This window comes from Qipengyuania sp. (assembly GCF_043423005.1).
GTDB lineage: Bacteria > Pseudomonadota > Alphaproteobacteria > Sphingomonadales > Sphingomonadaceae > Qipengyuania.
This window is the reverse complement of record NZ_JBHWMI010000036.1, coordinates 1-111,123: the sequence shown is the minus strand read 5'-3', so window position 1 is coordinate 111,123 and position 111,123 is coordinate 1. Positions and strand designations below refer to the sequence as shown.

Sequence of the window (111,123 nt, the reverse complement as noted above, 5' to 3'; positions counted from 1 at the left end):
CTTCGGCGGCGGCAACCGTGGCGGCGGCGGCGGTGGCCCGCGGATGCCCGCGCAGGTCGTCGGCACCGGCAAGGGGACGGTGAAGTTCTTCAACGCCCAGAAGGGCTTCGGCTTCATTCAGCAGGAGACCGGGGGCGAGGATATCTTCGTCCACATCAGCGCGGTCGAACGCGCCGGGCTCGAAGGGCTGGGTGAAGGGCAGGAGCTCGAGTTCAACCTGGTCGACCGGGGCGGAAAGGTTTCGGCGCAGGATCTCCAGGTCGTCGGCGATATCGTACCGGTGCAGGAACGCTCCGGTGGCGGGGCGGCCGGCGGCGGCCAGCGGGACGCGGCTCCGCGCCGCGAGCTGACCGGCGAAAAAGCGACGGGAACGGTCAAGTTCTTCAATTCGATGAAGGGCTTCGGCTTCCTCACTCGTGACGATGGCCAACCGGACGCGTTCGTTCATATCAGCGCGGTCGAGCGTTCGGGCCTCAGCGGTCTCAACGAGGGCGAGCGTTACGAGTTCGATCTCGAAGTCGATCGCCGCGGCAAGCATTCGGCGGTCAATCTCGTTCCGACTCAGTGAGCCAGGTGATCCCGGGCGGTTTGCGGATTTGACCCGCCAGCCGCCAGGGAATACATCGCGCCTACATTTCGCAAATGGCGACTTCCCGACCGGGGGGTCGCCATTTGCCGTTCGAGCCTACCCGGAGGACCGATGTCGATTGCCCCCCTCATGCCCGTCTATCCGCGTTGCGGGGTCCGCCCGGTCGAGGGTGATCATTGCCATCTGATCGACGAGGACGGCACCCGCTACCTCGATTTCGCCAGTGGCATCGCCGTCAATCTGCTGGGCCATTCACATGAAGGGCTGATCGGGGCGATCCAGGCCCAGGCCAGCCGGCTCATGCATGTCTCGAACCTCTACGGCAGTCCCCAGGGAGAGGCGCTGGCTCAGCGGCTGGTCGACAAGACCTTTGCCGACACCGTCTTCTTCACCAATTCGGGGGCCGAGGCAGTCGAATGCGCGATCAAGACCGCGCGGGCCTATCACCAGCATGATAGCGGCGATAACCAGCGCACCGAACTGATCACCTTCACCAACGCCTTCCACGGGCGAACGATGGCGACCATCAGCGCGTCCAACCAGGACAAGATGCACAAGGGATTCCTGCCCCTTCTCGAAGGCTTCCGCTATGCCGACTTCGACAATCTCGACAGCGCCAAGGCACTGATGAGCGAGCGCACCGCCGGCTTCCTGATCGAGCCGATCCAGGGCGAAGGTGGCATCCGCCCGGCATCCGATGCCTTCATGCGCGAGTTGCGCTCCCTGTGCGACGAGCATGATCTGATGCTGATCTTCGACGAGGTGCAGTGCGGGGTCGCTCGAACCGGCAAGCTCTACGCGTACGAGCATTACGGCATCGCACCTGACATCATGGCGACAGCCAAGGGCATCGGTGGCGGCTTTCCCCTCGGCGCATGTCTCGCGACCGAGAAGGCGGCGCGCGGCATGGGCTTCGGTTCGCACGGATCGACCTATGGCGGCAATCCGCTGGCTATGGCGGCCGGGATGGCGGTGTTGGATGCCGTCGCCAATGATGATTTCCTGAGCGAGGTCGCCGCGAAAGGCGAGCGTCTGCGCGGCCGGCTGGAACAGTTCATCGGCAACTATCCAGCACTTTTCGACTGCGTACGCGGGAAAGGGCTGATGCTCGGCTTGCGGATGAAGGAGGAAAGCCGCCCGTTCTACGTCCATTTGCGCGACAATCACCAGTTGCTGACCGTTGCCGCGGGGGATCAGACGCTGCGCATCCTGCCACCGCTGGTCGCTGACGACGCCGAATTCGACGAGTTCTTCGAGAAGCTGTCGGCAGGCGCGGCAAGTTACGAACGCGCCGCAGCCTGAGCGCGAGCGTGACACAGGCTCCGCGCCACTTCCTTGGCCTGGACGATGCCGGCGGTGATGCGATCGCTGGAATGATCGCCGAGGCGCTCGATCGCAAGCGTGCGCGGGCCGCCTGGCCGAAGGGACAGGCCGATGCCGATGCGCCGCTGGCAGGGCGCGTCCTTGCGCTGATCTTCGAAAAACACTCTACGCGCACGCGGGTGAGTTTCGATATGGCGATGCGCCAGCTTGGCGGCAGCGTCCTGGTCCTGGAAGCCGGCACGTCCCAGCTTGGCCGGGGGGAAAGCATCGCGGACACTGCCCGCGTGCTCAGCCGCATGGTCGATGCGATGTTGATCCGGACCGATGCTCACGACAAGGCAACGGATCTTGCCCGTTACGCCACCGTGCCGGTTATCAACGGGCTGACTGACTTGTCGCACCCATGCCAGATTGTTGCCGATCTCATGACCATGGCCGAAAAGGGCAAGGCGCTCCCGGGACTTCAAGTGGCCTGGTTCGGTGACAGCAATAATGTGCTGTATTCCTATATTCAGGCGGCACGACTTTTCGGTTTCAGCCTTCGGATCGCTTGCCCGCCGGGTTACGAACCAGATCCGGAATTGGTCCGGATCGCGCGGGGCGGCGGCGCGACGATCGAGATGATGCCGGACCCCCGGGCGGCGGCGGCCGGCGCCGACGTTCTCGTCACCGATACCTGGGTATCGATGGGGCAAAGCGACAGCGCGGCCCGCAAGGCGGCATTCGCCCCCTATCAGGTGGATGGCGGCTTGCTCGCACTGGCCAAGCCTGACGCAATCTTCCTGCACTGTCTCCCCGCGCATGTGGGAGAAGAGGTGACGATGGAGGTTTTCGAGAGCCCGCAATCTGCGGTTTTCGATGAGGCTGAAAACCGTCTTCACGCACAAAAGGCCATTCTGCTCTGGGCATTCGGTCTGCTCGGCTGACCCTCTTATTTCCAGCGCACAAATGACCATATCGGCGCGATGACCAAACCTGCGCCGCTACCCGAAACTTTTGCCGATCAGCCGCTGACCTTCACGATCCCCTCACGCGATGTACGGGGCCGGATCGTGCGTCTCGACGCGGCGCTCGATGAGATCCTGTCGGCCCACGACTATCCCCCGCCGATCGCCCTCCTGCTGGCCGAGGCTTTGGTCCTGGTGTCCCTGATGGGGAGCCTGCTCAAGGACGATGCATCGCAATTGACCATGCAGGCCCAGACCCAGAGTGGCGCGGTGCGGCTGCTGGTTTGCGATTACCGGGCCGGCGCGCTGCGCGGTTATGTGGATTTCGATCGCGAGCGTCTGGCCGAACTGGGCGCGAACCCGTCGCTCTATGCCTTGTTTGGGCAAGGCTATCTCGCGATCACGTTCGATCTGGCCGAAAAGCAAGGCCGGTATCAAGGCATCGTCCCCCTCGAAGGAGAAACGCTGGGCGCTGCGTGCGAGCATTATTTCGTGCAATCGGAACAAGTGCCGACCCTTGTGCGCACTGCTGTGCGCATCGAAGGCGGAAGGACCCGCGCGGCTGGTTTGCTGTTGCAATATCTGCCCGAGGGCGAGGAAGGGCGGGAGCGGCTGCACGCCCAGGACGTTTCGCCCGCTTGGGAGCATATCAGCGTCCTCGGCGGCTCGCTGCGCCATGACGAATTGCTCGACCCGGCCTTGTCGCTCGACGCGATCGTCTGGCGGCTGTTTCACGAGGAGGATGAAATCCGCATCGTTCCGGGGCACCCGATATTTCGGGGGTGCCGGTGCAGCGCGAAGCATTATCTTGGTGTCCTGGGTAAGTTTGCTCAGGAAGATCTCGCGGAGATGCGTGATGAGGAAGGGATCATTCGCGTCGATTGTGCATTCTGTTCGCGCCAGTTCGCCATCGCGGCGTGACCAGTCCGAGGGCACTGCAACGGCGGTCTCGGCGTTGATGCGACAGGACCGACCTCAGGACGCGCGATCCGGCGCGGGAAGACACACGATGATCAAACGAACCGCAACCGCCCTTTTCGGCCTCGGCATGCTTGCCGGGCTGGGTGCCGTGCCAGTCGCGGCCCAGCCTTCTCTTGGCATGCTCGATACTCTTGCCCGCGGCTTGTGGCAGGTGACCTTCCGCGATGGCGAGCCGGCGAGCAGGATCTGCGTTCGAACAGGCCGCGAGTTCATCCGGATGCGGCATCCCAAGGGGGACTGCAATCGCCTGGTCGTGGAAGACGGCAAGAATGCCGTCACGGTACAGTATACCTGCAGGGGGGACGGATACGGCCGCACGGCCATTCGCCGCGAAAGCAGCGAACTGGTCCAGATCGACAGTCAGGGGATCAAGGGCGGGCGGCCTTTCCAATTCTCGGCCGAAGCCCGACGGGTCGGCGCCTGCAACTGATCGTTGCACAGGGCGCCTGGCGGCCCTAGCGCCCGTTCGATGACGAGCGGCAAGGCAAGCGATCGAACAGCAGTGGTGCTCCTGTCCGGAGGGCTCGATTCGATGGTCTGTGCCGGCCTGGCGCGCGAGGAGGGCTTCTCCATTCATGCGCTGACCATCAACTACGGCCAGCGGCACGCGCGCGAGCTGCAGTCGGCGCGAGATATTGCCGGCCGTCTCAAGGTGGAAAGACACGTCGAACTCGCCCTCGATCTCCGGCAATTCGGAGGTTCAGCGTTGACCGCCGATCTCGATGTGCCGAAGGCCGGCGTCGTCGAGGACGAGATCCCGGTGACTTATGTCCCAGCCAGGAACCTCGTGTTCCTCTCGCTTACAGTCGCTTTTGCCGAAGCATCGGCAAGCCGCGATGTCTTCATCGGGGTCAATGCGCTGGATTATTCCGGCTATCCCGATTGCCGCCCCGAATTCATCGCCAGTTTCGCCGAGACTGCGCGGCTGGGGACGCGGGACGGAAGCCTGGGCAATCCGCTGACAATCAATACGCCGCTGCAATTCATGAGCAAGGCTGACATCGCGCGCGAGTGTATCCGGCTGGGGCTGGACCCGGCATGGAGCTGGTCATGCTATGATCCCGATCCGAACGGACTTGCTTGTGGGTCCTGCGACTCGTGCCGCCTCCGCCGAAAGGGGTTTGCGCAGGCCGGTCTTCGCGATACGACCCGCTATGCGCCGGACGCACCGGACGTAGTGGGAGAGGGAATTTGAGCACAACGGCCAACAGGGATACCGACACGAGCGCTGTCGTGGACGACGACGCTCCGGTGGCTCCCTACAGTTGGTATGCGCTCGGCGTCCTCGTCCTCGTCTATCTGCTGAACTTCATCGATCGCAACATCCTGTCGATCCTGGCAAACGACATCAAGGCCGACCTCGGCCTGACCGACGCCGATCTGGGATTTCTCTACGGAACCGCTTTCGGGGTCTTCTATGCGCTGTTCGGCATCCCGTTGGGGCGCCTTGCCGACAGCTGGCACCGCATCCGGTTGATGACGATGGGCCTTGCGCTGTGGTCAGCGATGACCGCGTTGTCGGGGTTTGCCACCAATCGCCTGGCGCTTAGCGCGGCCCGCATCGGTGTGGGGGTGGGTGAGGCCAGCGCCAGCCCCGCCGCCTACTCGCTCATTTCCGACTGGTTTCCGAAGAAGATGCGCGCAACCGCGCTCGCGATCTATTCGGCCGGGCTGTACCTGGGGGGCGGTATCTCGCTGCTCATCGGCGGCCTGATCGTGGAAAACTGGAATGCGACCTATCCGCAAGGCGGACCGTTCGGTCTGGTCGGTTGGCAAGCGGCGTTCCTGGCTGTCGGCATTCCCGGCCTGCTCTTGGCCGTGTGGGTCTTTACCCTTAGGGAACCGGTCCGCGGTGCAATCGAGGGCCGAGTTCAGCCGCCGGCGCCAAATCCCTTCCGTGGTTTTGCGACCGAACTGTTCGCAGTCATCCCGCCGCTAACCTTCCTGAGTGCGGCGCAGCGAGGAACGAGAGCCTTGCTCGTCAATATCGCCGGCGCTGTCGTGATCGGCGCGATCGCTATCGCGATGGGTGAGGCAACCGACAATTATCAGCAGTGGATTGCGGTCGGTATCGGCTATTATGCGGTGTTCTCGTGGGCTCATTCGCTGCGCCACCGCGACGCTCCGACATTCAAGCTGATCTGGGGGAGCCCTGCGTTCCTCTATACCATTCTCGGCTACGGGATGGTCGCCTTCGCGTCCTATTCGGTGTCTTTCTGGGCGGCGCCCTATGCAGAGCGCGTTCTCGGTGCATCGAAGTCGGTCGCCGGGTTCTGGATCGGCGGGGGCGGCGCGCTTGGCGGCTTCCTCGGCGTCATCCTCGGCGGCCGGGTCTCCGACTGGCTGCGTCAGCGCAACCCTGCCGGACGCATCCTCGTGATACTGTTTGGCGTTCTTGCCCCGGTCATCCCGCTGATCATCGCCTTCACGACCGATAACATCCCGCTCTACTACTTCCTCAATTTCATCCTTTCGCTGCTTGGAAGTTCGGCACTGGGTGCTGCTGCGGCGACGACGCAGGACCTGGTGCTGCCGAGAATGAGAGGTACGGCGACCGCGACCTTCTTCCTTTCGACGACGCTCGTCGGGCTCGCGCTCGGCCCCTATATGGCCGGTCAAGTCTCGACCCTGAGCGGAAGTCTTTCGACCGGCATCCTTTCAATGCTGATCGCGGCGCCAATCGGTTCGGCTTTGCTTTACATGGCGTATCGCACCGTGCCCGAGGCAGAAGCGACGGTGGTGGAGCGGGCCCGCGCAGCTGGCGAGCCCGCCTGATCTTTAGCGTCAGACCCGGTTGAGCACACCGCAGGCGATGCGGGCACCGGCGCCGCCGGTCGGATCGCTGCGATAATCGTCGGGCTGGGCATGGATCATCACCGCCGTGCCGTCGGCATCGAAGAGCTGGCGGACAAGCTCGTCACGCGAGCCATTGAGCATGACTTCGGTTGAAAGCTGACCGTTAGCCGGGACGTTGATGTTCGGCAGATCGCCCAGATGCTTGCCCTGGGGATTGAGGCTGCCGTGTTGCTGGCCGCTCGGATTGAGATGTCCGCCCGCCGATTCAAAAGACGGAGTGGCGCAGACGCCGGCCGTGTGCAGGTGGAAGCCATGTGCGCCCGCAGGCATTCCGGTCACCCGCAGACGTAGGGCATGCGCAGTACCGCGTTCGATCAGCTCTGCCGTGCCCACCGAATTGCCGGCCTGGTTGATGAGGTAGGCGGTTGCCAAGGGTGCGCTGTCCGCCGTCCCCATCGTGGCACAGCCGGCCATTGTCAGGCTTGCGGCCAGAATTGATGCAGTTCGTAAAAGCATGGGGGTTCTCCGATGACTACCGAGAACCCAACGAAAAAGGGGCCGGATTGCTCCGGCCCCTTTCCAATTCGCATAAGCTGTGACGCTTACATGCCCGAACCCGGACCGTAGGTGATTTCCACCCGGCGGTTCTGGAGTTCGCGGACACCGTCGGCGGTGGGGACGCGAAGCTGCGTCTCGCCGAAGGCTTCGCTCGTGATCCGGCCATCCGGCACGCCGCGGGCGGTCAGGTAATCGCGGACCGACGAGTTACGACGCTCGGCAAGGCCGACGTTGTAGCTGGCGGTACCCGACGTATCGGTGTGACCGGCAAGCATGACAGCAGCCGAACCGCAGTTCGCGTAAGCCGATACCGCGTTGTCGAGGATCGTGGCCGCTTCCGGGGTGATGTTCGATTCATCCCAGTTGAAGAACACGATGTACGGGCCCTGCTGGCAGGTCTGAACCGGCGGCGGCGGGGGCGGCGGCGGCGGGGCCGCACCGAAGTTGAACGTCAGCGTGCCCATCAGCGAGTGGGTGCGCAGACGCCCATCGAGATCGCGTCCACCGAGATCCACCAGCGCAACGTCTTCGGCGTTGAAGAAGCGATAGCGCAGGCCGACGTCGACCGTATCGGTCAGCGGGGCGTTGATGCCAGCCAGCAGCTGCCAAGCGAAGTCGCTGCTCGAATCGTCAAGCGAGGCCGGGCCAGTGTCGTACACGCGCCCGTCAAGATCGACGCGCGCGATACCGGCGCCGCCACCGACGTAGCCCTGGATGCCGTCATCGTCGCCGAAGTCGAACATGCCGTTCAGCATGAAGCTGAGCGCGTTCACGCCGCCATTGGCAGCATAGTCGCCAGCAACGAGTTCGCCGAATTCGGTCGATCCGGCGTCAAGCCCGGTCGTGCCGACGGAGATGTTGTCCAGATCGGCGTCGCGATAGCTGACTTCCGCTTCGAGGCGGAACGGGCCGAAGTCGTAGCCGACGAAGCCGCCGACATCGTAACCGTAGTCGAAATCAAGCGAGACCTGATCCGTGGTGGTGGCAGTGGTGACGTCGAGGTCCATGTCCTCGACGAGCATTGCGCCACCTTCGACGCCTACGTACCAGGCGTCATCGCGGGCGAGGGCTGGCGATGCAAGGGCCGTGGAGGCCATCGCCATTCCTATGACGAATTTCCGCATTATAGTTTTCCCCTTTTATTAAACAGAGAGCCACCGAATGGTCGGCACATTTATATCCCTCCCGTTCAGGTAGCAAGCTTGCTTTGGGTGGGAACTGTTGCACGAAAGCCGCTATGCCCGTTTGGGTTTTCACTGGCTTGAAGTTGTTATCCTCCGCCTCGCAAACGACAGTCCGCGCCGCCGGTTCCTGCGGTTATGCAAGCAATCCCTGCTTGCGCAGAGCGTCGATGATCTGGCCGATGGCGGCCCGGGCCTCGGCATCGACGATTGGGCCCGATTGCGGATTGGCAACAGCCATGGGCCGCTCCCACGCGGTGCCATAGCGCAGCACCGTGCGGCTGACGTTTTCATAGACTCGCATGCCGGCGCGCGGCTCGATGAACGTCCACTGCTGACCGTCCCAGGCAGCGATCTGGCCGCCCCGCCCCGCCCACACCCCGGTTGCGCTCGCAGCGATGAGAAATGCCTGCCCTGTCGTCGGCGAGCCGGGAGGCTGGGCCTGCTCGCTCTGGACGACGGCATGAAGCAGCGCGTCGATCCGGGCGAGGCTTTCATTGAGGTAGAATTCGCGCTGGGCCTGACCGGCGAACAGGTACGGCAGGGCGAAACGCGCGGTGCGATCGGTGAGAGCTACGGAGTCGGCCATGGATCAATCCTTTGATGTCGTTGGCGGGCGATGGGTGAAGCGGCAGGCGGCAGAAGGCGCAAAGGTGCCGACCTGGCGAACCCAAAGTCCTTCGGGCGAATCGAACGCGGCGACCTCGGCCGCGGGGATGACGAGGCGGGGCGTCGCGCAACGGCGGGCGAAGCCAGGTGCAGCCGGATCGCCGCGGCCGATTTCGTACTGTTCCTGCTCTTCGACCAGTGGCTGGGCAACGGCGTCGCGCCACAGCCATCCGCCCCGGGCGCGGCGGGCCCAGCGCAATACTAGAGCGCCCTCAGCGGTCCGGTAGAACCCGGCATGGACGGGCGAGGGCGGCGCAAGGCTGGCATCGCGGTTGGCGACCGCCGCTTGCGAGGGTCGATCGTCGCCCGGGCCAATCGCGGCATAGCCTTCGCCGTTCGCCATGGCTGCCGCCTTGGCCGACAGGAGGTGAAGGTCGTCGTCGAGCAGCAGGAAGCGGGTGCCCGCGGGCTGTCCGCTCGCGGCTTGTGGCTCGGTCCCGCCGCGCCCTCGCAATAGGCCGGTCAGGGTCCACAGGCCATCACCGGATGGTTCGGCATTGGCAAACTGGATGATCTCGCTGCCGACGAGGGCGCGGTTGCGCCCTTGTGCCAGGCCGGTGGGATCGCACGGCACCAGCATGCGTGCGGGATCGTCCAGCCGGACCGTCAAACGTACATGTTCCTCCAGCCTCAGGCCCGTCGAGCGGCCGAGCGCGTTTTGCAGCGCCCCGGTTGTCGCCATGGTCGTCAGCCCGTCGCCAGTTGGAACCAGTGCCCCTTGTTCGATCGCATAAAGGGCAGCCCCGGCCCAGCGGCCCGGCCTGCCTGCAATGGCAGCGTGAATGCGCCGTTCGTTGGCGGCGCCCGCACCATCCCACGGTAGCTCGTGAAGAAGCAGGTTCGTCGCCGCTGCGATCCGATCGGGCGGGGACCAGTGCGAGCCAGGTGCCGCAGCCAGAGCAGAGGCGAGCGGGGGGCGATAGCGCTGAAGTTCGAGCTCGACACGGTATTCGCGCCATTCCCACCCGGTCACTCGCCAGGTTCCGCTTTCGCCGGGAACGCGCACGAGGGCGCCGGGCACGATTGCCGGATCGATATCGGCGCAGCGCCACGAGAGGGTCTCGGTCTGGGTGGCATTGCGCTGCTGCGCGTCGCGAGCGAGCGTGCGGGCATGGCTGGCGGCGAAGGCTCCGGGAAATTCGAACACCCGCTGATCGGGCGCGTAACCGGGCGTCGTTTGCAGCCCCGCCTGATAGTCCCGGTCGACATCGTAGTAACGCAGCGCGGCGAACCCGGCGCGCTCCGCCCCCGACCGGGCTCCCGCCTGCCCGCTCTGCCGACCGAACTCGCCATCGTCCCACCGTGCCGCCGGGGGCAGCGTGACCGGCCCGAACGGTTCCGGCTTGCTGCGGCCGATCCACAGCCGGTCACCATCCAGCAGCGGGTCGAGCGGCTGCAACCTGTCGATCAGCGTGGCGATATCGTTGAGGCTGCCGCCTTCGTGACTATAACCGCCGAGCGCCGGAAAGCGCAGGCCCGGGTCAAGGTCCGCCACCGGGCCTAGAAGATCGGAAATGAAGGCAGCGCCGTCACCGGAAAAGACTTCGAAACTGAGAGCTGGAATGCGATTGCCGAAATCTGTCAGGTCGAGATCCTCGAACACCACATAGGCAGTTCCGCGGAATGCCGGGCATTCCTCGCCAAGAACGGCGTGCAGCAACGGATCGGGCGCCTGATCGCCAAGTCCGCAATGGATGCGCAAGGCTCCTGCCGCTTTCAGATCGCCGGCCCTCCCGCGCAGCAGATTGCCATCGGCCCATATTCGCCCGACCCCGTCGATCGGGCGGCTGGCCAGGGCGATGGCGCAGGATACCGAATAGCTGAAATGGACTGCCCGGGGCTGGCCTTTGCCCCCGCCTTCGTTGTGCCGATGCTCGGCCAGGTCGGACGACCAGATGATCGTTCCCGGTGTACGCATCGTGCCGAAGTGACGCGGGATCGGTGTGCCGTAGCTCGAGCCGGAGATGGTCAGTTCCTTGAGGCGCGGACCCTCGCGTCCGCCGGAGCCGAAAATCTTGCCATCGATCGTGCGGCCGAGCAGCGTGCCGATCGCACCGCCGAGCGGGCCGAACACGCTGCCGACTGCGCCGAGAACCAGTGTTGCCATGTTCTATTCCTGTTCGCGCGGATACCAATGGGCGGCGATCGCCCAGCCATCGATGCCCGGCTGGGATACGACTTTGCGCAAGCCGAGATGCGCATGGACGAGGTGCGCCTTGCCCGTCGCAATCAGCAGATGATGCTGGGCCGGGCCGGTGCGCACGAGCAGGAGGTCGCCGGCCAAGAGCGAACCCGTACGCGGAGCGAAGCCGTTGTGCGCGGCGAACTCGAGATACCCGTCGATCGCAAGATTGCGCAGGCCATAGGGCGGAAGTTCGACCGGATGCCCGCCTGCCTCGCCGATCGCGCGCAGGACCAGTCCGACGCAGTCCAGGCCCGTGGCCGGATCGCGGCCATACAGGCGATAGGGGGTGCCGACGAGGCCTTCCGCCGCGGCGGCGAGGCGGCGTGCATAGTCGCTCACCGCGGCTGCGGGTATTGCGCCAGCAGATCGTTGCCGGGCAGATGCGGTTCGCCTTGAAAGTTGATGACATTGGCGAAGCGGGCGGCGCAGGTGGCGATGGTCTTGTCGCAACCTTCGCGCAACCAGGCGCGATGCGCGGGGCGAAGATCGGGCGAAAGAAGCCGCGCCAGCGTGAAACCGACAGGCGTGACGTCGAGAATGTCCATCGCCTGCCCGGCGTGCGGTCCGTCGATCCAGCGAACCGATCCATGCAGATAGGCTTCGGGGTGGGCAGTTGCGAAGGATACGACACCGTTATCATGGTCGACGGCGGTAAGAGCCGCCCTGCGGGTGAACCGCGATGCCGGCAGGGTGCAGCCCGGCCCGCAGAACCGCGCTCTGCACGAAGGGCTGGTGCGCGGCACATCGTCCACGTCGAGCGCCGCCTTGACCGAGCGCAATTGCGCGGAAAAGTGCCCGCCGTCCTGCGAAACCGCGGCGATCGTGCCGCCATAAAGGGTGAGCGCCTCCAGCGTTTCCCAATCGACGATGCCCATGCTGATCTGCGCCCCGTCGAATGCGCCGGCGCGGATCTCCGCCTCGGTAATGGTATCGTGCGACAGGGCGCCGTCGACTTCCGCCTCGTCGTCGGCGAGGTCGACGGTGCGTCGGATCGAGGACGGCAGCATCCCCGGCGCGGCCAGGTGACGGTGCCCGCCGAACCACAGGTCGCGGTCATGCGTGGTGAAGGCATGGGCAGCGCCGTCCCGGCGCAGAATGCGCCACCAGCTCGCGGCCGTATCGAGTTCGGCGGTGAAGAACGCGCGGGTCATGCGATCTCCCGGATTTCGACGAGCGGAACCGACGGCGCCTCGCCCGCAGCAAAGGCGATGCCGCTGATGTCGAGGCGATCGTCGGCGAAGCGGACTGGCACGTCGTACACATACCCCGCGGTGATGCGGGCGCCTTTCACGGGCGGATCGGCGAACCTGATCCGCCCGTGGCCGAGATGGGTCCAGCCGGACGCCGGCTCCCCGTTCACCGCAATGCTGATGGACCCGGCCACCGGGCGGGTGATCCGTCGCTCCTGAGTGCCGTAGGTCTTGATGAGGTCGAAGGTATCGCGCAGCCCGTCGGCGATTGCCAGCAGCTGATCCTGCGGTGTCGGAACCTCGGCCGGCGGACAGGACTGGTGATCGAACGGATCGCGCAGGCGGAACCCTCGCGCCGGTCCGAAACGCGCGCGGAAGAAATCGAGCAGCACGGTCAACTCGCTGACCGAGCGGACGCCCGGACCGACATCGAAACGCAGCCGGGCATCGGACCACAGGGCATTGCGCCGTTCATGGCCCGAGGACGTGACTGCAATGGCGGTGGAGAATTCAGGAGCGACCGACGAGTCCCGGCCAAGCGGGAGGGGATAACTGACGTCATCGAAGGATTGCATGGGATCATCCTTGGGCGGGGGGAGGCGGGTGTAGCCGTCGCGGCAGATCTGCGGCAGCGCCCAGACGAAACGCTGGGTCACACCGCGCATCCGCGCCTCGTCGAGCGCGCGGTCGATCAGCGGCCAGAACCCATCGGCATCCTCCGGGTCGAGCACGAAGCCGGCAAGATAATCCTGCCGTCCTTGCGGATATCCGAGCTTGGCTGTGGCAAAGTCGATGCCCTTGCGCCGTGCGCCGTCCGCGCCCGCTGTCAGCCAATCATAATCCTCGAGCTGGAGGCGATCGAAGGCGGGATAGCGCCATCCGGACGGCAGATTGGCGCGGTGAAGCTCGGGCATTCGCGGATCGAGCACGGTCGGCGTGAATGCCAGCAGAAGAATCTCGGCCGGCCCGCTTGCCGCGCTGCGCACGGCGGCGGCGAGATCGGCGGTCGATGCTGCCAGCGCTGCCCCCGCCTGCTCCAGGAGGGCGATCTGGCCGGCATCCATTGGCGCCCGCATATCGGTGATGATCGCCCGCTGCTCGCCCCAGGCAAGCTTGGCCTGGGCGTCGTACAGGCATGGCGCGAATGTCTCCGGCACCACCCACCACCAGGGCTCGCCGATCTGGAACAGTGCCTTGCCGCCCGCCCTTTCAAGCAGCGCGACGAACTGCCCGGCGATGGCTTTGAGAAAGGCCATCGCCGCGGCGTTGATCGGGGAAAGGAGCGCCGAGGGCGGGTCCCACCCGGTGCGGGCGTAGGTCCCGTCATGGGCGCGCTGTTGCCACCAGGTGGGGACGTTCTGGGCCAGCAATTCGTAGGACAATGAGACGATCGGGGCGAACCTTGCCTCGACCGCCCTGCTGAAGAAATCGGCATGCCAGGCACTGGCAGGGGTGCACAATTCGCCGGCGTACTTGATTTCCATCCGATCGATGCGGAGCCGGTAGTAATGGCTCATCCCGACATAATGGACGATACGCCCGCGGTAGCCGAGCCCTTCGATACCGCGCAGCAGACGGGCGGGGGTCTGGTTGAAACTGTCGTCATAGGCAGTTACCATCTGCTCGCCATGGGCCGGCAGCATGACGTCGCCGATCGACAGCATCGCGCGTTCGCCTTCGCATACGATGCCGCTCATCTCCGCCCAGCCGTTCATCGGCTTAGGCAATGCCGTCATCGCGCCCGGGACGTAGCCTTGCGGGACGAGGGATATGAACATGCGGGAGACGCGGCGCACGTCGACAGCGGCGCCCGGCAATGCAAAGCCCGATTGCAGCTGCGAGAAGGGCAGCGTGACGGCGGCATCCTCGGGCGTGCCTTCGGCGTAATTCCAGAGGCGCACATACCACGAGCGCGCCGTGCCTGCGTCATCGATGCCCTCGATCGTCAGCGTGGGCCCATGCGGCTGGTCGAGCGCGACAAGCCCCTGCGATCGCCACCGGAACCGCAGGATGCAATGCGAATAATCGGTCTGCGTCTCGTAGGCGAGCAAGGGATGATCGAGCGTATCGGCACTGTCCCAGATCAGCCCGGCAAGATCCCCGGTCCGGGCGAACTCACACTCGACCCGCAGACTTTGCGGGCCGGTAGAGACCACGGCAGCCATCATCGGGCGGGGGAAATTGACGGTCCAGAACCGCGGGTCGAACCGCTGAATCCAGTCGGATTGCTGCGCGCGGCGTTCGCGGGCGAGCCAGAAGGCCATGTCTCGGGTCCTTTCCTGTCGCGCCTGATCAGCCGGCCAGCGCGCGGCGAATGGCGCTTGCCACCTGGCGCGACGAGCGTTGCAGGGCAGCCGGGGCGTCGGTTCCGCGCGGAGCGGCCAGATTGATCGCCACGCGCACATCGTTGCGCAGGCCGCCGGGGCGGCCGATACCGGCATCCACCCGGCCCGCTGCGGTGGGCACGAACAATTCGGGGCCGCGCTCGCCGACGAGATAGGGCCGATCGGGCGATACGATCCCGCCCGTCGCCCGCCCGGGAAGGCCGAGTATGGACGAGGCAAGCCCACCCAGCTGGCCGAGCACCCCGGCGCCCCCGCGGCCGCCCGCCCCGCCGGCCCCTCCGCCTCCGAAGATCGCACCCAGCCCCATGTCGAGCGCCTGCGATGCGATGGAATCGATCACCGATAGCGCCATGCGGCCAAGATCGTCGAACCCGATGCGGCCCTTGCGCAGGGCCGAAAGCAGGCCCTTCTCCAGCACCGGCCCGACCTTGTCGAAGGCAGCCAGCAAACTGCTGTCGAATTCACCCCTCATCCGCGAGATATCCTGCGCGAAGCCGCGGGTATCGGCCCTTACCGAAACCAGCAATTCATCGAGATCGTCGTTCATTGGCCTTCCCTTTCGATCATCGCCGCGATCTGCGCGCGGGACGGGGGTGCGGTGTGCGGGAGGTTCGGCATGTGCAGCGACAGCGCCAGTTCCGACGGGGTGGCATTCCAGAACGTTGCCGGCCGCCACCCCAGTTCGCGGGCGGCCAGCCCGGCCAGCACCCCGGCATTCGCGGCGAAGGAATTGCTCATTCCGACCCGCGCAGGATCTCGCCCAGCAGGATCCGCAGCGGCTGCGCGGCCCGGGCCAGGCCGAGCGACAGGACGGCGCGACCTATCTCGTCACGAGCAAGGTCGCCGTTTGCCTCCGCGCAATGCCAGAACAGCGCTGCGATCTCGGCCAGGCGCAACTCACCCGCCCCGGCGCGTTCGACCAGGGCGAGCAGCGGCCCGAGCTCGTCCTCGGCACGGACCAGCGCATCGAAGGTGGGGCGCAGGCGGATTTCGCGCCCGCCGACATGAAGGGCGGCCTCGCCGCGAACCGTGTTGCTCATACAGGGATTACCGCGCCCGAGCTTTCGAGCTGGAGCGCGTAGGTGCGCTCGCCGTTGAAATCGCCCGAATAGTCGAGCCGCTGGACCAGGAACCGGCCGCGCATCCGGCTGCCGTCCTCGAACGAGAGTTCGTACCGTTCGAGCGTCCCGGCGAGTGCATGGCCGCGCACGCGTTCCTCCGCGGCGGAGCCGAGAAAGATGCCCGAGGCGCTGACCGACACGCTGCGCGAGCCTGCGCCCGACAGCAGTTCGCGCCAGCCGCCGCTTTCCTTGTGGGTGACGACGATGGTTTCGCCGTTGATCGACAATTGCGTCGTGCGCAGGCCTGCAACGGTTTCGTAGGTGGCAGGATCGGCAGTGTCGCCGATCTTGAGCAAAAAGGCGGCGCCGGATTGGGCTGTCATGTCGGGTCTCCTGTTGCCGGCGTGGCCGCGTTGCTGGGCGGCGTCGCCAGAAGGCTGAACTGGTATTCGAAGAGGATCGCGCGGATTTCGCGCGGGCGGCGTTCCACCCGGCTGCGCAGGAAGCGGGTGACGACGATGCGGAAGCCATCCTGGGCGGGGGCCATCGTCGCGATGCGGGTCTCGATTGCGGCAGCCAGAGCCGTCGCCTGCTCGGGGGCATCGCTCTGCACCTGCAGTTCGAGGGCGACGCGAACCTGCCGTCCGCCGGCCCCCTTCGCCCCCCATTCGCCCGCCGCGCTGGCAACGATGGCAAGCTGCGGCGGCGGGGCGGCGGCAGGCCCATCCTCCAGGATGGCGTTGAGCTGAGGACCGAGCGTGGTATCGCTGCGAAGCCAGGCCATCAGCGCACTGCGAAAGGCGCTCTCCATCATTCGCTCCTTTCGAAAAACAACGGCCACAACAGCCGGGCGCTGTACTGGGTTGGCCCCTCGCCGCGGTCCGCCACGCGCCGGCGGGCGGCATGGGCGCGGGCCATGCGCCCGGCCTTCGAGACGAGGTTGCGGGCAAGGTTGTCGAACCTGGCGACACGGCGGGTCACAGCCGCACCTCGCGCCACGGACGCCACAGCGCGCTGACCGCGGCGGGGGGATGGTCGGTTTCTCCGCGTTCGCGCTGGCGGTAGAGTTCGGCGGCATAGCGCACGATGCCGTGGCGAAGCCCGGGATCGAGGGCGGACCAATCGCCCGCCAGTCCGGCTTCGTAGACGATCTCCGCCATCGGCACGCCCATCGCGCCGGCGATCCGGAGCCGTGCCGAACCATCGGCGCGCGGCTCCAGCACGTAGCACTCGGGTTCCAGCACGCGGCGCGGTGCCGGCGGGTCGGTGATCGCCGCTTCGTGCCATGCGGCGAAGGGGCGGCCGCCAAGTTCGGCCCAGAGGCCATCGGCGGCGATGTCCTCGACGACCGTCGCCCGCAAGGGCAGGATGCCGGTAAAGCGGCGGCACATGGCCACCGCGCTGTCGATGAGGGAGGCGAGCAGGGCGTCCTCCCCGGTGGTGGTGATCGCCAGCCACTGCTTCAGTTCGGCAAGCGCAGCGGCGGCGTAACTGGCCTTGATTTCGATTGCCCGCATCTGCGCGGCCTCCTCGGCGTCGTTCTTGGTTTGGCGAGGGATGGCGCCGGGGCAGCGGGCAAGGGGATACCCGCCGCCCCGGTCGCCGCCGCGATCAGGCCTCGATCCGAAGGAGCTTGATCGCGTTGGAATCGAGCACCTGGCCCCCCACCCGCCGGGTCGCGTAGAAGTGGACGAAGGGCTTGTTCGTGAAGGGATCGCGCAGCACCTGGGTCGCGCTGCGTTCGGCAATCAGATAACCGGCGCGGAAATTGCCAAAGGCGATCGGGAAAGTGCCCGCCGCGATGTCGGGCATGTCCTCGGCCTCGATCACAGGGTAGCCGAGCAGCCGGTCGGGCTGCCCTTCGACCAGGCCCGGCTGCCACAGGAACGCGCCATCCGCGGTCTTGAGCTTGCGGACTTCGGCGAGGGTCGCGCTGTTCATCACGAAGGTCGCGCCCTGACGGTGGCCGGACTTCAGCGTATGGACCAGATCGATCAGGCGGGCATCGGGGTTGGCGTCGAAACCGTCGGCATCGCCGGTGCCGACATATTGCAGCGTACCGAACGGACGCTCCGCATCGATCAGGCTCGAGACCGGCGCGGTCAGGAAGCCTTCGGGCTGGTTGACCCCGCTGCCGTGGACGAACGCGGCGCCTTCGGCCCGGGCGAACTCCATCGCGATCTCGCCGGCGAGCCACGCTTCGAGATCGAAGCCGGCATCGTCGAGCATCGCCTGGCTCGCCGCAGGATTGGCATAAAGCTCGCCGGTGGGCGGCGCGATCTCGGCAAAGTTGGGCGTCTGCGTCTCGGGCCGTCCGGCCGTCTCGCTGACCCAGCCGCTGGCCGTGCCGCCGGTCGCCACCAGCTTGCGATACCCGGCGGTGCCCGTCTGGACGACCTGGGCGATGGCGCGGATCGGGCTCACCTCGACCAGCGCGCGGCCGATCAGGGCATCGATCTGGCGCGGGACGGCATAGCCTCCGTCGGCCGGCACGATCCCGCTGATGGACTTGAGCTCGGTCGTCGACCCGGTCCGCAGATATCCGTCGACGAAGCTGGCGGCATCGGTGCCGGCGTCCCCGGTCAGTGCGAGCGCCGGACGCGCCGCAGCACGGCCGATCCGGTCGACCCGCTGGCGAACCTCGTCGACGTCGGTGCGCAAGGCCCCGATGTCGGCCTCCACCTTGTCCTGGCGGGCGACGATATCGAAGCTCGCCTCGGCGGCCCGCTGGGTGTCGGCAGGGGCAGAGGCAGGGGCAGGAGCGGCGGGGGCAGGATTGAACGTAATATCCATAGGGTATTCACCTTTTCTGGCAGGCACGAAAAAGCCGCCCGGAGGCGGCGCTGGGGTCGGTTGCAAAGGGCGGGGCGGCGTCAGGCGACGAAGTGCACCCGGGCGCCGTGTTGAAGCGGGTGGGTAACGACGCTGACCTCGAACAGCTCGATGTCGGCAAGTTCGCGACCGGCGGGCGTCTGGCGGTAGGCGCGGGCCCGGTAACCGAAGCTCAGGCCATCGACCGCGCGCGACCTGAGCAGCCGCGCAGCCCGGCAGGCGGGATCATCGATGGTCGCGACGATGCGCAGGCCGCGCGTATCCTCGCCCGCCGTCTCGACCCAGCCGATCCGCTGGGCAGGGGAGTGTTGCCAGTACAGCGGCAACGGCGTGGCGCGTTCGGCCAGCGTGCGCCGGAAGGCTCCGCGGCGCACGGTATCGCGCGCGCCATCGGCCCGGTCGAACAAGGCGGCATAACCGGCGATGCGAAGGATCGGGGCGCCGCTCATCGGAGCATCTCGTGGACGCCAAGGCGCACCGCGATGCCGATCAGCAAGAGCGCCAGAAGCCCGCGGGTCGCCCAGGCAATGGCTGCCTTCCACGCGCTCGCCTTGGCATCGCGCCATGCCGACAGCAGTTCGCGCAGTTCGTCGATATCGTCCTGGGCGTTCGCATCGCCGAGGCCGAGCCGGTCGAGTGCGCGCTTGGCGCCAAGCTCGCTCGATTCCTCGACGATGGCGCGCAGGGTCACGAAATCGCCGTCCTTCGCGCCGGCCTGCGCGATCAGGCGCGCCAGCATGTCTTCACGTGTCATCGGCTGTTCTCCCGGGATGCAAGGCCAAGCATCGCCCGCTTTTCCTCCGGATCGAGGAAGTCCGCCGCCGTTACCTGCGCCCACAGCTTCTCGCGATCCTCGGCAAGGGCGGGCACCCGGTCGAGATCGACCGTGGGGGCGGCGGTGAACCAGTCGGCCAGACCCGAGCGCAGCCCGTCGAGGATCTTGGCGATCAGCGGCAACAGGGTGAGCCGCCACAGCGCGCGGTTGGCTTCGCGGTAATTGGAATAGGTGTTGTCGCCCGGCAGGCCGAGCAGCATCGGCGGCACCCCGAAGGCAAGCGCGATGTCGCGCGCGGCGGCGGCCTTCAGGGTGGCGAAATCCATGTCTGCGGGCGAAAGGCTCATGGCCTTCCAGTCGAGCCCGCCCTCGAGCAGCATCGGCCGCCCGGCGTTGCCGCCGCCCTGAAAGGCACTGGCCAGTTCGTCCTTCAACCGCGCGAACTGTTCGGCGGTCAGGCCGCCGGCATCGCCGCTGTCATAGACCAGCGCCCCGGAGGGCCGCGCGGCATTGGCGAGAAGGGCGCGGTTCCAGTCGCTCGCCGCATTGTGGATCGCGACCGCACCGGCGGCCGCCGAGAGGCAGCCGGCGCCGTAATGGTCGTCGACCGGGTGAAAGCCCTTGAGATGGACGATGTTCGGCCAGCCGGCCTCGTCCACCAGCGGGATGGTGAGCGCCCCGTCGGTCAGCGTATAGCGATAGGCGCTGGGCCACCCGTCCGCCCCGGCGATGATCTGCACCCGTTCGGGGCGCAGCGGATGGAGATCGATCGGCGTGCCGGTCCCGTCCTTGACGATCTGCACATAGGCATTCCCGTGCAGGGCAAGCTGCGCCGCCAGCGTTTCGAGCAGCGGCTGCGGCCCGCACGAGCAGGCGATGAGATCGAGCAGGCGGGCATCCTCGCTCACCAGCGGCGCCCCGCCGACCCCCTCGGCAATGATCCGCACCGCACGCTGGGCAACCGGGTTGGCGAGATAGGCCTCGCGCACCTGCCGGGCATAGTCGAACGGGCCCGCCTGGGGGGCGGTTTCGAACGGACTTGCCCAGGGCGAAACGAAGCCGCGGGTAAGCGGCACGCGCGATTGCCCCCCGCCCTTGAAGGCGGAGGCGAGCGATGTGAGGAAGGACATGGGCAACCTTTCGTGGGGTGCGGACAAGCGTCAGATATTGCGGATGCGCGGGGCGCCGGACCGCCCGAGCATCAGTTCGGTAAGCGCCCAGACCAGCGCATCGGCCCGGTCGGGGCTGCGGCCGGGGCCTTCGTAACCGCCGCCCGCCATCAGCCCGCAGAGCTGATCTTCGAGCGCGGCGAACATTGCCGTGTGGCGAATGCGGCCCGCCTCGTAGAGCGCGGCCACCGGCTCCGCCCGCGCGACTTTGCCGCGGCTGGCGTGGACCAGTTTCAGCGGCAGGGCGATCTCCGCTGCGCGCAGGACACTTGCCACCATCTGGCCGCCCTGGTTCGCCTCGGCGACGACGCGATCGGCGCGCCAGGCATAGGCCGCCTCGGCCACCGCCCGGGCCCAGCGTTCAGGCGCGGCACGGGCGAGCGAGCAATCCGCCAGCACCTGGCCGATGCCGCTCGCCCCAAGGCCGCACACCACGATCCCGCATTCGTCGCCATGCTGGCTGACCGGCGGATCGACGGCCACCACCACGCGCACCGGCGGATCGCCCAGCGAGGCATCGCGGCAGCGCTCGATCAGGTCGCGCGACCACAGGGCGCCCTCGACATCTGCCAGCAGCACGCCGTCCAGCTCCTGCCGCCCGAGGGCGGTGTTGCCGAAACTGCGCTTCATCTCGCGCAGGAAGGCGCGCGGGAGATTGTGCGCGTTGTCATAGGTCGCGCCGCGGGTCACGGCGACGGTTCCGTCCGCTTCCTCGGCACACAGCCGGCGCATCAATTCCACCGCGCGCGGGGTGGTGGTGGCGACCGTCCGAGGGCCCTCGCCTAGCCGCATCCCCATCGCCAGATTGTCCCATGCACGGATCGCGCGCAGGCCGGTATTGTCCCATTTGGCAATCTCGTCGCACCAGGCGAAGTGATGCTGCGGCCCGCGCAGCGTCTCCGGCTCAGCCGCCGAATAGAGGAAGGCCATCGCCCCGTTGGGCCAGACCAGCCGGCGCAGCGACGGCTCGAACTGCGGGGCATTGTGCGGCGGACAGCAGGCCAGAAGGCCGCTTTCCCCCTCGACCATCACGGCCCGCGCCTCCGCCAGGCTGGCCGCGACCAGTGCGATCCGCGCCTCGGGATGCCGGCGGGCCTGTTCGCGCACCCATTCGGCCCCGGCGCGGGTCTTGCCGAAGCCGCGCCCGGCGCTGATCAGCCAGGTCCGCCATCCGCCTTCCGGGGCGAGCTGGTTGGGCCGGGCCCACAGCCGCCAGTGATAGCGCAGCTCGGCCTTTTCGGCGCGGGACAGCCGGGCAAGGCCGGACCGGCGCGCCGCCTCGTCCATCGCGATCAGGGCGCGCAGCAGCCCATTACGATCCGGCATCGCCGTCCACGCGATAGACGCCGTCTTCGCCCAGGTCCGCTTCCATGGCGATCTGGCGCTGGCGCATGCGTTCGAGCTTGGCGTCGATCGAGGCGATGATCGCATCTTCGTCCTCGTTGGCGCGCAAGGCTCGCTGGCGGCCGACCGTCTCGCGGTGCGCGGCCAGCAGACGGAAGGCGATGGCATTGTCGTACTTGCGGCGCGACTTGGCCGGCCCGCCGCCGGTGAGCTCGCCCACCCGCAGGCGGCGGATCAGGTCCATTTCGAGGTTGTCGTATCCTTCGGCCAGCGCCTCCTGCCAGGCGCGGTTGAATTCGGGATTGGTGCGGCGGGTCTTGTAGACGGTGCTGGTATCGACGACCGCTGCCCGCGCCGCGCCCGAGACGTTCGAGGTTTGCGCCAGTTGCGCGAGGAATACCTCTTCCCATCCCTTTGCCGGGCGCGGCGCCTGCTGTTTCCGTTTTGCCATCGATCCCCTCCCCGGTCCGACGATGCGAGCGGCCACGAAAAAGGGCGGTCGACCTTCCGGCCGCCGCCCCGTGGCGAATCACACTATCGCGATGTTCCGTTTATCTAACCAAACAGCGTCACGATGTCAATTTAAAAGTGCCAAATAGGTTATTGGTGTTGGTAGTGGCGGGGAGACGCTAACCCGATATTTAGGATTTCCGCTTACCCGTTCTTCGGAAAGGGGAGGCAGTTTGAACTCGGCTTGGCTCGATCTTGCAGCGATGTTCGTCTTCGCGGCCGGCCCGCCACCCGCTGCGCCGCCCGATCCACACGAACCCTGCGACATCGCCGGCGAGGGCGAGCCCGAGCTTGTTCGCCTCCTCGAATGCAGCGCCGCCGCCCTGACAGCGGAAGACCCGGCCACTGCGCTGGTCCTGCTCGATCGGGCAGAGCGCCAAGATATCGGTAACGAACCTGCCCCCGCCAGCGAGCGCGTGTCGCTGGACATGCTGCGCGCCCTTGCGCTGGCCGAAACCGGCGGCCCGGCCGAAGCGGTGGCGCTGGCCGAAGCCGCGGCCGCCCGGCGACCCTATGCTCTTGGCATCCAGCGGGCAGCGGCGATCCTGCGCAGCGAATTGCGAAGCGGTGCCGAGGCGCCGCTCGGCATGTGGCGCAATCTGGTGCGCATCGACCCGGCATCGCGGGAGCTCGTCGTCACCGCCGAAATGCGCGCCGGCAACTGGGCGGGCGTCGTAGCGCTGGACGAGGGTGACGGTCCGCAATTCGCCCCGCCGCCTTCGGTGGTCCAACTGCTGGGCCATGCCCCCGGGACGGGCCTTGCCGGGTGGGCGGCAGGATATACCCGCACCTTGCAGCAGGCTTATGGTCATGCGGCGCTGGGGCACACCGAATATGCCCGCGATCTCGTGCACCAGGCTCGATCGAGCCTTGCCGCTTACACGCTGGCAGCGGCTGGCGATCCAGCCCGACTGGCGCTGATCGCGATGATCGAAGGCGCCGTTGTCACTCCGATTGGTGCCCATGTCGAGGCCCGGATCGCGCTGGCGAGCGGTGATCCGGTTCCCGCTCGAAACCTCGTCGCTGCCGCGCCCATTACCGGCCCCATCGGCGACGACCTTGTCCGCGCGATTGGCAATACGGGCACACCGAGCCTTACCCCCGTAGCGTTCCGCCCCGGCGATGCGGCAGAGCGGCCGCGGTTCGGCGCGCTTGCAGCCGACGTGCTGTTACCGGCCGGGCCAGCAAGTGCGATCCCGGCCGATGTCATCGTCGCCACTTTGCCGGACGGGGAAACCGAGTTCGCCCTGCGCGCCAAGGCAGACCATGCGGCAAAGGTGCAGGAACTCACCCTGCTTGCCGCCGCGCGCACCTCGGCGGCCGCGGGGAAGGCGCATTTCGTCATTACAGCGCGCCAGGACTATGCGGTCATGGCAAGCGCTCGATCGTCAGGCGAGGGCGGTGACGACCCTGTCTATCGGACGGTGCTCAGGATTGCCTATCCGGCCTACGCCGACGACGAACCGGCCGCCATCGCGACCGCGGACGTCATCGAGACGCTCGGCCCCGTCTACGCCGGAGAGTGACCCTCGAACCGGGTTTCGAGCGTGATCTCGGCGTTGAGCAGCTTGGAAATGGGACAATTGGCCTTGGCCTTTTGCGCCAGCGCCTCGAACTCGTCCTGCTCGATTCCCGAAGCATGTCCGGTCAGGGTCAGGTCGGACCGGGTAACGGCGAACCCCTCGCCCTGCTTTTCCAGCGTCACCTTGGCCTCCGTGTCGAGCGTGCCGTCCTCGTACCCTGCCTGGGCCAGCTGCATCGACAGCGCCATGGTGAAGCAGGCGGCATGGGCGGCGGCGATCAGCTCTTCGGGATTGGTCCCCGGCGCATCCTCGAACCGGGTGTTGAAGCCATAGGGGTGATCCAGCGCGCCCGACCGGGTGGCGACATGGCCCTTGCCGGACTTGCCGAACCCTTCGTAGCGGGCGGTGGCGGTGTTGGTGGTCTTCATTGCGAATGCTCCTTTGCCACCTGAACCGTTCGCCGCCTGCTCATGTTCCGGCCTGGATGATCCCGGTGGCCCGGCCAACCTCTTCGAAGATGCGCAGGATTTCGCCGACCTCTTCGGCGCTATGTTCGGCGCACAACGAGCAGCGTAGCAGCGTCATCCCGGCAGGCGTCGCCGGCGGGCGGGCGAGGTTGACGTAGAGCCCGCCCTTGATCAGCGCCTCCCACATGGCCGCGCCGCGTTCGAGATCGGGCATGATCACCGCGATGATCGCGCTTTCGGGCGCGTCCGTGCCGAGCCGGAAGCCGAGCGCTTTCAGCCCGCCATGCAGCGACCTCGAATTCTTCCACAGATGGGCCCGCTTGTCCGAACCGTGCATCAGCTTGCGGATCGAGGTCGCCGCCGTCGCCACCACGCTGGGCGGAAGGCTGGCGGTAAAGACATAGGGGCGGCAGACCAGCCGCATGATCTCGAACTTGGGATGGTTGGAGACGCAGAAACCGCCGACCGTGCCGACGCTCTTGGAGAAAGTGCCGATGATGAAATCGCATTGGTCGATCACGCCGGCTGCTTCGCACACGCCGCGCCCGTTCTCGCCGATGAAGCCCATCGAATGCGCTTCGTCGACCAGCACCATCGCCCCGTGCTTTTTCGCGACCGCGACCATTTCGGCCAGCGGGGCGACATCGCCCAGCATCGAATAGACGCCTTCCAGAATGACCAGCTTGCCCGCGCCTTCGGGTATCCGGCCGAGCCGCTTGTCGAGCGCCTCGATATCGTTGTGCTTGAACGGCACGACCTCGGCATCGCCCAGCTTGCAGCCATCCCAGATGCTGGCATGGCTGTCGATGTCGAGGACGATGTAGTCGCCCTTGCCGGCGATGGTGCTGATGATCCCGAGATTCGCCTGATAGCCGGTGGAAAAGACCATCGCATGGTCCATCGCGTAGAATTCGCGCAGCGCCTGCTCGACTTCGCGGTGGCCCTGGTAGGTGCCGTTCAGCACCCGGCTGCCGGTGGTCCCCGCCCCGAACTCGGCCAGCGCGGTCTGCCCCGCCTCGATCACGTCGGGGTCGAAGGTCATGCCCATGTAATTGTAGGTGCCGAGAAGGATCGTCTCGCGCCCGTTGCAGATCGCGCGGGTGGGCGAGAGCACCTTTTCCATGACGAGGTTGAAGGGATCTTCAACTCCGCTCGCCAGCAGACCTTCGCGCAGGGCGATGATCTCGTCGAACTTCGAGAAGAGATCGCGTCCTTCGCCCTCGAGGGTCTGCGGCTGATCGGCCTGGAGGACCCCCTCGCTCATGCGCCGGCCTGAAGCTTGTGAACCGCATCGACCAACTGGCCGTAGGTTTCGATCTCGGCCTGCTGGTTCATCGAAATGATGATGTCGAACTCGTCCTCGATCGCGGCGACGAAATCCATCACCGTCAGGCTGTCGAACTCGAGATCGCCCTGGAAGGTGGTGGCTTCGGTTATCTCGATGCCCTTCTTGTTGAAAGGCTCGGCAAGCTCGCGAATGCGGGCGTCGACGTCGGTGCGGTCCATCGGGGCGTTATCCATTCTGTCGCTTGTATCGGGAAGCGGTATGGCTGGCAAAGGAGTGGGCGCGGTCAATTGTCAAGCGCGGGCGCCGGTGCCTCGTCGGCCAGCAGGGCGCGCACCGCCGCCATGAACGGTCCGATCGAAACCGGCTTGGCGAGGTAATCCTTGGCCCCGGCATCGCGAATGCGTTCCTCGTCGCCCTTGCCGGCATAGGCAGTGACGGCCAGCACCGGGATGCGGGCGAGCGCGGCATCGCGCTTCAGTTCGGCAATGAGATCGACCCCGCTGACATTGGGCAGCTGGATATCCATGATCACCAGTTGCGGATCGAACTTGCGGGCGGTGGGGAGGACATTCTTGCCATCGGCTACCGGGACGACTTCGAAACCATTGGCCTTCAGAACGTCGCAAAAAAGCTTACGATTAAGGTCGTTGTCCTCGACAACGAGGATTCTCTTTGTCACGGGGCGGGTTCCTCCTGCCAATCCCTCGGGCAATCCGCGGGCGGCGATAGGCGCAAGCGAAAGGGCTGACAATTCCGGCATCGGACAGAGCAGGATATCGGGAAACGCGGGCACCCCAGGTGCTGGCGCTCGAGGCGCTGGGCTGGGCGCTCACCGACGAGCGGCGGGCGGAACGCCTGCTGGACCTGACCGGGCTGACCCCGGAACGGCTGCGCGCCGGGCTGGGCGACGAAGGCGTGCAGGCCGCGGTGCTCGATTTCCTTGCGGCGCACGAGCCCGATCTCCTTGCCGCTGCCGCGGCTATCGGCACAACGCCCGAATCGCTGGTCGCCGCCGCCCGGGATCTCAACCGATGAACCGCCGCCCGCTGGTGATCTGCGACTGCGACGAGGTGCTGCTGCACATGGTTGCCCCGTTCCGCGAATGGCTGGCCGAGGGCGAGGGGGTGGACTTCACCGTCGGCAGCAACAATTTCGCCGAGGCGATGCGCTGGCAGGACAGCGGCGAACCCGTCGCCCAGGAAGACATGTGGCGCTTGCTGCGCAGCTTCTTCGATACCGAGATGCATCGTCAGCCGGCCATCGACGGGGCGGTCGAGGGTATCGTGCAGCTGCAGGACCGGGCCGATATCGTCATCCTGACCAATCTGATCGACGATCACCGCGATCTGCGCGCCCATCAGTTGCGCACCCACGGGATCGACGTTCCGGTGCATACCAACCAGGGGCCGAAGGGCCCGGCAATCGCCGCGCTGGTCGAGCAGTACCAGCCGCTCCACACCTTTTTCATCGACGATCTGCCCCAGCATCACCGCTCCGCACGCGAAAGCGTTCCGGGGATCACCACGCTGCATCTGTGCGGCGAACCCGAACTGGCCCCGCACATCGATTGCGCGCATGAAGCCGGCCACGCCGATGCCCGGATCGACAGCTGGGCCGAAGCCCTCCCCTGGCTGCTCGCGCGGCTGGATGCACTGGACACACAGGACCGCCCATGACCATCGAATCGCGCCTTTCCGAACTTGGCATCGAACTGCCCCAGGCAGCCGCCCCAGTGGCAAGCTACCAGCCCGTCGTCGTTCATGGCGGGATCGCCTACCTGTCGGGCCAGTTGCCCTTCATCGGCGGCACCCTGGTGACGGGCAAGCTGGGGGCCGAAGTCTCGCTCGAGCGCGGGATCGAGGCAGCCCGGGCCTGCGGGCTCATGATCCTCGCACAGCTCAAGGCCGCCGGCATGCTCGAGCAGGTGGAGCGGGTGGTCAAGCTGGGCGGGTTCGTCGCATCGACGCCGGATTTCACCGATCAGCCCAAGGTCGCCAATGGCGCGAGCGACCTGATGGCGGGGGTGTTCGGCGAGGCGGGCAAGCATGCCCGCAGCGCCGTCGGAGTGCCGGTCCTGCCGCTCAACGCCGCGGTCGAGGTCGATGCGATCATCGCTCTTCGCGCGAACCGATAGGCTGGCGGCACCGGCGCCCGGGCGGCCCGGAGCACCATGGCTTCGGCGCTGGACCTATGCTCACCGCGGTTTGCACGGGGCGCAGGCGGTGGAGAATTCGGCCAGCGCCTTTCGCGCGGCGATCGCGGCAGGCTACGGCATCGAGTGCGACATCCAGCGCAGCGCCGATGGCTGGCCGATGGTCTTTCACGACTGGGACTTCGCCCGCCTGATCGGCCGGCCCGACCGGGCCGATGCGCTGACCGCCGATCAGTGGCGCGAACTCAGCTATCTGGAAGGCGAGGAAGCGCCGATCGACCTGCCTGTCCTGCTCGATCTGGTGGCCGGCGCGGTGCCGCTGCTGATCGAGATCAAGTCACGGCCGCGCTATGATGTGGAGCGGACCTGCCTCGCAGTCGCCGAATGCCTGCGGGGTTATGGCGGGCATCACGCGGTGATGAGCTTCGATCCGCGGGTCGCGCGGTGGTTCCGGCGGCACGCGCCGGGGACAGTTGCCGGGCTGGTCATGCGCGAGGACGACTACGGGTTCACGCAAAAGGCGTGGCAGCGCCGACTGGCCCTGTGGATCGCGCGGCCCGACTTTCTCGCTTACCACGTGGCCGCCTTACCCAATCCGATGGCCGCCAGCCTGCGCGGTGCCGGCCTGCCGGTGCTTACCTGGACGGTCGACAGCCCGGCGCGCCGCGCGATCGCCGCCGCCCATGCCGATGCCCCGATCGCGGAAGGCGCGGGCCTGCCATGAGCGATCCGGCGCTCGCCGCGCGTCTTGGCGGCTCGGTCGGCGCCTTCGCGGCGGCGGACTGGAATGCGCTTGCCGGGGCACGCAATCCCTTCATGCGTCACGAATTCCTGACCGCGATGGAGGATTCGGGCAGTATCGGACCCGGCACGGGCTGGCACAGCGCGCCGCTGGTCATCAGTGCCGACGGTGGGCCCCCGCTTGCCGCCATGCCGGCATATCTCAAGGAACACAGTCAGGGTGAATATGTGTTCGACCATGCCTGGGCCGACGCCTACGAGCGTGCGGGCGGGCGCTATTATCCCAAGCTGCTGATCGCCGCGCCGTTCACTCCGGCAACGGGCCCCCGGCTGCTGCTGTCGGACGAGGCGCTGGCCTTGCCCCTGATTGCCGCGGCGGAGAAGCTGTGCCGCCAGAACGGCGTTTCTTCGGCCCATGCGACCTTCATCGAGCCTGCCCAGCAAGTGCTGTTTCAGGAAGCGGGATGGCTGCTGCGTCATGATCTGCAATTTCACTGGCACAACCGCGGCTTCGCCTCGTTCGAGGATTTCCTCGCGACCCTGTCTTCGCGCAAGCGCAAGGACCTGCGCAAGGAACGCGCCGCGGCACAGGCCGGGCTGGACATCGTCCACCTGCGCGGAGCCGAGATCGAAGAGCGCCACTGGGATGCCTTCTGGGTCTTCTATCAGGATACCGGCGCCCGCAAGTGGGGCCGGCCTTATCTGACGCGGGAGGCGTTCACCCTGCTCGGCGAGCGCATGGGCGAGGACCTGCTGCTGATCATGGCGCTGGATGGCACGGAACCCATCGCCGGGGCGCTGAACTTCATCGGCCCCGATGCCCTATACGGGCGCTATTGGGGGGCGACGCGCGATGTGCGCTTCCTCCATTTCGAGCTGTGCTATTACCAGGCGATCGATGCCGCGATCGATCTGGGCCTGGCGCGGGTCGAGGCCGGCGCGCAGGGTGGGCACAAGCTGGCACGGGGGTACGAACCGGTCGAGACGGTTTCCGCCCACTGGCTGGCCGAACCGGGCCTCAGGCGCGCCGTGGCGGAATATCTTGCGCAGGAGCGCGCCGGGATTGCCGGCGACCGGCTCTATCTGGCCGAGCGCACGCCGTTCCGCAAAGGCTAGGTCAGGCAGCCCGGCGGCTGGCCTGTTGCAGCCACTGGCGTGCGCGGCGCTGGGCCTCGGCGATCTCGCGGGCGGTCATTTCGTCGGCGACGTCGGCACGGCAGTGCGCCGCTTCCTCGTGCCCGCGAGCGGCGGCGATGTTGAACCATTTGTGCGCTTCGATCAGGTCGCAGGCGCAGCCGCGGCTGCCGGTCGAGAAGGCGACGCCGAGGCCGAACAGCGCCTCTTCGTTGCCGCTTTCGAACGCCGCCATCGTCTGCGCCACGAAGGCGAGCGCTTCGGCGGTTTGATCGATCTGTCCGCCGCGCCCCTCGATTGCCCGTAATTGCATGATGTCCCCCCAGATGAACGCGGCGTCCCTTCGCCCCGTGCCGGCATCATCGCGGGCTTGACGATAAAAAATGGTTAACGCCCCGCTCACCAGAAATACCGGGTCACGGCGGGGACGATGGGCGCGGTGTCCGCCGGCGGGATGCGCCCCCTTTGCCGCTTGTGCGGCCATGACGCGATAAGTATAGGGCCGGCCACATGGAGGGTCGCTAGAGCGCCGGGGGCACCGGCCGGGGAGGCGTCCGCTTCGCGAGTGGATGGAAGGTAGGCTGCGACCATGGCCGCATCGGCTTCTAATGTGAGTGAAAAGCTGGCCGCGGCGAAGGCTGTCGTCGATCCCGGCTATGTTCCGTCCGACGACGAAGAATACATGAACCCGCGGCAGCTCGATTTCTTCCGTATGCTTTTGCTCGATTGGAAGAAGTCGATTCACGATGCCGCGGGGCAGACGATCCAGTCCCTGCAGGACGGTCCGATCCGCGAGCCCGACCTCAACGATCGCGCATCGTCCGAAACGGACTGGGGCATCGAACTGCGCACCCGTGACCGGCAGCGCAAGCTGATCGCCAAGATCGACGCGGCGCTGCGCCGGATCGACGAGGGCGAATACGGCTATTGCGACAAGACCGGCGATCCGATCGGGCTCAAGCGGCTGATCGCGCGCCCGGTGGCGACGATGACCCTCGAGGCTCAGGAAGCGCACGAGCGCCGCGAACGGGTGTCGCGCGACGATTGAACTGGGGTGTTTATCGGGGGGCGGCGAAACGCCTTCTTAAGCACTACGACCTAGCTGTTGGTTCCGGTCGCGCAACTTGGGCGGCCTGTCGGTGAAATAGCGGGATCGTCGCATGTCAGGCCTCAATACGCGCAGCGTTTCGCGCGACAGTCTTTTGCTGGTGGCCGAGCTTGCGGTCGGCGATCGGCCTGCGGTCGCCGTGAAGGTTCGCAACCTGTCCGACACCGGGATGATGGGCGAAGGCGAACTCGACATCGCGGTGGGCGAGCCGTTCGTGGTCGACCTGCGCAACATCGGCAAGGTGCACGGGCGTGTGGCCTGGGCACGCGGCAAGCGCTTCGGACTGAACTTCGACAAGATCGTCGATCCCAAGCTGGCCCGTGCGCCGGTGGGCACCGGGCCGAGCGAGGCGCCGCGCTATGCCCGCCCTGCCGTGGCCGCTCCGCCGGCCGCCCCCGACGCTCGTACCTTGCGCAAGCTCTAGCCTGTTTGCGCGCCGCCGGTCCTGCCCGCACCGCGGGCAGGCGGCTTGCGCATCGGGGCGCGAATGATACGGCGTTGCGTCATGCGGCGTGCGCTTGCCCTCCTCATCGCCTTTGCCCTCTCAGCCTGCGCCCGGCAGGAAACCGACGGCGCCGTCGATGTCGCGTATCTGGCGGGCGAGGACGGCCTGTTTGCCGATGGCCTGCGGATCGGCCCGGGGGCCCAGCTGGTCCGCGCGGCACGGTGGCAGGGGCTTGTCCGGCTGGATGAACGGGGCGAGGTGGTTCCCGGCGTTGCGGAACGCTGGATCGTCACCGACGACGGGCTGAGCTACATCTTTCGTCTGCGGCCCCCCGGCATCGAAGACGAACGCGAATTGTCGGCTCAGGCTTTGGCCCGCACACTGGGGCGCGCGATCCGCGCGCTGGACGGCACCAGCCTCGGGCTCGACCTTGCCCCGGTGCGCGATGTCCGGGCGATGACCGGACGAGTTATCGAAATCCGGCTCGATACGCCTTTTCCCGGCCTGCTTCAGCTGCTCGCCCAGCCCGAACTCGCGCTCGCCGGGGCCAGTGATGGCGGCGCCCTGATGACCTTCGTGCGCGAAGGCGATGCAGCGATCCTGACGCCGCTGCCGCCCGAGGCGCGGGGCTTGCCGAGCCAGGGCGACTGGGCCGAACTGGTGCAGCCCGTCAGCATTCGCAGCGCGCCGCCCGGCGCGGCGCTGGAAGGCTTTGCCGACGGCGTTTACGACGTGGTTCTGGGCGGAACGATCGCCACTTTGCCACTGGCCGCGTCCGGTCCGCTGAGTGCAGGGACCGTCCGGCTTGATCCGGCGATCGGCTTCTTCGGGCTCGATGTCCTTCGCGCCGACGGCTTTCTTGAGCAGGCGGAAAACCGCGAAGCGCTGGCGCTGGCGATTGAGCGGCCCGCACTGATCGAACCTCTCGGCGTTGGCGGCTGGGCTGCCACGGCGCGCTTCGTTCCGGCCAATCTGCCGGGCGAGGAGGACCCGGCGGAACGCTGGCCCGGCCTCTCGCTCGATGAACGGCGTGCTGTGGCTGTAGCGAGAGTCGCACGCTGGAAGGCTGCGAACGGCGGCTCCCTGCGATTGTCGATTGCCTTGCCCGAGGGTCCGGGGGCTGAAATCCTCTATCGCGGGCTGCGCGAACAATTGGCGGAAGTCGGTATTGCCCTGATCCTTGCCGAGCCGGGCACCGATGCCGACCTCGGCCTGCGCGACCGGGTGGCACGATTTGCCGGACCGCGGTGGTTCCTGAACCAGTTCCATTGTTCGCTTGCCCCGGCGCAATGCGCCCCCGAGGCCGATAGCCTCGTTGCCGCATCCCTGGCCGCGCGCGATCCGGCCGAACAGGCGCGGCTGATCGCCGAGGCGGAGGCGGTGCTGACCGCGCGCAACCTGTTCATTCCGCTCGGTGCGCCGATCCGCTGGTCGAAGGTGCGCTCCGCGGTCGGCGGGTTCGAGGAGAACGCGTGGAGCTTCCATCCCTTGCTGCCCCTGTCCGGGGCCCCCATCTAACGGACATGAACGACCAGCGCCGCGCCCCCGTGTTCGTCCCCCCGGTGTCCGCCGATGGCCCCGACCGCCCGCCGCGGATGGGCCTTAGTCTCCCCACCGGCCGGGATCCGTTGTCCGTCCGCCGCCGGGTGGAGGCAATGGAGGCCCTTCTCGAGCGCAGCATGGTCATCCCCGGGACGAGCTATCAGGTCGGGCTCGATACGCTGGTCGGGTTCATTCCCGTGATCGGCGATCTGGTGACTGCCGCCATGGGCAGCTACATCGTCTGGGAAGCGCGCAATCTGGGGATGCCGAAATGGCGGCTGTGGCAGATGATGGGGCGGATCGGCTTCGATACCGCGATCGGCGCGATCCCGCTTGCCGGCGACGCCTTCGATGTCGTCTATCGCTCGAACTCGAAGAACCTGCGCACGATCCGGCGGCATCTCGACAGGCATCATCCCGAGACGCGGACGATCGAGCAATAGTTTCGCCCGCGCGCCTGCTGCGCTAGGGCGAAGGAATGAACGGCGACGTCACCTATTCCTCCTATCTCGATCTCGAACGCATCCTTTCGGCCCAGCATCCGGTTTCGGCCGCGCATGACGAGATGCTGTTCATCATCGTTCACCAGGCCAGCGAATTGTGGCTGAAGCTGTGCCTGCACGAACTGTTCGCCGCCCGCGAATGCATCGTCGCCGACGATTTGCGTCCCGCGTTCAAGATGCTCGCCCGGGTGGCGCGGGCACAGGGGCAGCTGATCCAGAGCTGGGACGTGCTAAGCACGATGACCCCGCACGATTATTCCACCGTGCGTCCGCATCTCGGCGGCTCGTCGGGCTTCCAGTCGGCGCAGTACCGGATGATGGAGTTTCTGCTCGGCGGCCGTAACCCGGACATGGTCACGATGCACGAGGCGACCCCCGAGGTCGCCCGCGAACTGCGCGAGGAACTGGGGCGCAAGAGCCTTTATGCCGAAGCCGTCGCCTTGCTGGCCCGCCGCGGCTTCGCCATTCCGGACGAAGTCCTTGCCCGCGATCATACCGCAACCTGGCAACCGAGCGACGACGTCGAGGCGGCTTGGGCCGCGATCTATCGAGAGCCCGAACGGTACTGGGATCTCTACGAGCTGGCCGAGAAACTGGTCGACCTCGAATACCATTTCCAGCGCTGGCGTTTCGGGCATCTGAAAACGGTCGAGCGGATCATCGGCTTTAAGACCGGGACCGGCGGCACCCCCGGCGTGCCCTACCTCGCGGGCGTGCTGACACAGGCCTTCTTCCCCGAATTGCTGAGTGTGAGAACGGCGCTATGACGCGGCGGGTGTGGGACATCTCGCAGACCCTACGCCCGGCGCTGCCGGTATGGTCGGGGGATACGGCATTTGCCTGCGAGCGGACGTGGGACATGGCGGGCGGTTCGCCGGTCAACGTCTCGCGCCTGACGCTGAGCACGCATTCGGGCACCCATGCCGATGCGCCGCTGCATTATGTGGCGGACGGGCTGGACGCAGCAAGCATGGCGCTCGAGCCCTATCTGGGTGAATGCCTGGTGGTCGACGCGCGGGGTCTGAGCGGTGCGATCGATGTCGGCGACCTGCCCGAGCTTGGCGGGGTGACCCGGCTGTTGCTGCGCACATGGGACGCCTTTCCGCACGATCGCTGGCGGAGCGACTGGACCGCCATTGCCGCCCGGACGATCGACTGGCTGGCGGGGCAGGGCGTGGTCCTCGTCGGCACCGACGCGCCGTCGCTCGATCCTGAAAGCAGCAAGACGATGGACGCGCACCATGCGGTCGCGCGGGCCGACATGCGCATTCTCGAAGGCCTGGTGCTGGATGACGTGCCGGCGGGGCGCTACGAACTGATCGCCCTGCCGGTCAAGATCGCCGGCGGGGACGCAGGGGTCTGCCGCGCGATCCTGCGGGAGATCGAGCATGCCTGAACGTGCCGCCATCCTCGATGCGGGGGATCCGCTCGCCCCCTATCGCGACCGGTTCGAAGTGCCGCAGGGGGTCATCTATCTCGACGGCAACTCCCTCGGCTGTCTGCCCCGGGCGACGCCGGCGCGGGTGGAGGACGTGGTGCGAGGCGAATGGGGCCGCGATCTTATCCGCAGCTGGAACAGCGCCGGCTGGATCGACCTGCCCAGGCGCGTCGGCAGCATTATCGCCCCGCTGATCGGGGCGCAGCCGCACGAGGTGACCGCCTGCGATACGACCAGCGTGAACCTGTTCAAGCTGATCGCCGCCGCGCTCGCCCTGCGTCCGGGTCGCAAGGTCGTGCTAAGCGAGCCGGGCAATTTCCCGAGCGACCTTTACATGATTGCCGGACTGGAACGGCAAGGCCTCGCCACCCGGCGGCTGGCCGCGCGCGACCATCTGAAAGACGCGCTCGATGCGGATGTCGCGCTGCTGCTGCTGACCCACACGCATTACAAGACCGGCGCCCTGTTCGACATGGCGGCCCTGACCCGCGCCGCGCACGAGGCCGGCGCGCTAATGCTGTGGGACCTGTCGCATTCGGTGGGCGCTTTGCCGGTCGATCTGAACGGCTGCGAAGCGGATTTCGCCGTCGGTTGCGGGTACAAGTATCTGAACGGCGGCCCGGGCGCGCCGGCCTTTGCCTTCGTCGCCGACCGGCATCTGGCGGAGGTGGAGCAGCCGCTGACCGGCTGGATGGGCCATGCAAGCCCCTTCGCTTTCAGCGACGATTACGCGGCGGCGCCGGGGATCGAGAAACTGCTCTGCGGGACGCCCGGCATCATCGGCCTTGCTGCCCTGGAGGTCGGCGTCGAGCTGATTGCCGAGATCGGGGTCGAGGCGCTTTATGCCAAGTCGCAAAAGCTGTCCGAGTTCTTCCGCCAGTGCCTCGTCGAGGCGGGGGTCGATCTGGAGCTTGTCAGCCCTTCGGACCCGGCACGGCGCGGCAGCCAGCTCTCCTTCCGCCACCGCCACGCCTACGCAATCTGCCAGGCGCTGATCGCCCGCGGCGTGATCGGCGACTTTCGCGACCCCGACATCCTGCGCTTCGGCTTCGCCCCGGCCTATCTCAGCTTCGCCGACATGGCAGACGCCGCGCGCCACTTGGCCGAGGTGCTGGAAAGCGGCGAATATGAGCGCGAGGAGTTCCAAGAGCGGGCGGCGGTTACGTGAATGATGTCAGCGTCATTCGCCACGCGATAGAAAGGTTTCTCGGCCAGCTCGATCGAGACCCAACCGATGACCAAATCGGTTTGCGCAGTCTCGCGATTTCGTTGGACAATTTGGTTTCGGTCTATTTCACGACCGTAGATGTGGAGCCCACAGATGGCCCCGACGCTCCTGCGATGGACTACTCGAGCTTTGCCAGACGCGCCAATCGTGCGTTCCCTGAGTTGGGCTCTTATCCTTACGCAGACCCCGGCGGCGAATCAGGACAGGACGAGCTGCTAGTCGCCGACGCTATCGACGACATCGCCGACATTGCTGGCGATCTGTCCGAGGTGCTTTGGTTGTTGAATGCAGGGCGGGAAATCGATGCGATTTGGGACTTTCGCTTCGGCTATCAATATCACTGGGGCGACCACCTCCACAGTCTGAGACATTATCTTCACTCCACCCGCGTCGCAGCGTGGTAATCACTCCTCCAGTTCGATGTCCCAGTAGAGCCAGTCGCGCCAGGTTTCGTGGAGGTAGTTCGGCGGGAACATCCGCCCCTGCTGCTGCAATTGCCAGTGGGTCGGGCGGATGGGCTGGGCGTAGAGCTGCATCCCGGCCTGCTTCGGTGTGCGGCCGCCTTTCTTCATGTTGCACGGGGCGCAGGCGGTGGCGATGTTCTCCCACGTGGTCTTGCCGCCAAGGCGCCGCGGGACGACGTGGTCGAAGGTGAGATTGCTGGTATCGCCGCAGAACTGGCAGGCGAAGCGATCGCGCAGGAACAGGTTGAACCGCGTGAAGGCGGGAAATTCGCTCGGCCGGACATATTGCTTGAGCGCGATCACGCTCGGGATTTTCATGTCGAGATTGGGCGAGTGGACCTCGCGCTCGTAGGTTTCGATCACGTCCACCCGATCGAGAAAGATCGCCTTGATCGCGGTCTGCCACGGCCACAGGCTGAGCGGGTAATAGGATAGCGGCGTGTAGTCGGCGTTGAGGACGAGGCAGGGGCAGGACTGAAGGTTGCGCGTGGCATCCTCGTCCGAGTTGCGGAACCGTGCGGCCCGCTCGATGAGATCGGCCCTAAACATCCGGGTGCGCCACGTTTCGTGATCCCTTCAAGTCGCGAGAATGCATTTGCATCTTCGTGCGTCAACCCTGTTACAGACAGTCTATCCACATGGTTGTCCCCACCCGCCCCCCGCCTGTCACCCGTTTCGCGCCCAGCCCCAACGGCTCGCTGCATCTCGGCCATGCCTGGTCGGCCATCGTGGCGCACGATCTTGCGGCGGAGCGGGGCGGGCGGTTCCTGCTGCGGATCGAGGATATCGACGGCGCGCGGTCGCTGGCGGACAAGCCCGACGAGTTTCGCCGCGATCTCGAATGGCTCGGGCTCGAATGGGAGGAGGTGCCCGCGCAATCGACCCGCCTCGCAAGCTACGAGGACGCGGCCCGCGCCCTGCTGGCGCGCGGTCTGCTCTATCGCTGCACCTGCACCCGGCGCGAGATCGAGGAGGCGGGGGCGCTGATCGGGCCGGAGGGGCCGGTCTATCCCGGCACTTGCCGGCATCGTCCGCCCGATGCGGCGCGCCCGGCGGCCCTGCGTCTCGATCTTGCGCGCGCGATCTTCGAGGCTGGCGATGTCGTGTGGGAGGACGAGGTGCGCGGGGCGCAGCGCGCCGATCCGCGAGCCTTCGGCGACGTGGTGCTGGTGCGCAAGGATGCGCCGGCAAGCTATCACCTGGCAACGACCCTCGACGATGCGGCGGACGGGGTCACTTTGGTCACCCGCGGGGCGGACCTGTTCACCGCCAGCCACCTGCACCGGTTGCTGCAGGCGTTGCTGGGTCTTCCGGTTCCTCGCTGGCATCATCACGCCCTGCTGATCGACGAGACCGGCGCCAAGCTGGCCAAGCGGCGCGGCTCGCCCAGCCTGGCGATGCGGCGCGAGGCAGGGGAGGACGGACGGGCCCTCGCCACACGCCTGCGGGCCGCGCAATTCCCCGCTGGCATTGCGCTTGCGACAGCCTAAATAGCGGCCATGAACACCTTCTTCGTGATCGTCCTTCTCGCCGCCATGATCATGGTCGTCGTATCACTGGTGCGCGGGGTGATCGCCTTTCTGCGCAGTACCAAGATCGATCTGCAGAGCGGCGAACAGCAGGACGCGACCGACATGCAGTTGCGCCAGAACCGGGCCATGATGTCGCGTGTCAAATGGCAGGCGCTGGCGATCATCATCATCGCTGTCATGCTCGCTGTCGCCAGCTGAGCGGCCAACATGGTCAGGCTCAACCGCATCTACACCCGCACCGGCGACGATGGGACGACCGGGCTGGTCGACGGCTCGCGCCTCGCCAAACACGATTCGCGAATGGAAGCGATCGGGGCGGTGGACGAGGCCAATAGCGCAATCGGGCTGGCAGCGGCGGCGGCACCTGACGGCGACATCGCGAGCAAGCTGTTCCGGGTGCAGAACGATCTGTTCGATCTGGGCGCGGACCTCGCCACCCCGGCCGCCGAGGACGACGATTTCGCGCCGGGTGAAATGGTCCTGCGGGTGATAGATCGGCAGGTCGCACTGCTCGAACAGGAGATCGATGCGGCGACCGCGCAACTGGCCCCGCTCGACAGTTTCGTGCTCCCGGGAGGCACCGAGCTTGCCGCACGGCTTCACGTCGCGCGGGCGGCGGCGCGGCGGGCGGAACGGGCAGTCACGGCTCTTGCTGCGCAGGAACGGGTCAACCCGCAGGCGGTGGCCTATGCCAATCGCCTTTCGGACCTGCTGTTCGTCCTCGCCCGGCTGGCCAATGACGGCGGGGCGGCGGACGTCAAATGGGTACCGGGCGCCAACCGCTGATCCGGTGCCATACCCGGCTGGTCAAACCCGCCACCGCCCGTTAGTGCGCCTTTGCTGCACATGCGAAGGGGTACAGGGACATGACGGGAACGATCGCCATCATCGGGGCGGGCCAGATGGGTTCGGGCATCGCTCAGACAATCGCCCGGTTCGGCAATCGCGTCCTGCTTGCCGATGTCAGCCTCGATGTCGCCGAACGATCGCTTGCCGGGATCGAACAATCGATAGCCAAGCTGGTGGGCAAGGGCAAGCTCGAGCCGGGGGAGGCCGAGGCGGCAACTGCGCGGATCACCCCGGTCGGCGATTACCAGCGAATGGGCGAAGCGGCCTTCATCATCGAGGCGGCGACCGAAAAGGAAGAGATCAAGCACGCGATCTTCGACAAGGTCGGCCCGATGCTGGCCGATGATGCCATCCTTGCCTCCAATACCAGTTCCATCCCCATCACCCGCATGGCCAACTGGTCGCCCGATCCGGCGCGCTTCATCGGGCTGCACTTCTTCAACCCGGTGCCTGTGATGGGTCTGATCGAGGTCATCCCCGGGCTGGCCACGTCGCAGGACACGGTCGACCGGACGGTGGCCTTGGCGCAAAGCCTGGGCAAGGAAGTGGTGCTGAGCCAGGATGAACCGGGCTTTGTCGTGAACCGCATCCTCCTGCCGATGATCAACGAGGCGGTCTTCGTCCTGGGCCAGTCGACAGCGGATATCGAGGATATCGACAAGGGCTGCCGGCTCGGCCTCAACCATCCGATGGGGCCGTTGCAACTGGCCGATTTCGTCGGGCTCGACACCTGCCTCGACATTTTGATGGTGCTCTACAAGACCACCCGCGACAGCAAGTACCGCCCCGCGCCGCTGCTGGTGAAATATGTCGAGGCCGGCTGGCTGGGGCGCAAGACCGGGCGGGGGTTCTACGATTATTCGGGCGAAAAGCCGGCACCGACCCGCTGAGGGAACACAGGCACCCCGCGCGCCGTTACCCGCGCAAAGGAGATGTCTGCGATGACCGATCACGAACACAGCCGGCGGATTGCCGAGCAGGGCGGCGAGAGCCACGAGGCGCGCCAGGCCGGCCTCGCCCCCGAAACCCACAACGACGAACAGGATGACCATCGCAGTCAGGCCCACGAGGTTGCGGAAGAAGCGCTGCGCCGCACGCCCGCCGCCGGCTCGCCGACGGAAAGCACCAAGCACAAGAGCGCGGTCGATCTCGACGATGATTCGACGCAGGACCTCGTCGATCACATGCGCGATATGGAAAGTTCGGGCCGGATCGACATGAGCGCCTATCGCGGCGAACCCAACATGGACGACAACGAAGACCTCTACGGCGAGGCCAGCAAGCTCGACAAGGACCTGCCGTCCGACGGCAGCTGATCACCCCTTGGTGAGGCTTGCTTCGTCGAGCATCCAGATACCGGCGGCAAGGATGATCGAACCTGCCGCGACGCCATAGGCAAGAACGCGGAAGTTCGGGGTCGATACGGCCTCGAACTTGTGCGTATCGAACCGGGCCATCGTCTTGCAGGCGCGCCGCTCGGCGTTGATCGCGAGCCAGCCCCCGGCAAGGATGAACATCGTGGCAATGCCCTTGGCCAGCCACAGGGGTTCGAGCATTCCGAAGATCGCGTTGAAGCCCAGGCCGATGCCGATCGCCCCGAAAGCGGTCCTCATCCACCCGGCGAAGGTGCGCTCGAGGGCCATGATGCTGCGATCCTCGGCCATGTCGGTGCGCAGTTCCGCCAACCGCGTGCTGTCATCGCGTGGGTCGGTATCGTCGTCGTCGGTCTTGGCCATCACCGCAACAGCGCGTCATGGCCGCCCTTGTTCCGCCAGGCGGATAATCAAGTCGTTGTTTTGTCAGCCCCGGCATCTGCCTTGAGGCGATAGAGCGTCTCCAGCGCCTCGCGCGGAGACAAGGCATCGACGTCGAGTGCATCGAGCGCCGCCCGCACCGGATCGGGCGCGGGTTCGGGCGCCACGCTTGCGGCGGCGAACAGCGGCAGATCGCCCAGCCCTGCGGCAAGACCGCCGGTTTCCGCGCGCCCCTGCTCGAGCTTCTTGAGGATGCCTTCGGCCCGCCTGATGACGGCCGGCGGCACCCCGGCAAGCCGGGCCACGGAGAGCCCATAGCTCCGGTCGGCCGGACCCTTCGCCAGTTCGTGCAGCAGCACCAGATCGCCCTTCCACTCACGAGCTCGGACATGATGCAGGCTCAGCGCGTCGCAGGTTTCAGCGAGGCGCGACAATTCATGATAATGGGTCGCGAACAGGCATCGGCAGCGCAGGGTCTCGTGCACCGCCTCGGCCACCGCCCAGGCCAGCGCCAGCCCATCATAAGTCGATGTGCCGCGGCCGACCTCGTCCAGAATGACGAAGCTGTGCTCGCTTGCCTGGGCGAGGATCGCGGCGGTCTCGACCATTTCCACCATGAAGGTCGACCGTCCCCGGGCAAGATTGTCCGCCGCGCCGACCCGGCTGAAGATGCGATCGGCGATGCCCAGGGTCGCGGCGGCGGCGGGAACGTGACTGCCGGCCTGCGCCAACAGCAGGATCAGCGCGTTCTGGCGCAGGAAGGTGGACTTGCCGCCCATGTTGGGACCGCCGATCAGCCACAGCCGATCATCGGGCGAAAGCATGCAGTCGTTGGCCACGAAACGGTCGCCGGACCGGGCCAGTGCCGCCTCGACCACCGGGTGCCGCCCGCCGGCGACCTGCAGGCAGGGTCGCTCGACGATCAGCGGCAGCGCCCAGTCGCCCTCCGCCGCGCGTTCGGCGAGGCCCGCCGATACGTCGATCCGGGCGAGCGCCGCCGCAGTGGCGGCAATGGCCTGGTGCTGACCGGTCACGAGCGCGCACAGGGTTTCGAAATGTGCTTCCTCCGCCGCGAGTGCATGGCCGCCTGCCTCGGCTATGCGGCTCGCTTCCTCGTGCAGGCTCAACGAATTGAAGCGCACCGCGCCCGCCATGGTCTGGCGATGGGTGAAACCGCTGTCCGCCCGCATCAGCGCATCGCCATGGCGCGCCGGCACTTCGATGAAATAACCCAGCACCTTGTTGTGCCGCACCTTCAGCGCGGCGATACCGGTTTCCTCGCGGTAACGGCTCTCGAGCGCGGCGATCGCCCGCCGCGCATTTCCGCTCGTCTCGCGCAGCGCGTCGAGCGCATGGTCGAAGCCGTCGGCAATGAAGCCCCCGCTGCCGCGCTCGGTCGGGGGGGACGGGACGAGGGCCCGGGTCAGCTGGTCGATCAGGGCGCCGTGCCCCCCCAGCCGTTCGCACGCGGCGGCGAGCAGGGGGACAAGGTCGGCGCTAGCCAGCAGCGTCTGTTGCAGCCGCTGCGCCTGTCCCAGCCCGTCGCGCAGTTGACCGAGATCGCGCGGGCTTCCCCGGCCGGCGACCAGGCGGCCCAGGGCGCGGCCAACGTCTGGCATGCTGCGCAACAGCGAACGGACATCGGCCCGCAGCAGGGGATCGGCGCGAAAGTGCTGGACCGCGGCAAGCCGCTGTCCGATGCGTGCGCGATCCCGCAAGGGGGCGGAAAGGTCTTCTGCCAGTAATCGCGCGCCGGCCCCCGTGGCGCAGCGATCGATGCAGGCGATCAGGCTCCCTTCGCGCCCGCCTCCCTGGGCTGTCAGCAGTTCGAGGCTGGCCCGTGTCGCCGCGTCCATCGCCATGTGTTCAGCATCCTGCCGGATTCGCGGCGGGAGCAACATCGGCAGCGTCCCCCGGCCGGCATGGCCGAGGTAGGCGAGCAGTCCCGCCGCGGCGGCGAGCATCGGGCGGGTGAAATCCCCCAAAGCATCCAGCGCCGCGATGCCGTGCACCTCGCGCAGCTGCCGCTCGCCATCCTCGCTGCGGAATCCGCTACGCGGCCGGGCGGTCGCATCGAGTTCGGCAGCCGCATCGTCGGGCGCGATGACTTCGCTCGGGCCCAAGCGGGCGAGCGCCGCATCGAGGTCTTCCGGCGCGCACTCCTCCAGCAGCATGTCGCCGGTCGACACGTCGCAGCTCGCCAGCCCAACCCGTCCGCGCAGCGGGGCAAGTGCGACCAGCAGGTTCGCCCGCCGCGGTTCCAGCAGCGCCTCTTCCGTCAAGGTGCCTGAAGTGACGAAGCGCACGATATCGCGTGCGACCAGCGCCTTGGCCCCGCCGCGCCGCCTGGCATCCTCGGGCGTTTCGACCTGCTCGGCGATGGCGACCGTGCAGCCGCCCCTGATGAGCCGGGCAAGGTAGCCTTCCGCCGAATGCACCGGCACGCCGCACATCGGGACGGGCGCGCCGTCATGCTCGCCCCGGCTGGTCAACGCGATGTCGAGGATCGCCGCGGCACGCCGCGCATCGTCGAAGAACAGCTCGAAGAAATCGCCCATCCGATAGAACAGCAGGGCATCGCCCGCCTCCTGCTTCAACGCGAGATACTGCGCCATCATCGGGGTCGGGGCACTGGCCATCGCATCCGCCGTAGCGGGGCGGCCGGCGATTCGGGAAGCCGCAAGGCGCCGGCTTTCCCCCTATGACTTGGCGAGCGATGCCCCTAGGGTCGCCGCCCCAGCCACCAGCAGAGCCATCATGGACGACGACCGACCGACTGCCTTCACCACGCGCGAAGCCCTCTTCTATCACGAGACGATCCGCCCGGGCAAAATCGAGATCGTCGCGTCCAAGCCGATGGCGACGCAGCGCGATCTCAGCCTCGCCTATTCGCCGGGGGTGGCCGCGCCGGTCGAGGCGATCGCCGCCAATCCGCGCGATGCGGCGCGCTATACCGCCCGGTCGAATCTGGTCGCGGTCATTTCCAACGGCACGGCGATCCTCGGGCTGGGCAATCTCGGTGCGCTCGCGGCAAAGCCGGTGATGGAAGGCAAGGCGGTGCTGTTCAAGCGCTTTGCCGATGTCGATTCGATCGATCTCGAACTCGATACCGAGGATCCCGAAGCCTTCATCAATGCCGTCGCGCTGATGGAGCCGAGCTTCGGCGGCATCAATCTGGAAGACATCGCCGCGCCGGAATGCTTCGTGATCGAGGCTGCCCTGCGCGAGCGGATGAACATTCCGGTCATGCACGACGATCAGCACGGCACCGCGATCATCGCCGCCGCCGGGCTTATCAATGCCTGCTACCTGACCGGGCGCGACCTTGCAGATTGCCGCATGGTGGTGAACGGGGCGGGGGCGAGCGCGCTGGCCTGCACCGCCCTGGTCAAGGCGCTGGGCATTCCGCACGAGAATGTGATCGTGTGCGACCGTGCCGGGCCGATCTATCCGGGGCGCGCCGATGTCGACCAGTGGAAGAGCGCCCATGCCGTTCCCACTGAGGCGCGCAGCCTGGCCGAGGCACTGGTGGGGGCCGACATCTTCCTGGGCCTGTCCGCGGCCGGCGCGCTCAAGCCCGAATGGGTCGCCAATATGGCCGATAAGCCGATCATCTTCGCCATGGCCAACCCGGTGCCCGAGATCATGCCCGAGGAGGCCCAGGCCGTCCGCCCCGACGCGATCATCGCCACCGGGCGCAGCGACTATCCCAATCAGGTCAACAACGTGCTGGGCTTCCCGTTCATCTTTCGCGGCGCGCTCGACGTGCAGGCGACCGGCATCAACGAGGAGATGAAGATCGCCGCGGCCCGCGCCATTGCCGAGCTCGCGCGTGAGCGGGTGCCGGAAGAGGTCGCCGCGGCCTATGGCGTCAGCCGCCAGTTCGGGCGCGATTACATCATTCCCGCCCCGTTCGATCCGCGACTGATGGAGGTTGTCTCCAGCGCCGTCGCCAAGGCGGCGATGGACAGCGGCATCGCGCAGGCGCCGATCGCCGATTTCGACGAGTACCGCCAACGCCTGAAAGCGCGCCTCAACCCCACCACGGCGGCGCTGACCAGCATCTACGAGATTGCCCGCGCCAACCCCCGGCGCATGGTCTTTGCAGAAGGCGAGGAGGAGGTGGCCCTGCGCGCTGCGATCCAGTTCCGCGACTTCGGCTATGGGACGCCGATCCTGGTCGGCCGCACCGAAAAGGTGCGCGAGAAGCTGATCGAACTCGCGGTCGACGATCCCGACGACTGGATCATCGAGAACTCGGCGGTGTCGGACAAGGTGCCGGCGATGGTCGATTATCTTTACCGCCGGCTGCAGCGCCGCGGATACACCGAGCGCGACATCGGCCGCATGGTCAATCAGGAACGCAACGTCTTCGCCGCGCTGCTGGTGGCTTTGGGGCATGGCGACGGCCTCATAACCGGGCTGACCCGCACCTTCAGCCAGACCATGCGCGAGATCAGCCGGGTCCTCGACGCAAAGCCCGATGCCGTGCCCTTCGGCATCCACATGATGATCGGCAAGAACCACACCACCTTCCTTGCCGACACGACCATCAACGAACGACCCAGCGCCGCCCAGCTGGCGCATATCGCGCGCGAGACCGCCGCGGTCGCCCGCCGCATGGGGCACGAGCCGCGGGTGGCGTTCCTCTCGTACTCGACCTTCGGCAACCCCAGCGGCCAGTGGCTGGAGAACATCCGCGATGCCGTCGCCATCCTCGACGCCGAGGAACCGGGCTTCGAATACGAGGGCGAGATGGCCCCCGATGCCGCGCTCAATCCCACGGTCATGGCGCTCTATCCGTTCAGTCGCCTGTCGGGTCCGGCAAATGTGCTGATCATGCCGGGGCTGCAATCGGCCAACCTCTCGGCCAAGCTGCTGCGGGAACTCGGCGGGGCGACGATGGTCGGGCCGATGATGATCGGGATGGAGAAACCGGTCCAGATCGCGCCGATGACGGCGATCGCGCCCGATGTACTGACCCTCGCCGTCCTCGCAAGTGCAGGGGTAGTGGGATAGAACGCGCACCCTGGCACCCTGCGGGCAGCCGGCGCCCGACCGCACCGACCTTCACGGTAAGTTTACCAAACTCGTACAGGGAATGAGCCCTCGGCAACGGGTGACGGGGGAAGTGCGGCGGTGCCAGCGACGGGGGCGTCAGTCAGCGCACGGGTGAGCGGGCTTTGCTGGTGGCTGGTCCTCGCCGCTTCGGTGCTTGTCGCGCTCGGCTTGCCGGTACCGCTTCGCGCGGAAGATGGCGACATCGCGCTGTATCGCGAGATCGCCGGGCGGGTCGAGCGGGGGGACGGTTACTACGCCGCCGCCGCCGAACTCCACCGGCAAGAGAACTACCCGCTGAGGCCTTTTGTTACCGTGCGCTCTCCCGTGCTGGCTCTTGGCCATGCGCTGATCGGGGGGGCGGGTATGCTGCTGGCGGCATGGCTCATTCTGGGAATGGCGCTGACCGCGTGGTTCCGGACCTTGCGCGACCGCCCGCCCGCCGAACGCGCCGCGGTGCTGGCAGTGATCGCCGCCGGCGGTGCGGCGCTCATCAGCCCCGAGGTGCTGCACGTCCATGAATTATGGGCCGGGCTCTTGATCACCCTTGCGCTGGGCCTCGGCTGGAACCGGCGGTTGCAGCTGGGTGCCGCGGTGTGTGCGGTGCTGCTGCGCGAACTGGCGGCCCCGATCCTTATCCTGTTGCTGTTCCCGTTCGAGCGGCGCCAGTTCGTGCGAGTCGGCATCGCGATTGGCATCGTTGCCGCCTTTTATGCCTGGCACGCTGCGAATGTGGCATCGGTAGTGCAGCCGGGCGATCCGTCGTCGCAGGGCTGGTTCGGACTGATGGGGCCGGCAGGTCTGGCAACCTATCTCTCGGCCGCGGCGGGGCGGGCGATCCCGGTATGGGCAGCGTTCCTGCCCCTTGCCGGGTGGATGATGCACGGCGACCGCCTGGTCTTCCCGTGGTGTGCCGGGGTTGCCGGGGCGATCGCAATTATCGCCAGACCCGACAACCTGTTCTGGCTGCTGATGTTCTGCCCGCTCTACCCGGCGGGGCTGGTGTTTCTGGTCAGCGCAGCCATCCTGGCGGTGCGCAGACTGCGGCCCGCGCGGTGGATGTCCGTGCGGATGGGACAGCCCTCATGAGCGCGTTGGGCGCTGTGCCGGCGCGACGGGCACCGGCGAAGGCAGGCGGACTGTCCGCGCACGCGCACCTTGCAGCCCGACTGCCGTTCGCCACGGTCATGCGCACGGGCTTTGCCGATGGATTCGGGCTGCCGGTCATCCTTCTGGCGATCTTCGCCGCGCAGATCGCGCGCGGGGTCTGGCTGCTACCCGAAGGGTACGGCGGGGCAGGGGCGCTCAATACCTCGCTCGTCTTCCTGCTGATCCTCTGGGGCCTCGGCATGATGGTACGCGCGGTCCAGCCCGGCTCGCGCCTCGCAAGCGGATTGTGTGCCATCGCGCTGTTCCTGGCGCTGTCGATCTTCTCCGCGCTGGCGGCTGCAGCGAACGCCATCGGCGGCGGCGACTTTGTCGACCCGTGGCTCGCCGCGATCGATGCGACGCTGTTTCCGTTCTACGACTGGAGGGCGGTTGCCTTCGCGCTGACCGAATATCCGAAAGCCTACTTCGTGCTCAATCACGTCTACGGCTCGCTCAGCTGGCAACCGCTGGTCTTCATGTCGGCGGCGCTCGTCTTCGGCAGGGTCCGCGATCTGGGCAATTTCGTCTCGGCCTGGGGGCTGGGGCTGCTCGGCTGCATCCTGCCGTTTCACTGGTTCCCGGCGATGTCGCCTTACGGATATTACGGCATCCAACAGGGCGATGTTCCCGGCCACATGGTGAGCCTGCCGTGGTCGTTCCTGCCGGTGCTCGAGGGGATGCGCGATGGCAGCATCCGCGCGATCGAGATGCAATGCCTGACCGGCATGGTCACAATTCCCAGTTTCCATGCCTGCGCGGCGACGATCCTTGCACTGTCCTTCTGGCGCTTTGCCTGGCTGCGGTGGCCGTTTCTCGCGCTCAACATCGGGATGGCTCTGGCCGCGGTGCCGATCGGCAGCCATTACGTCATCGATATCGTCGCCGGGATCGCGGTAGGCGTGCTTGCCGTCATCGGCGCACGCCGGCTCAATTGCGGTTCGGGGGGTGCCGGGGGCACGCCTGCCGCACTACCGCCCCGCGCCGGCCGGGATCAGAAGGGCAGATCCTTGCCCGTATAATCGACGTAGCGATAACCGCCGTCCGCGTTCTCGACCAGATCGGCAAGGCCGCGCGCGCTTTCCTCGACGGTGACCTTGGCTCCGGGGCCGCCCATGTCGGTCTGCACCCAGCCCGGATGCAGCGAAAGCACCGCGATGCCGCGCGGGTTCGCCTGTTGCACCGCGATCCCCTTGGCGAGCATGTTCTGCGCGCACTTGCTGGTCCGATAAAGCTCGAAGCCGCCCGAACTGTCCTCGATCGAACCCATCAGCGACGTGGTGAAGGCAAGCGTCCCGCCGTCCCGCAGACGGGGCAGCAGGGCCTTGGCGAGGTGCGCCGGGCCGAAGGCGTTGGCCATCATTACCTCGGCCACCTCGTCCGCGCTGGCCTGTTCGGCGGACTGGTGGGACGCGCCCATGATCCCGGCATTGACGATCAGCGCATCGAGCGGTTCGTCGAACCCGGCGAAGGTCGCAGGATCGGTCACGTCCATCTGCCGCACTTCGACCTTGCCCAGTGCATGCAGGGCATCGCTGCGGCTGCGTTCGGTGGCGATCACACGCCAGCCGCGCCCGGCGAACTCCCTGGCGAGTCCCAGGCCGATCCCGCGCGAGGCGCCGACGATGAGAATGGTCCTGGTCATTGCGCTGTTTCCCCCGGATGGATGATGGTCTTGAGGTTCATGAATTCGTGCAGGCCGAAGCGTGACAGTTCGCGCCCATGCCCGGAACGCTTGATGCCGCCGAACGGCGCCTCGATACGTGAGCCATTGACCGCGTTGAAGGTGGTCATGCCGGCCTCGATGCCGCGGGCGAAGAACTCCTGCTCGTCCGGATCGCGGGTCCACACGGCCGAACCAAGGCCGAAGGGTATGGCGTTGGCGATGCGCAGCGCCTCGTCCCGGTCGGCCGCGCGATAAAGCTGCCCTACCGGCCCGAATATCTCCTCCGATCCAGTGATGCTGCCCGGTTCGACATCAGTGAGCAGTCCGGGGGTCATCCACGCACCGGGTCGGTCGATCGCCTCGGCACCGAACAGGACCGTGCACCCTTCAGCCTTCGCCTGTTCGACCTGATCCAGCACTGTATCGCGCTGCGAGACGCTCGACAGCGGGCCGATCTCGGTCTTTTCGTCCAGCGGATCGGCCGGAACGATCGCCTTCATCGCGGTGACGAAGCGTTCGGCGAAGGCGCCGTAGATGTCGGCATGAACGATGGTTCGCTTGCCGCAGATGCACGATTGCCCGGCGTTCTGGATGCGCGCCGTCACCGCGTCCTTCACCGCCTGGTCGAGATCGGCCGACGGCATCACGATGAACGGGTCCGACCCGCCCAGTTCGAGCACCACTTTCTTCAAATGCTTGCCCGCCTCTTCCGCAACCGACCGGCCTGCCCCTTCGCTGCCGGTCAGCGTAGCGGCCACGATGCGATCATCGCCGAGGATGCCGGCGACGGGGCGGGAGGTGATGCACAGGTTCTGGAACACGCCCGTGGGCGCGCCCGCCGCCTCGACCAGTTCCTCGAGCCGGGCGGCCACCCCCTGCACCAGGCTGGCGTGCTTCAACAGGCCGACATTGCCGGCAAGGATCGTCGGTCCCAGAAACCGGGCGACCTGCCAGTAGGGAAAGTTCCACGGCATCACCGCCAGCACCGGGCCGAGCGGGAGCCAGCGACCTTCCGCGCGCCCGCCATCGGACAAGGACCATTCCTCGGCCTCGAGCATCGCCGGTCCGTGCTCGGCGAGATAGGCGAACAGGTCCGCGCATTTGCGCACCTCCGATCGCGCCTGCGTGATCGGCTTGCCCATCTCGCAGGTGGCAAGAAGGGCCAGTTCCTCCTCGCATTCGGTAAACAATTCGCCCAGCCGCGTCAGCACACGGGTGCGTTCGGGAAGGGCGCTCGTGCGCCACGACCGGAAGGCGCGGCTGGCACGGTCGAGGCGGGCTTCTATGCCGGCTCCGTCGAGCTCTTCGTAATGGTCGAGTTCCTCGCCTGTGGCGGGGTTGACGGTGGTGATCAAATGGCTGGTCCTTGCACGCTGCACCCCTCAATGGCCACGGCTGGCGACCCGTTCCCACGAAGGTCAGCGCCGGCGGAAGCGAAAGTACCAGACTTCGTGCCCGAAGACCGTGCGGGCCTTTCTTTCGTAGCGGGTCTCGGGCCAGCCCGATGGGCGGTTCTCCCAGCTTGCCCGCCCCTTGACCAGCCATTCGAAGCGGTCGGCAAAGCGGCGCATGACCATCAAGGCGTGGCGCAGATAGACCGGATGGTCGGTGCCGAAGCGGAATTCGCCGCCCGGTTTCAGCTTGTCGGCGAACAGCGCGACCGGCCCGTCGTTCATCATCCGCCGCTTGGCATGCTTGTTTTTCGGCCAGGGATCGGGATGGAGCAGATAGAGCATGGCAAGACTGCGATCGGGAATCCGCCGCAGCACTTCCAGCGCATCGCCATGATGCAGGCGGACGTTCGCCAGCCCCCCCTCGCGCACATGGGCCAGCGCCTGGGCCACGCCGTTGACGAAGGGTTCGGCGCCAATGAACCCGTGATCGGGCAGCAGGTCCGCGCGATAGGCCAGATGCTCACCGCCGCCGAAACCGATCTCGAAATGGAGCGGCCGATCCGCCCCGAACAGACGCTCGGCAGTCACCGCGCCTTCGGCGGGGACCGCGATCTGCGGCAGCAAGGTCTCGACCAGCTGCTGCTGACCTGTGCGCAGGGGTTTGCCCTGACTGCGGCCGTAGAGCCGGCCAAGCGTGGTGGGATCGCCGTCCTTGTATGCGCTCATGGGCGCGCGGGTTAGGCGGTCAGCCCCAGGCCGTCCAGATGCCGTAGAAGCTGGTGATGACCAGCACCGCGCCGACGAAGATCAGGATCGTCTTGGGCGACAGGAATTTCACCGCCAAAGCTCCGAAAGGGGCCGCCGCCACCCCGCCGATCAGCAGGCCGAGCGTTGCCCCGGCAAGGTCGGCCACGCCCAGGTGATAGATGAAGGTGGCCGAGATGGTCAGCGTGAGGAAGAACTCGACCGAATTCACCGTGCCGACGACCTTGCGCGGTTCGGCCCCCTGGACCAGCAGGTTCGAGGTGACGACCGGACCCCAGCCGCCGCCGCCGGCCGCATCCAGGAAACCGCCCACCAGGCCGAGCGGGGCGACCATGCGCGCCTCGCGCAGCTTGGGCGGATAGAGAAGGCCGCGCACCAGCAGCCAGATCCCGACGCCGGCAAGATAGATGAGAACGAAGGGTTTGACCGTCGATCCGTCGATCGACGTCAGCAGATAGGCGCCTAGTATGCCGCCGGCCATGCCGGGCAACAGCAGGCGGAAGAACAACCGCTTGTCGATGTTGCCGTGCAGCAGGTGGCTGATGCCCGAGGTGGCGGTGGTGAAGCATTCGACCACATGCACCCGCTGCGAAGCGAGCGCGGGGGGGACACCCATCAGGCCGACCATCAGCGTGCTGGTGATGACCCCGAAGGCCATTCCCAACGCCCCGTCGACCATCTGGGCAGCAAATCCGATTGCGATGTATGGAAGAACATCGACCAGATTGATGCCGAATATTTCCATTGACGGTGGTCTCCAGGGAAGAAGCGCCCGTCATTACTGTGCAATCGGGAAAGCAGGAAGCGGCAAATTCAGTCGCGGACCTGCAGCCGCGCTCCCGTCCTGAAAAGGAACGGGTGAGAAACGAGGCCTCAGGCGGCCTCGGCCTCGGCCTCCGGATCGCGCAGCACGTAACCGCGGCCCCAGACGGTCTCGATATAGTTTTCGCCGCCGCAGGCATGGCTCAGCTTCTTGCGCAGCTTGCAGATGAACACGTCGATGATCTTGAGCTCGGGTTCGTCCATCCCGCCATAAAGGTGGTTGAGGAACATCTCCTTGGTCAGCGTCGTGCCCTTGCGCAGGCTGAGGAGCTCGAGCATCGCGTATTCCTTGCCCGTCAGGTGGACCCGCGCGCCATCGACCTCGACCGTCTTGGCGTCGAGATTCACCGCCAGCTTGCCGGTGCGGATGATCGACTGGCTATGACCCTTGGAGCGGCGCACGACCGCATGAATGCGGGCGATGAGCTCGTCGCGGTGGAACGGCTTGGTGACATAATCGTCGGCTCCGAACCCGAAACTGCGCACCTTGCTGTCCATCTCGGCGATGCCCGACAGGATCAGCACCGGTGTCTGGACCTTGGCCACCCGCAGCTTCTTGAGCACGTCGTAGCCGTGCATGTCGGGCAGGTTGAGATCGAGCAGGATGATATCGTAATCGTAGAGCTTGCCCAGATCGAGGCCTTCCTCGCCCAGATCGGTCGCATAGACGTTGAAGCCTTCGGTCGTCAGCATCAGCTCGATGGCTTTGGATGTGGTCGGCTCGTCTTCGATCAGCAGTACGCGCATTGGTCGTCCCCCCGTTTGCCCGTTGTCCCGGTAAATTCCCCGCTAAGAGGTCTTGTCGCTTGTTAACCTCTTCGGGAATGAACGGAAAAGGTTAACACCGGGTAAAGACAATCGACAATCCCGTGCCGCCATCAGGTCACAGCGCGCGCATCTTCTTCTGCCGCCGCCGCTCGGCCGAGGAACCGATGCCGATCGCCTCGCGGTATTTGGCCACCGTGCGCCGCGCCAGATCGAAGCCTTCTGCCTTGAGCAGGTCGACGAGGCTTTGGTCCGACAGCACCCGGGCCAGGCTTTCCCCGTCGCACAGCGCCCGGATGCGGGCCTTGACCGCCTGCGAACTGGCCCCCTCGCCATCGGCCGCCGGAACGCCGCTGGAGAAGAAGTATTTCATCTCGAACGTGCCGCGGGGGCACGAGAGGTACTTGTTGCTCGTCACGCGGCTGACGGTCGATTCGTGCAAATCGATGGCGTCTGCCACTTCGCGCAAGGTCAGCGGCCGCATTGCCGAGATTCCGTCGCGGAGGAAGCCTTCCTGCCGCTTCACGATCTCGCTCGCGGTTTTGAGGATGGTCTTCTGCCGTTGATCGAGGGCGCGGATCAGCCAGTCGGCCTCGCTCAGCTGTTCGTTCAGCCATGCGCGCGCGCCGGCATCGTGCGCGCCGGCCTTGAGCTCGACGAAATAGTCCCGGTTGACCACCAGGCGGGGGAGGGTGTCCTCGTTCACGCGGATGGTCCAGCCGCCGCCCGGCGCCGGCTCGACGATGACGTCGGGCGCGATCGGCGAATGCTCGCACCCGCCATAGCGGCAGCCGGGCTTGGGATCGTAGGAGCGCAGTTCCGCCAGCATTTCCGCCAGATCCTCGTCATCGACATCGCACAGGCGTTTCAGCCGTGCCACCTCGCCCCGCGCGACGAGATCGAGATTGTCGATCAGCCGCGCCATGCAGGGATCGTAACGATCCGCCTCGCGCGCCTGCAGGGCGAGGCATTCGCTCAGCGAACGGGCGCCGACCCCGGCGGGATCGAGCGTTTGCACGAGGCGCAGCGCGCGTTCGACTTCCGCCAGCGGCGCGCCCAGGTCGTCGGCAAGTTCGCGCAATTCGGCATGGAGATAGCCGGCTTCGTCGAGTTCGGCGACAATGCGCTGGGCGATGATCGCCTCGCGCCGGTCGCCGGCTGCGTGAGAAAGCTGGGCGATGAGATGTTCGGCGAGCGAGGGCCCGTCGCCGCTGCGGTTTTCGAGTATCGGCGCATCCCCGCCGGCCCCGCCGTCGGCGGCGCGCGACCAGTCCCCGCTGTCGCCCGGCGCGGCTTCCGGATCGAGCGCATGGCCGGCGATATCGAGCGCCTCGCCTCCGTCCGGGCCGGGGCTGGCATCATGTTCGGCCGGCTGGGCCAGCGGCTCTGCCGGCTCGCTCGAGGTGTCGCCGATATCGAGCAAGGGGTTCGCCTCGAGCGCGTTGGCCACGAAGCCTTCGAGTTCGAGATTCGACAGCGCCAGCAGCCTGATCGCCTGCTGCAGCTGCGGGGTCATCACCAGTTGCTGGCTCTGCCGAAGGTCCAGTCTGGGCGCGAGCGACATCGCCGTCCCTAGCCGCTGCGGGTGGCGTCGGCCCCGCTCACAACGTGAAGCTTTCGCCGAGGTAGAGCCGCTTGACGTTCTCGTCCGCAACCAGTGCCTGGGGGGTGCCCGCGAACAGCACCTGCCCGCCATAGATGATGCAGGCGCGATCGACGATCTCGAGCGTCTCGCGGACGTTGTGATCGGTGATGAGGACGCCGATGCCGCGGGTCTTCAGATCCCTGACCAGATCGCGGATATCGCTGATCGAGAGAGGATCGATCCCGGCGAAGGGTTCGTCGAGCAGCATGATCGAGGGCTTCGCAGCCAGTGCCCGGGCGATTTCCGCCCGCCGCCTCTCGCCTCCCGAAAGCGCCATCGCCGGGCTCGACCGGAGGCGCTGCAAGCCGAATTCGTCGAGCAGGCGATCGAGTTCGCTGGCGCGCGTATCCCGGTCCGGCTCGACCATTTCGAGGACGCAGTTGATATTCTGTTCGACCGTCATCCCGCGAAAGATGCTGGTTTCCTGCGGCAGATAGCCGAGGCCGAGGATCGCGCGGCGATACATCGGCAGTTTGGTCACGTCCTCGCCGTCCATGAGGATGCGGCCCGAATCGGGGCGCACCAGGCCCATGATCGAATAGAAGCAGGTCGTCTTGCCGGCGCCGTTCGGGCCGAGCAGGCCGAGCACCTCGCCCTTGCCGACGGTCAGCGAAATGTCTGTCAGGACGGCCCGCTTGTCGTAGCTCTTGGCGATCGAGATGACTTCGAGCCCGCCCTGCGGGATGGGCGGTGCAGCATCGTGAACCGCAACGTTATCGGGACTGATCAGGGTCTCGGCCATGACAGCGGCCATAGCACGCGTGCCGCCCCGCGGAAGCCTCAACCCCCTCCATATTCGACCAAAGTGCGCGGTCCTTGCCATCGACGCCGATCTTTGAAACAACATCGGCGGGAGCAAACATATCTGGGAGAGAGGTATGGCCAAGGTCCTGGAAGGACAGCCCGCCAATCGTCAGGCGAGCCACTGGCAGGCGCGCGACTGGCGCCGGTCGATGAGCAATCACGTGGCGTCCGCACTGATCGTCTACACCGCCCTGCAGATTTTCATGACCGTCGGGGCCCTGCGCGATGGGCTGCCGTCGATCCTGCCCTATCTGGCGCTGGTGCTGCTGGTGGCTGCGATCATTCCCGCCTGCCGCTGGTTCGAGGGCCACTGGAGCGGGATTTCCGAGAACGCGGCGCACGATCCGGCGCTGAAGCCGGCGTTCCGGCGCGATGTGATCGGCTTGTGGCTGACGGCGATCGGCCTGCCGCCATTGATCACGCTGCTGTTCCGGATGCTGACCGGTACCCTCGGCACCTAGGGTTGTAGGCCTGCCGCCCTTGGGATAGCCGCGCCCCGATCGATCGCTATCGCAAGGACGGTGCCGCAATGATGGATACGGAAGGCGCGCTTGCCCGGTGCGGCGAACTGGTCGCGCTGGCCAGGCGCAAGGGGGCGGATGCCGCCGACGCCGTCGCCCATGCGGGCAGTTCCCAGAACGTGACGGTACGCCTCGGCAAGCTCGAGGATGTCGAACGCTCGGAAAGCGAGGAAATCGGCCTCAGGGTCTTCGTCGGGGAGCGGTCGGCCTCGATCAGCACCAGCGATTTCGCCGCCGAAGGGCTTGCGCTGCTCGCCCAGCGGGCCGTCGAAATGGCCCGTGCCGCACCTCGGGACCCCTTCGCCGGCCTTGCCCCGCCCGAAGCGCTGTTCGCCGGCGAAATGCCCGATCTCGACCTGTTCGACGAGAGCGAGCCGGCACCCGAGGACCTGCGCGAAACGGCGGCGGCGGCGGAAGCGGCCGCCCTTGCGGTGGCCGGCGTCACCAACAGCGATGGCGGCACCGCGGGCTACGGACGGGCGGTCGCCGCGCTCGTGACCTCGAACGGCTTTGCCCGCGGCTATGCCTCGAGCTGGCATTCGCTCAGCGCGAGCGTGATCGCGGGCGGGGGCGGGGACAAGCAGACCGACCATGCCTCGCGCAGCGTCCGTCACCGTTCCGATTTGCCGGGCGCGGACGAGATCGGGCGGCTTGCCGGTGAGCGGGCGGTCGCGCGGATGTTTCCCACCTCGCTGCCTTCAGGCCGGATGCCGGTGGTTTTCGACCCGCGCGTCGGGGGCGGGTTGTTCGGGCATCTGATCGGCGCGATGTCTGCCGCCGCGATCGCGCGCAAGGCGAGCTTCCTGCTCGGCCGCGAAGACGGACAGCTGTTCGATCCCTCGATCCGGCTGCTCGAAACTCCTCTTGCAAAGCGCGGCCTCCGCTCGCGGGCGTTCGATGGCGAGGGCGTGCCCTGCACCGACCGGGCGCTGGTCGAAGGGGGGCGGATCGGCGGATGGCTCGCCAATGTCGCGGCGGCGCGTCAACTGGGCATCGGGCTTACCGGCCATGCCTCGCGCGGGGGCGGGGGCGCGCCCGGCATCACCGTCGCCAATGTGCACCTGGCCCCGGGCACGGTGACGCCGGCGGCACTGATGGAGGACATAGAGGACGGTTTCTACGTCACCTCGCTGTTCGGCCAGGGAGTCAATCCGGTAACCGGGGATTACAGCCGCGGCGCGACCGGCTTTCGTATCCGCGGCGGCGAGATCGCCGGCCCGGTTGCCGAAATCACCATCGCGGGTAATCTGCCCGATATGTACCGCGCGTTGATCCCGGCCGACGATCTGGTGTTCGAACGGGCGCTCAATGTCCCGACCCTGCGAATCGACGGGATGACGGTGGCCGGACAATGAAAAGCGTGTTCGCCGCCCTTGCGCTGATCTTCGCCGCCGCGTCTCCGGCGGCGGCAATCCTGCCCGCCCTGCCCGAACCCGCCCCATCGGAAGCTGCCGCCACTGCCAGCCCGGCGTCGACGATCGACAACACCCAGAGGGCCGGCGACGACGAACGCATCGCTGCCCGCATCCGCGGCATCCTTGGCGAACTGCCCGCCTTCGGCGATGTCGACGTCGCGGTGAGCCAGGGCGTGGTCCGGCTGTCGGGCACGGTCCCGGCGCAGGACGACATTGCCCGGGCCGAAGCCATCGCCGGACGGGTGGCAGGGGTCGTCACGGTGGAGAGCAGTCTCGAACGCGACGTCTCGCTTGCCGCGCAGGCCGGCGGGATCGGCGCGCTCAGGGCTAAACTCGACGGGCTGGTCGCCATGCTGCCGCTGCTGGCGCTCGCCCTCGCGGTCTGGGCGGTGATCGCCGCGTTCGGCTATCTTGTCGCCCGGCTCGCGACCCTGTGGGGGAAGCTTGCCCCGAACAGCTTTCTCAAGGACCTGATCGCCAGCGCGATCCGCTTCGTCTTCATCGTCGGCGGGCTGGTTGTCGCGCTCGATATTCTCGGCGCGAGCGCGCTGCTCGGCGCGGTGCTGGGCGGCGCAGGGGTCGTCGGCCTCGCGCTCGGTTTCGCCTTGCGCGACACGATCGAAAACTATGTCGCCTCGCTCATGCTCAGCCTGCGTCAGCCGTTCCGGGCCAACGACTGGGTCAGGATCGATGATCTGGAAGGGCGGGTCATCCGCCTGACCAGCCGAGCGACGATCCTGATGAGTCTCGACGGCAATCACCTGCGCATTCCCAACGGCCAGGTGTTCCGCGCGGTCATCACCAATTTCACCCGCAACCCGCAGCGCCGTTTCCAGTTCGACCTCGGCGTCGATGCCGACGACGATGCGCTGGCGGCCAGCCGGCTCGGGCGCGAGACGCTGGCCGGCCTGCCGTTCGTCCTCGACCAGCCGCCGACCGAGGGGCGCATCGTCGAGGTTGGCGATTCGAACGTGGTGATCCGCTTTCTCGGCTGGATCGACCAGACCCAGACCGACTGGTGGAAAGCGCAGAGCCGGGCAATCCCGGCGGTCAAACAGGCGCTGGAAACGGCTGGGTTCGGAATGCCGGAGCCGATCTACCGGCTGCGGTTCGATCCGCGTTCGGCCAGTGTTCCCCTGGTCGATCCGCACGGCGAGAGCCCCTCACCGGAACGGCGCGCGGATGCCCGGGCGAAATCCACCCCGGCACCCACAGCGCCCGCCGACCACGAGGATGTCCGCCCCGCCGACGAGATCGAACGAATGGTCGCCAGCGAGCGCATGACAGGCGGGGGCGGCGGGCAGGAGAAGGACCTGCTCGACCATGCCCGCCCGGTCGAATAGCGGCCTTCAGCCCTTGGAAGTACGCTCGCGCTCGATGCATTCGAGGACGATGCGCTTGGCTTCCTCGGCATCGCCCCACTTGCCGACCCGGACCCATTTCTCGGTCTCCAGATCCTTGTAGTGGGTGAAGAAATGCTCGATCTGCTGGAAGATGATCGTCGGCAGGTCCTTCGTTTCGGTGACGTCGCTGTAATAGGGGAAGGTCGTGTCGACCGGGACGCAGACCAGCTTCTCGTCGCCGCCGTGTTCGTCCTCGAGGTGCAGCACCCCGATGGGGCGGGCGCGAACGACGCAGCCCGGAATGAACGGGCTGCGGCTGATCACCAGCGCATCGAGCGGGTCGCCATCGTCCGACAGCGTATGCGGGACGAAGCCGTAATTGGCCGGGTAGCGCATCGGGGTATGCAGGATACGGTCGACGAACAGCGCGCCCGACGCCTTGTCGAATTCGTATTTGACCGGTTCGCCCCCGGTGGGGACTTCGATGACGACGTTAAGGCTTTCGGGCGGATTGTCGCCCGTGGGAATCATGTCGACGCGCATTGAGGGTTCTCTTGTGATGATTGACCGGTGGCGGCCACCGCCGCGCCGCCCTAGACAGGGCCGGGCGGCGAGGCAACATGCACGAGCCGGGCTGTGGCTGTCCGGCCCGATATGGGGCGCAGCCTACCGCACCCGCGCCGCGAGCAGGCGGTCGAGCCCCTGCGTGCCCCTGCCGGCAGGCTCGATCCAGGGGTAGCGCAGCCCGCCGTCGTATTCGATCGTCACCGTGTCGAAACGCTCGCCCCGCTTGACCAGCAGGTCGATGCCTGCGCCGCTGCCTTTGGCTTTCGTGATCGCGTCCTTCATCACGTCGGCCGAATAGGCCTCGCCGTCCACGGCAACGATCCTGGCGCCGTTGACGATGCCTGCATCGAAGGCCGGCCCGTCGAACAGGGTCGCCACCACCGTGCCGTCGGCCGACAATGTCAGACCGAGCGAATACTGCAGGTCGAGCGTCCTGGCATGATCGGTACGGCCCTTGGCATAGGGGTTGGGCGTATCCTTCCAGACGAGGCGATAGCCGGCCATTTCCAGCCCGCGCAGCGGGGCTGGCTGGCCCGGCTGGCGCAGCCGCGTATCGAGGAATCCGGCCCAATCATGGGGGTGGACGGCGTTGAGTCCGGCGACGACCTCGTCGAAATCATAGGTCAGCTGGCCCCAGTCGCCATCGCCCTTGCCGAAGAAGGCCCGCGCGAAATCGTCGAGCCCGCGCCGGCCCCGCGTGCCGGCACGGATGATCTGGTCCGCCTCGAGCCAGGTCAGCGCGCCTTCGACGTAATAATCCTCGCTGCGCTGCAACGAGCTGTAGGGCACCGGCCGGCGCGCGTTGATGATCGGATCGTAGGTCGTATCCTGGACGCTGCGCCAGGCGCGCCCGGGCTGTCCTTCGGCGTAGTTGGCGACGGCAAGGGCGATGGTGCCGAGGATCACGTCCTTGCTCTGCAGCCCCGAGCGGGCCGCCAGGACCCAGCCCCAGAACTGCGTCTGCCCTTCGTAGACCCACAGCAGGGTATCATCCATCGGGGTGCGGTAATCGGGTGTCCACAGCCCTTCGGGGCGGCGGAACTTGCCGTTCCAGCTGTGCACCAGCTCGTGACTGACGACGTTGCGGTCCCAGTCCATCTTCTCCCAGTCGATCAGGGTGTGGGTCTCGTACTGGTTCTCGCTCGACCGGTGGTGTTCCAGCCCGATCCCGCCCATCCGATCGGTCATCGCGAGGAGAAAGGTGTAGCGATCGAACTGGCGCGTCCGGAACAGGGCGTCCGCCTCGTTCACCAGTCGTTCGAAGGTCCTGGCGTTGTCCGGCGCCAGCTCGAGATATTTCGGCGCGTCCGCCACCGCCCCCAGCCGGACGTTGCGGCCGAGCGTCCATTCGCGCGAATGCTTGCCGGCAAAGATCGGCGAATCGACCAGCGTCTCGTAATCGGTCGGCGCGAAGCGGACGGTGTCGCCCGTCCGCGCCTGTCCGTCGAGCGCGGTGAACACCGTCCATCCCGCCGGCACCGTCACGCTCGGCGCCACGGCGATCCGCCGGACGTAATGCCCCTCGGGATAAAGGCTCATCTTCTCCCATTGCAGGTTGAGCATTTCCTGCGTCATCGTGATCCGTCCCTCGCTGCCGGTCAGCGGCGAGGTATGGAGAAAGCTTGCCGTCACTTCGCGCGTGCCTGCGGGCAGGTCCACGGCGAACCGGTAGACATCGTAGGGATCGCGCCGCCAGGCGAGCGGTTGCCCGTTCGCCTCGAAGCGGATGTTGGACAACAGGTTGATCGGCCCGCGCGGGGCATGGTTGCCGGGCAGCCATTCGGGGAACAGCAAGGTCAGCTGGCGCATCCCGGCCGGCACGGGGATCGCCTGCCTGACGCTGTAGATCCCCCGGCGCGTGTCGCTCGCATCGATATCGAGCCGGATCGTGCCGCCGGGCCACGCGCTGTCCTGCGGCAGCGGGGTCGCATCGTCGAGCTGCGCGGCGACGGGGGCGGACTTCGTGGCGGGCGCGGGGGCCGGCTGGGCCAGCGCCGGCTGCGCGGCGAGAAGCATGACGAGGGCGAGAGGCGCGGTGCGAATGATCATGCGCGCGTTCATGCGGTGGCCCCGCGGGCAAGGCAAGCTCTGCCTCGACGAGCGGCTTTCCCGCGCCTTCCGAACGCGCTAGGGCGCGGCGCCCATGACCAAGCCATCGACCACCACGCCCCGGCCGATCCGCGGCACCCAGGACATCTTCGGCGCCGAGGCGGAGGCCTTTGCCTTCGTCGTCGAAACCTTCGAGCGGGTGCGCAGGCTCTATCGCTTTCGCCGCGTCGAAATGCCGGTATTCGAGCGTACCGAAGTCTTCGCCCGCTCGATCGGGGAGACGACCGATATCGTCTCGAAGGAAATGTATTCCTTCGAGGATCGTGGCGGCGAAAGCCTTACCTTGCGCCCCGAATTCACCGCCGGGATCGCCCGTGCCTACCTCACCAATGGCTGGCAGCAATATGCGCCGGTGAAGATCGCCACGCACGGCCCGCTGTTCCGGTACGAACGGCCGCAGAAGGGGCGCTATCGCCAGTTCCACCAGATCGATGCCGAGATCATCGGTGCGGCCGAACCGCAGGCCGATGTCGAACTGCTCGCCTTTGCCGACCAGCTCCTGCGCGAACTGGGGATCGAGGGCGTGACCCTGCACCTCAACACCCTGGGCGATGGCGATAGCCGAGAGGCGTGGCGCGCTGCGCTGGTCGAATATTTCCGTGCCGTGCGCGGGGACTTGTCCGAGGATTCGCAGGAGCGGCTCGAGAAGAATCCGCTCCGCATCCTCGACAGCAAGGACCCGCGCGATATCGCTTTCGTCGCCGATGCGCCGAAGATCGACCAGTTTCTGTCGGACGATGCCCGCACGTTCTTCGACGCGGTGACCGGCGGCCTCGATGCGGCGGGGGTGAAGTGGCAGCGCGCCGAAAGCCTCGTGCGCGGGCTCGACTACTATCGCCATACCGCCTTCGAGTTCGTGCCCGCCAACGGCAGCGCCGCCGCCGCCGCGCTCGGCAGCCAGAGTACGGTCCTGGGCGGGGGTCGTTATGACGGCTTGATGGAAAGTCTTGGCGGCTCGGCAACCCCGGCGGTCGGCTGGGCGGCAGGGATCGAGCGGCTGGCGATGCTGGTGGGCGAGCGGGGCGCCGATCGTCCCGATATCGCAATCGTCTCGGAACACCGGGCTTTCGATGATAGCGCGATGCAATATGCCGCGCGGTTTCGCGCGGCCGGTTATTCGGTCGAGCTCTTCGCGACGGGAAACCCGCGCAAACGCTACGACAAGATGCTGCGCATCGACCCGCGCGCGATCGTCAAGGTCGGCCTCCCCGATGGCAGCGACGGCCTGTCGATCAAGGCCGAGGAGGACGGGCGGCTCAGCTCTGATCGATTGCAGGACGTAGCAACGAGTCCTTTGTGACGGCGGTTGCCGTATGCCTGAGAAGGGCATTTACCTCGGGCGGGCTTGGCTTTCCTACCAGGGCCGCATCCTGATACCCCGCCAGCCGTGCCGCCCTGAATTTCCCGCTTTCCCCCCAGCGCAAATTTCCGCATCAGGACTGTGTGACAAGTGTGACACCGTTCAGCCAACCGGATACGAACCTTGCAGATCCCTCCCGAACGCCTCGACCAGATCGCCCATCGCTTTGCCGAGCTTGAAGCGCGGATGGCGAGCGGCACGCTCGAGGGCGACGCCTTCGTCCAGGCCAGCCGCGACTATGCCGAACTCGAGCCGGTGGCGAAGGTCGCGGCCCGGGTGAAGGCGGCGCGCGAGGAAATCGCCGGGCTCGAGGCGATGCTGGCCGATCCGGAAATGCGCGCGATGGCCGAGGAGGAACTGGCCGCCCAGCGCAGGCAGCTGCCCGAACTCGAACATCGGCTGGCGATCGCCATGCTGCCGCGCGACAGTGCCGACAACCGGCCCGCCATGCTTGAAATCCGCGCCGGGACCGGCGGCGACGAGGCGGCGCTGTTCGCAGGCGACCTTTACCGGATGTACGAACGCTATGCCGGCGAGCAGGGGTGGAAGGTCGAGCCGGTCAGCATGAACGCGAGCGAGGTCGGCGGGTTCAAGGAAATCGTCGCCAATGTCGCCGGGCAGGGGGTGTTCGCAAAGCTCAAGTTCGAAAGCGGGGTCCACCGCGTCCAGCGGGTGCCCGAGACCGAAAGCGGCGGGCGCATCCATACCAGCGCGGCCACCGTCGCGGTGCTGCCTGAACCTGACGAGGTGGACGTCCAGATCGACCAGAACGACCTCAAGATCGACACCTACCGCGCCAGCGGGGCGGGCGGGCAGCACGTCAACACCACCGACAGCGCGATCCGCATCACGCACCTGCCCACGGGCACGGTCGTTACCTGCCAGGACGCCCGCAGCCAGCACAAGAATAAGGAGAAGGCGATGCAGGTGCTGCGCGCCCGGCTCTACGAGGCGCAGCGTGAGGCGAGCGAGGGCGCCGAAGCCGAGGCGCGGCGGGCGATGGTCGGCAGCGGGGACCGTTCCGAACGCATCCGCACCTATAATTTCCCGCAAGGCCGGGTGACCGATCACCGCATCGGGCTGACCCTGCACAAGCTGCCAGACATCCTCGCCGGACCGGGGCTGGGCGAACTGGTCGATGCCCTGATCGCCGAAGACGAAGCCAAGCGGCTGGCGGCGATGGAGGGGTGAGCCAGCCGACGATCGCCGCTGCCCTGCGCGCGGCGGCAGAGGCGCTCGAACCAGTCAGCGAGACCGCCCGCCTCGATGCCGAATTGCTGATGGCCGAGGCCGCCGGCATCACCCGGTCCGATCTGGTGACGCGCTTCATGCAGGAGCCGCCGCCCGCCGGCTTCGCCGCGCTGCTCGCCCGCCGGATGACGCACGAGCCCGTCGCCTACATCCTTGGGCGGCAGGAGTTCTATGGGCGCGAGTTCATCGTCTCCCCGGCGACCCTGATCCCCCGCCCCGACAGCGAAACCCTGATCGATGCCGCGCTGCACCTGCCGCAGGCACACGGCCGTGTGCTCGATCTCGGCACGGGGACGGGGGCGCTGCTGCTCACCGTGCTGGCGGAGAAGGGCGGGGAGGGCTGGGGCACCGATCGCAGCGCAGAGGCACTGGCGGTCGCCCGACGCAATGCCGCCGCGCTCGGTCTCGAAAGCCGCGCCCGCCTGCTGGTGGCGGACTGGTCCCGGCCCGGCTGGGCGCATGCGATCCCGCCATGCGATCTGGTGCTTTGCAACCCGCCCTATGTGGAAAGCGATGCCCCGCTTGCGCGCGACGTGGCGGCGTTCGAGCCGCACGGGGCACTGTTTGCCGGTCCGCAGGGGCTTGACGATTACCGCCTGCTGGCGCCGCAGCTGCGCGGCCTGCTCGCCCAGGGGGGCGCGGCAATCTTCGAGATAGGCCATCAGCAGGCCGATGCCGTAGCCGCGCTGTTCGCAGCCGAAGGCTTCGCCAGCAGGCTCTGCCGCGACCTTGCCGGACGTCCGCGTGCACTGGTTCTTACATAAGGGCTTGGCAAAGGGACGCCTTGTCATTACTTCGAGAACACGGCCTGCGGGATATGGATCGATATCCCTCACGGCCTTGACCCATCCATTGCAGTTCTGATGCAGCGCCCACGGGCAATGCATATCGTGCAGGAACGGGGTGGCGCTCGGTGGTGGACCGTGCGCGCGAGGGGGAACGCGGCCAGAGGCGAACCGGGGGTTCGCGCCGCGCCATATGTGAGGATCGATACCCTTGAACAACAATCGCAACAACCGCCGTCGCGGACGCGGCAACCGCAATCAGGGCGGCGGCGGCAATAACGGCAACCGGATCGATAGCCGGGCCCGGGGCAACGCCCCCCAGCTGCTCGACAAGTACAAGAAACTGGCGCAGGACGCGCAGCACAACGGTGACCGCGTGCAAGCCGAATACTATCTCCAGTTCGCCGATCACTATTTCCGCGTCATAGCCGATAACAAGGCCCGTCAGGACGAGGCGCGCGGCACTCGCCGCGACGATGATCGTCCGATGCAGGACGACGACGGCGAAGACGGCGATTTCGAGTTCGACGGCGACGACCGGCGGATGAGCCGCCCGGCCCGCCCCCGGCGCGAGGATGCCCCCGAAGCCGAAGAGCGACAGGCCCAGCGCCCTCGCCGTACCCGATCGCGTGACGATGGACCGGCCGCGGGCGATGACCAGGACGCGGCCGCCAACCCCTTTTTCGCCACCCCCGATGCCGCGCCGCGCCCGCGCCGGACCGCGCGCAAGCCCCGTCGCAGCGAACAGGGCCAGGCGGGGGTCGAAGGCGAGATCGATCTGGCCGCCCTCCCGCCCGCAATCGGGTCAGGCGATGGCGAGGGTGCCCGTCCGGCACCGCGCACCCGCCGCCGCAAGCAGGATGACGACGCGGAAGTCGGCGCGGTCGGCTGACCGGGTACGCGCGCAGTCATGCACGGCGTCCCTCTGGGAGACCACGCTGAGGACAGGCCCTCCGGCGGAATGGCTCGCGGCGTGATCTCGCGGCCTGGCGTGCTGGCCTTGAAGCATCCGCGGCTATCGCCGCTGGTACTCGGTGCGCTGGCGGCGACCGGCTATCCGCCGCTGAATCTGTGGCCGCTGGCGCTTGCCGCCATGGTGGGCTTCGTCTGGCTCGCATGGCGCAGCAGCAACGCCCGAGGCGCGTTCCTCGGCGGCTGGCTGTTCGGGGTGGCGCACTTCACCGTCACCAACAACTGGATCGCCACCGCCTTTACCTATCAGGCGGAAATGCCCGCAGAGCTCGGCTGGGCGGCGGTGCCGTTGCTGTCGCTCTATCTCGCGGTGTGGCCGGGGCTCGCAGTGCTCGCCGCATGGCGGCTCGCGCGGCGCGGAGGGCTCGCTGCGTTCTCGCTCGCGTTGGGAGCGATGTGGGTGGCGGCGGAATGGTTTCGCAGCTGGGTCTTCACCGGCTACGCCTGGGGGCCTTTCTCGCTCGCGCTCATGGGTCCGTGGGACCGGGCGGCGGCCGGGCGCCTGCTGCCGTTCACCGGGACCTATGCCCTGTCCGGCCTGCTGGTGGCCGCATGCGGACTTGCCGCGGTGCTGATTCTGCGGCGACAATTCCTTCCGCTGCTGATGTTCGGGGCGGGGACGGCGCTGGTGGTCCTCTGGCCGTCGGATCGGGGGCCGCAAGGATCGCTCCCGCTGACACTGGTTCAGCCCAATCTCCAGCAGGACGAAATGAACGATCCGGCGCAATTCGAGGCGCAGTTTCAACGCATCGGCGCGCTCAGCCTGCCGCGGCGGGATATCGACCGGCGGCTGGTTCTGTGGCCCGAGAGCGGCATTCCCGACTATTTGCGCGCGGGATATCCGCAGCGCTATTACGACCAGATGACTGCCGGTGGCGATCCCGAATTCGCCCGCTTCCGGATCGGCAAGGTGATCGGCCCCGGCAGCCTGCTGCTGACAGGCGCGGTCGACCTCGAGATCGGCGAACGCGATGGCCGCCCCGCCGCAATTGGGGCTTACAATTCCGTTACTCCCGTCGCCGCCGACGGAACGCTCGGCGAACGCTATGCCAAGGCTCATCTGGTTCCGTATGGCGAGTATCTGCCGCTGCGCGGTATTCTCGAGCCGCTGGGCCTCAGCCGACTAGTGGCGGGCAAGGTCGATTTCCTCCCCGGACCCGGTCCGCGCACTGTCGACCTCGGCGCATGGGGGAGGGCGGGGATGCAGATCTGCTATGAGATCGTCTTTTCGGGCGAAGTCGTAGAACCTGGCAACCGGCCGGATTACCTGTTCAATCCTTCCAACGACGGCTGGTTCGGAAGCTTCGGCCCGCCACAGCACCTGGGGCAGGCCCGGATGCGGGCGGCGGAGGAGGGATTGCCGGTCCTGCGGGCGACCACCACCGGGATCAGCGCGGTCATCGACGCTCGCGGGGTCGTCCGCCAGGCGATCGGGCGCAATGTCGCCGGGCGGATCGATACGACCGTCCCCCCCGCCGGGGCGCCGACCCTGTTCGCCCAGCTCGGCCACTGGCTCACCCTGCTATGGGGTGTGATCCTGCTGGTCGCATCCCTTATTGCCAAGCGGCGGCAAGCAAGGTACCGGGCCAGCCAGACATAAAGCAATCTTTATATTCTTATATCGCCGGAGACAGCATGCGCGCCAATTACCTGTTCACCTCGGAAAGCGTCTCCGAAGGCCATCCGGACAAGGTGTCGGACCAGATCAGTGACGCTATCGTGGATCTCATGCTGGCGCAGGATCCCGAGGCGCGCGTGGCGTGCGAGACCATGACCACGACCCAGCGCGTCATCCTGTCGGGAGAGATCCGCTGCGCGCCGATGTATGACGCACACCGGGCGGAATGGGCTGAAAACGGCGGCTGGGCACCCGGCGCAAAGGAAGACATCGAGAAAGCGGTACGGCGCACGGTCCGCGAGATCGGCTACGAGCAGGACGGCTTTCACTGGCAGACGCTGACCTTCGAAAACCATCTGCATGGGCAGTCCGCGCATATCGCGCAGGGCGTCGATGCCAGCGGCAACAAGGACGAAGGCGCCGGCGATCAGGGCATCATGTTCGGCTTCGCCTGCGACGAGACGCCCGATCTGATGCCGGCCACCCTCGATTACAGCCATAAGATTCTCGAGCGTCTGGCGGCGGACCGCAAGAGCGGCGCAGCGCCGTTTCTCGAACCCGATGCCAAAAGCCAGGTGACCCTGCGCTACGAAAACGGCAAGCCGGTGGCCTGCACCGCGATCGTCGTCTCGACCCAGCATGCCAAGGGCTATGACCAGGGGGCGCAGGAAACCGAACTCAAGGACTACATCAAGCGCGTCGTCGGCGAAATCCTTCCGCAAGGGTGGATATCAGCCGACACCCAATGGCATATCAATCCAACCGGCGCGTTCGAGATTGGCGGGCCGGATGGCGATGCCGGGCTTACCGGCCGCAAGATCATTGTCGATACCTATGGCGGCGCGGCCCCCCACGGGGGCGGGGCCTTCAGCGGCAAGGACCCCACCAAGGTCGACCGTTCGGCGGCCTACATCACCCGCTATCTGGCGAAGAATATCGTCGCTGCGGGCCTCGCCACGCGCTGCACCATCCAGCTGGCCTATGCGATCGGCGTGTCCAGGCCGCTGTCGCTCTATGTCGACACCCACGGCACCGCGGTCGACGGGGTGAGCGACGAGCAGCTCGAACAGGCGATCGCCTCGCTCGAGAAGCTCGGCGGGCTGACCCCGCGGGCCATCCGCACACATCTGGGCCTCAACAAGCCGATCTATCGCACAACTGCTGCCTATGGCCATTTCGGCCGCACTGCCGAAGGCGATCGTTTCCCGTGGGAGCGCACCGATCTGGCCGCAGATCTTAAAGCGGCCCTGACCACGCGTTAAGGCGAGTCGCTGTCACCTTGGCGGGGTGACGCGCGGTCGAGCGCAAGTTCGGCTTCCGAAAAGAGGAACGGGCTACGAACGCCGGGGATGCCGTCCAAATCGATTTGCATCCCCCGGGCCTGCACCTGGGGTTCGGCGAACACCTGGTCGAGTGCATAGATCGGACCGGCGGGGATCCCCGCCGCCGCGCATTTCGCCAGCAAGTCCTCTTTCACCCAGCGGGCTGTCTCGTCAGCGATGATGGCATCGAGTGCCGCCCGGTTGGCGAGGCGGTCCGCGTTGGTTGCGAAGCGCAAATCGGCGATCAGGTCGCCTCGGCCGAGCACCACCAGCAGGCGACGGAACAGTCCGTCGTTGGCCGGGGCGAGGACCACCTGCCCGTCCTTCACCGGGAACACGCCATAGGCGCTCACCTGGGCGTGCTCGTTGCCCATGCGCGGCGGGTTGCTGCCGGTCGTCAGGTAATGCAGTGCCTGGCTGGCCAGAAGGCCGACCGAGCAATCGAGCAGTGCCATGTCGACATGCTGTCCCCGCCCGGTCCGCTCTCGCATGGCCAGCGTCGCCTGGATGCCGATCACGGCGTAGAGGCCGCAGGTGAGGTCCGAGATGGAGATACCCATCTTCATCGGCTGGCCCTGCGGCTCACCGGTCAGGGCCATGAACCCGCTCATGCCTTGGATGACGAAGTCGTACCCTGCCTCGCCCGCGCGCGGACCGGTGTGGCCGAAGCCGGTGATCGAACAATAGACGAGGCGCGGGTTGGCCGATGACAAGGCTGCGAAATCGAGGCCGAACTTGCCGAGTGCCCCGGTCTTGAAATTCTCGATCAGCACATCGGCCGAGGCGGCCAACCTCTTTACCCGTGCCAGATCGCTAGCATCGCGAAAGTCGGCGATGGTCGAACGCTTGCCCCGATTGGCGGCGTGGTAATACGCGGCTGAGCGTTCGCCGTCCTCGCGTTCGATCCACGGGGGGCCCCATTGGCGGGTGCCGTCTCCTTCAGGACTTTCGACCTTGATGACGTCGGCGCCAAGATCGGCGAGGATCTGACCGGCCCATGGCCCTGCCAGCACGCGCGCCAGTTCGAGGACCCGGAGGCCGGCCAGCGGCGCATTCGCATTGCGAGGTCTGTCCAGCCAATCGGCCATATGCGTGTCAGCCCAGCGCGACCTCGTAATGGGCCGTCGTGCTGCGGGCGACGTCTTCGGCGCTGATACCCGGGGCAAGCTCGATGAGGCGGAAGGGACTGTCGTGATCGGCCCGCTGGAAGACGGCGAGATTGGTGACGATCATGTCGACTACGTTCTTGCCTGTCAGCGGCAAGGTGCAGGACGGGATGAACTTGGGGCTGCCGTCCTTGGCCGTATGGTCCATGACCACGATGATCTTTTTGACCCCGGCGACGAGGTCCATCGCCCCGCCCATGCCCTTGATCATCTTGCCGGGGATCATCCAGTTCGCGATGTCGCCGTTTTCGGCCACCTCCATCGCGCCGAGCACGGTCAGGTCGATATGCCCGCCGCGGATCATGGCAAAGCTCTGGGCACTGTCGAAATAGGCGCTGTGCGGCAGTTCGCTGATCGTCTGCTTGCCGGCGTTGATGAGATCGGTATCCTCCTCGCCTTCGAACGGGAAGGGGCCGATCCCCAGCATTCCGTTCTCGCTCTGCAAGGTCACCTGCATGCCGGGCGGAATGTGGTTGGCGACCAGCGTCGGAATGCCGATACCGAGATTGACGTAGAAGCCATCCTGCAGTTCGCGCGCCGCACGGGCCGCCATCTGGTCACGATCCCAGCCGATCGCCTCATTTGTGTCGGTCATTTGCTGCCTTCGTTCGCGATCGGCGGGGCGTCACCGGGCTGCGGCGACCAGTCGGCATCCCTGCCGAATACCTCGCGGATCGTGCCTTTCAGGGAATCGCCATAGGCGGGATTGGGGAGCGCGAACCACCCGGCACCCCACAGTTGCGCATATTCCCCGCGGGCTGCCAGTTCGCGGCGCTCCTGCGGCGAGAGGGCGGGGGCATTGAACAGATCGGCGAAATCACCGAGGTTGTCGCCCGCCAGCGCGATGATGCAATAGCGCGAAGCGATTGCTGCGCGCCGACCGTCCTTGCCGCTGCCCTCGTTCCCATCGTCCCCGCGCAGAAAGAGGGTTTCGCGATGGACCGCCTTACCGAGCCCGGCTGTCTCGATGGCCTGTCGCGCGCCTTCGGGCGAATGCTGACGATTGGTGTTGAAGACCGGCGTGATACCCGCATCGCGCAGCCGGCGAAGTGCGGTCACCGCGCCCGGCACCGGACGGGCCAGGGGACCGCCGCGTTCTTCCCATCGCTGCCAGCTTTCCGACGAATAGGTGTTGCCCTGTGCCAGCCACGCTTCGTAGCCGGCATTAAGAACAATCGTCTCGTCCACGTCGAACACCACCGCGAGCGGCTTGATCCGGTTGCCATCGATACAGCTTTCGCTCCGGATGGTGCCCTCGATGCCCATGGGGACCGACTGCGGGATATTGCGCAGCCGCGATTGCGTGACCGCGTAATCGGCCAATTGGCGCATGGCCTGGATCGAGACGCCTGCTGCCTCCCCGGAACCGTAGAGCCAGCGCATGGTGTCGGGCGCCGGACTATCGGCGGTGAGCGGCGCCGGTGCAGGCGACGGCGCATCCTGTGCCGGCGCGGTGGCGCAGCCGGCGAGCAGAACGGCCAACGCCGTAGAGGATGCTGCCCTTATCCACATCATGCGATCTCCCGCTTGCGTGTGGTCACGAACTCGATCTTCTTGTCGTAAGGGGCGCCCACGATCATGCGCTGGACGTAGACGCCAGGCAGATGAATGCAATCGGGATCGAGGCTGCCGGCGGGGACCACTTCCTCGACCTCGACCACGCAGACCTTGCCGCAGGTCGCCGCCGGCTGATTGAAGTTGCGGGCGGTCTTGCGAAAGACGAGGTTGCCGGTCTCGTCCGCTTTCCACGCCTTGACGATGGCGAGATCGGCGAGGATTCCGTGCTCCAGAATGTAGTCCGCATCCTCACCGTCCCGGGTGGTGAAGCGGCGAACCTCCTTGCCTTCGGCCACCTGCGTGCCGACGCCGGTCCGGGTATAGAAACCCGGGATGCCCGCGCCGCCGGCGCGCATCCGTTCGGCCAGCGTGCCCTGCGGGCAAAACTCCACTTCGAGTTCGCCGGACAGGAATTGCCGTTCGAATTCCTTGTTCTCGCCGACATAGGACGAAATCATCTTTTTCACCTGCCGCGTCCGCAGCAGCATCCCGATTCCTTCGTTGTCGATACCGGCATTGTTGCTGGCGAATGTCAGACCGCTCACGCCGCTGTCGCGAATGGCCCCTAGCAGTCGTTCGGGAATCCCGCACAAACCGAAACCCCCGCTGGCGATCAGCATCCCATCGTGGAGCAAACCGTCGAGAGCGGCTTCGGCGTTGGGGAAGAGCTTGTTCATCTGACCTCCGTGGAAAGTCGGCTCTAAGGGCGACACAATGCGTTGTCACCCCTGCGGTTTAACCCGGCGCCCGGTTGGTTGCAAAAAACTCAACGGCATTGACACTTTCGCACTTGCACAATTTTTTGCTGCGATGCACATAGGACGGGCCTTTCAGGCATCCTCTCCCAAGACTTCCATGCCCGGCTGGCTCGTTCAGCCGGGCTTTTTCTTTGTCTTCGCACGGGCACTCCGCAACATTTCGCGGACCCGCGCCCGCCTCTCGCTCATTGCAACACCATGTGGCCCGTCCCATGTGGTGGCGCGACAAGCTTAGGACGATGGAGGTTTGCCCGATGGCGGATGCGGATGCGGCGGCGGCAGTGGAAGATACGGTAGTAAGACTGCAGGTGGCGGCCGCCCGGCAGGAGGAAAGCGGGCAAGGCATCGTTCGCATGCCGCGGTCGGCGTTCCAGGCGCTCGGCATCACCGAAGGGGACATCGTCCAGATCACCGGCAAGCGCGATACCGTCGCCATTGCCATGTCCGCCTATGATGAAGACCAGTCGCTGTCGGTCATCCGGCTTGACGGGTTGCAGCGCGGGAATGCCGAAGTCGGCTCGGGCGAGCACGTCAAGGTGGCGGCGGCTGAATCGCGACCGGCTATTCGGGTGGTGTTCGCCCCGGCGAACCGCGACATGCGCCTGCAGGGGCCGAGCCAGGCACTGAAACGCAACTTCTTCCGCAAGCCGCTGATGGCGGGGGACCTGGTCGCGACGACCGGGCAGCAACCAGTCCAGAACATGCCGCCCGAAGTCCGCCGGATGTTCAATTCCCCCGCCTATGCACTGACCCAGATTCGCCTCAGCGTCGTCTCAACCTCGCCCAAGGGCATCGTTCATATCGACGAGAACACCGAGGTCGAACTGCGGGCCGAATTCGAAGCGCCGCGCGATGCGCGGGCAGTCGTCAATTACGACGATGTCGGCGGGATGGGCGATACCATCCAGCAACTTCGCGAGATGGTCGAGTTGCCTCTGCGCTATCCTGAACTGTTCACCCGCCTCGGCGTCGATCCGCCCCGCGGCGTGCTGCTCCACGGGCCGCCAGGCACCGGAAAGACCCGTCTTGCGCAGGCGGTCGCTAACGAGAGCGACGCGAGCTTTTTTGCCATCAACGGGCCGGAAATCATGGGCTCGGGCTACGGCGAAAGTGAAAAGGCACTGCGCCAGGTCTTCGAGGATGCCGCCAAGTCCTCGCCCGCAATCATATTCATCGACGAGATCGATTCGATTGCACCCAAGCGCGACCGGGTGCCAGGCGAGGCGGAGAAGCGCCTCGTCGCACAGCTTCTCACCTTGATGGACGGGCTCGAAGCGCGCGCTAATCTGGTGGTGATCGCGGCGACCAACCGCCCCGATGCAATCGACGAGGCACTTCGCCGACCGGGCCGCTTCGACCGCGAAATCGTGATCGGCGTGCCCGATGAAATGGGGCGGCGCGAAATCCTTGGCATCCACACCCGCGGTATGCCGCTGGGCGACCGGGTCGATCTGGGAGAACTGGCCAAGGCGACCTACGGCTTCGTCGGGGCAGATATCGCGGCGCTGGCCCGGGAAGCTGCCATCGACGCGGTGCGCCGGATCATGCCGCGCATCGATCTCGACGAGCGCACCATTCCCACCGAAGTGCTCGACGACCTCTATGTCGCGCGCGAGGATTTCCTCTCGGCGCTCAAGCGCGTCCAGCCCTCCGCCATGCGCGAAGTCATGGTGCAGGTTCCCAATGTCGGCTGGGACGATATCGGCGGGGTCGGCGATGCGATTGCCAAGCTCAAGGAGGGCATCGAACTGCCGATGAAAAACCCCGAGGCCTTCCGCCGCCTCGGGATTCGACCGGCGCAGGGTTTCCTCCTTTTCGGACCCCCGGGCACCGGCAAGACGCTTTTGGCCAAGGCTGTCGCCAAGGAGGCCGAGGCGAATTTCATCTCGATGAAGTCTAGCGACCTGCTTTCCAAATGGTATGGCGAAAGCGAGCAGCAGATCGCCCGCCTGTTCAAGCGCGCGCGTGCCGTGGCGCCGTGCGTCGTCTTCATCGACGAGATCGACAGCCTGGTCCCGGCGCGGGGCAGTGGTCAGGGCGAACCGCAGGTGACGGGACGGGTGGTCAATACCATTCTTGCCGAAATGGACGGGCTCGAGGAACTGCAATCGGTGGTCGTGATCGGCGCCACCAACCGCCCGACGCTGGTCGATCCGGCGCTCTTGCGTCCGGGCAGGTTCGACGAACTGGTCTATGTCGGGACCCCGGACAAGTCGGGGCGCGAGCAGATCCTCGGCATCCACACCGCGCAGATGCCGCTCGATGGCGATGTCGAGCTCGGCGGGATCGCGGACAAGACCGAACGCTTTACCGGCGCGGATCTTGAGGATCTGGTCCGCCGGGCCGGCCTCAATGCCCTGCAACGGGCCGGCGGCGATGTGCAATCCGTGGCGATGGAAGACTTCGCCAAGGCGCTCGACGATAGCCGGGCGACGGTGACGCCGCAGATGGAAGAGGAATACAAGAAAATGCGCGGCGAACTGAAGAAACGCGCTGCCGAGGTTCAGCCGATCGGCTTCCTTTCGGAAGAGATGCTGCAATCGACCCGCGAGAAGAAGCACGGCTGACCGACCGGATGGTGACGCCGGTCGGGGCTCGATGCCTAGTCCCCGGCGGCCCTCCGGTTCGCCGCCTCGACGCTAAGGCGATGGCGGATCAGGGCATCCGGCTGGTTCTGTCCGAGCCATTCAAGCATGTGCTCGCGCACCGCGCAGCGGAGCGAGAACAGGCTGCCGATAGTAGCCGAGCTCATCGATAGTCGCAGTTCGATGCTCTCGGGATGGGCATCGCTCATCACCAGTTCGAGGTTGCGCCCGTCCCAGAGCGGGTGAGCCTTGACGAACCGTTCGAACTCTTCGCGGATCGGGGCGACCTGCGTCGCGGGATCCAGATGCAGCATCACGGGGCCGGTCAGCCGTTCGCTGATGCGGGACCAATTTTCGAACGTATTTTCGAGGAATCGCGCCGTGGGAACCACCAGCACCCGCTCGTCCCAGGTGCGTACGGTGACAAAGCTCATGCGGATTTCCTCGACCCGCCCGGATTGCCCGTCGATCTTGACCAGATCGCCGATCCGCAGCGGTTGGGTCAGCGCCATCTGCAATCCGGCGATCAGCGATTTCAATGCCGGCTGCGCCGCCGCACCGACCGCGAGGGCGGCAAGACCTGCCGAGGCGAGCATCGTCGTCCCGACGTCGCGAACGCCGGGAATGCCGAACAGGATCAGGGCGACCGTGATCAGGACGATCGCCGCCCGGGCGGTACGCGAAAGGATCGCGATGCGGGTGCGATGGGACCGTAGCGCGACCTGATCGTCGGCCAGAGCCGCCTGCTCTTCGTAGCCGGCAGCAATGCCCTTGACGATCGCGAACAGCAGCCAGCCAATGACGGCGGGGGTCAGGACGGTGGCAAGGATGTCCCACCCCTCGCCGACAAGCGCCCCGTTTTCCGCCGCGATCGAGACCGCGAAGACGATCATCGCCATGCGCAGCGGGGTCCGAACCTTGCGCAGCACCACATCGTCGAGCAGCGTGCTCGACACCCGTACAGCGCGTGCCATTACCGCCATGACGATCCAGTGAAACACCAGGGCTATCGCGATGGCGATGCCCAGGACGATCAGCGAATCGATCGCGCCCTCGTAACTTACCGGCCAATTTTCGTATCGCAGGCGTTCGGGAATCATGCGGCCGCCTCGTGCGGGAATTCGATCACGACCTCGATCCCGTCATCGAGGAAGCGCCGTTCGACCGAACCGGACAGCTGGCGCGCCGCGCTGGTCATCAGCTGGCTGCCAAAACCGGTCGTGGCGGGGCCGGCACCGCCTTCGCCCGCTGGTAACGCCACGTGTTCGCGCCAGACGAAGCGGATCCCGCCGCTTTCGTTCACGTCCCAGGAAATCGCGATCTCGCCCTCCTTTGCCCATGCGCCGTACTTGACCGCATTGGTCGTCAATTCGTGCAATACGAGCCCGAGCGGGGTCACGGCCTTGGCTGGCAGGGTGACCGGCGGTCCGGCGATATGCGCGGTCTTGGCGGACGACCGATAAGGCGCCAACGTCGTCTCTACCAATGCACTCAGCGATGCGACAGGCCGGTCGAGCTCGCCCTGGCTGACTTCGTGCGCGGTGAGGAGCGCGCGAATCCGCCTGGCGATGCTTTCCGTCACCTCCCTGGCTTCGGGACGGTCGCGCGCGCTCATCTGGACGATCGCGAGGATCACCGCGAAAAGGTTCTTGACCCGGTGATTAAGCTCGCGCGCAAGGAGATCGGCACGGTCCCGCGCCTCGACCACCAGCGAGGCCTGCGCAGCTTCGGCTTCCGCCCGCGCCGCGCGCGAAACCAGCCGGGCACCGAAGACGATCGCGAACAGAAGCAAGAGGATCAGCATCGCCAGCAACGGCAGGATGCGGGCCTCGACTCTGGTTGTAGCAAGGTTCTGCTGGCGCAGCAGTTGCTGTTCGATGCTTTCCATTTCGCGAATCGAGCGCCGCAGGCGTTCCATCACTTCGTGCCCTTCGTCGGTCAGCACCGCACGCCGGGCGTCCATCAAACGGTTCTGTTCGATAAGTTCGACCGACTGGCTCATCTCCGCGAACTTTGCCCGGCTGAGCGCGTCGATCTGATCGAGCAGTTCCGCCTGTCGCGCAGTGCTTTGCCCAGCCATCAGGGCCTCCAGCCTGCCAAGTGCCGGGTAAAGCTGTTCGCGGCCGAGCCGATACGGTTCGAGATACCGCCGGTCGAGGGTCAGGAAAAATCCCCGCTGCCCGGTTTCAGCGTTGAGGGTGGCCATGTGAACGTTGCGCAGTTCGCCTAGGATCGAGGCGGTCTGGCGGCTCTGCTCGCGCTCTGCGCGTTCCGCCTCCAGAGTCTGCCACACAAGGAAGATCAGCGCGAACATCATCGCGCTGATCGTCATCAGGATCACGACATTGGGCCACCGTCGGCCCAGCCGGGTCAGCGAAGAGGGCGCTGTCAATGCGCGGCATCCCAGCTGTTGCCGTGGCCGATATCGACCCCGAGCGGCACCGACAAGGTCACCGCCGGCCCGGCGGCCTGCGCCATGACCTCGCGGATCACCTCGCTTGCCTGAGCGACATCAGCCTCGGGCAGTTCGAACACAAGTTCGTCGTGGACCTGAAGCAGCATCCTCACCCGGGGCAGCCCCGCCACTGCCAGCGCCTGCGGTATCCGTGCCATCGCCCGCTTGATGATATCGGCGCTGGTGCCCTGGATCGGGGCATTGATCGCCGCGCGTTCGGACCCTGCGCGCTCGTTCGGGTTCTTGGAGTTGATCCGCGGAAACCAGGTCTTGCGCCCGAACAGCGTCTCGGAATAGCCGCGCTCGCGCACGCTTTCGAGGGTGTCGGTGATATAGCGCTGGATGCCGGGAAAGCGCTGGAAATAGGTGTCGATCATCGCCTGGGCCTCGTCCGCCTCGATCTCCAGCCGACCGGCGAGGCCCCACCGCGAAATGCCATAGAGGATGGCGAAATTGATCGTCTTGGCCTGCGCCCGGGTATCGCGGGTGACTTCGCCGAACATTTCGCGGGCGGTGCGCGCGTGAATGTCTTCGCCCTTGGCAAAGGCGTCCTTCAGCGGCCCGACATCCGCCATGTGTGCCGCCAGCCGCAATTCGATCTGGGAATAGTCGGCGGCAAGGAGGACGTTGCCGTCCTCGGCCACGAAGGCTTCGCGGATCTGCCGGCCGATCGGGGTCCGGATCGGAATGTTCTGCAGATTGGGATCGTTCGAGGACAAGCGCCCGGTTTGCGCGCCGACGAGGCTGTAGTTGGTGTGCACCCGCCCCGTCCGCGCATTGATCGCATCCTGCAGGGCATCGGTATAGGTCGACTTGAGCTTGGCTATGTGGCGCCATTCCAGCACCTTGTGCGCAATCGGTGCGCCGCCTGCCGCCAACCGCTCGAGAACCGACTGGTCGGTCGAATATTGCCCGCTCTTGCCCTTCTTTCCGCCGGCATGGCCAAGCTTGTCGAACAGGATGTCGCCCAGCTGTTTCGGACTGCCGATGGTGAAGGCCTGTCCTGCAAGGGAGTGGATCTCGCCTTCGAGTCGCGCGGTTTCCCCGGCAAATTCATCGGACAGGCGGGCAAGATGCGCCCGGTCGACCTTGATGCCGCGGCGTTCCATGTCGGCCACGACGGGGATGATCGGCCGATCGACCCGCTCGTAGACGCGCGAGCCGCCTTCCTGCGCCAGGCGCGGCTTGAGAAGGCGATAAAGCCGCCAGGTAACATCGGCATCCTCGGCGGCATATTCGGTTGCCTTGTCCAGCGGAACCTCGCCGAAGGCGATCGCCTTCTTGCCGCTGCCGCAGACATCCTTGTACGCGAGGCACTTGTGACCAAGATGGCGTTCGGCAAGCTCGTCCATCCCGTGGCCGCCGCCGATCCCCTGCTCGCTGCGCCCGGCATCCAGGGCGAAGCTTGCCAGCATCGTATCCTCGACCGGTGTCACTTCGATCCCGTTGCGTTCAAGCACGTTGAGATCGTACTTGCCGTTGTGAAACACCTTGATGACGCTGTCCGCCTCCAGCATCGGTTTGAGCGCCGCAAGAGCGGCCTCGATCGGGATCTGTTCGGGGCGCTGGGCGAACATGTCGCCCCCGCCATGGGCAAGGGGGATATAGCAGGCATCGTTCGGTCCCAGCGCGAGGCTGACGCCGACCAGATCGCACCGCATGCAATCGAGCTCGCTCGTCTCGGTATCCACCGCGACAAGCCGGGCGGAAAAGGCGCGCGCGATCCAGTGGTCCAGCCGGTCAAGCGACTGAACGCATTCATAGGCGGAACGATCGACCGCCGGCATGTCGGCGGCAGGATTGGGCGCGGGGCTGGCGTCACCCTCACCGGGGGTGGCGACCTTGGCCGGATTAAGGTCCGTCCTGCGCCCCGGACTGCCCGTGCCGGCTTCGAGGCGTCTCACCAGGCTGGTGAAGCCGTGTTTTTCGAGAAACGCCGCCAGCGGGGCGGGCGGCACCCCGTCCAGCCTCATGTCTTCCAGCGGCACGGGCAGCGCGCAGTCCTCTTTCAACTGAACCAGTTCGCGGCTGAGTTCGGCCATGGCGCGGCCTTCGATCAAGCGATCACGCAGTTTCGACGGCTTCATCGCCTCCGCCGCGTCGAGTGCCGCGGCGAGCGAGCCGTGATCCTGGATGAGCTTGCTCGCCGTCTTGGGCCCGATGCCGTAGATGCCAGGCACGTTGTCGACACTGTCCCCCATCAGCGCGAGCACGTCGCCGACAAGATCGGGCTCGACCCCGAACTTCTCGACCACTTCGGGGATGTCGATCCGCTGGTTCTTCATCGTGTCGAGCATGTCGATGCAGCCGCCGCCTTCCGCGCAGCGCCCGACAAGCTGCATCAGGTCCTTGTCGGACGAGACGATGGTGACGTCCCAGCCCTGCCGCGTTGCCTCGCGCGCGTAGCTGGCGATGAGATCGTCGGCCTCGAGGTCGTCCTCCTCGATGCAAGGCAGGCTGAAGGCCCGGGTGGCATCGCGGATGAGGGGGAACTGGGGGACGAGGTCGGCGGGCGGTTCGGGCCTGTTGGCCTTGTACTGTTCGAACAGCGCGTTGCGAAAGCTTGTCGACCCCTTGTCGAGAATGACCGCCAGATGAGTCGGGCCATCCGCCTTGTCGAGATCCTCGGCCAGTTTCCACAGCATCGTCGTATAGCCGTAGACAGCCCCGACCGGGGTGCCTTCCGGATCCGTCAGCGGCGGCAAACGGTGGTAGGCGCGAAAGATGTAGGCGGACCCGTCGACAAGATAGAGGTGGTTCTTCTCCGGCATGCGCGCGCCTTAGCAGCGAGTGCCATTCGTGGGGAGCGGCAAACGTCGAGGCGAAAACGGGATTGGGGCGAAAACACGTCACGATTATGGCAAATTGTGGCGAAAGCTCTTGCGTTGCCACAATGCCGCCACTATTTGGCTTGGGTGAGGGCCGACACGGCTTTCTCGCGGTGACCTACGGGCCGCCGGTTGCAGTAATTAATCCAAAGGACCAGTTCTTATGCGTAAGATCGCTCTTATCGCCGCTGCTTCGGCCGCTGCCCTGTCGCTTGCCGCTTGCTCGGAAGAGACCCAGGACGCTGCCGCCACCACCGCGGAAAGCGCCGCCAACGACACCGAAGCCAATCTCGAAGCCGCTGGTTCGGAAATCGAGCAGGCCGGTGACGCAGTCGCCGCCGAAACCGCCGAAACCACCAACGAAGTTGCCGGCGAAGTCGATGCCGCTGCCGCGGAAGTCGAAGCCGACGTGCAGGACGAGACGACCACCGAAGCCCAGGCTGACTAATCGGTCGACGCTTCGGGCTCTTCAGCTCGAACAGGAAAGGGCAGTGCCTCGCGGCGCTGCCCTTTTCTTTTGTCCGTGAGATAGCTCGTCGGGTTCCGCTCTACTGTCCGCCATAATTGGCGCCGGTCAGCACCCGGGCCCTTTGCGCTGCATACCCATCGTGGATAGCGCGCGCGAGCTGAGCGATCTTCGCTTCTCGGTCGAGACGCGTCCCCTGACCGGTGACGTAGATCGCAACGGCAATGGCACGTCCATCCGGCAGTTCGAGAATTCCGACGTCGCTCGACGTGTTGTTGAGCGAGCCGGTCTTGTGCGACACCCGCACACCGGCCGGCATCAACGCCGGGATACGGCGCTTGCCCGTCCGTGTCCGGCTCATCGCTCCGAGCAGGACTCGCCGCGATTCGGCGGAAAGGTGCTTGCCCTGGTAAAGCCCGGTAAGGAGCGTGAGCATCGCGTTTGGAGTCGCGCTATCCCGCGGATCGATATGGTTCGCAGGATTATACTGGCCATCGTCACGGACGAGCGTCGCAATGTCGCGGTCGATGCTGAACTCGCGAATGCCTTGCCGCCGCATCCAGGCGTTGACCTCCTTGGGCCCGCCGACGACGCGCAGAAGGGCATCGGTGGCAGGATTGCTCGAACGGGTGATCATGATCTCGATGAGATCGATCGCCGCCATACGCTCGCCCTCGTAGACCGGAGCGACCTTGGTCGAAAACCGCGCGGACCGGCTCGGCAGGAGGAGCGGGAACTTGCTGGTCAGCGACCAGCGCCCTTTTTCGACCCCCTCGAGAAAGGTCGCCGCCACCGCGATCTTGCTGGTGCTCGCCATCGGGAAACGCTGGTCCCCCAACACGCTGATGCGCTGGCCGGTCGACAGGTCCATCGCCGCGACCCCGATGCGTCCGCGCGTTCCTTCGGCAAGCTCAGCAATGCGTTGTTCGAAGGCGTTCTGATAGACAGCATCGAAGGTCTGGGGCTGGCGTACTTCGGTGCCCAGCGTGGTATCGAACTGCGCCCGATAGTCTGCCCCGGAAGCCTGAGTTTGCGCCGCTAGCGGAGTGGCCAAGGCCAGTACCCCCGCTGCCATCCATCGTCCGATCGCCCTTATCTGCATACCCGCCCGTCTAGACCCCGCATGGTTATCGGGAACTTAACAGCGCAATCGGTACGGGTGCAAGCGCGGCGACGATCAAGCGTGCCGCCGCCGCGTTGCACTCTCGCCAGGGGGACCGGCAAAGTGCGTGCCGCGATCAGGCGGCTGCGATTGCCTTTTCGATCCGGGCGGTCGGCTCACCCGTCATGGTCTTGGCGATTTCGCCGACAAGGCGCTTTTCCAGCTCGCCATGATAATGCCGCCGCATCTCGCCCAGCGTCTTGGGATCGGCGATCACCAGCAAATCGTCGATCTCGTTCGCAATGACCTTGGCATTGAGCCATTCAGCCGCTGCGGCCCCGTGCGCCAGTTCTTCCAGATCGGTACTGCCGCTTCGCTGGCTCTCGTCGTCCTGATTCTTGATCCCGGCGCTGTAGTTGGTCGTTTCCAGATCGGGGCGCTGTGCACCCTCCAGCTTGGGTTCGAACGGCTGACCCGCATTGCGCATCAGGGTGAAATTCTCGCCGTCGACGATCGCGACATGGGCCTTGTGCGGCAATTTCATCGGGTACTCCTCGTCAGTTGTTGGTTCGAAGATCCAACGTTCGAGGTGCAGGAGAGGTCCGCAAGCTTAATAGCCCATCAAACATGGCTGATCAGGAAGGCAAAAGCCTATGCCGTGCCTTTGCCCAGCAGGGGCAGGCGATCGTTCGGCCCGATGGCGGCGACAAGTTCGCCAAGGAAGCCGGCAAGGTCGGCGGTGGGCGGGGCGCCTTCCGGTCGGACATGGGAAGCGCGAACGAGGATACCGTCGGGAATGTTACCCTTGAAGGCCTCGGCCAGCTTCTCGCTCCTCTGCTCATCGGCCGTCCGCGGGAAACTGTCGCCCATCCGGCTCCAGTAGACGATATCCTCGACCCGGCCCGGGGCCGTCGCCGTCAGTTCGACCGCAGGTATCTTGCGCCCGGCAAGCGCCAGCGTGACCGGCTTGCGCGAGGCGATCTGCATACCGACCGCGGGGTAGCATGCCTCGGGCCGGTGAAGCTGCAGATCGTCGGTCTGCGATGCGCCATAGGCCGCCAGGAACATCACCTGCTCGCCTGTCTGCGTATTGCGATAACGGCGGGTGACGAGATCGTCATACAACCGGTCGGTCAGGCTGCCTTCGCTGGGAGGAACGATCAGGTTGGGATCGAATTCCGACACCCACGCGCCAAACCGTTCGGGAATGACCGGGCCGAGATCCCCCCCTTCGAGGTAACGCAGTTCCAGACGCGGAGTCAGCCAGGTGCCGAGCCCGAATGCCGCGGCGAAAGCGCCGCCCAGCATCACCGTTCGCCGATCGATCGCGCTCATCGGATGCGGTGCCCCAACAGCTTGCGCAGCCCGGCATCGACCGCGAACATCATCGCCAGGGCCACTGCGAACAAGGCGACGCCTGCGGTATTGTGAAACACCCCCTGCGCCACGCCGTCGCCATAGTGATAGGTGACCAGAATCAACGTCATCACCCGCAGGAAGTTTACGAAGACCGCAATCGGCAGGATCAGTGCGATGAGCAGCAGCGCATAGCGCCAGCTCGATCCATGAAGGAGATAGATGTAGAAGAGGGTGACCGCGGTTAGCCCGACGATCGAGTTCATTCCCGAACAGGCCTGTTCCACCAGCAGGCGATATTGCGCGACCTCGATCGCGACGCCGCTGCGCGACACGGGGTAATCGAGTGCCCGCATGACTTCGGTCGCGGCGTAGGAAATGAAATGCTGCAGCGGCGCGGTGACGAGATCGATGACCCAGCCGGGCGGGGGGATCAGGAACGCAAGGTAGAACAACGGGAAGGCGTTGCGCAGAACCGCGCGAGGGCCGACGGTCAGCACCAGAACGCCGATCAGCGCGAAGTACAGCCCGGCCGTCTCCAGCATGAGGAAGTCGTAGGCCCGCCCGAACACATAAAGCGCGAGCGAGGCCGCGATTCCAGCCCAGGCAAGCGGCGCGCCGTTCCTGGCAACGTCGAGCGGGCTGCGCGACCAGTCACACCGGGAAAGCAGCCAGAACCCTGTCGCCAGCACGATCGGTCCGTGGGCGCCGATCTCCAGCGTCCACGAATTTTCCGCCAATCGGATGATCGTCGGGATTGCAAAGGCGAGACAGACCAGTGCGAGCGGCCAGTTCGCCATGACGCGCGACACATTGCTGCGTTGCGGCGCGCTCGATTGGGACGGCGACCCGGGAAGGATCGCCTCAGTAGGCATTCAGGAAGGTCCCGAGGATTTCGCCCTTGTTCTGGCGAATATCGGAAGCAAGCTTCTTGATGTCATTGACGTAGGACTTGTCCTTGCGCGCGATGATGAGCGCATAGCGCAGTATATTGGCGACCCGCATCGCATCGGAACTGCGATTGGCAGGGGCCGTGTCGACGATGACGCAGGCGTAATCGCGCAGGCATTCTCCGAACACTTCGCCGGCGCGGGTCGAGGCCAGCAGGCCGGCCTCGCTCGACGTGCCGCCCGCATACAGGACCGAAAGATTGGGCAGAACTTCGTGATGGATCGCCTCCGCCAGCGGCATCTCGTCTTCGTTCAGACACTGAAGAAGCCCGATCGCCGGGGCCGGGGGGGTGATATACCGATCGATCGCTGGATCGCGCAGGTTTGCATCGACGAGAATTGTGCGGACGCCCGACATCGCCATGGCAACCGCGATATTGGCCGCAATGTAAGTGCAGCCGGTATCTTTGGACGGGCTGCAGAAGGTAATGCCGCGCTTGGCGTTCTGGACATGCTGTGAGAGCAGCTCGGACAGCAGCAACGAAATCGTTTCCGCCTCCAGCGAACCGCGTCCCGAAAGGAGAACCAGCTTGTCGGAGAAGGCATAGTCGCCGCCCTGTTCCTGCGCCTCCGCACTGGCGGGCGAGAAGGACGGTTCCGGGTCCTGTGCGGGTGACCAGTCACCCTCTGGCGATGTGGCGAGCGTGTTCATGTTGCGAATTGTTCCCCCCGTAGCCGTGCGAAGGGACGACCCGTCTTCTGATTGGTGTCCGCCGCTTCGTGCATCGCGCCAAGGACTGGCGCATCGATCAACTGCAATTCCTCGACCCCACGAACCCGCCGTTTGAACAGCTCGAGCAACAGCGATGCCAGCACCCCGATGCCAAGTCCCGCAGCCAGCGAGACGATCATCAGGAACGGATAGTTCGGAAAAGTGCGTGCCTGCGGCACCACGGCGTCGTTGAGAAGGGTAAGCCCGCTTTCGTTCGACTGCGCTTCCTGTTCCAGCTGTGCAGCGCGGGCCGCAGTTTCCTGATACCGTTCGCGAAGGACGATGACGTCGGTGGCAAGCCGCCGCGCCTCGTTGGCGGCGCCGGCCTTCTGCAGCACCCGGGCCTGTTGCTCGTTATAAAGCGATTCCAAGGTCGGTCCGCTGGTCACGAACCGGGGTTGCGATGCCGACTCGCGCGCGACGGAGGAGGCAAGGGCTGCGCGTTGCTGACGCAATTGGACGAGGCTCGGGTGGTTGGGACCGAGCGTGCGAGAGGCCGCGGCGATTGCCGCATCGATTTGCGCCAATTGCCCCGCCGAAGGAGCGACCCCGCCCCCCGTCATGGTCTGCGTCTGGGTCGCCGGAGTGGAGCCTGCCAGTGCCCGCAGGCGAGTGGTATCCGTGTCGATCAGATCGTCTGTCAGCACGACGCCGTTGGCGCGCTCGAAATTCGTTTTTGCCTGCTGCGCATCGGCCAGCGCACCCTGGACCTCTTCAAGCTGGGTCTGGAACCATTCGGCATTGCGCTGCGCCGCTGCCCGCCGGTTTTCGAGCGATTCCTCGACAAAGGCGTCGCGCACGAGATCCGCAAGCTTGGCCGCCGGCTCTGGCGAAGTGCTGGCATAGGTGATTTCGAGAATGTTGCTCCCCGGGACCATGGCGGCGGTGGTGTTGTCGATCACCCGCTGGGCGAGCCAGCGGCGATATTCCATGCGTCCGGCCGCGCCGCTTTCGCGGTACTCCTGCGCCAGTTCGGGCGAATCGACCCACCCGGCCTTGACCGCGACCCGTTCAGCGATCTGCGGATCGGTCACCATCTGCAATTGCGTGCCGACATAGGCGCGCGACCATTGCGGTGCGATCGTCTGCCCGGTAACCGGATCGGGCTTGACGATGTCGAGCATCACGCGCGACGTCGCCTCATAGCGCGGCGGCATGATCCAGGCGACCAGCAGCGTGGCGAAAAGCGCGACCGCCGTGGTCGCCCCGATCAGCATGCGGCGGGCCCACAGGATGCGGAAGAACTGGGTAATGCTCATGTGTGCCGCCTATACTTGCAAACCGGGCTCAGAAGAACCGCTCGCCAACCTTGAGGACATCGCCTTCGAGAACCGGCTGGGCGAGGTCGAGCTTGCCGATGTCGCGCCCGTTGCGGAAGACCGTGATCTTCTTTTCCGATCCCAGCGCCGAGAGGCCACCGGCCCGGGCAAGCGCCATGCGGAGCGACATCTCGTCGCTCACCGGATAGCAGCCCGCCGCATTCACGGCGCCATAGATGCAGAAGGTCGCCTGCGAGCCTTCGGCAACACGGTCGACGAAGATCTTGTCGCCGGGGGCGACATAGGGATCGCGGTCCGTCCCGCCGGTCGCCATTTCCTCGAGCGTGACATTGATCTTCTCGCCCGAGGCGCGGGTGAGGGTGACCGTCTCCGATCCGTCTGCGGCGATCCCGCCGACGCGGGCGATCATTTCCGACAGGCGATAGTTGCGATCGATCGGGACCAGGCCAGGCGTTCCCACCTGCCCGAGGACTACGACATAACGGCTGGCATAGCCCGCGACGATGACGTTCACGACCGGATCGTTGTAATAGCCTCCGGCCTTGAGTTGGCGGGCCACCTCGTTCTGCAACTGCGAAATCGTCAGATCTTCCGCCTTCACGTCGCGAATGAAGGGAAGCTGGACCGTTCCGTCCACCTGGACCTGGACCCGCGACTTGTACTCCTCCTGCCCGGCGACCGAGACCTCGATGATATCCCCGGGGCCGAGGATATAGCCTGCCGCGAGGGGGGGCTGCGACGCGTCCGCGGCAGAAGCGTCATTGCGAGCAGCTTCTACCGGAGGGGCCACGTCCTGTTCGAACGCCGAAGTCTGCGCCGCAACCGGCGAGACCGACATCGCCACGAAGCCGACCGCACCGAGACAGCGGAGGGCGGAACGGGAAGTAAACGCTACGTTGATCATTCGATGGTTCCTATCGCCGCAGTACATACTTAACCGTTAAGCCGGCATAAAACCCGTCGTAATCGAACAAGGGGTTGTTGGCCGAGCGGTTTTCGTATCCACCATACAGCGTGAAGCTGAGAGGACTGGCCGTCTTGTAGGTTGCCGAAACTGTCGCGAGGTTGAACTGATCTTCCAGCAAGTTGCCCTCGGTGCTGGGCGGCAAGAGCTGGCTGTAGGTATAGTTGCGATCGCGCAGCGAGTAGGCGGCGGCAAGGTCCCAGTTTTCGTTCAGCGCATAGTTCGCCCTCACGCCATACAGCGTCTGTCGCATGTAAAGGGCATCGTTGTTCAGGACCGGGAACACGTCTTTCCCGAATTCAAGGCCGATTTGCAGTCGCGGCGGAAAGGTGCCGTTCAAGGCGATGTTCCAGCCGGCTCCGCTGAAATCGTCACCGATCACCGCGGCCGAATCGACATTGACATAAAATGCCTCGACCCTGGCGTTCCACCGGGCGCCGATATCTCGCTCGAACGACGCGCCATAACGCCGGACATCGTAGCTATCGAGTTCGTCGCCGATCAGGCGGTTTTCGTATTCCGTACTTTCGTTCGACACATAGAGGTCGAGCGTGCCGATGGACGGCTGATGATAGCCGATCCCGCCATGATAGGTGAAACTGTCGTAATCGGCCAGCTGGCGCAGTACGCTGGAGTTGTCGCCCATTCGCCAGCTGACGCCGCCGATCGCCCGGAGGCCGATGGGCCGCCCGCAGGATGCATCGACCTTGTATTCCTGGATGGTCTGGACGTTGTCGATTCCAAGTGTGGGATCGAGGACGAGTGCGCGGTTACCGGCTTCTGCCTGCCGGCGCTGAAAACTGGCTCCCGGACGCACTTCGCACAGCGAAAGGTTCAGAAGGCCGTCGAGATCGGCCGCGATACGCTCGCTGTCGAGGCGGGGGTTCTGGAGGTGGAAATCATACCCAACCAGAGCCGAGGCCCGGATGGCATGACGGCCGAGGGTCTTGTTGATAGTTGCGGTTATCGACGGGGTGATGATCTGGTCGGTCTTGTCATAACCGCGCGCCTCCGCCCGCTCGGAATTGCCGTTGACGACGTTACTATCGTACCGAAGGTCCACCTGGGCGCCGAATTCGAGGAAGTCCTCGCCCACGGTTTGTGCCGATGCGCTCCCCGCAAGAGCCGCGATTGTCATTGCACCTGCCACGGCGGCGACAGCGCGCATATTGCGATTTACCTTCGCCATAAGCGATCTCCCTGTGGCCGCATGGTGTGCAGGATCCGGCTCTGGAATACTCGCCAACCCACACGGCGATCCATCTGTTTATCAAATCCGTCCCTGTAAGACACGGCGTATCGTGCCGAGAAACTCTTTCAGGAGCAGATGCGGTCGTTCTTTTCGGGTTGCCGTTGCAACAAGTAAACCTTTCATTTCGGGAACGGGGCGCAATGCCGCGCGCCATGCCGCCATCCGTGCCGCGATCCGCCGTTTGCGCCGTGCCTGTGCGGGCTGCATCAGGTCCACTTCGGCAATTGCAAGCGGCTCGGTGCTGACCTTGCCGGCACGCAACGCCTCGGCGAGGAAAGCCTGGCCGATTGCGCTGCGCACCATGACAAGGCTCCGACCATCGGCTTCATCAAATTGCGGATAGCCGCTTTCCCCGCCATACCAGGCATCGGCGCAGGCAATATCGGCCACCCCGCCGACCGGGTCGGGACAGATCTTGCACCGGAACTGGACCTGGCTCGAAAGATACCGGCCCCAGCTATCCTCATAGCGCATCTCGCCCGTCCGACCCGACCGTTCGCGTGCGACGGTCAAACCCGGCCAGCCGTTCCCGCGATAGCGGAAATCAGTGATCTCGTTTGGTACAAGGCCCATCGCCTCGACGATCCGCGCCGCGCCAGCATGGCTTGGGATCCCGCCACAGAAAAAGGACAGTTTGAGCGGAAAGACTTGGTCCACCCGCGGATCGCGAACTGCGAGCGACCGCAGCGCGGAAACATCGCAGGGTTTGCCGATGAAGACCGTCGGCGTACCTGCATCAAGCAAGCGGTCTATATCGATCAGCGGCGAGGAGGGTGCATAGCGCGAACCCGCCCGCGCTAGCACTTCCGCCCTGTTCCGCGATAACACCGTCCGATTCCCCGTCGGAAAGTCACGGTCGCCGACGACATGCAGGACCTGAGCCGCAAGGCCGCTTTCCAGTGCATGGATGGCGAGGGCCGAGATCATCCCGCCTGACGAGCCGGCATGCCGAACCGCCGGATCGATCGCATGACCGGTCAGGCATTCGAGATAGGGGCCCCAGGATTCGTGCGTTTGCGCCGCATCGATCATGCGATCCCAGCCGAAAACAGTTAGGCCGGGGCAGGTTTCGGCAATCGTCTGATCGATTGCGCGGGTGACCGGCGCCAATTGCCGCGGGCGCGCGTAACCCGGCTCCTCGTTCGTCATCACGATTGCACCGGGTGCGATGCCGGCGCACAGGCCGCACCCGGAACATAGCTTGCCCTTCTCGACCCGCTCGAGAGCCGGAGAAGGGAAAAGAAGCTGATCGTTCATCGGGCAAGCTGCGCCCGCAGAACCGAGCGGTAACCGTCGAGCATCTCCTCGACCTTGCCAAGTGCGGCGCGTTCCGCCTGCTCCATCTCCTCCGCTTCCCCGAACGCCCGCGTTACGAAAGCAAAGGCTTCGTCCTCGTTCATCCCGGCGACCGGCGTGAGCCATGGGTATTCCAGCAATCCGAACAGACCGGAAAACTTGCGACTGTAGGCAATCGGCACCACCGGTGTGCACGAGGAAAACGCCGCGATGCAGGCATGCATCCGGCCGGCGATCAGGAAATCGAGCCCGGAGATATAGCTTTTGGCCTCGCTTGGATTCGCGAAGTCGGGCACCCTTATCGCTTGCGGGTATTCGCCCTGCAGGCGATCGGCCCACGCACCGTCATCGTCGCTCTTGTCGCTCGCGCTGTTCGCGTGGGTCACGAGATGCACTTCGACATCGTCCCGGGCGCACAGATAGGCCAGCAACCGCCGGTGAAGCGCAAGGTAGTCGAAGGAGAGGCCGAAACGGTTCTCGCCCGTCTCCGCCTGACGGCAAAGCAGCCCGGACGCATTGATGCCGATACGGCGCTTGCCGCCCTGGCCGCGGAGGTGGGAGCGATCCTCGAAAGGAAGCTTGAACGCGACATCGACCGCAAGATGGGCCTTCGCCGTCGGGGCGACCTGCGTGATCGCGGCAAGCGACTGGCGATCCCGGGCGACAACCGCCACAGCGCGCTTCATGACCGATGCGGCCAATGGGCGCGCCCACGGGCTTTGGAAGGGACCGATCGTCTGCGGAGCCAGGATCAGCGGCACGCCGTTCCACAGGGTGAGCTGTTTTGAAAGCCACATGAAGCCAAAGCGCTTGGCGCCGTAGATATCGGCAAAGCTGTCGCCCGCGCCGATATCGATGACGCAGTCGAGCGTACCGACCTTGGCCCAGAAGCCCGAAGGCGAGAACATCGTGCGGCTGTCGATCTCGAACTGCTCCACCCCGGGGGCGATCGATTCGGTGTAGTTTTCGCGCATCGAGAGGACGACGAACTCGACCTCCCGGCCGAGGTCGGCGGCGACTTCGCGGATGATCGCCATGTTGCCCAGGGTCAGGGCGCCGACACCAAGATTGCCCGCCCTCAGCGAATGCCAAAGGAGGCCGATACGAACCGGTTTCATGACATTCCGATTATTGGCGGGATGAGGAACGCGGGCGGGGGCGGAGCCGCCGCTCAGCGCCCCGGTTCCGCGGTGGGGGAGGCCCCGGGGTTCGGTGCGGCTGCAGGCTTGGGCGCCGAAAAGTTCTCGGCATACTGCACGGTCTGTTTCTTCTCGTCGATGATCGACTTGAAGACGCTCTGTGCCTGGCCATTCGCCCGCTGCTGAGCCAGCATCTCGCGCGCGATCCCCAAGGCCCGGTCGTCGGGGATCGGATAGCCCTTGCGGGAGACGACGGCATTGATCCGCGCGCCGTTGCCTTGCGGCAGGACATAGACTTCGCCGACGCCGAGCCCGACAAGCTGGCGCGCGACCGCGGGGCCGACGGTCAGCGAATCGACGCTGCCCATCGTCGTCTGGTAAGGAATCCGGTTCTGATCGAGCAGGGCGCGGATACCTGCCAGCGTCTCGATCGGCTGCATCTGCCGGAGCACAGCCGGCGTGATCTGCGGCACCACTACCTGTTCGACCACGCTGACGAAGCGATCGGCAAACATCGCGGGATTCTCGGTGATGAAGCGCCGCGCTTCGTCATCGGAGGGACGCGGGGACTGAGCCGTCAGATCGCGGCGCAGCATGTCGACCAGCGCAGCTTCCTCAGCCCGCTGGATCGCCAGCGCGCCGGCGGGCGTCTTGTCCAGACCGCGCTCGCGCGCTTCGTTGGCGAGGATCTTGCGATTGAGCGCCGCATCGAGCACCCGATTGGCAAGTTCGGGGTTCTGGCTTTGCTGCGGAATCCCGAGTGCCGCCAGTTCCGATCCGATCTGGCTGACGGTGATTTCCTCTCCGTCGAGCGTTGCAGCAACCTGCCCGCTGGGCGCATCGCTGGAATCGCAGCCCGCCAGCACGATGCTCAGCGCGAATAACACCTTTACGGATTTCATGATCTTCCTTACTCGCGATGTCGATGATCGAACTGTTGCATGAGGGCGGCTCTTCGGTCGCGGGACCGAATAACACACTCGAACTTTGATTAAAGGGAAAAGGTTTCCCGAGTTCAAACGACACTCGCAACCGGATTGCTGTAGGCAAGGTGTCCTCTTTCGGCACGGTCGGGGGCGATCAAAAGTTAGCGATCAAGGGAGTTCGCCGCATTCATGGCCGAGGGAGGGAAGCGCTTACGCGTCTGTCTCGCCGCATCGGGCGGTGGACATGTCCGGCAATTGCTCGATCTCGAGCCCTTGTGGAAGAAGCATGACAGCTTCTTCGTGACCGAGGATTCCGCGCTCGGCCGGTCGATTGCGCAAACCCAGGAAACCTACTTCGTTCCCCATGTGGCATTGGGGCAGGCGAAGCTGGGCAAACCGCTCAAGATGGTTGCCGCTGCCGCGGTGAGCTTGCGCGAATCGTGGCGGATATTGGCGCAGACCAAGCCTGATGTGGTCCTCACTACGGGCGCCGGCTCGATGGCGCCGCTCGTGATGCTGGCGCGGATGAAAGGTGCGCGGATCGTGCTCATCGATTCGTTTGCCCGGTTCGAGCGGCCGTCCACTTTCGCCCGCCTGATGAGCCCCCTGGCCCATCTGCGAATTGCGCAGGCGAAGACCCTGGCGGCGAACTGGAAGGGTTCGCAGGCCTTCGACCCTTTCCGGACGATCGATGCGCCTCGACCGCCCAAGGAGCACCTTGTGTTCGGAACGGTCGGCGCCACCCTCGCTTTTCCGCGCCTGGTCGATCTTGTGACGGGGGCATATCGCGACGGTGTGATCGATGGGCGGGTGATCCTGCAGACCGGTAATGGCGCGAACGTCGATTGCGCTGGGATCGAATGCGCCGAAGCCTTTTCTTTCGAGGACATTCAGGCACTGCTCGAACGGGCCGACTTCGTCGTCTGCCATGGCGGAACCGGCTCACTCATCACCGCCTTGCGGGCCGGGTGCCGGGTGATCGCCGTGCCGCGCCGATACGAATTGGGCGAGCATTACGACAATCACCAGGCCGAGATCACCGAGAACTTTCGCAAGCGCGGGCTGATCGAGGTGGCCGACACGCCCGAAGAATTCGCGACCGCGATCGAACGCCTCAGGCAGCGCGAACCTGTTCGCGCCACGACCGACTATTCGGCCCTAATCGATCACCTCGAGGAGTGGATGGCCCGCACCGGGTGACAAGCCTGCCGCCGTGGTAACGATCAGAGACTGCCCGGGCTGCACGGTTATCTTAACGGTACTCGGGTCACTCGCCGCCAGGGGTTCGCCCAGCCTGTTGCTGGTAAGGGGAACGTCGCCCACGAAATGACGCGCGCAATTACCGTTCACGGTGCCGCCAAATTCTTCGACCCGCAGGAACGAGATGACATCGTCTTGCGAGACGATGATATTGTCCGCAATCTCGCCCGCGGCCGCACCCGAGACGCTTATGCCATTACGCAAGCCTGCCTCGATGCGATTGCCTCGTACGATCACTCGGCCGAAGCGAGGCCGATCGGAATAGATCCCGCGCACGAAGATGCCTTGCGCCGGGCGACCGCTACCTCGGCGGTAGAGGTTGTCGGTGATAACGATATCGTCGTTTGCCGTGTACCCGGCCAAGGGCCAGAACTGAATGAAATCGGGATGATCGCCGTCCCCTCCGGTGTCGACAGGGAAGAAGTCGCTTGCCACATTGCGCGCTATCAGCACTCGCGAGGATCCGCCGCCCCGGATCGCATCGATCCGCATATCGGAAAATCGGCAGTCGCTGACCTCAAATCCCTCGACGCCCCGATGCGCCAGCCCGTGTTTGAGGCCGGAAAATCCTGCCCGGCGAAACGCAATGTTGGTGCCTCTATCGACGAGTACGGCCCCGGCGGTCTGGTCGCGACCGGTAAACTGCGCGCCGTCGAAAACCAGGCCGGCGCAATTGTCCAGCCGGAAGCAGCGCATCGTCTCGTCAGGGCAATCGAATATGCCGCCGCGAATCGTCACCGGTTCGTCGAAGCGAACGTCGCGCAGGTAGAATGGTGCGACCCGCCGGGCGCCGAGATTAATTTCGTCGCCGGCTTTCGCGCTTTGGAGCAATTCGATCATGCGTCCCTCCACAAGGCAGGGGCGGCAGAGACGCTCGCGGCGCACAATTTCGGCTGGTAAGTGCAATGCCAAAGAAGGGGCGTTAGATGCGTACGAATGGTCGGGCTCCTTTCCCATGCCGGGCGTGCCCCTAACCAGATTGGTTCAAGGTAGGAAAACAGATTGTCACAGCAAGACTATTCGCCCGGCAGATCGCCGGCGTTCGATCGCACCATGGCGGTCATTCTCGTTAACTACCGCTCACCCGGCGATACGATTGAGTGCCTGTCATCACTGTTTGCCGGAACCCGCGTGCCTTATGTCATCGTGGCCGACAACGCTTCGGGTGACGGTTCGCTTGAGACGATCGCGCGCTGGGCCGAAGGCCGCCACGAGCTGCAGATCGAGCATCCGTTTCATCGCATGGCGCAGGATCGCCCGATCACCTTTCCCATCGAATACGAGGTGCGCGGGCCGGACGATGAACGACGGCCGCCGTCCAAGCCGCTGACCTTGCTTCAGACGGGCAGCAATCTCGGCTTTGCCGGCGGCAACAATCGCGGACTGCAGATCGCCTCGCGGGGCGAAGGCATCGACATTTTCTGGCTGCTCAACAACGATACCACCGTCGGACCGCAGACCGTGACGGCGGTAGCCGAGGCCTTTGCCTCCCATCCGCAGTGGGGAATGGCGGGTACGCCGATTCGGCTGTATCACGAACCGACCCGGCATCAACTTGTCAACGGCATGCGGTTCAGCAAGTGGAGCGCCGCGGGCGCTGGGATCGATGCCGGGAGTTCGGTCGACCAGCGCTTCGATGCGGGCGACATCATAAGGCAGACCGATTTCGTCTGCGGTGCATCGCTTATCATGACGAGGCCGTTCTTCGAAACGGTCGGCGAACTGGAAGAGCGCTTCTTCCTCTATTTCGAGGAGATCGACCTGGCGACCCGCGCGAAGGGGCGGTTTGATATCGGATTCGTGGCGGATGCTATTGTCTACCATAAGGAAGGTGGATCTGCCGGATCGGCCAGCATCCTCTCGAAGCGCGCACGTTCGCCCTTGTCGGAATATCACTTCATCCGCAGCAAGATGATCTTCGCGCGAAAGCATTACCCCTGGCTGGTACCGCTCTACTTTGCGCAGAACCTTGCCATCATGGCCCGGCGAGCCCTGCGCCGTCAGCCTGAACAGCTCAAGGCCGTCGCCAAGGCGACATTTGGCCTGCCACTCTGACCGGCGAGCCGCAAATCATCCGCGCGCGGCCGGATGATACTTGCCTGTCAGGATATTGACCCCGGTCAGTCGGCGTACCGCGGCGAGGCTGGCCAAATTGCGGATCACGAGGATAACGCTCATCACTATCACCATCCCCAGTAGTCCGACGTAGCGGGCGGTGAGCGGCAAGAGCACCAGCAAGGCGGCAAGGCTTACGACGGTGAAGAGAAGGTTGATCCGCTCGTTTCCCGTCATCGCCAGCACCAGCCCCGAGGGGCCGGTGCACACATACAAGATCTGGCCCAAAATTAGCACCTGAAGAACGATGAATTCGTCATTGAATTCCGGGCCAAACACTTGCAGAAGGGGCCGCGCGAAGATCGTGCACAGGATGCCAACAGGGACCACCAGCAAGACTGACAGGGCAGTGGCCGAACGCGCCAGACGTGCCACCTCGGCGAAATCTCCACGTGTGTGTGCCATTCCAAATTTGGCCGAGAACACGCTGAATATGCCCAGTGTGATGACCGGGAGGGCCGAGGCGACTTGCATCGCCACGCGGAAAATTCCGGCCTCGTAAAGTGAAAGTACGCTCGCCACGACCGCAAGGCTGTACCAGTCGCTCAGGTTTTTCGAGACTGCGACCCCCCACAAGGGCACTGCTCGCTTGATCAAGGGCCGCATCGGGATTGCCATGGCCTCGGGCGATCGCGACGTTCGCGTAAGGCTGACACCGACGCCGACCAGCGATGCAAACAAGCCCGCCAGCGCCGTGGCCATCAGCACGGAAGACAGGGTTTCGGTTATCCGGGCAAGGATCAGCATGACGACAATCACGGGGATGATCAGGATTTCGACGACGTTGCCGAAGATGTAGAAGGCCTGAGATCGCAGGTAACTGCCGGTCAGTCTGGTGAAGCTGCGGGCAATCGTGATCGCCGACAGAAAGACGATCGCCAGCGGGATTGCGGAGTTTTCCAGCAGCTCCGCCCGGATAATATTGGCAAGCGCAAACATAAGAACCATTACGATCCCGAGCAATCCACACAGTAGGCCGATCACATTGATGAACGAGTTGAGGGCGGGCAGTCGTTTCGACGCTCGCGCTTCGGAGAAGCTGCGTACGACAGACAAGTCGAGTCCTCCCACGCACAACATGGAAAGAAACATCCCGGTTTGAGTGATGATGCCGTATTGCCCGACAGCCTCTGGCCCCAACTCCTTGCCCAGGAACAGGGTGATCACGAACCCTAATCCCACCCCCCCGATCCTAATCGCGATCGAAGCGAGCGAGTCCACATGGGTCGTTACGTACTGCCTGGCCTTGGCGATCATGATCGATGGGAACCTAACGTTAGAAGGAAGCCGGCTAGGCACAGGGCAATAAGATGCCTAGCGTGACTGCCGGGCTTTTCGAAACCCCGTTCGACCAGAGGACACGATGACGCTCTTGATTCACCCAGGCCTGCACAAGACAGGTACGACATGGTTGCAGGAGAGGGTCTTCACCGACCAGCGGATATTCAACAATCTGATGACGCATGAAGAAATATTCGACACGTTCGTCCGCCCTCATGATTTTGATTTCGACCCGCAGGCGGCGCAATCCTTCCTTGAGGCACGTCGGGCCAGGGGCGCAACCGGAAAGGTCGATGTCGTCTCATCTGAGACACTGTGTGGAAACCCGTTGACGGGTCAGCGCGAGAGCCTCAGCATCGCGGACCGGCTGGTAAAGATAACCGGACAAGCAAAAATACTTATCACCGTGCGTAATCAGGTTGCCACGATGAAGGCCTCGTACATCCAGTACGTGAAGCGAGGCGGGCGGAAGTCCGTCGCCCAATATCTGAGATTTAAGCCGGAACCGGGCTACTATTTCTTCGATAAGAAGCAGCTGGCATATACCCCCTTCGTCGAGCACTACGCCGGCCTTTATGGTGCTTCGAACGTACTCGTTCTCGCACAAGAAGCGCTTGCCCGCTATCCTGATCGTTATTTCTCCGAACTGATAACCTTTGCCACGGGTAAAGCGCCGGAGCCGGGTATCGGGCTACCCGATCGCAGTCGGGTTGGTGCCAGTCCGCCGGTCAGCGGACTGCCCTTGTTGCGATTTTCCTCTCACTTTCGCAGAGGCCCCCTGAACGATGATCCGATATTGCCGTGGGAATGGATTGGTTCCACTTTGGCAGGCGCTGCCTATCGCTGGACGCTTGGGGAAAAAAGGGCGTCCATGGAGCTTGACTTGGCCATGCGCGCGGCCAGTACTGGTCTATACGGACAGTCGAACCGGGCGCTCCAACGATATTGCCCCTTCGATCTCGAGGAACTGGGATACGAGATGGCCTAGGCGGGAAAGTTCGGCGGGCCTATTTGACGTGAACCCTACTGCTCAATTATAACCAACCTCCGAGGTCTCGCCATAGCCCGCATTGAGCGGGCGCTTCATTACTTGGTGCACCCCGGGTAGTTGCTTGAATCGCCCCCCATCAGCTAGTCCAGCCATGAGGGGCGTGAAATTGCGGCCGAACAGGGGGCGGCGGGCTGGGTCGGGTCGCAGCCGGGTTCAGTGTAGTTTTTAGGCAAAAAATTGGCGATAATTGGGTGTGTTGCGGGCTGTTCGCACGCCCCCCTCACTGACGCTCCCAGCTCGTTACATCCCGGAAGTTGCCAGGAACTTGAGGATAAGCGTCATTCCGGCGCCGCCATTTGGAGGCGAGGATCATTTCATAGCGATTGGCGGGATTGCCGGCGGCGGCTGAGTTCGACAAGCACTTTGGTCAAAGGCATCGATTGTCCGTCGGCGATTGCTCCCCTTGAGCGGCTAAGAGAAGTATGTGCTCTAGGTCGGCCACCGACAGACGTTGAGGGCAACAGGCGCGTGGCCGAACACAGGGTGGAGGGCATTCCCCACGGTTATCCGCCCGTAATTAACCACGGGCCGCCGCGCACTTCGTTGCGCGACTGTTAGGTTTCGTCATGGCGGGAGAAGGGAGGCGTCGCGTTTTGCGTTCTGGACGCATACAGGGATCCGCGACGCATCCTGTATTTCAAGCAAACAGGAGACGGGATTTGCTACCTGCCAAAATCGGCAAATTTACTGCGCCACTTATCTTTTCAGCCCTGACCGCAGTAGCCATACCACAAGCAGTCAACGCGGCGATCAAATCACCGACAGCCGAATCGACGGGCGCGGTCGTTCGGGTGTCGAGCCAGCAGGAGTTGCTTGCGGCGCTTCGACAAGCGAGGGCACCGGTTACGATTGTTCTTTCGCGGGGGGCCTGGGGGGGCCTCAAGCTAAAGGATCTGACGGTTCCCTATGGAACGATCGTGCGTTCGGCCAATGTCTCCCGTCCGGCGGTCTTCGACGGCATCGAACTCAATAATGTTCGCGGGCTGACCTTGTCCGGCGTGGTGGTCAAGCTCCCCGCATCTGGTCCTGTCGCCGGCCGTTATGGCGTCCTGGTTTTGGGGAGCCGGGATGTCCTGCTCGACAAGCTTGCGCTGGAAGGGCTGGGGCTGACCGGGGATGCGAGCAACGGCATCGCCATGATGCTGCGCAAGAGTTCCGACATCACCGTGCAGAAATCCTATTTCTCCAAGTTTCGCCATGGCATCGCCATGCTCGATCTTGATAATTCGGTGATCCAGCAGAATGAATTCGAGAATTTGCAGACCGACGCCATTCGCGGGGGCGGCGTAAATTACACCCGCATCGCCAACAATGTCATCACGGGGTTCAACCCAGCACGGGGCGATCACCCCGATGGAATTCAGCTATGGTCGACCCGCCAGAGGCATGCGTCAAGAGAGATCGACATCGTCGACAACCTCGTCGTGCGCGGCAACGGTGGGCCCATCCAGGGTATCTTTGTTCGTGACACCCGGTTGCGCCTTCCGTTCGAGGATTTGAAAATCACGGGAAATTTCATTGTCGGCGGGCTCTATAACGGCATTACGGTTCTCGGAGCACAGAGGCTCGATCTCAGGGATAATCAGGTCTTATCCCGCCCGGATCAGCGCAGCTGGATACGCGTGGAATACACGCGCAATTCCGCCGCGATCGACAACCATGCATTCAGCTTCGTCATTCGGAACAATCGCACCAGGCCCTTGCTGCGCAACAACGAAACTGTCGACGCGACCGACGTGAATGTCGCGGGCGCGGTTACCAACTGGGTCGAAACCAAACCGGGCTTTGCAACCTACCGTGGCGCCTTGCTGCGGCGACTGATGGCCAGAGGTCAGTAGGCTCTTCGCAAACGAAAGGCCGGGGTTGGAAAGAAGCGCTGCCTGCCCGCCCCGGCCGACGTCTTGGGCCCGCCAAGAACCGGTAGATCGAGCTTGCGCAAGTCTTCGGTCGATCGCACGCGCACCTGCAACAATGCGAACAAGAGACCGATGAGAAGGGCGAAGACCGCTCCGAACCCGGCAGCCCCCAGAATCGCGAATTGCGCCCGGGGGTAATAAACGCCGCCATACGGCTTGACCGCGCCCCCGCTCGAGGCGCCGGGCCGCTGGGTTGCGCCGTCGAGCGAGAATGCCTCCCGCCGATCGGTAAGCGCAGCGAAACGTGCTTCGAGCGCTTTGAGTTCGGCATCGTATCGTTGCGCGGTGGCGATCGCATCCGCCTTCGAAAGATATTCCGCCTCGCGCTCACGCTGGATTTGCTCGAGGGACTTGGACGCCGGCGTCGCCACTGGGCGCGGTGCAACAATCGTCGACGCGAGCTCGGCCCTTTGCGAGCGGAGGTCCTGCAATCGCGGGTGGTTGGGTCCAAGGGTGGTGGAAAGGCGTGCGATCTCGCCATCAAGTTCGGCGAGTTGCCGGTTCTGAGGAGTCACTGTATCACCCTCGATCCTGGGCAATTGCGCCAGCGGAGGCAGGACTGCCGACGCCGCGTTGCGCAATTGCATTTCCGTAAGCGATGTCCCGTCGGATTGAAGGATCACATCGTTTTTTCGGCTGAACTCGGCATTACGCCGTTCGAGCGCCTCCATCCTCGAACGAAGGGCGTTGATCTCGCCATCCAACCGCTGAGCGTTTTCGTCAGCCTCGCTGCGCCGTTGGCGCCGGGAATTTTCGATATAGGCGTCCCTCACCAGTCCGACCATCGTTTGCGCCTCGACCGGAGAAAAGCCGACATATCCGACGTCGAAAGAAGGGCTGCCTTCGGTATAGTTCAGAACAAGTCGATCCGCGATGAGATCGCCTAGCCAACTCCTGAAATCCCGGCCAGATCCAGCCCCCGATCGCTGAAATTCCTGAGCTAGCTCATAGGATTCGGTCCAGCCCAGTTGGTCCACAACAAGCCCGGTAACCCGCGGATCCTGGATCATTGCGGCTTGAGATTTGACGTAATTGTCGATCTGCTTGACGCTGACGTCGTATTGGTCGGCATTGGCTTCCAATCGTGTCTCGAGCACGATCGTGGCAGTCGCAAGATATCGCTCTGGTATCCTTTCAACAACAATCGCCGCTGCTGTGGCGCCAAATAGCGCAGACGCCGAAATAAAAATGCGTAACCTCCAGATACATTGAGCGAATTGCGCAATACTCACGACGGCCGATTCCCAACCTCCTTGTGGATACGCCAGCAAATGGCGCATAAAGCTCCAAGCGTCAAGAAAACCATAGGATGGTTGTCTTGCTGAGAAAAGACAGACTTCACAATTACGAACACGGTTAGAGAAGCCATCATAGGAATTAAAAGCAGGTGTTCCTGTGTATGGGCCTTCAAAAGAAATGACAAACCATAGAGAAGCGCGCTAAAAAAGACTGCTGCATAAATCAGAAAACCTACGACACCATATTCAAGACCAAGCGACAGATAGTAGGAGTCAATTGTAAGGACGCCCGCAAGATTGCGGTAGTTCAAGGTTTCCGCACCCTGACCAATTCCATAACCAAGAGGGTTAGACCAAATCATTGGTAAGCCCATTTCAATTTGTGCTTCGCGCGCTTGGCTACTGAAAGATTGGGCCTTGGTGCCCCAAACCATCGCACGTAGTCGACCTACGACTAAAGTGGCCACCATGAAAGTTGCGAAGATTATGGGATAAGCCAAAGTAAGAGCAGGCCCAAACAAACTTCCCCTATCTTGCCGCCAACGTGTGATGCTCCAAGCAGCTAAAAAGAGAAGGAAGGATACGAGAAATCCTGCTGCACCAAGACGAGAATCTGTTCTGATAATCGTCATGAATACTAAAGGTATAGTAGCTAAAGCCGCGACGCGAACAAAAACCCCCTTCCCATAGACGACAAAATACAGCACGAAAGAAGTTGTAAAAGCTAAGAACTCGGCAAAACCAAGGGGCGTAGTAAATTTACCCTGTAGCCGGTAAATCCCCGTTGCAGCACGTGATTTTCCTGTCAGAATCCTTTGAATGATAGGATCATCTATTGCTAGAAATGAGGGGATCCTGTTAGCCCACGGCACTTGTTGAAGTCGCCACTCCTCTAATCCGACCAAACAAGCCAGCACGGCGAAGAACCAGAAGATATAAGCAAGCTTGGTAGCATTCCCTGGTTGCGAAAAAACCCACACGGCTGCATAAAAAACAATGAACCAGTTTAAAAAGGCTACAACGAACTTGTTAATCGATTGACCGAAGTCGCTAGATAGGCCGATACTGACAAAAGCGATCACAGAAAATATGATAAGAAATCGGTTTACCCATGTGGTGACTGCCAAGCGCTCTCGCAGAGAATCACGAAATTCCTGCGAAACGGAAAGGCTGATCAGAAAGGCAATTGCTAGCGGTACGCCGAACATACGCAACGCCGTTATCCACGGAAGCCCAGGAAGATCAAATGCAAGGTAATCGGGCCAGAACAGCAGCGCGATAAGCAAGCCGAACAACAATCGCCTGATCCAAGGTAGTGGGGGATTTTTGCTCTCGGGCAGGGCCCAAACAACCAGCAGGGCCAGAGCCGCTAGGATGCCTGACATGGGCATGAGGACGTTGGCACCTAAATAAGCGAACATCGCCCCCGCGGCGAAGAGTCCCGCCAGATAGAGCAGCGCAAATAGCCATAACCTGCTTTGCCACAGGTCGCCGCGCGAATAACCGCCTAGCACGGCCTCGCGGCGGGGGGCGATAAAGCCTCGAATTGACTTGATGATCTCCACGAACCCCCGGTGTCGTGCGTTAAGAAGTAGGGCGGGGGCTTAACATATCCGAACCGGAAATCCACGGATTACCAATCGATGTCCTGCCACGAGCCATTTGCTCAGCGCAGGCCGGTTCGCTCCTCGCCTCCCTCTTTCGCGAACTTCTCAGAATAGGAAATCAGGCGGGGTCAGCGTGTCGAGGCCTTCCATGAAGAGCTGGAAGTCGGCCGCGCCGTCGCCGTCCATGTCCCCCATCACCGTGAGCCCGTTCGCAGCGATTTCGTAGCGCAGTTCGCCAGCGGTGCCGGAAAACGCGTCCGTACCCACGAAGGCGAAGGCCTGATTGCCTTCGAGCGTCGTATTTGCATCAAGAGACCGCAAATCGACGATGTCCTCACCGGTGTTGAAATCAAGGATGCTGTCGACCCCGTCGGTACCATTCGCAGCATCGCGGAAAATGAAGCGATCGGCACCTACCCCGCCGATCATCACGTCAGCTCCGAGGCCACCGATCAAGCGATCGTCGCCCGCACCGCCAAACAAGGTATCCCCGCCGCCCTGCCCGTAAAGGAAATCGATCCCGTCTCCGCCTTCGAGGTGATCGGACCCGGCGCCCCCGAACAGCTTGTCGTCCCCGGCGCCGCCGTAAAGCATATCATCCCCGCCGCCGCCGTTCAGGCGATCATTGCCCGCGTTGCCGTAAATCGTGTCATTTCCGGTGTTGCCGGACAAGAGATCGTCCCCCCCGCGCCCATAAAGCCGGTCGTCTCCAAGATTTCCGACCAAGGCATCGCTGGCATCACTTCCGAACACTGCGTCATCGCCGCCGCCGGCGGTGATCGCGCTGCCGCCTGCAGAAGCGTTGAGCGTCTCCCCCCGCCAGGTTCCGGTAAGTTGCGTAAAGGCGCCCGCCGCGAAAGCGCTGACCTCGTCGATGGGATCCGTCGGACCGCTAAATTCGAGCGGTGCCGCGTCCATCAGCATATCCGCCAGATCGCTGACACTGGTCGAACCGGATGCCTGCCAGGCCGCGATCACTTCGCGGGCAAATTCGACAGTCGAATCGATGCGATGATTGTCGTCAAGCAGGACACTGTCGCGGGTGGCGAAGGCGTATGAGGTCGAGAAATTGTCGACCACCGAGAACTCCCGTTCCATGATCACCCGTAGGAACGAGCGCTGGTCGGGAAAGCCGATGACAAGGTTGCCGGTGACCTCACCGCCGATCACTCCGTCAACGCTGACCCCGTTGTAGAGCCCGCCGAGGATGACGTTGCCAGAAACGGTCACATCCTCGAAGGGCATGTTGTCCCGCGTATCGCGGATAAAGACGCCCTGGATCGGCAGTCCGTCGCCGCGGTAGATCAGATTGTCCGAGATCGTGATGTTCCGCCCGGGCTCATCCTGATTTGTCGACCAAAGCTGGATCGCATCCGGGTGGTCGCCGGAACCGCCGGTATTGATCGGGAAGAAATCGGTGAACGTATTGTTCGTGATGACAGCGTTCGACACGCCGCCACCGCGGATGCCGTCACAGCGGATGTCGTGGAACGAATTGCCCGAGATGAAAAGCCCATCGACATCGAGCAACTTCAGACCATGTTGCACATAATAGAATTCGGAATCGACGACGGTGATGTTGGTGCTCGACCGGATCAACAGTGGCGAAACCTCTTCGCCTGATCCGACGTTATCGGGTCCGCGAAAAACGACCCCTGAAAAGGTGATGTCGTCCGCGGAACTGACGCTGAAGCAATTGTTGTCGCCCTCGGCCGCCTCGAAGATCAAGTTCGAAAATCTTACGCCATCCGTTTCCGACAAACGCAACCCAGTGATCACTGCCGGGTTTGCGCTGTCGAGCGAGGCGATCGTGATGTCAAGATCGCCTGCATTGCGCAGAGTCAGCGTGTCGTAGGTGCCGGGGGCAAGATAGACGATATCGCCCGGACCGGCGTTCTGAATGAAGGTTGCCAGCTGCTCGTCCGACCGTGCGTAGAATTCTGCCATGTTGACCCAGTCCCATCCCCTGAAGGCAAGCCATCGAGGGAACCCGATGGTTGCGGTGTCAGGGAAAGGGATAGGGCCGGGCCTACTAGCGGGTTCTCAACCTCTAGGGTTAAACACGGACCGGTTCGATTAGGGCGATGCGTTGTTTCGAAGGGGTTAAGTCCCTGAATTCAATCAGGGCCTAACGTGAATGCGGATTTAACGAGGGTTTATGGGTTCCCAATCGAATGCGGTATCACGTCGTTCAGCGCCAGGCGCTGTACCGATCTGTGGAAATGTTGATGTACAAGAAGTCCCGTGCCGCATCCTGCGACTTGAGGGCGCTTACCCCGTGATAGCTATTGTTCGAACATGGGAAAAAGACCCCGAGATTCTGTTCGGGTCGCAGCGTCGCGGTCTTTTCGACGTCGCCCGGCTTGGGGTGACGTTCGTGAGACGACGGGTCGGTCTTCGTCTTGTGCCGGAATAGGCTGAGATCCCCACCCTCGATGCCTTCGGCTTCCATGTCGGTGAAGTAGATAATCAGCGAACACAACCGGTTCTGCCGGTCGCAATGGGGCACCTTTGCATAGCCGCCAATGCTGCGCTCGATGTCTAGCCGGCTGAAGAGGTTTCCGGGAGATGTGTCACTGCGCGAGAAGAGCTTGTGCGAAATGTTGCGAGCCTTGTCGGCAAGCGTCGCCTTTTCAGTCAGGACATCACGGCCTTCGACCAGTTCCCGATCGTAGGCTGCCGGATCGACGGAAATGGCGCATCCAAGTGCTTCGAGATCGGGCCCGAAGATCTCGTTGAACTTGTCGACAAAAGCCGGGGAATTGATCCATTGATCGAACCGCGCCCAGGCAGGTGACGTTGAAATCAGGTTGTCGTACGCTTGATCGCCCCGGTAGATATCGAAGCCGGTCCCGGCACCGACACGGCTCCCTGTCGATCCGCTGAGGACCGTCTGATCCGCAAAGCTATCTTGGCTAGGAAAGTCCTTGCGCAATTCTCGATAGAAATCCTCATCGAGAATGCCCTTTTCACCACGTGCGGAAACGGCGTCTGCTGGACGTCGCTGCGATCGATATTCAACATCTTATCGAACTCCTTCGGGGCGCAGGTGTCTGCACGCCGTCTTGTGCGCACAATCTGCAAGCCTGGGCCCAATTCAGCAAGCTTGCTGATCACCTAAATTTGTCCCTGACCAATTTCGAGAAAGGCCTTAAGGTCGTTAGGGGCGCATTGGGCGGCGGGTCGCTGCCATCCAGATCGGACGACGGGCGTGGGTAACGGCAACGAATTGGCGCAAGGCGAGCGAATCGCGCAGCCGCCTGTAGCAGAGCGCGGCCTTGCAGGAGCCGATGCGCGGCTGGTGGCGTTTATCCTCCTGGTGGCGGCGGATTTAGTCGCCGTGTGGGCCGGCTGTCTCGTGGCGTTCGAACTGGCGCATAGCCAGGCTGACGATATCCTGGGGTTCGCCGTGCTTGCCGCAGTTTATCTCGCGGCTGCCGGACTGGCGGGTGCCTATAGCCGGCAGGCGTTCGTCTCGCCCCTCGTCTCGGCCGTGGCGGCGGTCCGCGCGATCGTCTTCAGCAGTGCAGTTATCTGGGCCGTCGCGGTGCTTAGTGGCCACTGGCAGGCCGAGGGCATCGGCGACATGGCCCTGGCAGTCGGGGTCGCGGCGGTACTCGCGGCTGCCGGACGGACGGCCTTGGCATTCCTGGTAGGGCTCTTTGCCGGCAAGTTAAGAGCCGACCTTCTGATCATCGATGACGTCGAGCCGCCCCTCGTGCCGGCCCATTACGCCGTCACACGCGCATCGACGATCGGTCTGAGCGAGAAATCGGGCAACAATCCTGTCGGGCTCGTGCGCCTGGCAAGGCTTGGCGCGGGGGTCGACCGGGTGCTGGTGTCGTGCAGCGAGGGACGGCGAAGGTTCTGGGCGGAAAGCATCCGGCCGCTTGGTCTCGATGCCGGCGTGATCGTAGAGGATGTCGCTCAACTATCGGCCTTCGACACGGAGTTCGAAACCACGCTGCCGGTGTTGCGGATCAGCCGCGGACCTCTCGCCGTACGTCAGCGGATCGCCAAACGCCTGTTCGACCTGGTGCTTTCGGTCCCCCTGTTCATCGCCCTTAGCCCGGTATTCGCGGCGCTGTGCATCGGTATCCCGCTTACAACCGGCCGTCGCCGTATATTCGAGAAACAGATGCTGCTTGGCATGCGGAACGAAGTCTTCGCGAGCCACGTCTTCGTAGCGCCCGGACGCCCTCGGCTCGAGCGCTTCCTCCGTTCAAGCGGGCTCGGCCGGCTGCCAGCACTGCTCGACGTCGTGCTGGGGCATATGAGCCTTGTCGGGCCGGGACCGATAGAGGCAGTATCGCGCGCGTCCGCCGCAGGCCCTCCGAGGCGACGCAACGTCAAGCCCGGCCTGTTTGCCCCGGTGACGCAAACCGCGGGTCGATCCTATCGCGAAGGCTGGACGCTTTGGCGCGACGTTGCCAGCATCATGCGCGGGAAGCTCACGCAGACTTTGCGTGCGGAAGAGCCCGGCCGCTAGCGGCTTAGCGAGCTTTGAGCAGCGGAAGCCACCAGGCCTCGTTATCAAGATACCACTGAAGTGTTTGCCCCAGACCCTGCGCGAAATCCCGATCCGGCTGATAGCCCAGGCATTCGCGAGCCTTGCGTTCGTCGATCGCATAGCGGCGATCGTGTCCTGCGCGATCCTCGACAAAGACTTTCAGGGACGCCGACGCTTCGCCGCGGGCGGCGGGTGCATCGGGAAACCGCGTCGCGAGCGAAGGGTCGGCCGCGAATGCCTGATCCACCGCTGCGCAAATCCGGTCTATGATGACGAGGTTAGGAACCTCTTCCCCGCCGCCGATATTGTAGGTCTCGCCGGGTTCGCCGACACGCAGCACCTTTTCGATGCCCCGGCAGTGATCCTCCACATGCAACCAGTCGCGCACGTTCATGCCGTCGCCGTAGATCGGCAGCGGCTTGCCATGGAGGCAATTGATCAGGAACAGCGGGATCAGCTTCTCGGGAAATTGATAGGGGCCGTAATTGTTCGAGCAATTGCTGGTGGTGACGTTCAGCCCGTAGGTATGATGATAGGCACGCACCAAATGGTCGGAGGCCGCCTTGGACGCCGAATAGGGGGAATTGGGTGCGTAAGCGGTCGTCTCGCTGAACGCCGGATCGTCCGGTTCGAGCGAGCCATAAACCTCGTCGGTCGACACATGATGGAAGCGATGATCCCCCGGCCTTTGGTCCAGCCAGACTGACCGCGCCGCCTTCAGGAGACTGTGCGTGCCAATGATGTTCGTCGAGACGAAGGCATCGGGACCGCTGATCGAGCGATCGACGTGGCTTTCCGCTGCGAAGTGGATCAGCGTCCTGATATCGTTGTCATGCAGCAGCTGTGCGACGAGGTCGGTATCGCGAATATCGCCTTCGACCAGCTTCACGCGATCCAGCCCCGAAACATTGGCAGCGACGCCGGCATAGGTCAGCGCGTCGAGTACGATGATGCGGTCGTCCGTATGGCGCTCGCGCCAGTAACGGACGAAGTTCGTGCCGATGAAACCGGCCCCGCCGGTCACGAGAAGGGTCTGCATCAGGTGTCGCTTTCCTTGAAGATCGAACGCAGCGCTGCGCGCCAATGGCGGGGGTACGTGCCGAGACTGTCTATGGTCTCGCTGCAATCGAGCACCGAGAACGGGGGGCGGCGGGCCGGGGTCGGGTAGTCGCCGGTCCGGATCGGGCGAATGGGGATCGCGCGGTCGATTCGCCCCACGGCAAGCGCCTCTTCCTGTATGGCGACGGCAAAATCGTACCAGCTCGCCACGCCGCTGTTGGTATAGTGGCGGATGCCCGCGACATTGCCCAGCGCCAGCTGCCACAGCGCCCCTGCCAGGTCTGCCGCAAGCGTCGGGCTCCCGACCTGATCGGCAACCACGCGCAGTTCGTCACGCTCCCTCATCAGCCGGAGCATCGTCGATACGAAATTGTCACCGCTTCGATCGTACACCCATGACGTACGGACCACGAGGGCGCCGGGCAGAGCGAGCGCAAGCCGCTCACCTTCCAGCTTGGTCGCGCCATAAACTCCGAGCGGTGCCGGCGGCGCGTTGATAGGGTAGGGCGTGCTGGCCGTTCCATCGAACACGAAATCGGTCGAAATATGGATGAGGCGGGCTTTGGCTGCTTGCGCTGCAATGGCCAGATGGCCGACCGCAACGGCGTTGATCGCGCGTGCCTGATCGGGTTCGCTTTCCGCCCGATCGACCGCGGTATAGGCGGCTGCATTGAACACATAGTCTGCTCCGGAAGAGCAGACGGCGTCCATCACCGCCCCGGCGTCGCCGATATCCAGCGCTTCCCGGACGAGGGGGATGACCTCGACGCCGGGCGGGGCGTGGCGCGCGAGTGCGCGCCCGACCTGCCCGCCAGCGCCAACGATTAATGCCTTCATGCGAACAGTTCGGCGTTGGACAGAGGCGTTCCCGCGCGATCCTTGTCGGATAGCAGCGGCTCGATCCCGTCCAGCGGCCAGGCGATTTCGAGCGCGGGATCGTTCCACAAGAGACTGTGCTCGTTCGCCGGATCATAAAATGCGGTACATTTGTAGAGAAAGTCGGTCCCGTCCTCCAACGTCAGGAACCCATGCGCAAGGCCAGGCGGAACCCACAGCAGATGTTTGTTGCGCGCATTGAGGTCGAAGCCGGCGCTCTGGCCGAAGCTTGGCGATGATTGGCGCAGATCGACCACCACGTCGTGAACCGCCCCGGACACCACCCGGACCAGTTTTCCTTGCGGGCCCGGTTTTTGATAATGCAGTCCGCGCAATACCCCGCGCGACGAGCGGCTGTGATTGTCCTGAACGAATTGCAGGTCGAGCCCGGCGTCGGCGAACGCGCGTGCGTTCCAGCTTTCGAGAAAGAAACCGCGCTCGTCCCCGAACACGCGCGGCTTGATCAGGAAGCATCCTTCGATGGCTGTTTCGATCAGTTCCAACTGGCCGTCCTGTCGAGAAGGCCCATGAGATAGTCGCCATAGCCCGATTTGCGCAGCGGACTGGCGATTCGAGCCAGTTGCTCGTCATCGATGAAGCCCATGCGCCAGGCGATTTCCTCAGGGCAACTGATCTTCAACCCCTGCCGTTCCTCGGTGATACGGACATAGTCGGCCGCTTCGAGCAGCGAGGCATGCGTCCCGGTATCGAGCCACGCGTAGCCCCGGCCCATTATCTCGACCGAAAGGGTGCCGTTCTCGAGATAAAGACGATTGAGGTCGGTGATTTCAAGTTCGCCGCGCGGCGAGGGCTTGAGGTCGCGAGCAAGGTCCACTGCCTTGCCGTCGTAGAAGTACAGCCCGGTCACCGCATAGTTCGATTCGGGGCGGGCAGGCTTTTCCTCGATCCTCGTCGCCTGGCCCTGTTCATCGAAGGTGACGACGCCGTATCGCTCGGGGTCCTTCACGTAATAGCCGAATACCGTTGCCCCCTCCTCGCGCTGTGCCGCATTGCGCAGAAGTTGGCTGAGGCCGTGACCGTAGAAGATGTTGTCACCCAGAACGAGCGCAGAGGGGCGATCGCCGACGAAACCGGCGCCTATATGATACGCCTGCGCGAGACCGTCGGGGCTGGGCTGGACGGCATATTCGATCGCCAGTCCCCAATCGGCCCCGTCACCCAGCAGGCTCTTGAACATGGCCTGTTCGTGCGGAGTGGTGATGATCAGGATTTCCCGGATTCCCGCGAGCATCAGGACCGACAACGGGTAGTAGATCATCGGCTTGTCGTAGACCGGCATAAGCTGTTTCGAGACCGCTTTGGTCAACGGCCACAACCTCGTCCCCGAGCCACCGGCCAGGATGATGCCCTTGCGCATGTCGAACCCTACTCCCGTGTGCCGTGCGGCTGGCTGTCTGGCGGTGAGGGGGCGGGAATGCAACCGTCTGGCCAAAGATCTTCTTGGCCGATCAGGAGCTTTTACCCTCCAGTCGCATTATGGGACCAGTCCTCGCAATTCTCTGGCATTCCTGATAAAACGTTAATAAAGCGTTAAACATCCAACAAAGGTTGATCGCATGAAGCTCAGGGTTCAGGCGCTTCGGAACAGGAAGATCGTCATTCCCGCCGCGCTTGCCGCGCTGGGTTCGGCGAGCCTCGTCGGATATGCAGTGGTTGGCCCGCGGGATAGCGGCCCTGCGCGCCTGTACCAGCAAACCGCTTCCGCGCTCGACGAATACCTCAACCGTTCACCTGGTGAACGCGATGAGGAAGCTTTGCTGAAGGGCAAGGGCAAGGGTTCGGCAAAGGGCAAATCCGGCGCCATGGCAAGCCGCGAGGTTCCCGCGGGCGGCCCGGAGCAGCAGGCGCTGGGTAAGATTTTCGAAGCACCGGGCGCCGAGCCCGAAGCGCTGCCCGGCACCGAATCGCCGGTCGCTGAAACGCCGCTGGCGGATGCACTTGCTGCCAATGAGACTCCCAGTGTGCTTGCGCCGGGGGGCTTCTTGCCGAGTACTCCCGGCGGAGGCGGCGGGGGCACAATCGGCGGCGGCGGCGGAGGTGGAGGAGGAGGAGGCGGTGTCGATCCGCCACCGCCCCCGGGCCCTATTCCCGAGCCGTCCACCTGGGCGCTGATGATCCTGGGCTTCTTCTTTTCCGGGTTCGCGATGCGGCGGCGGGCCCGCCACCTTCACGTGCCTGCCGGCATCTAGTGCGCAGGATCATCGGCCTTTCGCTGATCGGGGCGGCTCTTGCCGGTGCCGGGGTCGTCGCTCTCGCAGCGCCGCCTGCGTCCGAGCAGCAATTCGCCGCGGCGACGAGTGTAGCCGAACCGGCATCCGAGACGTCGGTTCGGATTGCGCTCGACCCGCAATCGGCAAAACTCGCGGCGGAGCGCAGGATGCTGCCCGCAGGGGTGAAATCATTGCTGCGCGTACCGCGGGCGCTCGAACATGGCGACTACGTCTGGAACGATAGGGACGTCGGGCCAGGCAAGGTCCAGGTGTTTGTCAACATGCGTCGCCAGCTGATCTCGGTCTTCCGCGATGGGCATGAAATCGGGACCGCCGTGATCGTGTACGGCGGAAACGGCTACAATTCGCCGAGCGGGCGTTTCCCGATCATGCGCAAGGTGAGGGATTACCACTCGCGCAGCTACGATGCGCCGATGCCCTATTCCTTGTTCATCACCAACGACGGCGTTGCCCTGCACGGTAGCCCGATGGCGGCGGACCGTGCGACCCACGGCTGTATCGGGCTGCCGCTGAGCTTCGCGCGATTGCTGTTCGATCAGGCAAAGCGCGGCGACGTGGTCGAAATCGTCCAGACGGACGCGGCCTGAGCACGTCTTGTCTGCCTCTGTCTCTGTGAGGCGGACGCGATAACCTGATCTTAACCTTTGGGGATAACCCTGCCTCTTCCAATCGAAGAGGTGCTGTCATGTCGCGCAAGGTCAGGACAATCGGGAAGATCGGGCTGCTGATCGGAACCCTCGTCACACTTACGGGAGCTCAAGGCCATTCCGGGGATTTCGAGGAGCGCTTGCTTGCAGGCCATAACCGCGAACGCTCGCTGCATCGGGTGCCGGCTTTGAAATGGGATGCCAAGCTGGCTCAAGGCGCGCAGGCGTGGGCCGACCACCTCGCGCGGACCGGTCGGTTCGAGCATTCGCCGAACCGTAAGGGCCAGTCGCTCGAAGGCGAAAACATCTGGGGTGGAACCCAAGGGGCTTTTGGCCCCGAATCGATGATCGGCCTGTGGGTAGCGGAAAAGCGCTACTTCAAGCCGGGCCGGTTTCCGGACAACAGCACGACCGGCCGGGTCGCCGATGTAAGCCATTTCACGCAGATAATCTGGGCCGATACGCGCAAGGTCGGCTGCGGACTGGCACGCGGGGAAAGGCGGGACATCCTTGTCTGCCGCTACAGCAATCCCGGAAACGTCTTCGGTCGCCGCGCATTGCGGACGGC

The 111,123-nt window shown here is 65.0% G+C and carries 113 protein-coding genes; 48 read left to right on the top strand and 65 right to left on the bottom strand.

What is annotated here, in order from left to right:
• From ACHFFA_RS06740 to ACHFFA_RS06710, 7 genes are all read left to right on the top strand, one after another.
• On the top strand, window positions 1-568 hold a 568-nt coding region (locus tag ACHFFA_RS06740; RefSeq protein ID WP_394270074.1), incomplete at its 5' end, for a cold-shock protein.
• A 132-nt stretch (window positions 569-700) separates the two neighbouring features.
• Complete coding sequence (locus ACHFFA_RS06735) at window positions 701-1,891, top strand: aspartate aminotransferase family protein (RefSeq protein WP_394270073.1); 1,191 nt, start codon at window positions 701-703, stop codon at window positions 1,889-1,891.
• Between the two features lie 8 nt (window positions 1,892-1,899).
• Window positions 1,900-2,838, top strand: a complete 939-nt coding sequence (gene argF, locus ACHFFA_RS06730; protein WP_394270072.1) for an ornithine carbamoyltransferase — start codon at window positions 1,900-1,902, stop codon at window positions 2,836-2,838.
• 39 nt (window positions 2,839-2,877) lie between these two features.
• The gene (locus ACHFFA_RS06725; RefSeq protein ID WP_394270071.1) at window positions 2,878-3,780 is read left to right on the top strand and encodes an Hsp33 family molecular chaperone HslO; all 903 of its coding nucleotides are present in this window, start codon (window positions 2,878-2,880) and stop codon (window positions 3,778-3,780) included.
• Between the two features lie 88 nt (window positions 3,781-3,868).
• Window positions 3,869-4,270, top strand: coding sequence for a DUF3617 domain-containing protein (locus ACHFFA_RS06720; protein ID WP_394270070.1), 402 nt, complete (start codon window positions 3,869-3,871; stop codon window positions 4,268-4,270).
• Window positions 4,271-4,309: 39 nt separating this feature from the next.
• A complete protein-coding gene (gene queC, locus ACHFFA_RS06715) occupies window positions 4,310-5,035 on the top strand; it encodes a 7-cyano-7-deazaguanine synthase QueC (RefSeq protein ID WP_394270069.1) in 726 nt (241 codons plus the stop codon).
• A 38-nt stretch (window positions 5,036-5,073) separates the two neighbouring features.
• A complete protein-coding gene (locus tag ACHFFA_RS06710) occupies window positions 5,074-6,615 on the top strand; it encodes an MFS transporter (protein ID WP_394270068.1) in 1,542 nt (513 codons plus the stop codon).
• A gap of 9 nt (window positions 6,616-6,624) precedes the next feature.
• On the opposite strand, the gene ACHFFA_RS06705 is transcribed toward ACHFFA_RS06710, so the two are convergent.
• From ACHFFA_RS06705 to ACHFFA_RS06610, 20 genes are all read right to left on the bottom strand, one after another.
• Window positions 6,625-7,110, bottom strand: a complete 486-nt coding sequence (locus ACHFFA_RS06705) for a superoxide dismutase family protein (RefSeq protein ID WP_394270067.1) — start codon at window positions 7,108-7,110, stop codon at window positions 6,625-6,627.
• Window positions 7,111-7,238: 128 nt separating this feature from the next.
• Window positions 7,239-8,318 carry an OmpA family protein gene (locus ACHFFA_RS06700; RefSeq protein ID WP_394270066.1) on the bottom strand — a complete coding sequence of 360 codons (1,080 nt, stop codon included), beginning with the start codon at window positions 8,316-8,318 and terminating at the stop codon, window positions 7,239-7,241.
• Window positions 8,319-8,511: 193 nt separating this feature from the next.
• Window positions 8,512-8,964, bottom strand: a complete 453-nt coding sequence (locus ACHFFA_RS06695; RefSeq protein WP_394270065.1) for a DUF2793 domain-containing protein — start codon at window positions 8,962-8,964, stop codon at window positions 8,512-8,514.
• A 3-nt stretch (window positions 8,965-8,967) separates the two neighbouring features.
• Window positions 8,968-11,151, bottom strand: a complete 2,184-nt coding sequence (locus tag ACHFFA_RS06690) for a phage tail protein (RefSeq protein WP_394270064.1) — start codon at window positions 11,149-11,151, stop codon at window positions 8,968-8,970.
• A 3-nt stretch (window positions 11,152-11,154) separates the two neighbouring features.
• Window positions 11,155-11,568, bottom strand: coding sequence for an NlpC/P60 family protein (locus tag ACHFFA_RS06685; RefSeq protein WP_394270063.1), 414 nt, complete (start codon window positions 11,566-11,568; stop codon window positions 11,155-11,157).
• Window positions 11,565-12,380 carry a DUF2163 domain-containing protein gene (locus tag ACHFFA_RS06680; protein ID WP_394270062.1) on the bottom strand — a complete coding sequence of 272 codons (816 nt, stop codon included), beginning with the start codon at window positions 12,378-12,380 and terminating at the stop codon, window positions 11,565-11,567. The genes ACHFFA_RS06685 and ACHFFA_RS06680 overlap by 4 nt, the downstream gene beginning before the upstream one ends.
• Window positions 12,377-14,683: a DUF2460 domain-containing protein gene (locus tag ACHFFA_RS06675; RefSeq protein ID WP_394270061.1), complete on the bottom strand. Its 2,307-nt coding sequence runs from the start codon at window positions 14,681-14,683 to the stop codon at window positions 12,377-12,379. Before ACHFFA_RS06675 ends, ACHFFA_RS06680 begins: the two co-directional genes overlap by 4 nt.
• Before the next feature lie 28 nt (window positions 14,684-14,711).
• Complete coding sequence (locus tag ACHFFA_RS06670; protein WP_394270060.1) at window positions 14,712-15,311, bottom strand: tail tape measure protein; 600 nt, start codon at window positions 15,309-15,311, stop codon at window positions 14,712-14,714.
• Complete coding sequence (locus tag ACHFFA_RS06665) at window positions 15,308-15,502, bottom strand: phage tail assembly chaperone (RefSeq protein ID WP_394270059.1); 195 nt, start codon at window positions 15,500-15,502, stop codon at window positions 15,308-15,310. Before ACHFFA_RS06665 ends, ACHFFA_RS06670 begins: the two co-directional genes overlap by 4 nt.
• Window positions 15,499-15,804 carry a GTA-gp10 family protein gene (locus ACHFFA_RS06660; RefSeq protein ID WP_394270058.1) on the bottom strand — a complete coding sequence of 102 codons (306 nt, stop codon included), beginning with the start codon at window positions 15,802-15,804 and terminating at the stop codon, window positions 15,499-15,501. Before ACHFFA_RS06660 ends, ACHFFA_RS06665 begins: the two co-directional genes overlap by 4 nt.
• A complete protein-coding gene (locus ACHFFA_RS06655; protein WP_394270057.1) occupies window positions 15,801-16,208 on the bottom strand; it encodes a phage major tail protein, TP901-1 family in 408 nt (135 codons plus the stop codon). The genes ACHFFA_RS06660 and ACHFFA_RS06655 overlap by 4 nt, the downstream gene beginning before the upstream one ends.
• On the bottom strand, window positions 16,205-16,636 hold the full coding sequence (locus ACHFFA_RS06650) for a DUF3168 domain-containing protein (protein ID WP_394270056.1): 432 nt from the start codon (window positions 16,634-16,636) through the stop codon (window positions 16,205-16,207). The genes ACHFFA_RS06655 and ACHFFA_RS06650 overlap by 4 nt, the downstream gene beginning before the upstream one ends.
• Window positions 16,636-16,806 (bottom strand): hypothetical protein, encoded by a 171-nt coding sequence (locus ACHFFA_RS06645; protein ID WP_394270055.1) that lies wholly within the window; start codon window positions 16,804-16,806, stop codon window positions 16,636-16,638. Before ACHFFA_RS06645 ends, ACHFFA_RS06650 begins: the two co-directional genes overlap by 1 nt.
• Window positions 16,803-17,342, bottom strand: coding sequence for a hypothetical protein (locus ACHFFA_RS06640; protein WP_394270054.1), 540 nt, complete (start codon window positions 17,340-17,342; stop codon window positions 16,803-16,805). The genes ACHFFA_RS06645 and ACHFFA_RS06640 overlap by 4 nt, the downstream gene beginning before the upstream one ends.
• A gap of 94 nt (window positions 17,343-17,436) precedes the next feature.
• Entirely contained in the window at window positions 17,437-18,618 is a 1,182-nt protein-coding gene (locus tag ACHFFA_RS06635; RefSeq protein WP_394270053.1) for a phage major capsid protein, read from the bottom strand.
• An 80-nt stretch (window positions 18,619-18,698) separates the two neighbouring features.
• On the bottom strand, window positions 18,699-19,106 hold the full coding sequence (locus ACHFFA_RS06630; protein ID WP_394270052.1) for an HK97 family phage prohead protease: 408 nt from the start codon (window positions 19,104-19,106) through the stop codon (window positions 18,699-18,701).
• A complete protein-coding gene (locus ACHFFA_RS06625) occupies window positions 19,103-19,411 on the bottom strand; it encodes a DUF6127 family protein (RefSeq protein ID WP_394270051.1) in 309 nt (102 codons plus the stop codon). Before ACHFFA_RS06625 ends, ACHFFA_RS06630 begins: the two co-directional genes overlap by 4 nt.
• The gene (locus tag ACHFFA_RS06620) at window positions 19,408-20,562 is read right to left on the bottom strand and encodes a phage portal protein (protein ID WP_394270050.1); all 1,155 of its coding nucleotides are present in this window, start codon (window positions 20,560-20,562) and stop codon (window positions 19,408-19,410) included. The genes ACHFFA_RS06625 and ACHFFA_RS06620 overlap by 4 nt, the downstream gene beginning before the upstream one ends.
• A gap of 30 nt (window positions 20,563-20,592) precedes the next feature.
• Window positions 20,593-21,888: a DNA-packaging protein gene (locus tag ACHFFA_RS06615; RefSeq protein WP_394270080.1), complete on the bottom strand. Its 1,296-nt coding sequence runs from the start codon at window positions 21,886-21,888 to the stop codon at window positions 20,593-20,595.
• 25 nt (window positions 21,889-21,913) lie between these two features.
• Window positions 21,914-22,396, bottom strand: coding sequence for a hypothetical protein (locus tag ACHFFA_RS06610; protein WP_394270049.1), 483 nt, complete (start codon window positions 22,394-22,396; stop codon window positions 21,914-21,916).
• A 232-nt stretch (window positions 22,397-22,628) separates the two neighbouring features.
• Here ACHFFA_RS06610 and ACHFFA_RS06605 point away from each other — a divergent pair, with 232 nt between their 5' ends.
• Window positions 22,629-23,981, top strand: a complete 1,353-nt coding sequence (locus tag ACHFFA_RS06605) for a hypothetical protein (RefSeq protein WP_394270048.1) — start codon at window positions 22,629-22,631, stop codon at window positions 23,979-23,981.
• Here the strand turns inward: ACHFFA_RS06605 and ACHFFA_RS06600 are convergent.
• The 4 genes from ACHFFA_RS06600 to ACHFFA_RS06585 all read right to left on the bottom strand — a co-directional run bounded on the left by ACHFFA_RS06600 (window position 23,966) and on the right by ACHFFA_RS06585 (window position 26,412).
• Entirely contained in the window at window positions 23,966-24,406 is a 441-nt protein-coding gene (locus tag ACHFFA_RS06600) for an OsmC family protein (protein ID WP_394270047.1), read from the bottom strand. The two genes, ACHFFA_RS06605 and ACHFFA_RS06600, sit on opposite strands and share 16 nt — an antisense overlap.
• Window positions 24,407-24,446: 40 nt before the next feature.
• The gene (gene spt / locus ACHFFA_RS06595) at window positions 24,447-25,709 is read right to left on the bottom strand and encodes a serine palmitoyltransferase (RefSeq protein ID WP_394270046.1); all 1,263 of its coding nucleotides are present in this window, start codon (window positions 25,707-25,709) and stop codon (window positions 24,447-24,449) included.
• On the bottom strand, window positions 25,706-25,951 hold the full coding sequence (locus ACHFFA_RS06590) for an acyl carrier protein (RefSeq protein ID WP_394270079.1): 246 nt from the start codon (window positions 25,949-25,951) through the stop codon (window positions 25,706-25,708). Before ACHFFA_RS06590 ends, spt begins: the two co-directional genes overlap by 4 nt.
• 65 nt (window positions 25,952-26,016) lie before the next feature.
• The gene (locus tag ACHFFA_RS06585; protein WP_394270045.1) at window positions 26,017-26,412 is read right to left on the bottom strand and encodes a response regulator; all 396 of its coding nucleotides are present in this window, start codon (window positions 26,410-26,412) and stop codon (window positions 26,017-26,019) included.
• Window positions 26,413-26,531: 119 nt separating this feature from the next.
• Between ACHFFA_RS06585 and ACHFFA_RS06580 the strand changes: the two genes are divergently transcribed.
• From ACHFFA_RS06580 to ACHFFA_RS06560, 5 genes are all read left to right on the top strand, one after another.
• The gene (locus ACHFFA_RS06580) at window positions 26,532-26,768 is read left to right on the top strand and encodes a DUF3572 family protein (protein ID WP_394270044.1); all 237 of its coding nucleotides are present in this window, start codon (window positions 26,532-26,534) and stop codon (window positions 26,766-26,768) included.
• Window positions 26,765-27,409, top strand: a complete 645-nt coding sequence (locus ACHFFA_RS06575; RefSeq protein WP_394270043.1) for an HAD family hydrolase — start codon at window positions 26,765-26,767, stop codon at window positions 27,407-27,409. Before ACHFFA_RS06580 ends, ACHFFA_RS06575 begins: the two co-directional genes overlap by 4 nt.
• The gene (locus tag ACHFFA_RS06570; protein ID WP_394270042.1) at window positions 27,406-27,867 is read left to right on the top strand and encodes a RidA family protein; all 462 of its coding nucleotides are present in this window, start codon (window positions 27,406-27,408) and stop codon (window positions 27,865-27,867) included. Before ACHFFA_RS06575 ends, ACHFFA_RS06570 begins: the two co-directional genes overlap by 4 nt.
• A gap of 88 nt (window positions 27,868-27,955) precedes the next feature.
• Window positions 27,956-28,609, top strand: a complete 654-nt coding sequence (locus ACHFFA_RS06565) for a glycerophosphodiester phosphodiesterase family protein (RefSeq protein WP_394270041.1) — start codon at window positions 27,956-27,958, stop codon at window positions 28,607-28,609.
• Window positions 28,606-29,742: a GNAT family N-acetyltransferase gene (locus ACHFFA_RS06560; protein ID WP_394270040.1), complete on the top strand. Its 1,137-nt coding sequence runs from the start codon at window positions 28,606-28,608 to the stop codon at window positions 29,740-29,742. The genes ACHFFA_RS06565 and ACHFFA_RS06560 overlap by 4 nt, the downstream gene beginning before the upstream one ends.
• A gap of 1 nt (window position 29,743) precedes the next feature.
• On the opposite strand, the gene ACHFFA_RS06555 is transcribed toward ACHFFA_RS06560, so the two are convergent.
• Entirely contained in the window at window positions 29,744-30,073 is a 330-nt protein-coding gene (locus ACHFFA_RS06555; RefSeq protein ID WP_394270039.1) for a hypothetical protein, read from the bottom strand.
• 276 nt (window positions 30,074-30,349) lie between these two features.
• On the opposite strand from ACHFFA_RS06555, the gene dksA reads away from it, so the two are divergent.
• The 8 genes from dksA to ACHFFA_RS06515 all read left to right on the top strand — a co-directional run bounded on the left by dksA (window position 30,350) and on the right by ACHFFA_RS06515 (window position 36,428).
• Window positions 30,350-30,808: an RNA polymerase-binding protein DksA gene (gene dksA / locus ACHFFA_RS06550; RefSeq protein ID WP_394270038.1), complete on the top strand. Its 459-nt coding sequence runs from the start codon at window positions 30,350-30,352 to the stop codon at window positions 30,806-30,808.
• Window positions 30,809-30,920: 112 nt separating this feature from the next.
• Entirely contained in the window at window positions 30,921-31,292 is a 372-nt protein-coding gene (locus ACHFFA_RS06545) for a PilZ domain-containing protein (RefSeq protein WP_394270037.1), read from the top strand.
• Window positions 31,293-31,373: 81 nt separating this feature from the next.
• Entirely contained in the window at window positions 31,374-32,831 is a 1,458-nt protein-coding gene (locus ACHFFA_RS06540; RefSeq protein ID WP_394270036.1) for an ABC transporter substrate-binding protein, read from the top strand.
• A gap of 77 nt (window positions 32,832-32,908) precedes the next feature.
• Entirely contained in the window at window positions 32,909-33,298 is a 390-nt protein-coding gene (locus ACHFFA_RS06535; RefSeq protein ID WP_394270078.1) for a DUF4112 domain-containing protein, read from the top strand.
• Window positions 33,299-33,333: 35 nt separating this feature from the next.
• Entirely contained in the window at window positions 33,334-34,125 is a 792-nt protein-coding gene (locus tag ACHFFA_RS06530) for a tryptophan 2,3-dioxygenase (protein ID WP_394270035.1), read from the top strand.
• Window positions 34,122-34,754, top strand: coding sequence for an arylformamidase (kynB, locus tag ACHFFA_RS06525; protein WP_394270034.1), 633 nt, complete (start codon window positions 34,122-34,124; stop codon window positions 34,752-34,754). The genes ACHFFA_RS06530 and kynB overlap by 4 nt, the downstream gene beginning before the upstream one ends.
• A complete protein-coding gene (gene kynU / locus ACHFFA_RS06520) occupies window positions 34,747-35,964 on the top strand; it encodes a kynureninase (protein WP_394270033.1) in 1,218 nt (405 codons plus the stop codon). The genes kynB and kynU overlap by 8 nt, the downstream gene beginning before the upstream one ends.
• Entirely contained in the window at window positions 35,961-36,428 is a 468-nt protein-coding gene (locus ACHFFA_RS06515; protein WP_394270032.1) for a DUF5063 domain-containing protein, read from the top strand. Before kynU ends, ACHFFA_RS06515 begins: the two co-directional genes overlap by 4 nt.
• On the opposite strand, the gene ACHFFA_RS06510 is transcribed toward ACHFFA_RS06515, so the two are convergent.
• Window positions 36,429-37,037, bottom strand: a complete 609-nt coding sequence (locus ACHFFA_RS06510; protein WP_394270031.1) for an HNH endonuclease — start codon at window positions 37,035-37,037, stop codon at window positions 36,429-36,431.
• Between the two features lie 89 nt (window positions 37,038-37,126).
• Here ACHFFA_RS06510 and gluQRS point away from each other — a divergent pair, with 89 nt between their 5' ends.
• The 5 genes from gluQRS to ACHFFA_RS06485 all read left to right on the top strand — a co-directional run bounded on the left by gluQRS (window position 37,127) and on the right by ACHFFA_RS06485 (window position 40,185).
• Window positions 37,127-37,978: a tRNA glutamyl-Q(34) synthetase GluQRS gene (gene gluQRS, locus ACHFFA_RS06505; protein WP_394270030.1), complete on the top strand. Its 852-nt coding sequence runs from the start codon at window positions 37,127-37,129 to the stop codon at window positions 37,976-37,978.
• A 9-nt stretch (window positions 37,979-37,987) separates the two neighbouring features.
• The gene (locus ACHFFA_RS06500; protein ID WP_394270029.1) at window positions 37,988-38,218 is read left to right on the top strand and encodes a hypothetical protein; all 231 of its coding nucleotides are present in this window, start codon (window positions 37,988-37,990) and stop codon (window positions 38,216-38,218) included.
• A gap of 9 nt (window positions 38,219-38,227) precedes the next feature.
• Window positions 38,228-38,806, top strand: a complete 579-nt coding sequence (locus ACHFFA_RS06495; RefSeq protein WP_394270028.1) for a cob(I)yrinic acid a,c-diamide adenosyltransferase — start codon at window positions 38,228-38,230, stop codon at window positions 38,804-38,806.
• Between the two features lie 80 nt (window positions 38,807-38,886).
• Window positions 38,887-39,759 carry a 3-hydroxyacyl-CoA dehydrogenase NAD-binding domain-containing protein gene (locus ACHFFA_RS06490; RefSeq protein ID WP_394270027.1) on the top strand — a complete coding sequence of 291 codons (873 nt, stop codon included), beginning with the start codon at window positions 38,887-38,889 and terminating at the stop codon, window positions 39,757-39,759.
• 51 nt (window positions 39,760-39,810) lie between these two features.
• A complete protein-coding gene (locus ACHFFA_RS06485) occupies window positions 39,811-40,185 on the top strand; it encodes a hypothetical protein (protein ID WP_394270026.1) in 375 nt (124 codons plus the stop codon).
• Here the strand turns inward: ACHFFA_RS06485 and ACHFFA_RS06480 are convergent, their stop codons facing one another.
• Window positions 40,186-40,605: a YidH family protein gene (locus ACHFFA_RS06480; RefSeq protein ID WP_394270025.1), complete on the bottom strand. Its 420-nt coding sequence runs from the start codon at window positions 40,603-40,605 to the stop codon at window positions 40,186-40,188.
• 47 nt (window positions 40,606-40,652) lie between these two features.
• Entirely contained in the window at window positions 40,653-43,262 is a 2,610-nt protein-coding gene (gene mutS, locus ACHFFA_RS06475) for a DNA mismatch repair protein MutS (protein ID WP_394270024.1), read from the bottom strand.
• Between the two features lie 118 nt (window positions 43,263-43,380).
• Here mutS and ACHFFA_RS06470 point away from each other — a divergent pair, with 118 nt between their 5' ends.
• The 3 genes from ACHFFA_RS06470 (at window position 43,381) to ACHFFA_RS06460 (ending at window position 47,849) form a co-directional block, all read left to right on the top strand.
• Window positions 43,381-45,642, top strand: coding sequence for an NADP-dependent malic enzyme (locus ACHFFA_RS06470; protein ID WP_394270023.1), 2,262 nt, complete (start codon window positions 43,381-43,383; stop codon window positions 45,640-45,642).
• Between the two features lie 153 nt (window positions 45,643-45,795).
• Window positions 45,796-46,770 (top strand): hypothetical protein, encoded by a 975-nt coding sequence (locus ACHFFA_RS06465; protein WP_394270022.1) that lies wholly within the window; start codon window positions 45,796-45,798, stop codon window positions 46,768-46,770.
• 98 nt (window positions 46,771-46,868) lie between these two features.
• Window positions 46,869-47,849 (top strand): phosphatase PAP2 family protein, encoded by a 981-nt coding sequence (locus ACHFFA_RS06460; protein WP_394270021.1) that lies wholly within the window; start codon window positions 46,869-46,871, stop codon window positions 47,847-47,849.
• Here the strand turns inward: ACHFFA_RS06460 and ACHFFA_RS06455 are convergent.
• The 7 genes from ACHFFA_RS06455 to lptB all read right to left on the bottom strand — a co-directional run bounded on the left by ACHFFA_RS06455 (window position 47,822) and on the right by lptB (window position 54,626).
• Window positions 47,822-48,472: an SDR family NAD(P)-dependent oxidoreductase gene (locus ACHFFA_RS06455; RefSeq protein WP_394270020.1), complete on the bottom strand. Its 651-nt coding sequence runs from the start codon at window positions 48,470-48,472 to the stop codon at window positions 47,822-47,824. The genes ACHFFA_RS06460 and ACHFFA_RS06455 overlap by 28 nt on opposite strands.
• Window positions 48,469-49,848, bottom strand: coding sequence for an NAD-dependent succinate-semialdehyde dehydrogenase (locus ACHFFA_RS06450; RefSeq protein ID WP_394270019.1), 1,380 nt, complete (start codon window positions 49,846-49,848; stop codon window positions 48,469-48,471). Before ACHFFA_RS06450 ends, ACHFFA_RS06455 begins: the two co-directional genes overlap by 4 nt.
• Before the next feature lie 63 nt (window positions 49,849-49,911).
• Window positions 49,912-50,613: a tRNA (guanine(46)-N(7))-methyltransferase TrmB gene (locus ACHFFA_RS06445; protein ID WP_394270018.1), complete on the bottom strand. Its 702-nt coding sequence runs from the start codon at window positions 50,611-50,613 to the stop codon at window positions 49,912-49,914.
• Between the two features lie 19 nt (window positions 50,614-50,632).
• Window positions 50,633-51,397, bottom strand: coding sequence for a sulfite exporter TauE/SafE family protein (locus ACHFFA_RS06440; RefSeq protein WP_394270017.1), 765 nt, complete (start codon window positions 51,395-51,397; stop codon window positions 50,633-50,635).
• 128 nt (window positions 51,398-51,525) lie between these two features.
• Window positions 51,526-52,221 (bottom strand): response regulator transcription factor CtrA, encoded by a 696-nt coding sequence (gene ctrA / locus ACHFFA_RS06435; RefSeq protein WP_394270016.1) that lies wholly within the window; start codon window positions 52,219-52,221, stop codon window positions 51,526-51,528.
• Between the two features lie 136 nt (window positions 52,222-52,357).
• The gene (gene rpoN, locus ACHFFA_RS06430; RefSeq protein ID WP_394270015.1) at window positions 52,358-53,803 is read right to left on the bottom strand and encodes an RNA polymerase factor sigma-54; all 1,446 of its coding nucleotides are present in this window, start codon (window positions 53,801-53,803) and stop codon (window positions 52,358-52,360) included.
• Between the two features lie 37 nt (window positions 53,804-53,840).
• Window positions 53,841-54,626 carry an LPS export ABC transporter ATP-binding protein gene (gene lptB / locus ACHFFA_RS06425; protein WP_394270014.1) on the bottom strand — a complete coding sequence of 262 codons (786 nt, stop codon included), beginning with the start codon at window positions 54,624-54,626 and terminating at the stop codon, window positions 53,841-53,843.
• A gap of 136 nt (window positions 54,627-54,762) precedes the next feature.
• Here lptB and ACHFFA_RS06420 point away from each other — a divergent pair, with 136 nt between their 5' ends.
• The 3 genes from ACHFFA_RS06420 (at window position 54,763) to ACHFFA_RS06410 (ending at window position 57,967) form a co-directional block, all read left to right on the top strand.
• Window positions 54,763-55,149, top strand: coding sequence for a hypothetical protein (locus ACHFFA_RS06420; protein ID WP_394270013.1), 387 nt, complete (start codon window positions 54,763-54,765; stop codon window positions 55,147-55,149).
• 68 nt (window positions 55,150-55,217) lie between these two features.
• A complete protein-coding gene (locus ACHFFA_RS06415; RefSeq protein ID WP_394270012.1) occupies window positions 55,218-56,564 on the top strand; it encodes a TldD/PmbA family protein in 1,347 nt (448 codons plus the stop codon).
• Entirely contained in the window at window positions 56,561-57,967 is a 1,407-nt protein-coding gene (locus ACHFFA_RS06410; RefSeq protein WP_394270011.1) for a mechanosensitive ion channel domain-containing protein, read from the top strand. Before ACHFFA_RS06415 ends, ACHFFA_RS06410 begins: the two co-directional genes overlap by 4 nt.
• Window positions 57,968-57,973: 6 nt before the next feature.
• Here ACHFFA_RS06410 and ppa read toward each other — a convergent pair whose 3' ends face one another.
• Complete coding sequence (gene ppa, locus ACHFFA_RS06405; protein WP_394270010.1) at window positions 57,974-58,510, bottom strand: inorganic diphosphatase; 537 nt, start codon at window positions 58,508-58,510, stop codon at window positions 57,974-57,976.
• Between the two features lie 123 nt (window positions 58,511-58,633).
• Window positions 58,634-60,583 (bottom strand): M61 family metallopeptidase, encoded by a 1,950-nt coding sequence (locus ACHFFA_RS06400; protein WP_394270009.1) that lies wholly within the window; start codon window positions 60,581-60,583, stop codon window positions 58,634-58,636.
• Between the two features lie 94 nt (window positions 60,584-60,677).
• Here ACHFFA_RS06400 and hisS point away from each other — a divergent pair, with 94 nt between their 5' ends.
• The 6 genes from hisS to metK all read left to right on the top strand — a co-directional run bounded on the left by hisS (window position 60,678) and on the right by metK (window position 67,891).
• Window positions 60,678-61,943 (top strand): histidine--tRNA ligase, encoded by a 1,266-nt coding sequence (hisS, locus tag ACHFFA_RS06395; protein ID WP_394270008.1) that lies wholly within the window; start codon window positions 60,678-60,680, stop codon window positions 61,941-61,943.
• Between the two features lie 183 nt (window positions 61,944-62,126).
• Window positions 62,127-63,194 (top strand): peptide chain release factor 1, encoded by a 1,068-nt coding sequence (gene prfA, locus ACHFFA_RS06390; RefSeq protein ID WP_394270007.1) that lies wholly within the window; start codon window positions 62,127-62,129, stop codon window positions 63,192-63,194.
• Window positions 63,191-64,018, top strand: coding sequence for a peptide chain release factor N(5)-glutamine methyltransferase (gene prmC / locus ACHFFA_RS06385; RefSeq protein ID WP_394270006.1), 828 nt, complete (start codon window positions 63,191-63,193; stop codon window positions 64,016-64,018). The genes prfA and prmC overlap by 4 nt, the downstream gene beginning before the upstream one ends.
• 232 nt (window positions 64,019-64,250) lie before the next feature.
• Entirely contained in the window at window positions 64,251-64,931 is a 681-nt protein-coding gene (locus tag ACHFFA_RS06380) for a DUF4167 domain-containing protein (RefSeq protein ID WP_394270005.1), read from the top strand.
• Between the two features lie 81 nt (window positions 64,932-65,012).
• Complete coding sequence (lnt, locus tag ACHFFA_RS06375) at window positions 65,013-66,611, top strand: apolipoprotein N-acyltransferase (RefSeq protein WP_394270004.1); 1,599 nt, start codon at window positions 65,013-65,015, stop codon at window positions 66,609-66,611.
• A gap of 35 nt (window positions 66,612-66,646) precedes the next feature.
• Entirely contained in the window at window positions 66,647-67,891 is a 1,245-nt protein-coding gene (gene metK, locus ACHFFA_RS06370; protein WP_394270003.1) for a methionine adenosyltransferase, read from the top strand.
• Here metK and ACHFFA_RS06365 read toward each other — a convergent pair.
• From ACHFFA_RS06365 to ACHFFA_RS06350, 4 genes are read right to left on the bottom strand one after another with little or no spacing between them, the layout of a single operon-like run.
• Window positions 67,888-69,039 carry a CaiB/BaiF CoA transferase family protein gene (locus ACHFFA_RS06365; RefSeq protein ID WP_394270002.1) on the bottom strand — a complete coding sequence of 384 codons (1,152 nt, stop codon included), beginning with the start codon at window positions 69,037-69,039 and terminating at the stop codon, window positions 67,888-67,890. The two genes, metK and ACHFFA_RS06365, sit on opposite strands and share 4 nt — an antisense overlap.
• Before the next feature lie 7 nt (window positions 69,040-69,046).
• Complete coding sequence (locus ACHFFA_RS06360) at window positions 69,047-69,691, bottom strand: CoA transferase subunit B (RefSeq protein WP_394270077.1); 645 nt, start codon at window positions 69,689-69,691, stop codon at window positions 69,047-69,049.
• A 17-nt stretch (window positions 69,692-69,708) separates the two neighbouring features.
• Window positions 69,709-70,599 (bottom strand): 5'-nucleotidase, lipoprotein e(P4) family, encoded by an 891-nt coding sequence (locus ACHFFA_RS06355; protein ID WP_394270001.1) that lies wholly within the window; start codon window positions 70,597-70,599, stop codon window positions 69,709-69,711.
• A 29-nt stretch (window positions 70,600-70,628) separates the two neighbouring features.
• Window positions 70,629-71,351, bottom strand: a complete 723-nt coding sequence (locus tag ACHFFA_RS06350; RefSeq protein WP_394270000.1) for a CoA transferase subunit A — start codon at window positions 71,349-71,351, stop codon at window positions 70,629-70,631.
• Window positions 71,352-71,686: 335 nt separating this feature from the next.
• On the opposite strand from ACHFFA_RS06350, the gene ACHFFA_RS06345 reads away from it, so the two are divergent.
• Window positions 71,687-73,999, top strand: coding sequence for a CDC48 family AAA ATPase (locus ACHFFA_RS06345; protein WP_394270076.1), 2,313 nt, complete (start codon window positions 71,687-71,689; stop codon window positions 73,997-73,999).
• 35 nt (window positions 74,000-74,034) lie between these two features.
• Here the strand turns inward: ACHFFA_RS06345 and ACHFFA_RS06340 are convergent, their stop codons facing one another.
• Genes ACHFFA_RS06340 through polA form a run of 3 tightly spaced genes read right to left on the bottom strand, consistent with a single transcriptional unit; the run spans window position 74,035 to window position 79,243 of the window.
• Complete coding sequence (locus ACHFFA_RS06340) at window positions 74,035-75,117, bottom strand: mechanosensitive ion channel family protein (protein WP_394269999.1); 1,083 nt, start codon at window positions 75,115-75,117, stop codon at window positions 74,035-74,037.
• Window positions 75,114-76,409 (bottom strand): CHASE3 domain-containing protein, encoded by a 1,296-nt coding sequence (locus ACHFFA_RS06335; protein ID WP_394269998.1) that lies wholly within the window; start codon window positions 76,407-76,409, stop codon window positions 75,114-75,116. The genes ACHFFA_RS06340 and ACHFFA_RS06335 overlap by 4 nt, the downstream gene beginning before the upstream one ends.
• Window positions 76,406-79,243, bottom strand: a complete 2,838-nt coding sequence (gene polA, locus ACHFFA_RS06330) for a DNA polymerase I (protein WP_394269997.1) — start codon at window positions 79,241-79,243, stop codon at window positions 76,406-76,408. Before polA ends, ACHFFA_RS06335 begins: the two co-directional genes overlap by 4 nt.
• Before the next feature lie 220 nt (window positions 79,244-79,463).
• Here polA and ACHFFA_RS06325 point away from each other — a divergent pair, with 220 nt between their 5' ends.
• The gene (locus ACHFFA_RS06325) at window positions 79,464-79,748 is read left to right on the top strand and encodes a hypothetical protein (protein ID WP_394269996.1); all 285 of its coding nucleotides are present in this window, start codon (window positions 79,464-79,466) and stop codon (window positions 79,746-79,748) included.
• A gap of 100 nt (window positions 79,749-79,848) precedes the next feature.
• On the opposite strand, the gene ACHFFA_RS06320 is transcribed toward ACHFFA_RS06325, so the two are convergent.
• The 11 genes from ACHFFA_RS06320 to ACHFFA_RS06270 all read right to left on the bottom strand — a co-directional run bounded on the left by ACHFFA_RS06320 (window position 79,849) and on the right by ACHFFA_RS06270 (window position 90,719).
• Complete coding sequence (locus ACHFFA_RS06320; protein ID WP_394269995.1) at window positions 79,849-80,841, bottom strand: serine hydrolase; 993 nt, start codon at window positions 80,839-80,841, stop codon at window positions 79,849-79,851.
• A 163-nt stretch (window positions 80,842-81,004) separates the two neighbouring features.
• On the bottom strand, window positions 81,005-81,412 hold the full coding sequence (locus tag ACHFFA_RS06315) for a host attachment protein (RefSeq protein ID WP_394269994.1): 408 nt from the start codon (window positions 81,410-81,412) through the stop codon (window positions 81,005-81,007).
• A gap of 107 nt (window positions 81,413-81,519) precedes the next feature.
• Window positions 81,520-82,203, bottom strand: coding sequence for an exosortase C-terminal domain/associated protein EpsI (locus ACHFFA_RS06310; RefSeq protein WP_394269993.1), 684 nt, complete (start codon window positions 82,201-82,203; stop codon window positions 81,520-81,522).
• A complete protein-coding gene (gene xrtV / locus ACHFFA_RS06305) occupies window positions 82,200-83,024 on the bottom strand; it encodes an exosortase V (RefSeq protein ID WP_394269992.1) in 825 nt (274 codons plus the stop codon). The genes ACHFFA_RS06310 and xrtV overlap by 4 nt, the downstream gene beginning before the upstream one ends.
• Window positions 83,025-83,088: 64 nt before the next feature.
• The gene (locus ACHFFA_RS06300; RefSeq protein ID WP_394269991.1) at window positions 83,089-83,826 is read right to left on the bottom strand and encodes a CpsD/CapB family tyrosine-protein kinase; all 738 of its coding nucleotides are present in this window, start codon (window positions 83,824-83,826) and stop codon (window positions 83,089-83,091) included.
• The gene (locus ACHFFA_RS06295; protein WP_394269990.1) at window positions 83,823-85,145 is read right to left on the bottom strand and encodes a GumC family protein; all 1,323 of its coding nucleotides are present in this window, start codon (window positions 85,143-85,145) and stop codon (window positions 83,823-83,825) included. The genes ACHFFA_RS06300 and ACHFFA_RS06295 overlap by 4 nt, the downstream gene beginning before the upstream one ends.
• 28 nt (window positions 85,146-85,173) lie before the next feature.
• Entirely contained in the window at window positions 85,174-86,070 is an 897-nt protein-coding gene (locus tag ACHFFA_RS06290; protein WP_394269989.1) for a polysaccharide biosynthesis/export family protein, read from the bottom strand.
• A gap of 10 nt (window positions 86,071-86,080) precedes the next feature.
• The gene (locus tag ACHFFA_RS06285; protein ID WP_394269988.1) at window positions 86,081-87,268 is read right to left on the bottom strand and encodes a hypothetical protein; all 1,188 of its coding nucleotides are present in this window, start codon (window positions 87,266-87,268) and stop codon (window positions 86,081-86,083) included.
• A gap of 132 nt (window positions 87,269-87,400) precedes the next feature.
• The gene (locus tag ACHFFA_RS06280; protein WP_394269987.1) at window positions 87,401-88,639 is read right to left on the bottom strand and encodes a Coenzyme F420 hydrogenase/dehydrogenase, beta subunit C-terminal domain; all 1,239 of its coding nucleotides are present in this window, start codon (window positions 88,637-88,639) and stop codon (window positions 87,401-87,403) included.
• Window positions 88,636-89,796, bottom strand: coding sequence for a polysaccharide pyruvyl transferase family protein (locus ACHFFA_RS06275; RefSeq protein ID WP_394269986.1), 1,161 nt, complete (start codon window positions 89,794-89,796; stop codon window positions 88,636-88,638). Before ACHFFA_RS06275 ends, ACHFFA_RS06280 begins: the two co-directional genes overlap by 4 nt.
• A gap of 53 nt (window positions 89,797-89,849) precedes the next feature.
• Complete coding sequence (locus tag ACHFFA_RS06270) at window positions 89,850-90,719, bottom strand: hypothetical protein (protein ID WP_394269985.1); 870 nt, start codon at window positions 90,717-90,719, stop codon at window positions 89,850-89,852.
• 213 nt (window positions 90,720-90,932) lie between these two features.
• On the opposite strand from ACHFFA_RS06270, the gene welK reads away from it, so the two are divergent.
• The gene (gene welK / locus ACHFFA_RS06265) at window positions 90,933-91,943 is read left to right on the top strand and encodes a beta-1,4-glucuronosyltransferase WelK (protein WP_394269984.1); all 1,011 of its coding nucleotides are present in this window, start codon (window positions 90,933-90,935) and stop codon (window positions 91,941-91,943) included.
• On the opposite strand, the gene ACHFFA_RS06260 is transcribed toward welK, so the two are convergent.
• Window positions 91,902-92,699, bottom strand: coding sequence for a right-handed parallel beta-helix repeat-containing protein (locus ACHFFA_RS06260; protein ID WP_394270075.1), 798 nt, complete (start codon window positions 92,697-92,699; stop codon window positions 91,902-91,904). The genes welK and ACHFFA_RS06260 overlap by 42 nt on opposite strands.
• 306 nt (window positions 92,700-93,005) lie before the next feature.
• Between ACHFFA_RS06260 and ACHFFA_RS06255 the strand changes: the two genes are divergently transcribed.
• Window positions 93,006-94,058, top strand: coding sequence for a glycosyltransferase family 2 protein (locus tag ACHFFA_RS06255; RefSeq protein ID WP_394269983.1), 1,053 nt, complete (start codon window positions 93,006-93,008; stop codon window positions 94,056-94,058).
• 15 nt (window positions 94,059-94,073) lie between these two features.
• Here the strand turns inward: ACHFFA_RS06255 and ACHFFA_RS06250 are convergent, their stop codons facing one another.
• Window positions 94,074-95,375, bottom strand: a complete 1,302-nt coding sequence (locus tag ACHFFA_RS06250) for a lipopolysaccharide biosynthesis protein (protein ID WP_394269982.1) — start codon at window positions 95,373-95,375, stop codon at window positions 94,074-94,076.
• A 106-nt stretch (window positions 95,376-95,481) separates the two neighbouring features.
• Here ACHFFA_RS06250 and ACHFFA_RS06245 point away from each other — a divergent pair, with 106 nt between their 5' ends.
• Both ACHFFA_RS06245 and ACHFFA_RS06240 read left to right on the top strand, forming a co-directional pair.
• Window positions 95,482-96,387, top strand: coding sequence for a hypothetical protein (locus tag ACHFFA_RS06245; protein WP_394269981.1), 906 nt, complete (start codon window positions 95,482-95,484; stop codon window positions 96,385-96,387).
• Between the two features lie 722 nt (window positions 96,388-97,109).
• On the top strand, window positions 97,110-98,288 hold the full coding sequence (locus ACHFFA_RS06240; protein ID WP_394269980.1) for a right-handed parallel beta-helix repeat-containing protein: 1,179 nt from the start codon (window positions 97,110-97,112) through the stop codon (window positions 98,286-98,288).
• On the opposite strand, the gene ACHFFA_RS06235 is transcribed toward ACHFFA_RS06240, so the two are convergent.
• From ACHFFA_RS06235 to ACHFFA_RS06220, 4 genes are all read right to left on the bottom strand, one after another.
• A complete protein-coding gene (locus ACHFFA_RS06235) occupies window positions 98,282-99,646 on the bottom strand; it encodes a hypothetical protein (protein ID WP_394269979.1) in 1,365 nt (454 codons plus the stop codon). The genes ACHFFA_RS06240 and ACHFFA_RS06235 overlap by 7 nt on opposite strands.
• Complete coding sequence (locus ACHFFA_RS06230) at window positions 99,595-101,169, bottom strand: O-antigen ligase family protein (protein WP_394269978.1); 1,575 nt, start codon at window positions 101,167-101,169, stop codon at window positions 99,595-99,597. Before ACHFFA_RS06230 ends, ACHFFA_RS06235 begins: the two co-directional genes overlap by 52 nt.
• A 147-nt stretch (window positions 101,170-101,316) precedes the next feature.
• Complete coding sequence (locus tag ACHFFA_RS06225; protein WP_394269977.1) at window positions 101,317-103,158, bottom strand: right-handed parallel beta-helix repeat-containing protein; 1,842 nt, start codon at window positions 103,156-103,158, stop codon at window positions 101,317-101,319.
• A 244-nt stretch (window positions 103,159-103,402) separates the two neighbouring features.
• Window positions 103,403-104,146, bottom strand: coding sequence for a 2OG-Fe(II) oxygenase (locus ACHFFA_RS06220; protein WP_394269976.1), 744 nt, complete (start codon window positions 104,144-104,146; stop codon window positions 103,403-103,405).
• A gap of 276 nt (window positions 104,147-104,422) precedes the next feature.
• Here ACHFFA_RS06220 and ACHFFA_RS06215 point away from each other — a divergent pair, with 276 nt between their 5' ends.
• Window positions 104,423-105,700 carry a sugar transferase gene (locus ACHFFA_RS06215; protein WP_394269975.1) on the top strand — a complete coding sequence of 426 codons (1,278 nt, stop codon included), beginning with the start codon at window positions 104,423-104,425 and terminating at the stop codon, window positions 105,698-105,700.
• A gap of 4 nt (window positions 105,701-105,704) precedes the next feature.
• On the opposite strand, the gene rfbB is transcribed toward ACHFFA_RS06215, so the two are convergent.
• Genes rfbB through rfbA form a run of 4 tightly spaced genes read right to left on the bottom strand, consistent with a single transcriptional unit; the run spans window position 105,705 to window position 109,034 of the window.
• The gene (gene rfbB / locus ACHFFA_RS06210) at window positions 105,705-106,760 is read right to left on the bottom strand and encodes a dTDP-glucose 4,6-dehydratase (protein WP_394269974.1); all 1,056 of its coding nucleotides are present in this window, start codon (window positions 106,758-106,760) and stop codon (window positions 105,705-105,707) included.
• Window positions 106,760-107,617 (bottom strand): dTDP-4-dehydrorhamnose reductase, encoded by an 858-nt coding sequence (gene rfbD, locus ACHFFA_RS06205; RefSeq protein WP_394269973.1) that lies wholly within the window; start codon window positions 107,615-107,617, stop codon window positions 106,760-106,762. The genes rfbB and rfbD overlap by 1 nt, the downstream gene beginning before the upstream one ends.
• On the bottom strand, window positions 107,614-108,159 hold the full coding sequence (gene rfbC / locus ACHFFA_RS06200; RefSeq protein WP_394269972.1) for a dTDP-4-dehydrorhamnose 3,5-epimerase: 546 nt from the start codon (window positions 108,157-108,159) through the stop codon (window positions 107,614-107,616). The genes rfbD and rfbC overlap by 4 nt, the downstream gene beginning before the upstream one ends.
• Window positions 108,150-109,034, bottom strand: a complete 885-nt coding sequence (gene rfbA, locus ACHFFA_RS06195; RefSeq protein ID WP_394269971.1) for a glucose-1-phosphate thymidylyltransferase RfbA — start codon at window positions 109,032-109,034, stop codon at window positions 108,150-108,152. Before rfbA ends, rfbC begins: the two co-directional genes overlap by 10 nt.
• 199 nt (window positions 109,035-109,233) lie before the next feature.
• On the opposite strand from rfbA, the gene ACHFFA_RS06190 reads away from it, so the two are divergent.
• The 3 genes from ACHFFA_RS06190 to ACHFFA_RS06180 all read left to right on the top strand — a co-directional run.
• On the top strand, window positions 109,234-109,866 hold the full coding sequence (locus tag ACHFFA_RS06190) for a PEPxxWA-CTERM sorting domain-containing protein (protein WP_394269970.1): 633 nt from the start codon (window positions 109,234-109,236) through the stop codon (window positions 109,864-109,866).
• Window positions 109,866-110,495, top strand: coding sequence for a L,D-transpeptidase (locus tag ACHFFA_RS06185; RefSeq protein ID WP_394269969.1), 630 nt, complete (start codon window positions 109,866-109,868; stop codon window positions 110,493-110,495). The genes ACHFFA_RS06190 and ACHFFA_RS06185 overlap by 1 nt, the downstream gene beginning before the upstream one ends.
• A 98-nt stretch (window positions 110,496-110,593) precedes the next feature.
• Window positions 110,594-111,123, top strand: a 530-nt coding sequence (locus ACHFFA_RS06180; RefSeq protein WP_394269968.1) for a CAP family protein, incomplete at its 3' end; no start/stop codon positions are given.

Excerpts from the sequence above, each read along its gene's own strand:
- ACHFFA_RS06615 (WP_394270080.1), bottom strand. The coding sequence starts at position 21,888 with ATGGACGAGGCGGCGCGCCGGTCCGGCCTTGCCCGGCTGTCCCGCGCC.
- ACHFFA_RS06235 (WP_394269979.1), bottom strand. The coding sequence starts at position 99,646 with ATGCGCCATTTGCTGGCGTATCCACAAGGAGGTTGGGAATCGGCCGTC.
- ctrA (WP_394270016.1), bottom strand. The coding sequence starts at position 52,221 with ATGCGCGTACTGCTGATCGAAGACGAGCCGACCACATCCAAAGCCATC.
- ACHFFA_RS06445 (WP_394270018.1), bottom strand. The coding sequence starts at position 50,613 with ATGAGCGCATACAAGGACGGCGATCCCACCACGCTTGGCCGGCTCTAC.
- ACHFFA_RS06350 (WP_394270000.1), bottom strand. The coding sequence starts at position 71,351 with ATGAACAAGCTCTTCCCCAACGCCGAAGCCGCTCTCGACGGTTTGCTC.
- ACHFFA_RS06590 (WP_394270079.1), bottom strand. The coding sequence starts at position 25,951 with ATGGACCGCACCGACGTCGACGCCCGCATTCGCGAGCTTGCCGAGCCT.
- hisS (WP_394270008.1), top strand. The coding sequence starts at position 60,678 with ATGACCAAGCCATCGACCACCACGCCCCGGCCGATCCGCGGCACCCAG.
- ACHFFA_RS06510 (WP_394270031.1), bottom strand. The coding sequence starts at position 37,037 with ATGTTTAGGGCCGATCTCATCGAGCGGGCCGCACGGTTCCGCAACTCG.
- ppa (WP_394270010.1), bottom strand. The coding sequence starts at position 58,510 with ATGCGCGTCGACATGATTCCCACGGGCGACAATCCGCCCGAAAGCCTT.
- ACHFFA_RS06725 (WP_394270071.1), top strand. The coding sequence starts at position 2,878 with ATGACCAAACCTGCGCCGCTACCCGAAACTTTTGCCGATCAGCCGCTG.
- ACHFFA_RS06310 (WP_394269993.1), bottom strand. The coding sequence starts at position 82,203 with ATGAGCGCGATCGATCGGCGAACGGTGATGCTGGGCGGCGCTTTCGCC.
- ACHFFA_RS06635 (WP_394270053.1), bottom strand. The coding sequence starts at position 18,618 with ATGGATATTACGTTCAATCCTGCCCCCGCCGCTCCTGCCCCTGCCTCT.
- gluQRS (WP_394270030.1), top strand. The coding sequence starts at position 37,127 with ATGGTTGTCCCCACCCGCCCCCCGCCTGTCACCCGTTTCGCGCCCAGC.
- ACHFFA_RS06500 (WP_394270029.1), top strand. The coding sequence starts at position 37,988 with ATGAACACCTTCTTCGTGATCGTCCTTCTCGCCGCCATGATCATGGTC.
- ACHFFA_RS06540 (WP_394270036.1), top strand. The coding sequence starts at position 31,374 with ATGCGGCGTGCGCTTGCCCTCCTCATCGCCTTTGCCCTCTCAGCCTGC.
- ACHFFA_RS06690 (WP_394270064.1), bottom strand. The coding sequence starts at position 11,151 with ATGGCAACACTGGTTCTCGGCGCAGTCGGCAGCGTGTTCGGCCCGCTC.
- ACHFFA_RS06420 (WP_394270013.1), top strand. The coding sequence starts at position 54,763 with ATGGCCAAGGTCCTGGAAGGACAGCCCGCCAATCGTCAGGCGAGCCAC.
- ACHFFA_RS06365 (WP_394270002.1), bottom strand. The coding sequence starts at position 69,039 with ATGGCCGATTGGCTGGACAGACCTCGCAATGCGAATGCGCCGCTGGCC.
- ACHFFA_RS06300 (WP_394269991.1), bottom strand. The coding sequence starts at position 83,826 with ATGAACACGCTCGCCACATCGCCAGAGGGTGACTGGTCACCCGCACAG.
- ACHFFA_RS06650 (WP_394270056.1), bottom strand. The coding sequence starts at position 16,636 with ATGGAGAGCGCCTTTCGCAGTGCGCTGATGGCCTGGCTTCGCAGCGAT.
- ACHFFA_RS06620 (WP_394270050.1), bottom strand. The coding sequence starts at position 20,562 with ATGTCCTTCCTCACATCGCTCGCCTCCGCCTTCAAGGGCGGGGGGCAA.
- ACHFFA_RS06535 (WP_394270078.1), top strand. The coding sequence starts at position 32,909 with ATGGGCCTTAGTCTCCCCACCGGCCGGGATCCGTTGTCCGTCCGCCGC.
- ACHFFA_RS06680 (WP_394270062.1), bottom strand. The coding sequence starts at position 12,380 with ATGACCCGCGCGTTCTTCACCGCCGAACTCGATACGGCCGCGAGCTGG.
- ACHFFA_RS06480 (WP_394270025.1), bottom strand. The coding sequence starts at position 40,605 with ATGGCCAAGACCGACGACGACGATACCGACCCACGCGATGACAGCACG.
- ACHFFA_RS06345 (WP_394270076.1), top strand. The coding sequence starts at position 71,687 with ATGGCGGATGCGGATGCGGCGGCGGCAGTGGAAGATACGGTAGTAAGA.
- ACHFFA_RS06315 (WP_394269994.1), bottom strand. The coding sequence starts at position 81,412 with ATGAAATTGCCGCACAAGGCCCATGTCGCGATCGTCGACGGCGAGAAT.
- ACHFFA_RS06545 (WP_394270037.1), top strand. The coding sequence starts at position 30,921 with ATGTCAGGCCTCAATACGCGCAGCGTTTCGCGCGACAGTCTTTTGCTG.
- ACHFFA_RS06735 (WP_394270073.1), top strand. The coding sequence starts at position 701 with ATGTCGATTGCCCCCCTCATGCCCGTCTATCCGCGTTGCGGGGTCCGC.
- welK (WP_394269984.1), top strand. The coding sequence starts at position 90,933 with ATGGCCGAGGGAGGGAAGCGCTTACGCGTCTGTCTCGCCGCATCGGGC.
- ACHFFA_RS06325 (WP_394269996.1), top strand. The coding sequence starts at position 79,464 with ATGCGTAAGATCGCTCTTATCGCCGCTGCTTCGGCCGCTGCCCTGTCG.
- ACHFFA_RS06655 (WP_394270057.1), bottom strand. The coding sequence starts at position 16,208 with ATGACAGCCCAATCCGGCGCCGCCTTTTTGCTCAAGATCGGCGACACT.
- ACHFFA_RS06290 (WP_394269989.1), bottom strand. The coding sequence starts at position 86,070 with ATGATCAACGTAGCGTTTACTTCCCGTTCCGCCCTCCGCTGTCTCGGT.
- ACHFFA_RS06340 (WP_394269999.1), bottom strand. The coding sequence starts at position 75,117 with ATGATTCCCGAACGCCTGCGATACGAAAATTGGCCGGTAAGTTACGAG.
- ACHFFA_RS06415 (WP_394270012.1), top strand. The coding sequence starts at position 55,218 with ATGATGGATACGGAAGGCGCGCTTGCCCGGTGCGGCGAACTGGTCGCG.
- ACHFFA_RS06285 (WP_394269988.1), bottom strand. The coding sequence starts at position 87,268 with ATGACAATCGCGGCTCTTGCGGGGAGCGCATCGGCACAAACCGTGGGC.
- ACHFFA_RS06560 (WP_394270040.1), top strand. The coding sequence starts at position 28,606 with ATGAGCGATCCGGCGCTCGCCGCGCGTCTTGGCGGCTCGGTCGGCGCC.
- ACHFFA_RS06695 (WP_394270065.1), bottom strand. The coding sequence starts at position 8,964 with ATGGCCGACTCCGTAGCTCTCACCGATCGCACCGCGCGTTTCGCCCTG.
- metK (WP_394270003.1), top strand. The coding sequence starts at position 66,647 with ATGCGCGCCAATTACCTGTTCACCTCGGAAAGCGTCTCCGAAGGCCAT.
- ACHFFA_RS06700 (WP_394270066.1), bottom strand. The coding sequence starts at position 8,318 with ATGCGGAAATTCGTCATAGGAATGGCGATGGCCTCCACGGCCCTTGCA.
- ACHFFA_RS06490 (WP_394270027.1), top strand. The coding sequence starts at position 38,887 with ATGACGGGAACGATCGCCATCATCGGGGCGGGCCAGATGGGTTCGGGC.
- ACHFFA_RS06630 (WP_394270052.1), bottom strand. The coding sequence starts at position 19,106 with ATGAGCGGCGCCCCGATCCTTCGCATCGCCGGTTATGCCGCCTTGTTC.
- ACHFFA_RS06670 (WP_394270060.1), bottom strand. The coding sequence starts at position 15,311 with ATGAACGACGATCTCGATGAATTGCTGGTTTCGGTAAGGGCCGATACC.
- ACHFFA_RS06610 (WP_394270049.1), bottom strand. The coding sequence starts at position 22,396 with ATGGCAAAACGGAAACAGCAGGCGCCGCGCCCGGCAAAGGGATGGGAA.
- ACHFFA_RS06225 (WP_394269977.1), bottom strand. The coding sequence starts at position 103,158 with ATGGCAGAATTCTACGCACGGTCGGACGAGCAGCTGGCAACCTTCATT.
- ACHFFA_RS06275 (WP_394269986.1), bottom strand. The coding sequence starts at position 89,796 with ATGAAACCGGTTCGTATCGGCCTCCTTTGGCATTCGCTGAGGGCGGGC.
- ACHFFA_RS06705 (WP_394270067.1), bottom strand. The coding sequence starts at position 7,110 with ATGGCCGGCTGTGCCACGATGGGGACGGCGGACAGCGCACCCTTGGCA.
- ACHFFA_RS06280 (WP_394269987.1), bottom strand. The coding sequence starts at position 88,639 with ATGAACGATCAGCTTCTTTTCCCTTCTCCGGCTCTCGAGCGGGTCGAG.
- ACHFFA_RS06675 (WP_394270061.1), bottom strand. The coding sequence starts at position 14,683 with ATGGCCTTCTGGCTCGCCCGCGAACGCCGCGCGCAGCAATCCGACTGG.
- dksA (WP_394270038.1), top strand. The coding sequence starts at position 30,350 with ATGGCCGCATCGGCTTCTAATGTGAGTGAAAAGCTGGCCGCGGCGAAG.
- ACHFFA_RS06530 (WP_394270035.1), top strand. The coding sequence starts at position 33,334 with ATGAACGGCGACGTCACCTATTCCTCCTATCTCGATCTCGAACGCATC.
- ACHFFA_RS06625 (WP_394270051.1), bottom strand. The coding sequence starts at position 19,411 with ATGACACGTGAAGACATGCTGGCGCGCCTGATCGCGCAGGCCGGCGCG.
- polA (WP_394269997.1), bottom strand. The coding sequence starts at position 79,243 with ATGCCGGAGAAGAACCACCTCTATCTTGTCGACGGGTCCGCCTACATC.
- queC (WP_394270069.1), top strand. The coding sequence starts at position 4,310 with ATGACGAGCGGCAAGGCAAGCGATCGAACAGCAGTGGTGCTCCTGTCC.
- ACHFFA_RS06495 (WP_394270028.1), top strand. The coding sequence starts at position 38,228 with ATGGTCAGGCTCAACCGCATCTACACCCGCACCGGCGACGATGGGACG.
- xrtV (WP_394269992.1), bottom strand. The coding sequence starts at position 83,024 with ATGGCGAACTGGCCGCTCGCACTGGTCTGTCTCGCCTTTGCAATCCCG.
- ACHFFA_RS06190 (WP_394269970.1), top strand. The coding sequence starts at position 109,234 with ATGAAGCTCAGGGTTCAGGCGCTTCGGAACAGGAAGATCGTCATTCCC.
- kynU (WP_394270033.1), top strand. The coding sequence starts at position 34,747 with ATGCCTGAACGTGCCGCCATCCTCGATGCGGGGGATCCGCTCGCCCCC.
- ACHFFA_RS06600 (WP_394270047.1), bottom strand. The coding sequence starts at position 24,406 with ATGAAGACCACCAACACCGCCACCGCCCGCTACGAAGGGTTCGGCAAG.
- ACHFFA_RS06410 (WP_394270011.1), top strand. The coding sequence starts at position 56,561 with ATGAAAAGCGTGTTCGCCGCCCTTGCGCTGATCTTCGCCGCCGCGTCT.
- ACHFFA_RS06570 (WP_394270042.1), top strand. The coding sequence starts at position 27,406 with ATGACCATCGAATCGCGCCTTTCCGAACTTGGCATCGAACTGCCCCAG.
- rfbB (WP_394269974.1), bottom strand. The coding sequence starts at position 106,760 with ATGCAGACCCTTCTCGTGACCGGCGGGGCCGGTTTCATCGGCACGAAC.
- ACHFFA_RS06720 (WP_394270070.1), top strand. The coding sequence starts at position 3,869 with ATGATCAAACGAACCGCAACCGCCCTTTTCGGCCTCGGCATGCTTGCC.
- ACHFFA_RS06485 (WP_394270026.1), top strand. The coding sequence starts at position 39,811 with ATGACCGATCACGAACACAGCCGGCGGATTGCCGAGCAGGGCGGCGAG.
- ACHFFA_RS06575 (WP_394270043.1), top strand. The coding sequence starts at position 26,765 with ATGAACCGCCGCCCGCTGGTGATCTGCGACTGCGACGAGGTGCTGCTG.
- ACHFFA_RS06270 (WP_394269985.1), bottom strand. The coding sequence starts at position 90,719 with ATGAAATCCGTAAAGGTGTTATTCGCGCTGAGCATCGTGCTGGCGGGC.
- ACHFFA_RS06245 (WP_394269981.1), top strand. The coding sequence starts at position 95,482 with ATGACGCTCTTGATTCACCCAGGCCTGCACAAGACAGGTACGACATGG.
- ACHFFA_RS06665 (WP_394270059.1), bottom strand. The coding sequence starts at position 15,502 with ATGAGCAATTCCTTCGCCGCGAATGCCGGGGTGCTGGCCGGGCTGGCC.
- ACHFFA_RS06295 (WP_394269990.1), bottom strand. The coding sequence starts at position 85,145 with ATGAGCATTACCCAGTTCTTCCGCATCCTGTGGGCCCGCCGCATGCTG.
- mutS (WP_394270024.1), bottom strand. The coding sequence starts at position 43,262 with ATGGCCAGTGCCCCGACCCCGATGATGGCGCAGTATCTCGCGTTGAAG.
- ACHFFA_RS06260 (WP_394270075.1), bottom strand. The coding sequence starts at position 92,699 with ATGCGCTGCTTCCGGCTGGACAATTGCGCCGGCCTGGTTTTCGACGGC.
- spt (WP_394270046.1), bottom strand. The coding sequence starts at position 25,709 with ATGAGCGAGGGGGTCCTCCAGGCCGATCAGCCGCAGACCCTCGAGGGC.
- lptB (WP_394270014.1), bottom strand. The coding sequence starts at position 54,626 with ATGGCCGAGACCCTGATCAGTCCCGATAACGTTGCGGTTCACGATGCT.
- ACHFFA_RS06660 (WP_394270058.1), bottom strand. The coding sequence starts at position 15,804 with ATGAGCAACACGGTTCGCGGCGAGGCCGCCCTTCATGTCGGCGGGCGC.
- ACHFFA_RS06470 (WP_394270023.1), top strand. The coding sequence starts at position 43,381 with ATGGACGACGACCGACCGACTGCCTTCACCACGCGCGAAGCCCTCTTC.
- ACHFFA_RS06640 (WP_394270054.1), bottom strand. The coding sequence starts at position 17,342 with ATGCGGGCAATCGAAATCAAGGCCAGTTACGCCGCCGCTGCGCTTGCC.
- rpoN (WP_394270015.1), bottom strand. The coding sequence starts at position 53,803 with ATGTCGCTCGCGCCCAGACTGGACCTTCGGCAGAGCCAGCAACTGGTG.
- rfbA (WP_394269971.1), bottom strand. The coding sequence starts at position 109,034 with ATGCGCAAGGGCATCATCCTGGCCGGTGGCTCGGGGACGAGGTTGTGG.
- ACHFFA_RS06400 (WP_394270009.1), bottom strand. The coding sequence starts at position 60,583 with ATGATCATTCGCACCGCGCCTCTCGCCCTCGTCATGCTTCTCGCCGCG.
- kynB (WP_394270034.1), top strand. The coding sequence starts at position 34,122 with ATGACGCGGCGGGTGTGGGACATCTCGCAGACCCTACGCCCGGCGCTG.
- ACHFFA_RS06320 (WP_394269995.1), bottom strand. The coding sequence starts at position 80,841 with ATGGCAGCGGGGGTACTGGCCTTGGCCACTCCGCTAGCGGCGCAAACT.
- ACHFFA_RS06460 (WP_394270021.1), top strand. The coding sequence starts at position 46,869 with ATGCGCACGGGCTTTGCCGATGGATTCGGGCTGCCGGTCATCCTTCTG.
- ACHFFA_RS06455 (WP_394270020.1), bottom strand. The coding sequence starts at position 48,472 with ATGACCAGGACCATTCTCATCGTCGGCGCCTCGCGCGGGATCGGCCTG.
- ACHFFA_RS06555 (WP_394270039.1), bottom strand. The coding sequence starts at position 30,073 with ATGCAATTACGGGCAATCGAGGGGCGCGGCGGACAGATCGATCAAACC.
- ACHFFA_RS06250 (WP_394269982.1), bottom strand. The coding sequence starts at position 95,375 with ATGATCGCCAAGGCCAGGCAGTACGTAACGACCCATGTGGACTCGCTC.
- rfbD (WP_394269973.1), bottom strand. The coding sequence starts at position 107,617 with ATGAAGGCATTAATCGTTGGCGCTGGCGGGCAGGTCGGGCGCGCACTC.
- ACHFFA_RS06440 (WP_394270017.1), bottom strand. The coding sequence starts at position 51,397 with ATGGAAATATTCGGCATCAATCTGGTCGATGTTCTTCCATACATCGCA.